This window comes from Paenibacillus sp. 01T47 (genome assembly GCF_056398245.1).
The window spans coordinates 1-115,343 of sequence record NZ_JBFTPA010000004.1 but is presented as its reverse complement, the minus strand read 5'-3'; the positions used below and the strand labels follow the sequence as shown (position 1 = coordinate 115,343).

Annotated in this window: 95 protein-coding genes and 2 pseudogenes (1 of these 97 running past the window's edge); 23 read left to right on the top strand and 74 right to left on the bottom strand. The window is 43.3% G+C overall.

Features of this window, described 5'->3' with window-relative positions:
- Nucleotides 1-875, bottom strand: partial view of a glycoside hydrolase family 3 protein gene (locus AC1DOV_RS10465; RefSeq protein WP_477549866.1) — the 5' portion only. The gene continues 739 nt to the left of window position 1, outside the view; the window shows 875 of its 1,614 coding nt (coding positions 1-875); it begins with the start codon at nucleotides 873-875; its stop codon lies off the left edge, out of view.
- A gap of 960 nt (nucleotides 876-1,835) precedes the next feature.
- Complete coding sequence (gene bglX / locus AC1DOV_RS10460) at nucleotides 1,836-4,043, bottom strand: beta-glucosidase BglX (protein WP_477549865.1); 2,208 nt, start codon at nucleotides 4,041-4,043, stop codon at nucleotides 1,836-1,838.
- Nucleotides 4,044-4,125: 82 nt separating this feature from the next.
- Between bglX and AC1DOV_RS10455 the strand changes: the two genes are divergently transcribed.
- The gene (locus tag AC1DOV_RS10455; RefSeq protein ID WP_477549864.1) at nucleotides 4,126-4,920 is read left to right on the top strand and encodes a helix-turn-helix domain-containing protein; all 795 of its coding nucleotides are present in this window, start codon (nucleotides 4,126-4,128) and stop codon (nucleotides 4,918-4,920) included.
- A 58-nt stretch (nucleotides 4,921-4,978) separates the two neighbouring features.
- On the opposite strand, the gene AC1DOV_RS10450 is transcribed toward AC1DOV_RS10455, so the two are convergent.
- The 12 genes from AC1DOV_RS10450 to AC1DOV_RS10395 all read right to left on the bottom strand — a co-directional run bounded on the left by AC1DOV_RS10450 (nucleotide 4,979) and on the right by AC1DOV_RS10395 (nucleotide 18,448).
- A complete protein-coding gene (locus AC1DOV_RS10450; RefSeq protein ID WP_441880916.1) occupies nucleotides 4,979-5,728 on the bottom strand; it encodes an N-acetylmuramoyl-L-alanine amidase family protein in 750 nt (249 codons plus the stop codon).
- 179 nt (nucleotides 5,729-5,907) lie between these two features.
- Entirely contained in the window at nucleotides 5,908-7,011 is a 1,104-nt protein-coding gene (locus tag AC1DOV_RS10445) for a hypothetical protein (protein WP_441880915.1), read from the bottom strand.
- Nucleotides 7,008-8,477 carry a HAMP domain-containing sensor histidine kinase gene (locus tag AC1DOV_RS10440; protein ID WP_477549863.1) on the bottom strand — a complete coding sequence of 490 codons (1,470 nt, stop codon included), beginning with the start codon at nucleotides 8,475-8,477 and terminating at the stop codon, nucleotides 7,008-7,010. The genes AC1DOV_RS10445 and AC1DOV_RS10440 overlap by 4 nt, the downstream gene beginning before the upstream one ends.
- Entirely contained in the window at nucleotides 8,474-9,169 is a 696-nt protein-coding gene (locus AC1DOV_RS10435; RefSeq protein WP_441880913.1) for a response regulator, read from the bottom strand. Before AC1DOV_RS10435 ends, AC1DOV_RS10440 begins: the two co-directional genes overlap by 4 nt.
- 228 nt (nucleotides 9,170-9,397) lie before the next feature.
- On the bottom strand, nucleotides 9,398-10,027 hold the full coding sequence (locus AC1DOV_RS10430) for a hypothetical protein (RefSeq protein WP_477549862.1): 630 nt from the start codon (nucleotides 10,025-10,027) through the stop codon (nucleotides 9,398-9,400).
- 230 nt (nucleotides 10,028-10,257) lie between these two features.
- Nucleotides 10,258-11,253: a cell wall hydrolase gene (locus tag AC1DOV_RS10425; protein ID WP_477549861.1), complete on the bottom strand. Its 996-nt coding sequence runs from the start codon at nucleotides 11,251-11,253 to the stop codon at nucleotides 10,258-10,260.
- Nucleotides 11,254-11,398: 145 nt separating this feature from the next.
- On the bottom strand, nucleotides 11,399-11,944 hold the full coding sequence (locus tag AC1DOV_RS10420) for an RNA 2'-phosphotransferase (protein WP_477549860.1): 546 nt from the start codon (nucleotides 11,942-11,944) through the stop codon (nucleotides 11,399-11,401).
- Nucleotides 11,945-11,976: 32 nt separating this feature from the next.
- A complete protein-coding gene (locus AC1DOV_RS10415; protein ID WP_477549859.1) occupies nucleotides 11,977-13,068 on the bottom strand; it encodes an NAD(P)H-dependent flavin oxidoreductase in 1,092 nt (363 codons plus the stop codon).
- A 160-nt stretch (nucleotides 13,069-13,228) separates the two neighbouring features.
- Nucleotides 13,229-13,858, bottom strand: coding sequence for a hypothetical protein (locus AC1DOV_RS10410; protein ID WP_441880909.1), 630 nt, complete (start codon nucleotides 13,856-13,858; stop codon nucleotides 13,229-13,231).
- 173 nt (nucleotides 13,859-14,031) lie between these two features.
- Complete coding sequence (locus AC1DOV_RS10405) at nucleotides 14,032-15,072, bottom strand: serine hydrolase domain-containing protein (protein ID WP_477549858.1); 1,041 nt, start codon at nucleotides 15,070-15,072, stop codon at nucleotides 14,032-14,034.
- Complete coding sequence (locus AC1DOV_RS10400; RefSeq protein ID WP_477549857.1) at nucleotides 15,072-17,486, bottom strand: excinuclease ABC subunit UvrA; 2,415 nt, start codon at nucleotides 17,484-17,486, stop codon at nucleotides 15,072-15,074. The genes AC1DOV_RS10405 and AC1DOV_RS10400 overlap by 1 nt, the downstream gene beginning before the upstream one ends.
- Before the next feature lie 26 nt (nucleotides 17,487-17,512).
- Nucleotides 17,513-18,448 carry an AraC family transcriptional regulator gene (locus tag AC1DOV_RS10395; protein WP_477549856.1) on the bottom strand — a complete coding sequence of 312 codons (936 nt, stop codon included), beginning with the start codon at nucleotides 18,446-18,448 and terminating at the stop codon, nucleotides 17,513-17,515.
- A gap of 178 nt (nucleotides 18,449-18,626) precedes the next feature.
- On the opposite strand from AC1DOV_RS10395, the gene AC1DOV_RS10390 reads away from it, so the two are divergent.
- Entirely contained in the window at nucleotides 18,627-19,271 is a 645-nt protein-coding gene (locus AC1DOV_RS10390) for a phosphatase PAP2 family protein (RefSeq protein ID WP_441880905.1), read from the top strand.
- 187 nt (nucleotides 19,272-19,458) lie between these two features.
- Here the strand turns inward: AC1DOV_RS10390 and AC1DOV_RS10385 are convergent, their stop codons facing one another.
- The 6 genes from AC1DOV_RS10385 to AC1DOV_RS10360 form a co-directional block, all read right to left on the bottom strand.
- On the bottom strand, nucleotides 19,459-21,858 hold the full coding sequence (locus AC1DOV_RS10385) for a hypothetical protein (protein ID WP_477549855.1): 2,400 nt from the start codon (nucleotides 21,856-21,858) through the stop codon (nucleotides 19,459-19,461).
- Between the two features lie 78 nt (nucleotides 21,859-21,936).
- Nucleotides 21,937-23,541, bottom strand: coding sequence for an extracellular solute-binding protein (locus tag AC1DOV_RS10380; protein ID WP_477549854.1), 1,605 nt, complete (start codon nucleotides 23,539-23,541; stop codon nucleotides 21,937-21,939).
- 45 nt (nucleotides 23,542-23,586) lie between these two features.
- Nucleotides 23,587-24,483, bottom strand: coding sequence for a carbohydrate ABC transporter permease (locus AC1DOV_RS10375; protein WP_076271526.1), 897 nt, complete (start codon nucleotides 24,481-24,483; stop codon nucleotides 23,587-23,589).
- A gap of 30 nt (nucleotides 24,484-24,513) precedes the next feature.
- On the bottom strand, nucleotides 24,514-25,464 hold the full coding sequence (locus AC1DOV_RS10370; RefSeq protein ID WP_339203897.1) for an ABC transporter permease: 951 nt from the start codon (nucleotides 25,462-25,464) through the stop codon (nucleotides 24,514-24,516).
- A gap of 170 nt (nucleotides 25,465-25,634) precedes the next feature.
- Nucleotides 25,635-27,347, bottom strand: coding sequence for a sensor histidine kinase (locus tag AC1DOV_RS10365; protein WP_477549853.1), 1,713 nt, complete (start codon nucleotides 27,345-27,347; stop codon nucleotides 25,635-25,637).
- A 3-nt stretch (nucleotides 27,348-27,350) separates the two neighbouring features.
- A complete protein-coding gene (locus AC1DOV_RS10360; protein WP_477549852.1) occupies nucleotides 27,351-28,904 on the bottom strand; it encodes a response regulator transcription factor in 1,554 nt (517 codons plus the stop codon).
- Nucleotides 28,905-29,026: 122 nt separating this feature from the next.
- Between AC1DOV_RS10360 and AC1DOV_RS10355 the strand changes: the two are divergent.
- A pseudogene (locus AC1DOV_RS10355) lies at nucleotides 29,027-29,239 on the top strand (IS3 family transposase); the annotation flags it as partial.
- A gap of 334 nt (nucleotides 29,240-29,573) precedes the next feature.
- Here AC1DOV_RS10355 and AC1DOV_RS10350 read toward each other — a convergent pair.
- Nucleotides 29,574-30,638, bottom strand: a complete 1,065-nt coding sequence (locus AC1DOV_RS10350) for an MFS transporter (protein ID WP_477549851.1) — start codon at nucleotides 30,636-30,638, stop codon at nucleotides 29,574-29,576.
- A 306-nt stretch (nucleotides 30,639-30,944) separates the two neighbouring features.
- Between AC1DOV_RS10350 and AC1DOV_RS10345 the strand changes: the two genes are divergently transcribed.
- Both AC1DOV_RS10345 and AC1DOV_RS10340 read left to right on the top strand, forming a co-directional pair.
- Nucleotides 30,945-32,216, top strand: coding sequence for a helix-turn-helix domain-containing protein (locus AC1DOV_RS10345; RefSeq protein ID WP_477549850.1), 1,272 nt, complete (start codon nucleotides 30,945-30,947; stop codon nucleotides 32,214-32,216).
- A 75-nt stretch (nucleotides 32,217-32,291) separates the two neighbouring features.
- Nucleotides 32,292-32,465, top strand: coding sequence for a hypothetical protein (locus AC1DOV_RS10340; RefSeq protein WP_441880898.1), 174 nt, complete (start codon nucleotides 32,292-32,294; stop codon nucleotides 32,463-32,465).
- Between the two features lie 170 nt (nucleotides 32,466-32,635).
- Here AC1DOV_RS10340 and AC1DOV_RS10335 read toward each other — a convergent pair whose 3' ends face one another.
- The 11 genes from AC1DOV_RS10335 to AC1DOV_RS10285 form a co-directional block, all read right to left on the bottom strand.
- Nucleotides 32,636-32,902, bottom strand: a complete 267-nt coding sequence (locus AC1DOV_RS10335) for a hypothetical protein (protein WP_477549849.1) — start codon at nucleotides 32,900-32,902, stop codon at nucleotides 32,636-32,638.
- Between the two features lie 113 nt (nucleotides 32,903-33,015).
- Nucleotides 33,016-33,495 carry a hypothetical protein gene (locus AC1DOV_RS10330; RefSeq protein ID WP_477549848.1) on the bottom strand — a complete coding sequence of 160 codons (480 nt, stop codon included), beginning with the start codon at nucleotides 33,493-33,495 and terminating at the stop codon, nucleotides 33,016-33,018.
- Between the two features lie 270 nt (nucleotides 33,496-33,765).
- Entirely contained in the window at nucleotides 33,766-34,197 is a 432-nt protein-coding gene (locus tag AC1DOV_RS10325; RefSeq protein ID WP_477549847.1) for a hypothetical protein, read from the bottom strand.
- A 145-nt stretch (nucleotides 34,198-34,342) separates the two neighbouring features.
- A complete protein-coding gene (locus AC1DOV_RS10320) occupies nucleotides 34,343-35,158 on the bottom strand; it encodes a hypothetical protein (RefSeq protein ID WP_477549846.1) in 816 nt (271 codons plus the stop codon).
- Between the two features lie 147 nt (nucleotides 35,159-35,305).
- A complete protein-coding gene (locus tag AC1DOV_RS10315) occupies nucleotides 35,306-35,680 on the bottom strand; it encodes a PHP domain-containing protein (protein ID WP_477511973.1) in 375 nt (124 codons plus the stop codon).
- Between the two features lie 194 nt (nucleotides 35,681-35,874).
- Nucleotides 35,875-36,120: a PHP domain-containing protein gene (locus AC1DOV_RS10310; RefSeq protein ID WP_441880893.1), complete on the bottom strand. Its 246-nt coding sequence runs from the start codon at nucleotides 36,118-36,120 to the stop codon at nucleotides 35,875-35,877.
- Nucleotides 36,121-36,217: 97 nt separating this feature from the next.
- Nucleotides 36,218-36,694: a UPF0158 family protein gene (locus AC1DOV_RS10305; protein ID WP_477549845.1), complete on the bottom strand. Its 477-nt coding sequence runs from the start codon at nucleotides 36,692-36,694 to the stop codon at nucleotides 36,218-36,220.
- A 303-nt stretch (nucleotides 36,695-36,997) separates the two neighbouring features.
- Nucleotides 36,998-37,450: a hypothetical protein gene (locus AC1DOV_RS10300; protein WP_441880891.1), complete on the bottom strand. Its 453-nt coding sequence runs from the start codon at nucleotides 37,448-37,450 to the stop codon at nucleotides 36,998-37,000.
- A gap of 574 nt (nucleotides 37,451-38,024) precedes the next feature.
- A complete protein-coding gene (locus AC1DOV_RS10295; protein WP_441880890.1) occupies nucleotides 38,025-38,390 on the bottom strand; it encodes a hypothetical protein in 366 nt (121 codons plus the stop codon).
- A 94-nt stretch (nucleotides 38,391-38,484) separates the two neighbouring features.
- Nucleotides 38,485-39,150 carry a DUF4304 domain-containing protein gene (locus AC1DOV_RS10290; RefSeq protein ID WP_477549844.1) on the bottom strand — a complete coding sequence of 222 codons (666 nt, stop codon included), beginning with the start codon at nucleotides 39,148-39,150 and terminating at the stop codon, nucleotides 38,485-38,487.
- A gap of 241 nt (nucleotides 39,151-39,391) precedes the next feature.
- A complete protein-coding gene (locus AC1DOV_RS10285; protein WP_441880888.1) occupies nucleotides 39,392-39,775 on the bottom strand; it encodes a hypothetical protein in 384 nt (127 codons plus the stop codon).
- A 170-nt stretch (nucleotides 39,776-39,945) separates the two neighbouring features.
- Between AC1DOV_RS10285 and AC1DOV_RS10280 the strand changes: the two genes are divergently transcribed.
- On the top strand, nucleotides 39,946-40,575 hold the full coding sequence (locus AC1DOV_RS10280; protein ID WP_477549843.1) for a hypothetical protein: 630 nt from the start codon (nucleotides 39,946-39,948) through the stop codon (nucleotides 40,573-40,575).
- Between the two features lie 472 nt (nucleotides 40,576-41,047).
- Here the strand turns inward: AC1DOV_RS10280 and AC1DOV_RS10275 are convergent, their stop codons facing one another.
- Together AC1DOV_RS10275 and AC1DOV_RS10270 are read right to left on the bottom strand one after the other, a co-directional pair.
- Nucleotides 41,048-41,593: a hypothetical protein gene (locus AC1DOV_RS10275; RefSeq protein WP_441880886.1), complete on the bottom strand. Its 546-nt coding sequence runs from the start codon at nucleotides 41,591-41,593 to the stop codon at nucleotides 41,048-41,050.
- 204 nt (nucleotides 41,594-41,797) lie between these two features.
- The gene (locus AC1DOV_RS10270; RefSeq protein ID WP_477549842.1) at nucleotides 41,798-42,748 is read right to left on the bottom strand and encodes an SDR family NAD(P)-dependent oxidoreductase; all 951 of its coding nucleotides are present in this window, start codon (nucleotides 42,746-42,748) and stop codon (nucleotides 41,798-41,800) included.
- Between the two features lie 547 nt (nucleotides 42,749-43,295).
- On the opposite strand from AC1DOV_RS10270, the gene AC1DOV_RS10265 reads away from it, so the two are divergent.
- On the top strand, nucleotides 43,296-43,946 hold the full coding sequence (locus tag AC1DOV_RS10265; protein WP_477549841.1) for a transcriptional regulator: 651 nt from the start codon (nucleotides 43,296-43,298) through the stop codon (nucleotides 43,944-43,946).
- 610 nt (nucleotides 43,947-44,556) lie between these two features.
- Here the strand turns inward: AC1DOV_RS10265 and AC1DOV_RS10260 are convergent.
- Nucleotides 44,557-44,919 (bottom strand): hypothetical protein, encoded by a 363-nt coding sequence (locus tag AC1DOV_RS10260; protein ID WP_477549840.1) that lies wholly within the window; start codon nucleotides 44,917-44,919, stop codon nucleotides 44,557-44,559.
- Between the two features lie 275 nt (nucleotides 44,920-45,194).
- Here AC1DOV_RS10260 and AC1DOV_RS10255 point away from each other — a divergent pair, with 275 nt between their 5' ends.
- Nucleotides 45,195-46,655, top strand: a complete 1,461-nt coding sequence (locus tag AC1DOV_RS10255) for an MFS transporter (RefSeq protein WP_441880882.1) — start codon at nucleotides 45,195-45,197, stop codon at nucleotides 46,653-46,655.
- A 75-nt stretch (nucleotides 46,656-46,730) separates the two neighbouring features.
- Here AC1DOV_RS10255 and AC1DOV_RS10250 read toward each other — a convergent pair whose 3' ends face one another.
- The 4 genes from AC1DOV_RS10250 to AC1DOV_RS10235 form a co-directional block, all read right to left on the bottom strand.
- Complete coding sequence (locus AC1DOV_RS10250; RefSeq protein WP_441880881.1) at nucleotides 46,731-47,531, bottom strand: aminoglycoside phosphotransferase family protein; 801 nt, start codon at nucleotides 47,529-47,531, stop codon at nucleotides 46,731-46,733.
- Nucleotides 47,532-47,699: 168 nt separating this feature from the next.
- Complete coding sequence (locus AC1DOV_RS10245; RefSeq protein ID WP_477549839.1) at nucleotides 47,700-48,515, bottom strand: ABC transporter permease; 816 nt, start codon at nucleotides 48,513-48,515, stop codon at nucleotides 47,700-47,702.
- The gene (locus tag AC1DOV_RS10240) at nucleotides 48,512-49,543 is read right to left on the bottom strand and encodes an ATP-binding cassette domain-containing protein (RefSeq protein ID WP_477549838.1); all 1,032 of its coding nucleotides are present in this window, start codon (nucleotides 49,541-49,543) and stop codon (nucleotides 48,512-48,514) included. The genes AC1DOV_RS10245 and AC1DOV_RS10240 overlap by 4 nt, the downstream gene beginning before the upstream one ends.
- A 347-nt stretch (nucleotides 49,544-49,890) precedes the next feature.
- Nucleotides 49,891-50,301, bottom strand: a complete 411-nt coding sequence (locus AC1DOV_RS10235) for an Lrp/AsnC family transcriptional regulator (protein WP_441880879.1) — start codon at nucleotides 50,299-50,301, stop codon at nucleotides 49,891-49,893.
- A gap of 117 nt (nucleotides 50,302-50,418) precedes the next feature.
- Between AC1DOV_RS10235 and AC1DOV_RS10230 the strand changes: the two genes are divergently transcribed.
- Nucleotides 50,419-51,177 carry an MBL fold metallo-hydrolase gene (locus AC1DOV_RS10230; protein ID WP_441880878.1) on the top strand — a complete coding sequence of 253 codons (759 nt, stop codon included), beginning with the start codon at nucleotides 50,419-50,421 and terminating at the stop codon, nucleotides 51,175-51,177.
- Nucleotides 51,178-51,293: 116 nt separating this feature from the next.
- Here the strand turns inward: AC1DOV_RS10230 and AC1DOV_RS10225 are convergent, their stop codons facing one another.
- Nucleotides 51,294-51,953, bottom strand: coding sequence for a helix-turn-helix transcriptional regulator (locus AC1DOV_RS10225; protein WP_441880877.1), 660 nt, complete (start codon nucleotides 51,951-51,953; stop codon nucleotides 51,294-51,296).
- A 169-nt stretch (nucleotides 51,954-52,122) separates the two neighbouring features.
- Between AC1DOV_RS10225 and AC1DOV_RS10220 the strand changes: the two genes are divergently transcribed.
- Nucleotides 52,123-53,490 carry an MFS transporter gene (locus AC1DOV_RS10220; protein ID WP_477549837.1) on the top strand — a complete coding sequence of 456 codons (1,368 nt, stop codon included), beginning with the start codon at nucleotides 52,123-52,125 and terminating at the stop codon, nucleotides 53,488-53,490.
- A 128-nt stretch (nucleotides 53,491-53,618) separates the two neighbouring features.
- Here the strand turns inward: AC1DOV_RS10220 and AC1DOV_RS10215 are convergent, their stop codons facing one another.
- Entirely contained in the window at nucleotides 53,619-54,734 is a 1,116-nt protein-coding gene (locus tag AC1DOV_RS10215) for an NADH:flavin oxidoreductase (RefSeq protein WP_477549836.1), read from the bottom strand.
- A 198-nt stretch (nucleotides 54,735-54,932) separates the two neighbouring features.
- On the opposite strand from AC1DOV_RS10215, the gene AC1DOV_RS10210 reads away from it, so the two are divergent.
- Nucleotides 54,933-55,463: a hypothetical protein gene (locus tag AC1DOV_RS10210; protein ID WP_477549835.1), complete on the top strand. Its 531-nt coding sequence runs from the start codon at nucleotides 54,933-54,935 to the stop codon at nucleotides 55,461-55,463.
- A 61-nt stretch (nucleotides 55,464-55,524) separates the two neighbouring features.
- On the opposite strand, the gene AC1DOV_RS10205 is transcribed toward AC1DOV_RS10210, so the two are convergent.
- Complete coding sequence (locus AC1DOV_RS10205) at nucleotides 55,525-56,394, bottom strand: RNA polymerase sigma-70 factor (protein WP_477549834.1); 870 nt, start codon at nucleotides 56,392-56,394, stop codon at nucleotides 55,525-55,527.
- A complete protein-coding gene (locus tag AC1DOV_RS10200) occupies nucleotides 56,391-57,707 on the bottom strand; it encodes a protoporphyrinogen/coproporphyrinogen oxidase (RefSeq protein WP_477549833.1) in 1,317 nt (438 codons plus the stop codon). Before AC1DOV_RS10200 ends, AC1DOV_RS10205 begins: the two co-directional genes overlap by 4 nt.
- Nucleotides 57,708-57,879: 172 nt before the next feature.
- Between AC1DOV_RS10200 and AC1DOV_RS10195 the strand changes: the two genes are divergently transcribed.
- A complete protein-coding gene (locus AC1DOV_RS10195) occupies nucleotides 57,880-59,061 on the top strand; it encodes an MFS transporter (RefSeq protein ID WP_477512140.1) in 1,182 nt (393 codons plus the stop codon).
- Between the two features lie 84 nt (nucleotides 59,062-59,145).
- On the opposite strand, the gene AC1DOV_RS10190 is transcribed toward AC1DOV_RS10195, so the two are convergent.
- From AC1DOV_RS10190 to AC1DOV_RS10165, 6 genes are all read right to left on the bottom strand, one after another.
- Complete coding sequence (locus tag AC1DOV_RS10190; RefSeq protein WP_477512123.1) at nucleotides 59,146-60,798, bottom strand: MGH1-like glycoside hydrolase domain-containing protein; 1,653 nt, start codon at nucleotides 60,796-60,798, stop codon at nucleotides 59,146-59,148.
- A 109-nt stretch (nucleotides 60,799-60,907) separates the two neighbouring features.
- Complete coding sequence (locus AC1DOV_RS10185) at nucleotides 60,908-62,236, bottom strand: ABC transporter substrate-binding protein (protein ID WP_076270501.1); 1,329 nt, start codon at nucleotides 62,234-62,236, stop codon at nucleotides 60,908-60,910.
- A 134-nt stretch (nucleotides 62,237-62,370) separates the two neighbouring features.
- Nucleotides 62,371-63,207 carry a carbohydrate ABC transporter permease gene (locus tag AC1DOV_RS10180; RefSeq protein WP_076270500.1) on the bottom strand — a complete coding sequence of 279 codons (837 nt, stop codon included), beginning with the start codon at nucleotides 63,205-63,207 and terminating at the stop codon, nucleotides 62,371-62,373.
- Between the two features lie 7 nt (nucleotides 63,208-63,214).
- The gene (locus tag AC1DOV_RS10175) at nucleotides 63,215-64,129 is read right to left on the bottom strand and encodes a carbohydrate ABC transporter permease (RefSeq protein WP_076270536.1); all 915 of its coding nucleotides are present in this window, start codon (nucleotides 64,127-64,129) and stop codon (nucleotides 63,215-63,217) included.
- 63 nt (nucleotides 64,130-64,192) lie between these two features.
- Nucleotides 64,193-65,806: a response regulator gene (locus AC1DOV_RS10170; RefSeq protein ID WP_477549832.1), complete on the bottom strand. Its 1,614-nt coding sequence runs from the start codon at nucleotides 65,804-65,806 to the stop codon at nucleotides 64,193-64,195.
- The gene (locus AC1DOV_RS10165; RefSeq protein WP_477549831.1) at nucleotides 65,799-67,601 is read right to left on the bottom strand and encodes a sensor histidine kinase; all 1,803 of its coding nucleotides are present in this window, start codon (nucleotides 67,599-67,601) and stop codon (nucleotides 65,799-65,801) included. Before AC1DOV_RS10165 ends, AC1DOV_RS10170 begins: the two co-directional genes overlap by 8 nt.
- Before the next feature lie 257 nt (nucleotides 67,602-67,858).
- On the opposite strand from AC1DOV_RS10165, the gene AC1DOV_RS10160 reads away from it, so the two are divergent.
- The 4 genes from AC1DOV_RS10160 to AC1DOV_RS10145 are packed head-to-tail and all read left to right on the top strand — an operon-like array spanning nucleotide 67,859 to nucleotide 71,956.
- Complete coding sequence (locus tag AC1DOV_RS10160; RefSeq protein ID WP_477549830.1) at nucleotides 67,859-69,403, top strand: spore germination protein; 1,545 nt, start codon at nucleotides 67,859-67,861, stop codon at nucleotides 69,401-69,403.
- Nucleotides 69,403-70,575, top strand: a complete 1,173-nt coding sequence (locus AC1DOV_RS10155; protein WP_477549829.1) for a Ger(x)C family spore germination protein — start codon at nucleotides 69,403-69,405, stop codon at nucleotides 70,573-70,575. Before AC1DOV_RS10160 ends, AC1DOV_RS10155 begins: the two co-directional genes overlap by 1 nt.
- 2 nt (nucleotides 70,576-70,577) lie before the next feature.
- The gene (locus tag AC1DOV_RS10150) at nucleotides 70,578-70,820 is read left to right on the top strand and encodes a hypothetical protein (protein WP_477549828.1); all 243 of its coding nucleotides are present in this window, start codon (nucleotides 70,578-70,580) and stop codon (nucleotides 70,818-70,820) included.
- Between the two features lie 26 nt (nucleotides 70,821-70,846).
- Entirely contained in the window at nucleotides 70,847-71,956 is a 1,110-nt protein-coding gene (locus AC1DOV_RS10145; RefSeq protein ID WP_441880864.1) for a GerAB/ArcD/ProY family transporter, read from the top strand.
- A 105-nt stretch (nucleotides 71,957-72,061) separates the two neighbouring features.
- On the opposite strand, the gene AC1DOV_RS10140 is transcribed toward AC1DOV_RS10145, so the two are convergent.
- Together AC1DOV_RS10140 and AC1DOV_RS10135 are read right to left on the bottom strand one after the other, a co-directional pair.
- The gene (locus tag AC1DOV_RS10140) at nucleotides 72,062-72,928 is read right to left on the bottom strand and encodes an SDR family oxidoreductase (protein ID WP_477512118.1); all 867 of its coding nucleotides are present in this window, start codon (nucleotides 72,926-72,928) and stop codon (nucleotides 72,062-72,064) included.
- A gap of 98 nt (nucleotides 72,929-73,026) precedes the next feature.
- On the bottom strand, nucleotides 73,027-73,443 hold the full coding sequence (locus AC1DOV_RS10135) for an Rrf2 family transcriptional regulator (RefSeq protein ID WP_339203942.1): 417 nt from the start codon (nucleotides 73,441-73,443) through the stop codon (nucleotides 73,027-73,029).
- 184 nt (nucleotides 73,444-73,627) lie between these two features.
- Between AC1DOV_RS10135 and AC1DOV_RS10130 the strand changes: the two genes are divergently transcribed.
- Nucleotides 73,628-74,209 (top strand): TetR/AcrR family transcriptional regulator, encoded by a 582-nt coding sequence (locus AC1DOV_RS10130; RefSeq protein ID WP_076270492.1) that lies wholly within the window; start codon nucleotides 73,628-73,630, stop codon nucleotides 74,207-74,209.
- 24 nt (nucleotides 74,210-74,233) lie between these two features.
- On the top strand, nucleotides 74,234-75,436 hold the full coding sequence (locus tag AC1DOV_RS10125; RefSeq protein WP_475443089.1) for an MFS transporter: 1,203 nt from the start codon (nucleotides 74,234-74,236) through the stop codon (nucleotides 75,434-75,436).
- Nucleotides 75,437-75,569: 133 nt separating this feature from the next.
- On the opposite strand, the gene gcvPB is transcribed toward AC1DOV_RS10125, so the two are convergent.
- The 12 genes and pseudogenes from gcvPB to AC1DOV_RS10065 all read right to left on the bottom strand — a co-directional run bounded on the left by gcvPB (nucleotide 75,570) and on the right by AC1DOV_RS10065 (nucleotide 93,237).
- On the bottom strand, nucleotides 75,570-77,129 hold the full coding sequence (gene gcvPB / locus AC1DOV_RS10120) for an aminomethyl-transferring glycine dehydrogenase subunit GcvPB (protein ID WP_477549827.1): 1,560 nt from the start codon (nucleotides 77,127-77,129) through the stop codon (nucleotides 75,570-75,572).
- A 34-nt stretch (nucleotides 77,130-77,163) separates the two neighbouring features.
- On the bottom strand, nucleotides 77,164-78,576 hold the full coding sequence (gene gcvPA, locus AC1DOV_RS10115) for an aminomethyl-transferring glycine dehydrogenase subunit GcvPA (protein WP_441909319.1): 1,413 nt from the start codon (nucleotides 78,574-78,576) through the stop codon (nucleotides 77,164-77,166).
- A gap of 38 nt (nucleotides 78,577-78,614) precedes the next feature.
- Complete coding sequence (locus AC1DOV_RS10110) at nucleotides 78,615-79,397, bottom strand: SDR family NAD(P)-dependent oxidoreductase (protein ID WP_076270534.1); 783 nt, start codon at nucleotides 79,395-79,397, stop codon at nucleotides 78,615-78,617.
- A gap of 2 nt (nucleotides 79,398-79,399) precedes the next feature.
- Entirely contained in the window at nucleotides 79,400-81,625 is a 2,226-nt protein-coding gene (locus tag AC1DOV_RS10105; RefSeq protein WP_477550043.1) for a glycoside hydrolase family 2 TIM barrel-domain containing protein, read from the bottom strand.
- A pseudogene (locus tag AC1DOV_RS10100) lies at nucleotides 81,602-82,567 on the bottom strand (sugar-binding domain-containing protein); the annotation flags it as partial. The pseudogene AC1DOV_RS10100 and the gene AC1DOV_RS10105, both read right to left, overlap by 24 nt.
- A gap of 53 nt (nucleotides 82,568-82,620) precedes the next feature.
- Complete coding sequence (locus AC1DOV_RS10095; RefSeq protein ID WP_076270487.1) at nucleotides 82,621-83,433, bottom strand: carbohydrate ABC transporter permease; 813 nt, start codon at nucleotides 83,431-83,433, stop codon at nucleotides 82,621-82,623.
- Nucleotides 83,430-84,407: a carbohydrate ABC transporter permease gene (locus AC1DOV_RS10090; RefSeq protein WP_441909316.1), complete on the bottom strand. Its 978-nt coding sequence runs from the start codon at nucleotides 84,405-84,407 to the stop codon at nucleotides 83,430-83,432. Before AC1DOV_RS10090 ends, AC1DOV_RS10095 begins: the two co-directional genes overlap by 4 nt.
- A gap of 29 nt (nucleotides 84,408-84,436) precedes the next feature.
- The gene (locus tag AC1DOV_RS10085) at nucleotides 84,437-85,717 is read right to left on the bottom strand and encodes an ABC transporter substrate-binding protein (protein WP_339203950.1); all 1,281 of its coding nucleotides are present in this window, start codon (nucleotides 85,715-85,717) and stop codon (nucleotides 84,437-84,439) included.
- Between the two features lie 115 nt (nucleotides 85,718-85,832).
- Nucleotides 85,833-87,050 carry a response regulator transcription factor gene (locus AC1DOV_RS10080; RefSeq protein ID WP_477549826.1) on the bottom strand — a complete coding sequence of 406 codons (1,218 nt, stop codon included), beginning with the start codon at nucleotides 87,048-87,050 and terminating at the stop codon, nucleotides 85,833-85,835.
- Entirely contained in the window at nucleotides 87,028-88,776 is a 1,749-nt protein-coding gene (locus AC1DOV_RS10075; protein WP_477549825.1) for a sensor histidine kinase, read from the bottom strand. Before AC1DOV_RS10075 ends, AC1DOV_RS10080 begins: the two co-directional genes overlap by 23 nt.
- A 191-nt stretch (nucleotides 88,777-88,967) precedes the next feature.
- The gene (locus AC1DOV_RS10070; protein WP_477549824.1) at nucleotides 88,968-90,674 is read right to left on the bottom strand and encodes an amylo-alpha-1,6-glucosidase; all 1,707 of its coding nucleotides are present in this window, start codon (nucleotides 90,672-90,674) and stop codon (nucleotides 88,968-88,970) included.
- A gap of 319 nt (nucleotides 90,675-90,993) precedes the next feature.
- Nucleotides 90,994-93,237, bottom strand: coding sequence for an FAD-dependent oxidoreductase (locus AC1DOV_RS10065; RefSeq protein WP_477549823.1), 2,244 nt, complete (start codon nucleotides 93,235-93,237; stop codon nucleotides 90,994-90,996).
- 123 nt (nucleotides 93,238-93,360) lie between these two features.
- Here AC1DOV_RS10065 and AC1DOV_RS10060 point away from each other — a divergent pair, with 123 nt between their 5' ends.
- Nucleotides 93,361-94,167, top strand: coding sequence for a helix-turn-helix domain-containing protein (locus AC1DOV_RS10060; RefSeq protein WP_477549822.1), 807 nt, complete (start codon nucleotides 93,361-93,363; stop codon nucleotides 94,165-94,167).
- Between the two features lie 215 nt (nucleotides 94,168-94,382).
- Here the strand turns inward: AC1DOV_RS10060 and AC1DOV_RS10055 are convergent, their stop codons facing one another.
- The 9 genes from AC1DOV_RS10055 to AC1DOV_RS10015 all read right to left on the bottom strand — a co-directional run bounded on the left by AC1DOV_RS10055 (nucleotide 94,383) and on the right by AC1DOV_RS10015 (nucleotide 110,000).
- Nucleotides 94,383-95,462, bottom strand: coding sequence for an S-layer homology domain-containing protein (locus AC1DOV_RS10055; protein ID WP_477512107.1), 1,080 nt, complete (start codon nucleotides 95,460-95,462; stop codon nucleotides 94,383-94,385).
- A 129-nt stretch (nucleotides 95,463-95,591) separates the two neighbouring features.
- Nucleotides 95,592-101,249 (bottom strand): hypothetical protein, encoded by a 5,658-nt coding sequence (locus AC1DOV_RS10050; protein ID WP_477549821.1) that lies wholly within the window; start codon nucleotides 101,247-101,249, stop codon nucleotides 95,592-95,594.
- Nucleotides 101,246-101,419, bottom strand: a complete 174-nt coding sequence (locus AC1DOV_RS10045) for a hypothetical protein (protein ID WP_477549820.1) — start codon at nucleotides 101,417-101,419, stop codon at nucleotides 101,246-101,248. The genes AC1DOV_RS10050 and AC1DOV_RS10045 overlap by 4 nt, the downstream gene beginning before the upstream one ends.
- Before the next feature lie 42 nt (nucleotides 101,420-101,461).
- The gene (locus AC1DOV_RS10040) at nucleotides 101,462-102,310 is read right to left on the bottom strand and encodes a carbohydrate ABC transporter permease (RefSeq protein ID WP_477549819.1); all 849 of its coding nucleotides are present in this window, start codon (nucleotides 102,308-102,310) and stop codon (nucleotides 101,462-101,464) included.
- An 18-nt stretch (nucleotides 102,311-102,328) separates the two neighbouring features.
- The gene (locus AC1DOV_RS10035; RefSeq protein WP_477550042.1) at nucleotides 102,329-103,198 is read right to left on the bottom strand and encodes a carbohydrate ABC transporter permease; all 870 of its coding nucleotides are present in this window, start codon (nucleotides 103,196-103,198) and stop codon (nucleotides 102,329-102,331) included.
- A gap of 115 nt (nucleotides 103,199-103,313) precedes the next feature.
- Entirely contained in the window at nucleotides 103,314-104,666 is a 1,353-nt protein-coding gene (locus AC1DOV_RS10030; protein ID WP_477549818.1) for an ABC transporter substrate-binding protein, read from the bottom strand.
- Between the two features lie 102 nt (nucleotides 104,667-104,768).
- Nucleotides 104,769-106,205 carry a response regulator gene (locus tag AC1DOV_RS10025; protein WP_477549817.1) on the bottom strand — a complete coding sequence of 479 codons (1,437 nt, stop codon included), beginning with the start codon at nucleotides 106,203-106,205 and terminating at the stop codon, nucleotides 104,769-104,771.
- Nucleotides 106,177-107,976: a cache domain-containing sensor histidine kinase gene (locus AC1DOV_RS10020; protein ID WP_477549816.1), complete on the bottom strand. Its 1,800-nt coding sequence runs from the start codon at nucleotides 107,974-107,976 to the stop codon at nucleotides 106,177-106,179. Before AC1DOV_RS10020 ends, AC1DOV_RS10025 begins: the two co-directional genes overlap by 29 nt.
- Nucleotides 107,977-108,458: 482 nt before the next feature.
- On the bottom strand, nucleotides 108,459-110,000 hold the full coding sequence (locus tag AC1DOV_RS10015) for a BclA C-terminal domain-containing protein (protein WP_477549815.1): 1,542 nt from the start codon (nucleotides 109,998-110,000) through the stop codon (nucleotides 108,459-108,461).
- Between the two features lie 849 nt (nucleotides 110,001-110,849).
- On the opposite strand from AC1DOV_RS10015, the gene AC1DOV_RS10010 reads away from it, so the two are divergent.
- From AC1DOV_RS10010 to AC1DOV_RS10000, 3 genes are read left to right on the top strand one after another with little or no spacing between them, the layout of a single operon-like run.
- Nucleotides 110,850-111,704, top strand: a complete 855-nt coding sequence (locus AC1DOV_RS10010) for an ABC transporter ATP-binding protein (protein WP_477512839.1) — start codon at nucleotides 110,850-110,852, stop codon at nucleotides 111,702-111,704.
- The gene (locus AC1DOV_RS10005; protein ID WP_076270473.1) at nucleotides 111,697-112,350 is read left to right on the top strand and encodes an ABC-2 transporter permease; all 654 of its coding nucleotides are present in this window, start codon (nucleotides 111,697-111,699) and stop codon (nucleotides 112,348-112,350) included. The genes AC1DOV_RS10010 and AC1DOV_RS10005 overlap by 8 nt, the downstream gene beginning before the upstream one ends.
- Nucleotides 112,350-112,715 (top strand): GntR family transcriptional regulator, encoded by a 366-nt coding sequence (locus AC1DOV_RS10000; RefSeq protein ID WP_339203969.1) that lies wholly within the window; start codon nucleotides 112,350-112,352, stop codon nucleotides 112,713-112,715. Before AC1DOV_RS10005 ends, AC1DOV_RS10000 begins: the two co-directional genes overlap by 1 nt.
- Nucleotides 112,716-112,786: 71 nt before the next feature.
- Here the strand turns inward: AC1DOV_RS10000 and AC1DOV_RS09995 are convergent, their stop codons facing one another.
- Both AC1DOV_RS09995 and AC1DOV_RS09990 read right to left on the bottom strand, forming a co-directional pair.
- Nucleotides 112,787-113,155: a DoxX family protein gene (locus tag AC1DOV_RS09995; protein WP_441880843.1), complete on the bottom strand. Its 369-nt coding sequence runs from the start codon at nucleotides 113,153-113,155 to the stop codon at nucleotides 112,787-112,789.
- 349 nt (nucleotides 113,156-113,504) lie between these two features.
- Nucleotides 113,505-114,383 carry an SDR family NAD(P)-dependent oxidoreductase gene (locus AC1DOV_RS09990; RefSeq protein ID WP_477549814.1) on the bottom strand — a complete coding sequence of 293 codons (879 nt, stop codon included), beginning with the start codon at nucleotides 114,381-114,383 and terminating at the stop codon, nucleotides 113,505-113,507.
- 165 nt (nucleotides 114,384-114,548) lie between these two features.
- On the opposite strand from AC1DOV_RS09990, the gene AC1DOV_RS09985 reads away from it, so the two are divergent.
- A complete protein-coding gene (locus AC1DOV_RS09985) occupies nucleotides 114,549-115,019 on the top strand; it encodes a MarR family winged helix-turn-helix transcriptional regulator (protein ID WP_477549813.1) in 471 nt (156 codons plus the stop codon).
- Nucleotides 115,020-115,343 lie beyond the last annotated feature (324 nt).

The following is a 115,343-nucleotide window of genomic DNA, read 5'->3' as shown; positions in this document are numbered from 1 at the left end:
TCAGCTTCAGAGCCATTTGCCATGACGATATCTGCTCCCGCATTGATGGCCATAACCGCCGCTTCACCCGCTCCCCAATTGTCGGATATCGCTTGCATCACCATAGCATCTGTGACAATGATCCCTTTAAAACCCATTTCATTTCTCAACAATCCTGTAAGAACTTTCTTTGAGAGTGTCGCAGGAAGTTCAGCATCAACTGCTTCAATAATAATATGTGAAGTCATAATAGATTCGATTCCTTGGTCGATTACTGCTTGAAATGGAGGGAGATGCACGGTCCGCAGCACTTCTTCGCTGTAAGACACTTTGGATAACGACATATGAGTATCAAAACCTGTATCCCCATGCCCTGGAAAATGCTTGGCGCTGGATATCATTCCTTCGCTTTGATAACCCCTCACCTCTGCAACAGCCATATCGCTTACAAGCTTCGTGTCTTCTCCAAAAGACCGAACACCAATCACTGGGTTCATCAGGTTCGAATTGACATCAACGACCGGCGAGAAACTCCAGTGAAAACCCATTGCTTCGGATTCAACAGCCGTCAAGCGCGCAGCTTGTTCCGCATAATCCACATTTTGTGTAGCTCCAATTGCCATCTGTCTTGGCAATACCGTTGCCTCATCAGGTACTCTTTGAGCTGCGCCATATTCCAAATCGCCAGAAATAAATAGAGGGATACCTAATCTAGATTCAGATGCCAGTTGCTGGAGCGCATTAGTAAACCGGGCAGTATCGGCAGCAGAATTCATTCGTCGATTCAAGAGGGCACTGCCTACACCGTATTCCTTGATCATTTTATTTGAGAACGAATCTGCTTGACCCGTAGGTGTATACATTACAAGCTGGCCTATCTTTTCCTTGTCCGTCATTTGACTTACAAGCTGTTTAGCTTTGCTCGCATTGGATATCTCTTTGTCTGTAGATTCCGAAGGTGATGGTGTTTGAACCGTTTCGGGTTCTTTACTCTACGGTGTTATTACGAATATTAGAGCTATGGCGATAACCATTACAAAAGTAAATAACATAACTGATCGCTTCTTCATCGTTACCTTCCTTTGCTTATTTATTTCGGATGATATGAGTTAATGCTGCCCATATGTACTTAATAAATCCCCTTCATTCACATTTCTTGCCTAGTGTAGCACGACCATTTTTAGAAGAACAATATTGGAAATTCATTATTTATTATAGTTATCCATGCTTTTAAATTTGCTCAAAAAACAACACTCCTAGCCATTTGTTGACTTGGAGTGTGCTTATTTTACTAGAATTTCTGGTGGTATTATCGCGTGATGACTATACAAAACCTCCATAAATGACAGCTGGTGAAGCATGCCTTCAATCAAATCTATAAACCTCCAACTGCTTTGAAAAACGTTGTCAGACTACAACTAACGAACCCAGAAGTGCTTATTTAAAGCATTCGTAGTGGAATAAAATTGTAACGAACTCCAGAAACGTTATTTCGAGAAAAACAGCTCATAAGACCCTGTAAAACTTGTAATAGCGCCAATAAGGTTCGTTAAAATCTGAGAACAATCGTTTTCTGCATAATAAGCATGATACAGTTCCTTAGAGAGTCGACTTGGGGCTGACTAGAGCAAATCGATTTTTGCATCGCAGCTTGCCAAAGGTAAAACTAGTGCTTAGCTTGCTCTCGCTTGCCCATAATCGGTTTAAGCAAACAATCATTCACCAAATAAAAAAATCGCGATGAAGGGTCAGCCCTTCACCGCTATTTTTTCATGTTTTATAATGTCTCTGCTCAAAGCGAGCGATCACTTCGGCGAATTCACTACTACTGCTGGAACAGCATCCCCTGTTCACATTTATTCTACTGTGATTTCACCGATCAAGCCCTTCTCGGAATGAGGACCAACCATCAGCTGGAAAATGCCAGGCTCAACCGACAAACGGTCGTCTGCTCCTATGATGGCAAGCTCCGAAGGGGTTACCGAGAATGTCACCGTCTTCATCTCACCGGCACTTAAGCTCACCTTGGCAAAACCTTTTAGTTTTTTGAGAGGCTGTGTTACGCTTGCCGCTGCATCACGAATGTACAGCTGCACTACTTCTTCACCTATAACGCTGCCTGTATTCGTAACATTTACAGAAACAGATACGGAATCCGAGCTGCTTATGCGAGCTGAGCTCACGACAAGATTGTCATATTCAAAGTCGGTATAGCTCAGACCGTACCCGAACGGATACAATGCTTGCACTGGAGCATCGATATATCTTGAAGAATACACGCCTCCTGGAGGACGTCCTGTGTTCTTCCGGTAATAATAAAGCGGGATTTGTCCTACACTCCGCGGGAATGTTGCTGTGAGCTTGCCGCTTGGGTTGTAGTCACCAAACAAGACATCAGCTATTGCATTGCCGCTTTGAATACCTAAGTGCCATGCTTCTACAATTGCTGTTGCCGTGTCATCCAGCCAAACGGTTGTCAGCGGACGGCCATTGAACAATACAACGATAACCGGCTTGCCCAGCTGTATTGCTGCTTGTACGAGCTCACGCTGCTTCCCCGGCAAGTCCAGTTCTGATCTGGAGTTTCCTTCACCGCTCATCGTCAGACTTTCGCCTACTGCAATAATAGCAGCATCCGCCACAGCAACTGCTGCCAGCGCCTGTTCAAAGCCGCTCTCGTCTTCACTTTCAATGCCGCAACCTTCCGCATATAGCAGCTGTGTGTCTGGCGATACTTTCGCCTTAATGCCATCAAGCAGTGAAACGACATCATCCGCATTGCCGTCGGCTGCCCAGCAACCAAGAGGATCTTTCGTGTTCGTTGCCATCGGTCCAATAACAGCCAGCGTTTTCAGCTGCTTAGAAAGAGGCAGTATACGATTATCATTTTTAAGCAGAACGATAGACTCTCTTGCTGCCTCGCGTGCCAATGACACATGCTCCTCTGACAAAATAACACTTTGGCTTCGTTCTGGATTTACGTATGCATTCTCGAACAATCCAAGTTTCATCTTTACAGCTAAAATTCTGCCTACAGCGGCGTCGATCAGGCTCTCGGCAACCCGTCCCTCTTGAACGAGCTTCGGCAAGTATTTGTAGAATATGCCTGAATGCATATCCATATCCGTACCTGCTTTAATCGCAATTTCACACGCTTCCTCCGCGTCTCGGGCAACACCATGAGTGATTAATTCGCCTAGAGCATTGTAATCACTAACGATGACGCCTTCAAAGCCCCATTCCTCACGTAAAATAGTCGTAAGCAAATAACGGTTGGCACATGCAGGAATGCCATTCAATTCATTAAAGGATGCCATAATGCTAAGCGCTCCAGCTTCAACCGCTTTACGAAACGGCGGCAAAATAACTTCACGCAGCACGCGGTCCGAGACGTCTACCGTATTATAATCCCTGCCCGCTTCCGCAAATCCATATCCGGCAAAATGTTTAGGACAGCTCGCTACAGAGAGGCTTTCACTTGAAGCATCATCGAGCTCGGCGCCCTCAACCCACGCTTTTGCCATAACCTCGCCTACATAAGGGTCTTCTCCCATCGTTTCGGCAATCCTTCCCCATCTAGGATCTCTCGTAATATCGATCATCGGCGCAAACACCCATGAAATACCGTCGGAAGCTGCTTCCTTAGACGCTGCTGCTGCTGTTCTTCTAATCAGATCTGGGTTCCAGCTTGCCGATTGAGCGAGTGGAATAGGGAATACTGAACGGTAGCCGTGAATAACGTCTCTCCCAACGATCATCGGTATGCCAAGCCGTGACTTTTCAATGGTTTGTTTTTGCAGTGTATTCGCTTGTTCAACGCCCGATAAATTAAACAACGAGCCTAACATTCCTTTATCGATGAGATCCTTCATGATTAGATTGATCTCACCGCCGGCATCCGGATTTATCGCATGAAAGCCCCAGTCAAATTGCGACATTTGGCCAATTTTTTCTTCTAATGTCATTTGGGAAATCAAGGACAATACTTTCTCCTTTATTTCCGACGAGAACAACTTCTTGTTTCCTGCCATCGATAACAACTCCTTCATGTATATACTGTCCATTATGAAGGAAATAGACAGGCATGTGTAGAAACAAACTAATGATAAACATCAACGATCTGCTTATGGAAGAGGAGAAACAGTAATGAAGGAAACTGGAATAAAGCTCGATTATTGTGCCTTTATGTACCATAATACGCCTTTTAGACATACCTTTAAATCCGGCCTCGAAACCTATATCATTCGATTGCAGACTGAAGGCTTATGCCAAGCATTGATTGCAGGGCAGGTCGATATCATCGAGCCTGGCGACCTTCTTCTGTTTGCCCCCGGTGAAGTTTATGATCTGAGAATTGGCGAGCTTGGGCCAAGCGGAGACTATTATGTGATCTGCAGCGGTTCTTGGCTTGATGCATGGTGGAAGCTTCAGCGAAGACCCCAAAAAACAAAAATAGGTGAGAACGGCAGAATAGCAGCTTTATGGCAGCAATTAATATTAGAAAGCAGACGGCATGACGGCGGGAATCCTGAACTATTATGTACGCTGATGCAATCACTTTGCTATTTGCTCGATAGAGCCATAGATGAAGCAACCTCCTACAACTCCGGTCCCAAGCTTCTCTCTTATAAAATAAAGCTTTATATCGAGGAGCATGCAGCGATTCCGTTCACTTTATCCGATGCTGCGAAACATACGGGACTTAGCGTATCCCGCTCGGTTCAGCTGTTCAAAGCTGAATTCGGCATGTCCATTATGCAATATGCCCAGAAGGTGCGTCTGGCGATGGCGCTGGAACTAATGGGCAAAAGTCCGCTTACGCTCGAACGCATTGCCGAAGAAACCGGATTCGGCAGCTATACTTACTTCCATCGCGTGTTCCAGCGATATTACGGCATCTCACCTGGCGCATACCGAAAACAAATGACAGAGAAACAATAAGCCACGTCCTCTGGACGTGGCTTATTGTTTCATTTCCTTTAAACGGATTACATTCGAATTAGGATTGTATGATTGCATCTTCTGAATTGTTTTTAAAATATTGCTTCAAACCTTCAACAATAGCTTTCGCAGCACGATCTTGTCCATCTTCTCCAAGTAAAACGGCTTCTTCAACGGGGTTTGTCAAATAACCTACTTCGAGCAAAATCGCCGGCACCTTGCTTAGTGAAAGAACCTTTAACTCTTCATTCCGTATTCCGCGATCCCGAAAGCCCATTGCCTTTACAACTTGATTATGCATAGTCTGAGCTAATTCAATATTTTCATCAAAACGATAAAACGTTTCAATTCCACCAACATTCTCGTCCTTATAGGTGTTCGCATGAATGGATAGAAGAACATCTGCTTCCATTTGATTTGCTATATCAGGACGTACGTCCAGATCAATAAACGTATCATCATTCCGGGTTAGATGCGGCTCAAACATGTTCTCTTGCTTTAACAGCTCGTACACTTTCTGAGATAACGATAGTGTAAAATGTTTTTCCCTTTTTCCGCTAGCTCCTTCCGCCCCAGGATCTTTGCCGCCATGCCCTGCATCAATGACAACTTTGTATATCCTATCTGGTTTTCCATCCAAGGATTGCTGCTTCGTTGGAACAATTGGCGGATTGGCTGACAGCGCTTGCGACTTTTCTTCTTTGTTTGCGGCAAAGCCTATTAAAGTTACACTAATTAAAACTAGAGTGAATAAAAGCACAATTAGCCTGACTATTCGCGATTTTCGTTTTTTCGTATACGAGTACATGTTGTCCTCCTAAGTAATAGATGTTTAGCAGCTTCTTTATTTATACATAATCCTCATTTCGAGCACTTCTCCAATTTGTAAACAAGTTGTATCTAAAAATGTTGAAATGCGTCGGCTTATGAAACACAAAAAAACAGCCATCACCGATGGAAGCAGTGATGGCTGTTTGGAAACATGTTTTATTTAAACTCAATGATGTAATTCATCGATAACTGTACGGACAATTGGCTTTTTACTTGAGCGTCAAATGATTTCCAGCCGCTCAAATAGAGCTTGTTGCCCGATGGACTCCACTCCATTTGACCCGGATTTATTCCTTTGAACACCTCCTGTTCATTCAAAAGATTGTTTCCTTGCAATTTGGCAATATAGATATTCAGCGAATCTTTCGAGTAAGCAATATATTTGCGATCCCTTGTTAAACGGAAATTACCCACTTGCTCACCTAAAATCGTGGTAGCTTTATTGCGGCGATCATATGCAAACAGCAAATTGTTCTCGCTGACAAACAAAATTTGATCATTATTGAGAAAGTCTACCGTCCCATCACGATTCAACAGATGATTATACAAACTGGAAATTCCAGTGCCGTCTATTTTACCGAACAAGATCGATTGTCCATCATACATTTGTCTGATGATCAATACCGTTTCTCCATTATCAGAAATTTTCGCATATCTCGACCAGCTTTTCTCACTTTCATACGGAACATCATATTTCTTCATCTTTTTAGTCGTAACGTCGTAAACGGCAAGCTTTTCTACTTTCTGATCATCCCATATGAAAAAAGAGAGATACCGGCTGTTGTTAGACCAGATCATCGTAGCCGACAAAGAGTCCTGCATATCCTCGACAGTAATCGCCTTGCCATCAATCTGGCTGTAGATCTTCAGGGTTCTGTTTTTGTTATTATCCCAACCGTAAACTGCGATTTTAAGCCCATCTGGGGACACCATGCTTGCTTCTGAATATTGATTGAAATTCATAACCTCTTTCATCGTCTGATTCTTATAATCAAAGCGCTGCAAGGTTTGAGTAAAATCTATATTTTTGAGCATGCCTAGAATCTGCTCATTGTCTGACCATCCGAGAATTTGGATTTCACTCTCCTCTTCCTCAAACATGCGATAGATTTTGCTTACTTCAAAATCACCGTTCGAATGGGCCAATTCTGGTGCCGCTTCTGTATCTGGTATAACGACGGTTCTTGAATTAAATTTCGTAGATGCGCAGCCCGACAAAATAACGAGGATAAGCAGAGCAAATACTGATTTTCTAATCACGAGGTCACCTGCTTGTTATCAAATTGCGGGATGTGAACAATTACGCTTGTTTCTCTATCCTCGCTTTGGATTTGAATGGTTCCTTGATGTTCTTCAACAATGGCTTTGCAAATGCTAAGCCCCAATCCGCGGCTCCCGACTTCTTTCACAAGACGACCATTTTCTCTATAAAAGGGTTCATAAATACGGGCTAAATGTTTTGGTGCAATGACATCTCCCTGATTTATAAAAGTGAATTGTATGACCTCGGAGATCAGACCTGCCTTCACTATAATTTCAGAGGAAGCATCGCTGTATTTAATCGCATTATCAATCAAGTTGATAAACAGCTGTCTTAATTTAGTTGGACTGCCCTCAATGATGAGATGATCTTCTAATTCGCAAACAATATTTTTGTTATACTTTTGGGCTTTGAACGCCATACCTTCACAAACGCTTAGCAAAATAAACCCTGCATCAACCATTTCATAGGATGCTTTAGAATCTGTTTCCTTAGACAACTCCAATAGCTGCAAAACCATTTCGTGAAGACGAGCACTTTCATCCGCTATATGCGCAATACCTTTCTCGAAAAAAACCTCATCATTTTGCCCATTGTCTTTGATCATCTGCGCGTAGCCCATGATAGAAGTTAGAGGTGTTTTCAGCTCATGGGTAACATTGTCGTAAAATTGCTTGCGATGCTGGTTTAACTCTTTAAGGCGGTCACGGTCCTTTTCTATTTTGCCAATTTGAAGTCTAATTTTCTCAATCATTTGATTGAAGTTATGAGCAAGCTTGCCCAGCTCGTCCTTTCGGTTTAAAGAGATATGGACATTAAGATTGCCGTTTATCACTTCCGTTGAAACTTTGGTCATCTTGACGATGGGCAGTGTAATGTTCCAGAACAATGCATAACAAAGCAGCAAGCCCATGGCAAAGATAGCGATCGTGACATACAAAATGACATCTAATATTTGCCTGCTGTTCTCATAAAGCATCGATACGTCTTTGGAAAATCGTAAAATACCTATTTTTTCACCGTCAATGACAACCGGATATGAAAAATAGATCGTAGATATTTTTTCTTGATGGGAGATGGTATAAGCGGTTTCTCCCTTGAGAGCATGCTTGAAATCGTCTCCAAGTGGACTCATGAAGGGAGCACTGTCCGATGCAGCAAGCTGCTTGCCCTTTAATGAATAAACAGCCACTTGGCTAGACGTAATATTTTTCAAATCAACAACCAACTCTTTAGACATCTGCTCGAAATAAATTTCATCATGACTATAATGATTGATCATAAACGTCTGTTTTACATAAACATTGCTGTTTTTCTTCATCGTATTCAAATCCTGCGTAATGATAGTTTCGTTGCTGGATTCAATAATTTGCATGACAAAATGATGCAGCAGCAATAGCGAGGTGACAAAAATAACTAACAATCCGATTAAAAACTTAACCTTGATAGACTGTACCATATTCATTCCACATTCTTCTCGAATTTGTACCCGACACGAAATACCGTAGTAATGATGTCATTGGCATCAAGCTTTTTGCGCAAACGCTGAATATGAATATCCACGGTTCGAGTATCACCAAAATAATTATAGCCCCATACTAAATCAAGCAAATTTGAACGAGTAAATACGCGTCCTCTAGAGCTCGTCAAAGTCATCAATAGGTCAAATTCTTTTGGTGTCAGCTCAATGAGCTCATTGTCTTTTTTGACCATTCTTTCGGGTACATTAATTTCTATCGTTTTGAACTTGATGATTGCTGGCGCTGCTTCTTCGTTCACTGCCGTTATAGGATTGATTCTGCGCAGTAATGTACGAATGCGGACGATTACTTCACGCATATCAAATGGTTTCGTAATATAGTCGTCGGCGCCAAGCTCCATTCCGATAACTTTGTCGGAAATATCAGACCTAGCCGTAATCATGATGATCGGAAGCATGTATTTCCCCATAATTTGCTTGCAAATATCAAGTCCGCTTTGATCGGGAAGCATCCAATCAAGCAGCAGCAGATCAGGCTTGAACGCTTCGATTTCTCTTAAGCCATCCTTGCCGTTATGCGCAAGCTTGGTTTGAAATCCCTCTTTCTGCAAGCCATATGCAAGCAAATCAGCTATCGCTTCTTCATCTTCTATGATCAATATTTTGGTAAGCTCCATTCGTTCATCTCCATTCACCCTTGATCGTATCACAGCCTCGTTTTCACAAACAACTAAGCCCACAAAAGTTTACAGTATTGAAACAAGTCGGATGCATAACAGTTGGATATACTTAGCATGCGCAAAAAAGCAAATATCGACTATTAAAATTTGAAGTTGCTCGCTGTGTACGAATAAAAAAACGCAACCCATATCGGGTTGCGCTAAATACATTTTGATTTGTAAATGTTAGCCTATGCCATGCTCTTTTCGAATGTTGTACATTTCTTGAATCAACAGATCTCCTGGATCCCGGTTCAACTGCAAATGAATCAACAAGAAATGCAAAGAAATCGCACATACGTTATTTCCGCCTGTGAGTGCCGGAAATCCAGCTTCAAAGACTGGACCGTGGTCTTCCTTCCAAGCAAGACCTGCATGCACCTGCTCCGCAGCAAACTCTTCCGTTACTGCTTTTATACATTCCGGAACGAGTATGTTGTCAATTATCTCTTTAGCCTCAGCTTCATTCGTTGCTGGTTTTGGGAGGGGCTTGCCGCCCTTCGTCTCCATAAGTTCAACGAAAAAGGAAGACATCCATACTGCAGGGTCATTGTCCGATTGGAACCTGTTAAGCAACTCATGCAGAAAAAAACCGCAGGAATATCGACTACCCGATTCATCCTTCACATGAAATATAAAAACTGGGCCATAATCATGGAAATTCGAAACCTGTGCCTCAACATCGTTATAATGTATTCTTAAAGCTGCAAGGCCATTATCATAAACAGCTTTTATAAGTTCCGCCCATTCCTCCTTGGACATCTCTTTTTCCTCGCTATTTACTTCCAAGTCAGTTGTCTCATTGTTTAAGTTCATAGTTCCACCTGTCTCCTATCATACTATCATCCTGTAAAGTAGGCTTCATTGCGATCATATCATACGGCAACTCTACTGCAAATCTATTATAGATTACCACAAATGGTTTCAGTCATCCAACAACGATACGGCAGCTCTGTCTTCATCCTCTTAACAACAAAGGGAACAAATCTATTGGACTTGTTCCCCTTGTTTCTGCGCCTTGCAATGGTTCAGCGGCAATTTTACAACTATTTTGCAAAGCTATGATTGTCGATTGTCACAATAACATCTAAGCTGGACCAAAACGATCCTTTGGAAATATCGGGATTGAAGAAATAAACGGCATTCTCCACATTATTTTTACCGTTAAGCGCATCTTTCGCTGCACGAAGTGAGCTTGCGTTTGGCTTACTTTTATCTAAGAGTCCATTATGCGCTGGAGGAAACTGCTTGCCTGAATAAATGACGTCGCGTATCGTATCCGGAAACCGCTCATCCTTCACTCTGTTTAATATAACATTCGCTAATCCAAGCTGTCCTTCATAGGATTCATTGCCTGCTTCCACCATTGTAATCTTCGCTAGCAGCATGTAATCCGCTTCCGTGAACGGTTTTGCTATTTGATCAACATTTGAAGGAATGATGACCTTGAGCTTTGTTCCCGGCTTGATCTTCGCCTTGCTATCGAGTCCATTCCATTTGAGCAGCTCTGATTTGGTGCTGCCAAACACCTTGCTGATCTCATCCAAGCCGTACTCTGCTGTTATTACAGCAGGCTGTACTTTTATAAGCTCAATAACGTTTGATTCTGCATTCAATACCACGTTAGCATGCAGCATTTCTGACAATTGGCGCAGAGGAGCATACAGCCTATTGTCCTTTAAAAATGGCACCGCGTCCAATTTATAACGGGCTTCGTTGAAATATACGACTGGTACTCCATTTCCCAGCACGACTTTATCTTTTAATTCTGTATGAATTGTTACTTCTTCGTTTACATTATCCCAGCTCGACTTCGCACCGAACATATCAGCTATGCGGGCTACCGGAACAAACAATCTTCCTTCTGACACATAAAGCGGATCTGTTATCTTCACTATTTTCCCATTAAATTTAATCGTCCAATCTTCCGCAGCAGCTGCATTCCCTGCATGGACACTCGTCATAGGTCCGATACAAAGCAGAAACAAACCCAATATCATGGTGATTATAAGACCTCTAATCCGCTTGGCATCTCTGATCATGCGTACCTCCCAGTTAATTAAGTTGGTGTAAAATCCAACGTTCATCTTCTGGGCAAAATTATATCACAGTTTATTGGGACTTAAGCATTAACATTTTCACAGAATTAACCATAAACGATACAAAAGGACAAAAAAATGAAAGCACTTACTTCATAAAGATACAGGAAGGCGGTATAAAATCAGAAAGCCAAACGCCATTATTAGCTAAATAAAAGCTGACGCCAAGAGTTAATGCAAGCTCGGTGTTAATATGCAGGATGACGAGTTCTCCTCGCCTTTTTCCTGCAAGTGTTGCAAAATCAAGCGATTCTGAAAGATGAACATATTGTCTTCCCATTGGCTTTAAACCTTCGGCTAAAATAATATTCGAAACCTTAGTGTTCGTACCATGAAACAATAGGGCAGGGGGCTTCGCCTCTTTATAAGTTATTCTTTCAACGCTGTGCCCATAGTTTGCACGAATAAAGGCACCAACAATTTCATATCGCTGCTTCTTACAATGGCGGACGACTTGCTCAATATCACTATTTTGAATGCTGCTCCATCTTGCTTCATTCCGAATGGAGGAAACGAAATCATCCAGTTTACAAAATCCCTCTTGATCTAATGTAATGCCAAAAGCATCAGGAGAATGTCTTAAAATTTTACTCATGAACTTACTTAGAGATTCTTCTTGTTTTTCCGTTAACATTTTGTTATCCCTCCTTTTTTCGGAAATTTATGTTATTGGGACGTGCCCGTCTCACAAATGGAAAGTGCTTGCCGAATTGTCACTGCAACAATATCCTCCGCAGTTTGGCCAGAAGTAAGCATCCTCGTTCCTTGACCAGCCCATAGGGACATATATTCTGAATTGTTTTGGCTGCTTGCAGCGTTTCTTATATCACGAGTCACGGTGTTTTGAGTAGGAAACGGAAGGGGCTCGATCCCGTTCTCTTCCCATTGCTTAACAAATGAATTACGTATGCCTCTAGCTGGTCGACCCGAGAAAGCTTTCGTAATAACTGTGCTCTCCTCTGTACTTTTCAGCAGAGCCTGCTTATAAACCTCATGCGCACCAGATTCTATCGCTGTAAGAAATCGCGTCCCCATTTGGACACCCTGTGCTCCTAAAATAAGAGACGCTACTAATCCTCGTCCATCCATAATGCCGCCCGCAGCAATGACCGGAATGCTCACACGATCTACAATTTGCGGTATCAAAGCAAATGTTCCAATATTTGCACCTAGCTGATGTTCGGTTATATCAAATGTTCCTCGATGTCCGCCCGCTTCGCTGCCTTGGGCAACTATCGCATCGCAGCCTGCTTGCTCCGCCAGAAGCGCTTCGTTCACCGTAGTTACCATCGCAACAACAAGAAGATTAGCCTCTTTAGCTTGCCGCAAGAAAAGCTCCGGAACAATACCGAATGCTGTGCTGATGACAGGAACCTTCTCTTCGAGCAAAACAGCCATTTGTTGGTCAAAACGATCGGGAGTCGTCACATGTTCCGCACTCGCATGAGAAATTCCAAGCACATTCCGCACAAGATTTAACTCTCGCTGAACTTCTCCAATTCGAGTATTGTCATCCGAAGTTTGCATCGCAAACAGATTAACTGCAAAAGGCTTATCTGTCAGCTTGCGGATTTCATTAATCGTTTCTCGAATGGCAGCCGGCTCCATATATGCAGCGCCAAGCGTTCCTAGTCCACCTGCATTCGATACTGCTGCTACCAATTTTGCAGTCGATGGCCCGCCAGCCATTCCAGCTAAAAAAAGCGGATAACGAATATTAAACAGTTGGCAAAGCTCAGTATGTAGATTTATATTCATGTTTTCTTCTCCGATTTGTTATGATTTTTTGAATCATTAGAGTCAACCCATTTATTATTCTTAGTCTCTTAAATTGTACACTTTTTATGATCTTAGATCGATGTTATCATATAAAAAAAACGCAGCCTAATCAGGCTGCGTTAAATCCTATCTACGTTATTTATTCTAAGCCATGCTCATTCCGAATGTCATACAATCCTTGAATCAGCAGCTCCCCTGGATCACGATTCAACTGCAAATGTGTTAACAATAGATGCAAAGAAACAGCACATACGTTATTTCCATCTATGATTGCTGGAAAACCCACTTCAAAAATCGGACCGTGGTCTTCCTTCCAAGCCAGCCCCGCATGTACCTGTTCCGGAGCAAACTCTTCTGTTACAGCTTTTATACATTGCGGTACGAGTACTTTGTCTATGATCTCTTTAGCCTCATCTTCATTCGTAGCCGGTTTAGGAAGAGGCTTGCCACCTTCTGTCTCCATAAGATCGACGAAAAAAGAAGCCAACCATACGGCTGGATCATTATCCGATTGGAATCTAGCAATTAACTCACGCAGAAAAAATCCACACGAATAAACACTGCCCGATTCATCCTTCACATTAAATACAAAAACCGGGCCGTAATCTACGAAATTTGATACCTGTGCTTCAACCTCGTTAAAATGCATTTTTAAAGCTACAAGGCCATTATGGTGAACAGCCTTTATAAGCTCAGCCCATTTCTCCTCGGACATCGCAGCTTCCTTATTATTTACTTCCTCGTTAGTTGTCTCATTATTCGTTGTCATAGTCTCACCTGTCTCCTATCCTACTATCATCTCGTAAAGCAGGCTATATTTAGCTATCTCGTAGGGTAACTCTTCTTGAATACGATTATAGAATGCCACAAATGCTACATCTATTATTATAGGCATGTGTCAATCAGACTAGCAAACACTATACGATAGCAAATAGAGGATATTTAGCGGATTATTACAGAAGGAATGATGCAATTTTTAATCAGAGGCCATATATCACGAGGTTTGCTGACGATTTTGGAAGCTATGGATACTATCAAATCTTTGGCCGGAATGCAAACAATAGCATTGCCTCCATCACCCATTGCCATATATGCATAATTCCCATCCTCTTCATGCAGCCACCACAAATAACCGTATTTGTTCGCATTCATTGCGATCGACTCATCATGCCACGTTTTGGAGACGATCTGTTTATCCTCCCAAATACCGTCATTTAAATATAGAAATCCAAAACGCGCCATGTCTCTGAGCGTTAGACAAAGCCCCCAACCCCCTGTCGAATTCCCGTTAGGGTCATGAATCCATCCTTTTAGGTTTTTCCCAAAAACATCTTCGATACCAAACGATTTCATTTGGCGATCAGCAATGATTTTCATCCCAATTGGCCCAAACAACAGCTCATTTGCAAACTCACGAGCGCTTTTACCTGTCGTGCGTGTCAAAATAACCGACAGCAGATGTGCACCCGCAGTACAATACTGAAACTCGCCCATTCGCCCTTTTTGTCCTAATAGGTCAAGCATATATTTGGTCCAATCCTTTTGCCTCCGCAGTCTGTCCAGCGGCTCCCGCACTCCCCCTCCTGGTTTCCATGTAAAAGGAAATGGCGCCGTCATCGTGAGAAGCTGCCGGATCGTTACCGCCCGCTTCTGAATGTCGCTGGCAACGGAAACATATTCGGGAAAGAAATCCAGTACCTTTTCGTCTACACTTTTGATAAATCCTTTGTCTATAGCGATGCCGATGAGAGCAGATGTCACACTTTTCGTAACCGAAGCTACATGATGGGTATCACTAGCCACAAAACTGTTTTCATACTTTTCAAAGGCGATATACCCCTTATGCACAACAACAATACCATTTAGATTGTTATATTGGGTTTTAATTAAATGGTTAAGTTCGGAAAACTTCTCCGTGTCCATGCCAAGAGCTGCTGGCTCCCTCGTCCGCCACTCTGTTGTTGGCCAATAATCTCTTTGCATTATAGATACCTCCCGGTTAAGGACTTTGGATTTCCTTTCAGCACATCGGGTGAACCTTCTGCAATAATATAACCTCCTTCTGGGCCGCCGCCAAGTCCAAGTTCTATCATCCAGTCGCAGGAAGCGAGAACAGCCGGGTTATGCTCAATGACGATTACTGAATTCCCATTTGCTATAAGCTCGTCTAACAATTCAATGAGCTTTGCGGTATCATACAGACTAAGACCAGTGGTAGGCTCATCCAGTATATACAGGGTATTCCCTTTCCGTCTTCGGCCAATCTCTTTAGCGAGTTTTATTCTTTGCGCTTCACCGCCGCTTAAAGTGGGAGTGGGCTGACCCAGTTTTAAGTATCCGAGCCCCATTCGATCCATTACTTTCAAAGCTGTCACAATCACCTTGTTACCTTCAAAGAAAACAACCGCTTCCGAGACGCTCAGTTCTAAGATGTCAAAAATATTTTTACCTTTGTATTCGACCGATAACGTGTCATGGTTAAACCTTTTCCCATAGCATGCTGTGCATGGTTTTTCTATTTTCAAATTGCCGCCCAGCCAGATTGCCGTATGTCCACTGCCGCAGCATTCCGAACAAGCACCTTTCGAGTTGAATGAGAAGTGGCCTGAAATAAAATTCCGCTTCACGGCTGCCGGCTGTTTGGCAAACAGGCTGCGAATTTTATCCCAAATGCCTATATATGATGCAGGATTGGAGCTCGAGCTCCTGCCTATAGGTGCCTGTGATATTTCGGCGTATCCACAAATATGCTCCAAGCCCTCCAACCTGTCCGCAGCCATTTGAGTCATCATTGCTTCTACCTCATTGCCCATTTCGGTTTCTTCGTTGCTATCCTGCTTATTACGAAAATGGTTTTTCAGGAGAGGGAGCAGCGTATTTGAAATCAGCGAGCTTTTGCCACTTCCCGACATACCTGCAATCCCGACCATTACACCTAAAGGAATAGCTGCTGTCACATCCTTGAGGTTGTTCGTTTTGGCATGTCGAATGGTCAGACAAGGTACTGTTTCAATACACGGATGTTTAGATCTGGACGGCATGGTCATTTTGCCTGAAAGATATTGGCCAGTGATAGACTCTTTGCACTCGAGCAATCCTTCTAAATCACCCTCATAAATAACCTCTCCACCTTCAATACCCGCCATGGGTCCTATGTCAATAATGTGCTCCGCTATTTTGATTGCATTACTATGGTGCTCTACTACAATCACCGTGTTGCCCAGGTCTTTGAGTTCTTGTATAAATTTTAAAACATCCAATTTTTCAAACTCATGCAGTCCTGCAGTAGGTTCGTCGAGAACATAGATCATTGAATCCATTTTTGCATCCAAATGTGAATGCAGAAATAATCGCTGTATTTCTCCACCACTCAAAGTTGGCATTTCTCTGTAAAGGGACAGATGGCCGAGGCGTGCTTTAATCAAGTTATTCGTTTTAAGCAATATTTCTTGCAGCAGGTTTTTACCCATCATCGTGAACGTGTTTTGCTGGCGCAAATCTTCAAGTAATTCATTCACTTCTGAGATTGTCATCCGCCCAAGTTGACCAATATGCTTCCCATTTAACAGCACCGCCCTTGCCTCTTCACCCACTCTAAATCCATGGCACTCGGAACATACAATATTAGCATACACACCATTTAACGGTTCTCCTCTATGAAGGCGAGTATGAAATATGTTCGTTAAACAGGCGCTGCGTTTTTCAGAATTGCCGTTTGCATAATGCCCATAGATGATTTCTCCCCTTACTTCTTCTGGCAGCTGTAAGAAAGGAATAGCTAAATATGAATGGAACTTCCTTTGAAATAATCGCAAATAACCAGGAGTTAAGCCGACTCCATCAAGAACCTGCTCCAAAGTCATACGGCTATCTGAAACAAGTTTTTCCATGTCAACTTCAAAACACGATCCTCGCCCAGAGCACTTGATACACATTCCATTTGGAGAAAGGTTGGAAAAATAACTTGGCGACAATCGCTCCTCCCTATTCCCGCATTCTAAGCAGAATAGGTTGTCATTCACAGCTGTTCCGCAGGTGGAGCAACGGATCAACCCTTCTCCAGCATAGAGCAGTGCCAGCCTATTCATAATATTGGTCTTTGAGCCTACGGTTGAGCGCGTGTTGCTTTGACGGATCGTATTTTGCTGCACGGCTATGGCTGGGCTTAAACCTTGTATACTATCGAATTTGTCTTCATTATCAAGCCCAGCAACAATACCTAAGGATTGCAAGTATTGCTTGCGTCCTTCCTCAAAAATAATATCGAACACAAGGCTGGATTTGCCTGATCCGCTGACGCCAGTTGCTGCCACCAGCTTGTTTTTTGGAATTGAAATGTCTATGTTCTTGAGGTTATGCACTCGTGCCCCTTTTATCGTTATGTTTTTCTGCTCCATCTCATCGCCCCTTATTCTAGATTTGACTATGCAAGAGGTCCTATCGGCAAATAAATATCTACGACATGTTTTATTTGTGGGTTTGGGTCTGGTTCGCTGACATATACTTCAAAACTTGAGGTGTCACGAGGAAGATAACCGCTTTGGGGCAGCCATTCGCCGCATAAATAGTCCCAAGCTTCACTATACTCATTTTGGTATATTTCAAAATGACCTACAGCGTATTTGCCGGAAGGTATAATCATGATTCCGACATCACTATCCCCTTTTTCGATGACCTTGGCAGCACTGCTTGGGATTGTCACACAAAGGCTGGTTCTTCTATGATGATCCTCTGTAATTTCCGGATGATCATGATAGATCGTCAACACTTTTATGCTGCTCGAATCGATGAAGTTCCATTTGCTTAAATAAGCGAACAGCTGTCGCAGGAGTGATTCAAAAACAAGCTTTAATTGTTCATAGCTGCCAAGATGTCTCACATAGGCAACATTCATCTCGCCAATCGTCTCAATGGTTACCTTTCCTTTTACCTTATTTTCATCATCCTTTTTTGTCATTTTCAGCATACTTTCATGATAAGGAGATATTTTTATCAAGTCTTTGCAATTCTTGCGATATTGATTTCTATAATAGCTCGGGCTTACACCATAATAATTTTTAAACGCCCGTGAAAAAATCGCAGTATCCGTAAAACCAAATTGATAAGCAATTGCCGTAACTGTCATATCTGGCCGATGAATGAGAAAATTTAGTGCTTTCTCCAGCTTCACTCGGTTTACGTATTGCAGCAATGATTCATTCACGATCCCTTTAAAAATTTTATGAAAGTGATACTTTGAAAACCCGGCAATGGAAGCAAGCTCATCTAGTGAAAGAGAATCACATACATTTGCTTCTATATAATCCTGCACTTTATGAATGCGACGCAAATACTCTTTTTTACTTTGAGAAATTGTCATATATGATCCCTCCGCACCTTCAGGAGCAACATTACTCCATTACAGAATACAGAATAACATATGTTAAAATATGTTTTTCCAAAAACGAATTCAATAATGTATTACATTTGTGTATTGTTCTGGCATCTGATGAAGTTTAGAATGAATAAAACTTCAAGAGAAGCGAGTGAGGACTAAAATGAAAATGTGGATTGAAAAATGGAAACACCTTTTAGGCATTCTTTCCATTCCTCTTCAGGGGTTTATTTATATGGGGATTGCCAGCAATATTGGACCAGACATTATTTTGGATTATTTTTGGATAGATACTTTAATTCCTTTTGTAAAATGGTTTATCTTCCCCTATATAAGCTGGATGCCTGTTTTATATCTAAGCTTTTTGTATCTAGCTATTAAACATCGCCGTATTTATTGGCGTACTCTATTGATCTATAATATTTCCGTCATGGCGTGCAATGTTGTTTTCTGGTTTTTTGCTACCCTTGTACCTCGGCCCGATGTTGATGGCGCTGACTTGGCAAGCAGGCTTGTTAATTTTATTTACGAGTCTGACGCACCCTTTAACTGTTTTCCAAGTGTCCACTGCTTAACGAGTTATTTGCTATTCATAACTTTGAAACGTGAATTAGTTGTCAAACTGTCTGTTAGAGTCTTTATGTACATTTTGTTGTGGCTTATTATCATTTCCACTGTCTTCACTAAGCAGCATGCACTCATTGATGTATTTGGGGGAATTCTCTTCGCTGAAGTGACATACCAGATTGTCCATTATATCTCATCTCGAAATCAGCGGCGTGACAAGCTGGCTACTACAAGTATGTAGCAATGGACTTATGATCATTACAAAGGGCTGGAAAGTCGAGGTAACAAAAGGGAGGACCATCTCAGAAATCAGAATTGGGCTTAACTGGAAAACTTACATAATGGGGAGTAGGTTTCCTGCAAACTTGCTTCCTCCAAAGAAGACCGTTCCCCTATTATGTATAGGAAAACGGCCGCCGCTTAATTTACTATTTTACTACTTCTTCCCGTTCTCCCCAAGTCGTCACTCTGACGCTAACTAGAGGCTTCGGATCGCCTTCGAATTTACAACTGAATGATAGCGGCTGTCCACCCGCTCTTACGATTGGCGCATCGGCGGAAGCATGAATGGTTCTTAGCAGATTCCAGTTCTGATCGTAAACTTTACCGATTCTGTCACCTTCACAAACGAGATATTGATTCACGAAAATTTCTGTATCAAACGTCATATAAACACCGTTCGTATAAAAAGTTGGACGTTTAATCGAAGCATCATCGTTACCATATGAAGGAATGACACGCAGCGTAAATTTAAGCGGTTGATCCGCATATCGGTTGAAATGCGTCCAATCTGCTCCCCCTGGCTGACCTGGCTGCAGCTCCGCCGGGTTGCAAACGAGCGGTTTTGAGATATGGACAGGGTATAAATTCCACTTCCCTTCACCTGAAGCTTCCAAATGCCAGTCGCTTTTCGGGTCCTTCAACCGTTCCCGTTGTTCGGATGTGAAGGCGCCGGCTTGTCTTGCTGTCTCCCACTCGCGCACGGATGTGAATACCGACTCGATGTTACCGTTTCGCCCAAGCACCTGCATATCCGCAACTAAAGCAAAACCAGCGTTGAAACCTGCCGCTTTCGATAATACCCACTCTATTTCATCAGGTGACGTCGCTTCGAACTGATCGGAAGCAGAACGAACAAGAAACCATCCAAGCATTGACGGAATGAAGTTACGGGCAAAATACCGCTGGTTGGTAAGCCGCCATTCAAGCTGCCCTTCACGTGTTGCAGCACCCCAAGGCTCGCCCCAGTTGAACCTTGTGAATACATGCCACAAATAGTTCGGAACGACAATGCTAGCATCGTTAATAACTTCTTCTCCCCAACCGTCATAACACATTTTCACAAAACGATTCACTCCATACCCGTCATGACCTGTTGCATAGCAGCCTTCCAAACCATCAAATGATATTTGCTTCAAGCCCGTTTTCATAAATAGATCGTTGATACGGACGCAATATTCGTCCTGCAGCTCAATGTTCGGGAAAAATACATCGTAAGGGTGATCCCATAGTCGACCTATAATCGTACCACTTTCATGCGTCGCGATGGTTGTTCCATTTGCTCCACGCTTAACGCCTGTCAGCTTCCAAGGCGCACTTTCTGTAACTCCATCATATTCTATTTGTTCACTTCCGATTTGTGCTGTATGCCGGAACAAATGTAGTTGAAACGGCGCGGGATCATCAACCTCGATACAATCTGCTTCTAAGTCAACCGTTGCAACTAATCGCGACATGCCTGCCATTTGCAGCCTTTCATCCGGCACTGGCGTTACATAGGAATCATTTAATGTCGTAAAGTTGGATAGTGTATGCACGCCGACATGAACACCCTCACCTTCTGCCATTGCCACAGAAGACTTTAAACCCTCATCCCCATTCGGGAAGCTTTTTGGCTTCAGAGTGAAATGTCCCCAATTGATGAATGGATCGGGATGATACACGTATTTGAGACCAGCCATTTTTGTAAAACGTACAGCTTCGGACATTGTAGATTCGGAGAAATCCGTAATCAGGTAGGATTGGTTTGCCATAGGCGATATTTTACCCCAGACCCCTTCAATCATAGGATGAGGCAGTCCTTCTCCAATCTCAATCGCTTCAATCGTCTCAAGCACATGCTGTAACTCACAACCGAACAAAGCAATACTTGTTCCAACAATAGATGCGTCATCCCCACTAATAGGCGCTACATGAACATCTGGTAAATTCCATGCTGGACGACGAAAGCTCTTCAACCGATTTCTGGCAAATGCCTGCAGCAGGCTTCCTTCGCTTGTCGGCCATGCTGCGCAAACATCATACTCAAATTTACTATCGGATATTTGCGGACTGTCAGGATCCGGCTTTACGTTCCCGTTGTCCGAATAACTTTGCTGCACATTTTCCAATCGATCGAGCTCGATCGGCCACCCTCCGACAGTCTTGATATTCAATGCCTGAAGGCCGATCGCGAAATGTCCATTATGAACGACACCTACCGATTCACCGATCGAACCGGCAACCGTTGTCATATACGGTCCCCATATGACTCCATCCACATCGGCGCCTTCAATACGCTGAATCTCAAATGTCGCATACTGCGATTCTTCTGCTATCAATACATCGACCACAGCACCGCTATCTGCAAATTCAAATGTTATTAGCCCCAGTACCGCGTTGAAAGATGCCTTCGAAGGCACTTCCATTCGACCATCGATCACAATGCGTATAAGCACAGTAGTTTGCGAAGTTGATGCATACGCATGATCCCTGCTATCGTTCATAGCTGTGATTTGACCTTTTTCGTTCAACTGCAATTTTAAGGCACCAGCGTTTATGGTATACATAGTTCTCCTATCTCCCTGCTGCATAATTTTTCATTTAAGCGCATTCTTAGATCGATAACTATCTTTTCAAAATGATTATCATTTTAAATTGTCGTCATATACTTGTTGCGCTTCGTTTAACACATCATTGCCGCCCATCTTTTTCCATTCAGCTACAAAACTATCGAATTCGCTCAGCGGTTTGCGACCCGTAATAAAATCTATAAAATTTTGCAGTGTATACTGTTTCAACTTATCTTGCGTTTCATTGTAGATGGGCTTGTTGAATGGTGCTAGAATATCAATATTTCTCGTTCCCTTGGCACGTGTATCCTTCGCAAGCTGACGCAGACTTTCTTCAGATGTATATGACGTTTGAAAATCGTAGTCATTGAATGAGCCTGCCATCGAGTAACCGCCAAGCCCTATTTTTTTGCGTTCTTTCTCGTCTGTATATGGAGCGATGAATTCAACCGTTCCTTTGTCGCTCTTATTCCAATGGACACCTTTCTCTCCAAAGTTCATTTTTTCATAAATTTCCGGATCAAATTGGCTAGCTTCGAAAATTTGCATGTATTTAATCAGTTTTTCCTGGTCTTTTTCTAAATGCTTACCGAACATAACACCCGATGCAAATGCTGGGTTGTACTGTGATATGCCGTATTTCCCATCGGGTCCCTTAATTCCGCCTTCAATAGCAAAATTAAAGCCCGGGTACTTCTTAGCCAGCTTGTCATACCACTGTTCTCCACCAAGGAATGCGTTGCCCGGCAAGAACGCCCACCAATAATATTCAATCGCTCCTATTTTGTCCGTAAGCACTTTGTCTTCAACATTATTACCTTTATTAACGACAAATTCGGGATCAATCAATTCATTTTTATACCAGCGGTTCAGAACTTCAAGCGCTTGCTTCGCGCCTGGTTCAATTTCTCCACGGACGATTACTCCATCTTTCTCACGGAATATATTAGGATAAGCATCATATGCGCCAAACACGGAGCTGAAAATAGATTCGATATTTTCACCTGCTGCAGTGATGCCATACGTATCTTTTTTGCCATTGCCGTCAGGATCCTCGTTCCGGAATTTCGTCAATGCAGCTTCCATCTCATCAAGCGTTTCCGGTGTTTTTGTTATGCCTACTTTTTTCAACCAATCTTCACGAAAACCAAGCTGTATACCATCGATACCAATATCCCAGATGACCGGTAATCCATAGATTTTTCCATCTCTTCTTATATACTTAAATGGATCTTCCCCAAGGTAACGTTTAAGCCACTCCGTATATTTCGGCATATTTTGTTCAATTAATTGTTGCGGAATTTCAGCGGCAACATCCTGTTGGAGAAATTTATCGTAATCCGTAAACGATGGCTCTTTCCACCAATCTGGAATTTCACCAGAGGATATAAGAAGGTTCAGTTTTTCTTTCATCGCTTCCCTGGTTGATGCAATACTTTCCAAATCGACGTTGTACTTCTCTTTCAGTGCATTTAATCCTACAGAGTCTGTCGTTTGATTCTCATCTAAATTCCAAAACATCAATTTCATTTTTTTATTCGTTGCTTCTCCACTGACTGCCGATTGTTTATTCCCATTATCAGTCTGATTACCCGAAGAATCATTTTTGCCGCATCCCGCCATGATCGACATCAGCATGACTGCGGACAGCCCTCCTAGCAATATACGCTTTTTCATCATTTCAACCAGCCCTCTCTGTTTATGAAATATTATCTATTAGGGGGGTTACCCTTTAATAGCACCAATCATAACGCCTTTGACAAAATACTTTTGGATAAATGGATAAACGACCAGCATTGGAATGATCGAGAACATGACAACCGTGGCTTGCAGCTGTCTTCCCGAAAACTCTGTTGTTTTACCGATATTTTGAATGACGCTGTTAATATCCGCCATGTTGTTCTGGATAATAATTTTGCGTAAAACAATCTGCAGTACTTGCTTATTAGGATCTGAAATGTAGATCATGCTGTCAAACCATGCATTCCAGTGACCCACACCTACCCATAAAGCAATCGTAGCCAGAACTGGCTTCGATAATGGTATGACGATCTGAGTAAATATCCGCAAGTAACCTGCACCATCCACACGTGCCGATTCTTCCAGTTCTTCCGGAATCGAACGAAAAAAATTTCGCATAATCAACACGTTAAACGCACCTATCATACCTGGAATAACAAGCGACCAAATCGTATCAAGCATATTCAGCTCCTTAATAAGCAGATACGAAGGAATCGTCCCCCCAGCAAACAACATCGTGAACAAAATCATGCTTGTAAACGATCGGTTGAAGGGAAGGTCTTTTTTTGCTAATGGATAGGCGGTTATGGCTGTGAAAAATATAGATAATATAACACCCAGCGCGGTTCGAATAATCGTATTCCAGTATCCCGTCCATAGCGCATCGAACTTAAAGGCCAGCTTGTAGCTCTCGAACGTGAGCTGTGTCGGCAACCATATGAAGCCTGATGAATAGGCAGCACTGTCTGCTCCTGCGCCATCTAAAGAAATCACGACCTGCGTCCAAAAGGGATACAATGTGATAAAGATAATACCTGCCAGAATGAGATACAAAAAGACGTCGACTATTTTGTCTGCCGTTGATTTTTTTATGTTAATCATCGTTCTCGCTCCCTCGTCTAATTAAGAAAATTACCATATGGCATGCTCCTTGCCGCCGATCCATTTCACTATCTTATTTACGATAACGATCAGGATCAAAGCAACCACGGATTTGAACAATCCAACGGCCGTCGCGTAGCTATAGTTCATCTCAATTAAACCTTTACGATACACATAAGTATCGATTATGTCTGAAACGTTATACACTTTGACATTATACATATTGAATATTTGATCAAAACCCGCATCCAAAATACCGGACATTGATAAAATAAGCATAATGGCTATAACGGGCGCAAGCATTGGTATAGATATATAAACCATCCGTTTAAACCGGCCAGCTCCGTCGAGTACAGCAGCTTCGTACAACTGCGGATCGATACTCGAAATGGCTGCGAAATAGATAATTGAACCCCATCCGAAACCTTGGAAAATACTCGTCGCCACAAGTATGGTGCGGAAGTAGCGATCATCCGCCAAGAATAACATCGGATCGCCGCCTAATAGTTTTACAATGCCATTGATAGGACCGTCCAAGGAAAACAACGTAAAAAATATCCCAGCCATGACAACCCATGATATAAAATGAGGTAAATAGGACACAGTCTGAGCTAACCTCTTGAATTTCATATTAGAAATCTCACTCAATAACAATGCAAAAATGATGGGTACCGGGAAACCAAACACCAGCTTGCTTAAACTGATAATTAATGTATTTTTCAACACAGTGTAGAAATACGTGTCGTTCATGATCTTTTCGAAATGATGAAGTCCAGCCCATGGACTTCCGATGATGCCCTGTGTAATTTTAAAATCTTTGAATGCCAACAATACGCCGTACATGGGGAGATAATGAAATAGAATGTAATAGACAACTGCCGGAATCATCATAATCAGCAGCACACGGTATTGTTTATATTTTTTTATCTTCTCCCTCCTCAGCACCTGTTTCGTGCTAATTGCCCTAATCGTATCGCTCATTGCTTATCTCCTCCTTTTTGTAAGCGGTTCCATTGTGCTAAAGAGAATATATCATAGGAAAGTTATTTAATAATTATCAAATATTTTAGAAATGATGCAGTTTATTACGGAGTTAAAAAAACCCGTCCGGCTAGCCGGCGGGCGAAGTTGAATTTGGGAGAATAAGTTGTTTATACTGTGGAACTATACAAGCTTTGTGGAATAACGATGGTCATAACTGTACCATAGCCAAGTCGACTTTGGATGGAGATGCCGTATTTAGTGCCGAACCGCAGTTGCAGACGCTCGTTGACATTTTTGAGGCCATATCCTGTCGATTGCATCGTAAGTATCGTATCGATCATCTCCTTCTCCATACCTGGACCGTTGTCTTCAATCGCGAAATTGACCGTCCCTTTACCAAGCCAGGCACTAACATACAGTAGACCCTTTCCATTATTTTTCTGTTTGATACCATGCTTGATTGCATTTTCTGCGAGCGGTTGAAGAATTAAATTTATTGTTGAATAATCGTTAACCTCCTCATCGATCTTATAAACCACATCGAAGCTATAATCACCCATAACCTGAATAATCTCAATATAGGATTTGATATTTTCCAATTCGTTACGCACAGTAATAATATTGTTGCCTTGATTAAGAGCCGTCCGATAAAATTTCGACATCGATGTAACGACATGACTAATTTCCGGCGCATCGTTTTTGAGCGCCTTCCAATTGATGAATGAGAGCGTATTGTATAGAAAGTGAGGATTGATTTGCGATTGCAGCGCTTTCAGCTCTGCCTCTTTCTGAATGATTTTACTTCGATAGGTTTCATCGATCTGTTCATTAAGCCGATTAAGCATCTTGCCGAACCGATTAGTCAATTCGCCGATTTCATCCCTGGCCTCACTTTGAACCTGTAAATCCAATTCTCCCCATTCGACCCGCTTCATTATCGCATTAAGTGAGAATATCCGTTTGATAAATGTTTTGGAAAAGATCGAAATAATGATCAGCAAGCTGACAATACAAGCAAGGATCACGATTAGCGTCGCATTAATGATTGAACCTGCGTTATGGGACACAAGCGCTGCGGGTACGAAACAATAGACCGTCCAATTAGCCTGCACGATCTTCTTCTTGACAAGAAACATTTCCGTTTGACCGATGCGTACCGTCCCCTCATTCATTTTCGTCATTTCTTTGAAGTCGAAGGCAATCAACTTTGCACTTTGATTTGCATATACGATGCGGTTATTGTCATCAGAGATAATGACAGCATACTCCTGATCGAGATCGGTAATGTTTTTGAAGAAACTGTTCTCATTAATTCGCATATAGACCATATTCGTATTGGGCTCTTTTGGATTTTTTGGGAATTTATGAATGACAAACAGTTCGTTATCCTCATATTTCCATAGCGGTTCTATCCCCTTCATAGCTTCGTTGTACCATGGCTTCTCATTAACCCTTTTATATGAGACTACTGAATCGCCGAATTCCGGAACAGTGCTTTGCGTGTAAAAGGTTATTTTCTCAATGTCCTTGTCAAGGTTCATCATCATGATAAAATACGGATCCAAGAAATCTTTCAAATCCCGTGAAAGATTGACTAAGTCGATATAATCGTTGGCTACAATCTTCTGAAACATCTTCGTGAATACGATCGATCGAATCGCATGATTGTAGCGTTCAACCGAATTGTCAATATTCTGAGTAACGGTATTCACATTCTTATCAATCCCTTGCAGTGCCTGCAATTTGAGCATGTCCTTTGATTGATTGTAGGCGTATATGCCAAGCACCATAATAGGAATGATAATAACAATTAAATAAGAAAGAAATAGTTTTTGATTAAACCGTAAACGATTGAACAAACCATAGATCAGCCGTTTCATCGTTTATGCCTCTTCTCTGTATTTGGAAGGCGTTCGGCCAAAATGATTTTTGAATAACGAGCTGAAGTAGGAGAAGTTATTATAACCAACATCCTGGCCGATATCGATGATTTTACGATTGGTTGTTATAAGCAGTTCCTTTGCCTTTTCCATTCGGTGCACGGTCATGAACTTATTAAGGCTTATCCCTTTCTGTTTCTTGAATAGATGGCTCAAATAACTAGGAGATAAATAAACCCGCTCCGACAATAATTCCAACGACAAGTCAGTCTGATATTCGTTCTCGATTATTCGGACGACTTCATCAATCGCTTTGGAGGTCGCTTCCGAATTCGTTTCGCAGAAAGACTCGTTTTCCTTTAGAATGCTCAGTACTACTTTACGCAAATCGCTCAACTTTACCGTTTTATAGATGTCCTCCAAACTATGCTTGAATCTATCGTTATTCTTTTTTATAGAGGCATTGAATGCAGCTTTGACAATTTCGGTGCACACATATTTTACATAGATAACCGTTAAATGCTCACTGTTTTGTAGAGCATCAAACAGTTGCTCGACATACAGTTGCGCGATATCATATCGGTTGTGCTGAATATTTTGCGTCAATTGCGTTAACACATCATTTACTGCTGCTGTCATATCGCCCTGAGCAAATGATGTGCGGTTTGCCAGCATCACCGTACCCTCATCGAAAAAGAACTTGTTTTCCAGCATCGTTTCCATTTCGTGAAATTGTTTGTGGAGCTGCTTCACATCATCCATCAATCCGCTGATCACAACACAAATATCATTATCGTACATATCCTGGAATATCCGGATCAATTGCTGGCCAAGCTCCGTTATAGCTTCCAGCGACTCGTCGGGGGCTGTTTCCAAGAACAGCAACGCTTGAAACTCATTCAAGTGAATAAAATCGACGTTGCGATGAATGAGCTCGCCCAACTGCTCTTCGATATCGAGATCAAGCCGATCGAAAAAACGTTTACGAGAATCCAGCATCAGCATCCGCATGTAAGGATACTTATCGAACCTGCCGGTAGGCACCTTCAGATCTCGTTCGTCATCCGTCTCCTCTGCCTTGCTGAGTATAATATCGGTAAGCTGCTTCTGCTTCTCGTATCTGACTTCCTTCAAATAGGCAGCTTCGAGTCTTTCCTGCTGAACCTTCAATTTCAACGCATCCTCGCAAAGCTGGATGATCTCGGTCATATTTTTAATAAATTCGCTAACCTGCACAGGTTTTAAAATATAATGGATTGCCTTCAGATCGATTGCCTTCTGTGCATACTCGAACTCACCATAGGCGCTCATAAACATCGTTTTGATAGGCTTACCTAGTTCACGAACCTTCTCTGCTAGCTGTAATCCGTCCATCCCGTTCATCCGGATATCGGTGAGCAGGATGTCTATATCATGGGTTTCGATATACAAGAGAGCGCTTTCACCACTGTCAGCTTCAAAGATCTCCAAATGCAGTCCGTATTTATCAACGAGAAACCTAACGCCGTCCCGTTCGAACTTGTCATCATCAACAACAAGCATTTTTAACAAGTACATCACCACATTTCGCCAGAAATATTTTCAATGGGAGTTTACCACTAACATAAGCTATTCATATACCAATACAGTACTATACTTTCCAGTTCATTAACAAACACATCTTTGTCAACCAGATACCCGACAAAGGTAACTGCTGCGATAACACCGTCATCCAGAGCATCTTTGGCACAATGAAACCTGAATTTCTTTATATAAATGAATTTGAAAGGATTGAACATTTTAATCATGAACTTTCAAAATATATCGATTATTACAATAACAAGCGTATTAAGACAAAATTAAAAGGAATGAGTCCGGTACTGTACCGGACTCATTCCCAGAAAATCGCCTAATAAAATAACCTGTCTCACTTTATGGGGTCACTTCAATACCTCTACTCAGCTTTTTAATTATCATTTCATTTCTTAATCCTAAAGAATTATGCAAAAAAATACAATTTCATTTTTCATTTACAAGCCTATGGAGCAGCATACTTCCTATTATACTACGGAATGAAAATGTAAATAAACACAATAATGCTAATGCATTCCTAGCTTCACATGATTAAAGAGTCAGCCTCCGAATAAAGCCAAACAAGCTGACGCCGTTAAAATACCGGAGCCAGCTTTCAGCACATTGCGCTTTTCAATTATATTTTATCTGCGGCCTTGTCTCCTCCCTGCCTATTTATATGTTTTTAGCTGCTTCTAACTCTTTTACAATTTGCGGGAATAACTTATCTAATTTATAGAAGTAGAGAATAACGACCATGAGCGCACTAATGATGATGGGCAAATAAATGTACATGAACAGGATTGAGGAACGAGCGGATTCGCTAATATGCTCCTGACCACCAACATAACCTCCAAATGCGAGCATCCAACCGACTATTGCGGCGCCAAGCCCGCTGCCTGCCTTTGAGCCGAAGCTTCCAGCGCTGTAAACTAAACCTTCTGTTCGCATGCCTGTTTTCCATTCTCCATAATCTACGGTGTCTGCAAGCATCGCGAACATCGTTGCAGCTAATGGAACGCCGCCAAGTGATTTGATCACCGACGCGACGATTACGATTTTAATGCTAGTTGGATCAATAACCGTAATCGCTGCTCCCAAAATCGTGATGGCTAACCCTAGGAGTGAGGAATTACGTTTACCGAACTTTTTAATAATCGGAGCAACAAACAGCAAGCCAATTAACAACGGGATAAAGGAAATAACACCGAGAATGGACATCAATTCAGCATTACCTAAAATATACTGCACGTAATAAATGTTAACCGCTGTATTAACCGACGTCATAATAAAGCTCAGAATCATGAAGACCACGAGCAGCGCCCAATATTTATTGCGGAAAAGCGCTTTCAAAGAGCCGCTAAGCGGGACCGTATTTTGGACTACTGCTGGCTTGACTCTCTCTTTCGTCGTACGGAAAGTAATCAAGAACAACACCGCTGTAATCGCACCATAAATAATAAACGTCATCACCCATCCCTGTTTGCCGCCACCGAATGCATTTACGATGGGAACCGTCATGGTCGAGACGAGCACCGCGCCAAAGATAGCCATCAACATACGGAATATGTTAAGCAAAGATCGCTCATAAGGATCTTGTGTAATCAATGAATTCAACACACCATAAGGAACGTTCGCTCCTGAATAAATAATGTTTAGAATGAGATAGGTCACGTAAGCGTAAATATCTCCAACGCCATACCCGAGCTTCTCCGAAAATGAAAGTTTAGTCTGATCCATAGTAGCAACCTCGATTGTATAATTATTTTTGTCCGTTTAGTTGGAGGAGAAGCTGTTCGACCATTTCATCTGAAAAAGCACCTTTAAATGCCAAACATCCAAGCCTGAGTACATATCTGCTTTTTCTTCCAATATCATTTGTGAAACCATTTTCTTTATGTCAAAATTCTTTTTGAATCATCCTTAAATAAACTCACAAACTGTGAAGCGTTTTCATTTTTCACTACTCACTCATTATAGATGATCAAAAAAACGGAAATATGGTATGATTATTTGAATAAAAGTAAATTTATTTGGAGGCATTAGATGGAATTTAATCCTTCCTTTTTAGCTAAATTACTTCATGAGAGCTTGCAGCTGCCTGTTTATTGGTTGAGTGCGGATGATCCAAGCGGGCAGGAATATTTCGAATCCAGCGCTCCTATCCCATTTTCCGCCTTACAAAATCCAGAATACTTCCAGCAATTAATAAAACGAACCTGGGATAAAACTTTTCCCGTTATTCAGACAACGGAGTTCGAGGAATTTTTTATCGTGCAGCCCGTTTATTCGAATTTGAAGCGAGCAGGAACCATTATTATAGGTCCCTCAATTGATTATGTTCCTTCCGAAGAAACTGTTCGAAATCTCATGAATGACAATAATATTCCAAGAAAACTCCATCCAGCTTGGGTTGAATATTTGCGCAGTCTCCCACTTGTTTCCAAGCAGAGATTATTTCACATTGGCATCATGGCACATTGGATTGTCAATCAAGAGGCGTTAGCATTGACGGATGTTCTTGAGTATAATTTCCGGTTGGACCAACGGTTTTTGTCAGAGGAAGCTATCGAGCTATCGATGTCTAATATGAAGGAATTTTCTAATCTTCACACGAGCCAGGAATTTGAACAGATATTATTACGGCATATTAAGAACGGCGATAAAACTGCACTTAAGAATCTATTCGTAATGGGTGTAATTGGGGAGGCAGGCACACTTTCCAAACGAAGTCATTTGAGAAGCCGCAAAAACATTGCCATCTGCGCAATTGCTGTAGCCGTTCGAGCGGGTATGGAGGGTGGACTGTATACTGAGCTGGCATATCGCTTAAGCGATACTTACATTCAGCATATCGAGGATTTAACTGATGTTCGCTCGGTTGAAACCGCGATGATAGACGCCTTCTTAGATATTACGGATCGCGTTAGCGAAAATCGGAAAGGCACCGTTTCTAAGCCAATCGCGAAATGCCGCGAATACATTTTTAATCATTTATATGATGCGATTTCTATCTCTGAACTGGCTGAGCTGACTGGACTTAACGGTACCTATTTATCCACCCTTTTCAAAAAAGAAACAGGACTCACGATCAGTCATTTCATCCATCAGGAGAAAATAGAAGAAGCTAAGAAGCTGCTCGATTTCACAAGTGAATCGGTCTCAACCATCGCTACTCGTTTGAACTATTATGACCAGACTCACTTTATTAAATCGTTTAAAAAACATGCCGATTTCACACCTAAGCAGTATCGTGATCGAAAACGGAATGGAGATAAAAAGCCCATAAAAATATCCCCTCCAAGTTCACTTTCTTGAGCGACCGTTTAAAGGGGAAGTGCGCGGGCTGCGCAGTCAGTTCGCGTGAATGGATCAGTTGGAGCCATTGCAGCTATGCAAAGAGAACTGCTCTACGTTATTGAGTTTACGATAGGGCAAGAGAAAATCACCGAGGTTGATTTAATTTCTATCCTCTCTCGAACGGCTGCTAACCTTAATGGTCAAAAGCAATTTGCCCCTCTTTACTGCCAGCAACACATTTCGTTCCCAAAACTCAGCTGGCGGTAGAAAATAAAGCATTAGACTGGGTGTCTTTATTCCACGCTGATTCTCAATTGTAATATCGTCAGACTTCATACAATAAGTTTTAGACTGACCTCAGAAATTGAAACAGCGACAGCCAAGGACAAAAAATAAAGTCCTAGACTATCGCTGTTTCATTGAACTAACGTTCCTCGTTAGTTGAAGAAAGTATTGTTATTACGATCAGTTATTTTAAATGCCTGATTTAAGCAACTTAGATGGTCTAGCTTCACACCCATCATATCATTGAACACTCTGTATATAAGTTTTGCTAAATCTATTTCATTTGTACATGTTATAGACTTTTGTGCAATCTGATTGATCTCAATATCATACTCGTTCTGTGGAGCACCTCCAGCTAATAGACCGATAGGATCCCAATTGTTAATCACTTCAGTTAAAAGCTTGGTACTTATTTTCACCTTTTATCACACCTTATTTGGCAATCAATCTAGTAAAAATATTCTATAATTTGCTCTACAATCCTGCCCGTTTGCTTAATAATGAACTGAATATTTACAGGCATCCAAAGATACTATTGAACCTGATTAGCTAAGTCTATTAGGTCGGACTCATCTAATTTATAATTACCTAACTGAATATGGTATCCGTTTATATAATAAATAAATCGAGCCAAAAACCCATTTTCACTTTTCCACCAAATTGATTGGCTGGTCTCGTCCTCTTTGTAATATGCTTGTTTCCCATTTTCAAGTTCAATGGGTTGCTTGCCTTGCTCAGATACTTTCTCTGGTTCATCAATAACCTTACTCAAGATATAGCTTATTTCTTGCGTGGTCTGCTTGTTTTTATAATGAAAAACATATTGGTGAAGTTCATATGGATCATCAATTGATATCTCCGTACGAACTTCATTAACTTCAAATGGAAATCTAAACGGTTCATTGAAATCATAACGCATCATTGGGATACTTCTTTCTTTGTTTGGATTGTGACCACTACATCCACTTATTAAAATCATCAATATTAGAAAAACAAGAGAAATACTCCTCATTATTTCACCCCTTGTTACATTAACGTAAAAGGAGGCATTTTGTTGCGCTAAACTGCCCGTTAGCTTAATGATTTAGCGAATTTCCTTCAACCAAAAGAACCCTTTTCGAACGAGGTATAGAGCCGAGCGTATGTACCTCCCTCGAAGGATATTCCTATTTCGTATCTACACTAATGATTTCTCGCAGCCCACTGCAATTTTCCTCAATACAAAAAGGTTCCGAGTTTCCGGAACCTTAAGGAACAGTACAATACTCACATGTGGTTTTCATTACTTTGAATTCTCAATTGCTTCTCTTAAGGCTTTTGCTAGATTACCTTTAATAATTTCATGACCTAAATGTATTTTTTTATCATCTAAAAAATCAAAACCTTTTTGCTTCTTTGTAGGAGTTAAAGAATAACCTTCTTCCCTATCACATGAGTATATAACTAGTTTTGTCCCTTTTATTGCTTTTTCATAGCCTTTTACTCCTAAATACTTCTCAAGCGGAGTGATGTCGTTTTCCACGGGAGTTAGAGAATGGCATTTCTGAAATACATATTCAAGCGCTGACTCAATTTGTTCCTCACTGTTAGGATTTTCAACCTCCTTTACTACATCAATGTTTGCAATAATTCCTCCACACTTATTAATAATTCCATTAGCAATCATAATAATTCTTTTACCGTAAACATAAATATCAACTTGTTTGTATTCCATACTGATTTTCCTCATTTCAAAATATGATACACGACCTAAACGCCTATTTCTGCTGGGTCATTCAGCTGCGTTCGCAAACTACTCCATGGTGCGTTAAACTAACGATTCCCTTTAGCTTAATCCTCTAGAACGTTGCCTAACGACTTTATTGATCAGGATCCAAGTGAAGTTGTGATATGTTTAATGACGGTTTCTTCATTGCGCTCCAATCTGGTGGATCAGTGAAGAAAGTCTTCAGTCGATCAAAGATTTGTTCTCGCTCTTTGAACCAATAGGTACGCTCATTAATCTCAAAGCAGAGGATGAGCGCAATATCAAAGGGTTGATTTGCCTCACTAAATGAAAATTCATTCACGATTGTTTGTTCGTCGATTCCTCCCGAATCACTAAGGTCCTCGTCGTCTTCAATCTTTGAGCTAGCAGATGTTTCTTCACGAAGTTGAATGTGTTGTTCGAATAATTTCTTAGCTTCGTTCATATGGGAAATGAATCTATTCGGATCAAATAGTAATGAAAAATAACCCATCAACTCTTCGAACAATCCTCGCTCAGTGAGACCAATTTCTATTCTGGTAAAACCATGTGTTAAGCCGGGCTTTACCTCTTCCATATAGGAATAGTTGAAGCGAGCTAAGTTTGCCGCATAAGAACTTCTGCCAGTACGATAGTTGTAGAAAGAGCTGCACAGCAACCAGACAAGAGGTGGATAAATCCACCAAAAATATTTATTATGGTCTCGATATAAATTACGATTGGCTGTCCCAAGTAACTCAAAATAATCTGCCAGTTTACCGAGCTCGCCATTCTCATATAACGGACCTAGTAATCCTCGAAACTCATAAAGTCCTAAAAAAAAGTGGTTGTCGATTGAGTATCCTTCATTCAGATCTCCCCGATTCCTTTCCTCCGTTCGCTCGATATTCTCCTTTAACCCTTTATAAAACAATAGTCGATCATTCAACCGTATACACGCTCCTATATAACCAATGATTCCTATTTCAATCCTGGCTCCTAATCTCCTCATACTAACACATATTGGAAGTATCCTGCCCGTTAGCGTAACGACGAAGGGCTGCCACGTGGCAGCCCTTTTAGTCTTCAACTATCGTTACCTGTTAGCGTAGTGCTCTAGCTCCACAAACCAATCCCCTAAGTGATCTGGAGAATGGGCATCTGACCCGTATATACACGAAACCCCATGGTGCCTACATTTAATCAGGAACCATTCAGGTACATACGCTTTCCCACATGTATCTACCCTTAATCCTGCCGTGTTCACATCAAGTCCAACATTCATTCTAAGGAGGAGCGGAATAATTTTCTCCATGCGATCTTTGATTTGCCCTTCATCTATTTCAGGCAAGACGGTTTTAAATTTTTCAATTAGATTAATATGTCCAATTCTTTTCCGTATAGAGAATTGGGAGATCCACTCAATTGCTTCTTCAATATAGTTGTAGTACTCATCAACAACCTTCTCCATCGTTCCGTAATGCTTTAATATATATTCTTTAAAATAATCTGGTCGGTAATCAATTAATCACATTCCACCCATACCGGGTATATAGTACACAGAATAAATAATGTCTTCTAAATCCTGATCAAAGTCATCTATTATTCTTTCAGTGAAATCAAGTTTACCTGGTAAGTAATCTAGCTCTAAACCAACAGCAACATCTATCTTTCCATTGTATTCTTGTTTTTATGCTTGGCATGTTCGATGTACAGAGAAAGCTCACTGTAAGGCATTGCTAGCCTTTTATATAACGAAGCATCATCGATCCAGTTCAATGGTAAAGGGGCATGTTCACTGAGCGTGTAACGCTCGAATCCTAAATTAATCGCTCGTTCTAAATATTCTTCTTGTGAAGTGCCACTACCATGATGACAGTATGGGGTATGGGAATGATCGTCCCATTTCAAATGAAGGTTCCTCCTTATACAAATTGACTGACGGCTTGACTCTTGTAGAGATATCTAATTGTCTAAAGCCATGTTTATCCTCCCAATAAATAACACTTCATTCTTCTATTACAAGACCCTTCTCTTTACACCATTCCATAACTAATTCCTTCACCTTTTTTTCTTTGAATTCATACCATTGTCTTTCGACGTCATGTTCAATGATTCCATCTTTAAATCTTCTAAATGCTCCTCTTCCTTGAATAGCTCCAAACAATTTTTCTCGAACCTCTGCTTTGTCTAATGTCTCAATAAATTCTTCTATTAGTTCATACTCATGGAACTCGTTTCTTAATGTGAATTCGAGGTAAACCTCGTCTTCATCCTCTATAATTTTTATGGCTTGTTCAATGTTCTCTCGTTCCCAATCCGGATAATTGTCAAGCAGCTCTTCATCTTCTGCCGCTCTCATCTCTTCTCTCGATAATGTTATTACTTCTCCTGTCTGGATGTTTATGTATGTTAGGGTCTCATCCATTTGAATTTCAATTTCAGTAATTAGATCATCTAATTTTACTGTTGCTTTTCTCTCCATTTCACATCTGTCCTTTCATTGAGATTCCTTCTACAAAACAGTTTATTCAAATTACCAAGATAAATCATAGAGGAGCTGCTTTTAAACATGTAACTCGTCCTCAACTATCATCAGACTTTGCAAATTAAATCCGCAGCAACAGCAGCAGACTAGGACGCGAAATAAAGATCTAGACTGCCATTGCTATGGCTACGACTTTTCAACTATCGTTTCCCGTTAGCGTAACGAACAAGCATGTCACCCTGGTTAAGCACATCCTCTGAATAAGGTAATAACCGTACCGAATAGTGCTTTTGAATACACTTATATCCACGTTTGAAACGATTTATTAACCATCTTTACATTGTTCATTTTTGCCCAGCTCTTTAAATCCGAGATGCCTCTATCTTCATCCTTTGAATACCTAAATGCCATATCCAATGGGACGATCTTCCTCCTGTAAGGTAATATCCCAATAACAGGTTTAAAGTACCCCCTGGTCATTATCACTTTAATATCCCTTGAATTAATTATATTCCCATTTAATATGATTTGCTCATTGGATAGGCATAACACGGTTGGTTTCTTAAAAAATGTTCTGTACAATGCGAGTAACAGTACAACTAAACATAGAAGAATCACCGTTAACGAAGCGTAGAATATACCCCTCTGATCCCATAACCTCAATACAAGAATAGATTGACTCGATATAATAGCAATCATTCCTATAATGGTTCCAATCCTTGATGGACTCTTAACTGGATGCTTTATTTCCATAAACATTGCCCCCCTGTTCAAATCCCTTATCTTAGAATACCACTTATTGGAACTATTCTGCCCGTTAGCGTAACTACGAAGGGCTGCCACGTGGCAGCCCTTTTAGTCTTCAACTATCGTTTCCCGTTAGTTCAGCGAGTTAAACTATTAAATTCCTACTATTGCAGATAAGTTAATATCAAAAATATGCTGTATCAAAGCAAAGACGAATAAGATTGCAAATGATATTGCGATATACTTTAATGACCTATAGAAAGCCAATAATAAATGAAGTTTTTCTTCCGCCATGTAATATATAGAACTTCCACCAATCAGCATAAAACAACAGGCCACTATTTTTACTGGAATTAAGTAGTACCATTGAGGAATGCCCGTTCCATAAATTGAAATTATGTAACCAATAAGATAAGTTGCTCCGTAATATCTCCATCTCCTTCTGATAATTCAACACACCTCCTTAATTGAAACTTTTTATAAATTACGGTGTGCTAAACTAACCTGACCGTTAGCTCAACGAGGCTACCGTTCATTTCCGGCAGTCTTGTCCTGGTGATTGTTACACTATAGTGTCCCGTTAATTGAATAATGGTTCGCTTACTATCCTAAACTGAATCCATTCGATACCTGTAACTTTTGTTTTAGTGGTTAGTCCACTAAATTCCCAAATTCCCGATTCTGAATTGGAAGGACCAGTAACCTGCCATTCATAAGCCAATTTGTGAGCACTTACTAGGGTTGAGAAAACGGCATGAGAAATATCGTCCTTATTTAAGGATGTGCTAAAACCAACATCATATAAAGCCGAATCCTTCCAATAACGTTCACAGGATAAAAGGACAGCATTCGTCTCACAAACCTCTTCGAATCTTGAGAGTAATTTTCGAGCCTTTTCCTCTGTATTCACTTTGAAAAACGCATGCCAATGAATGCTTTTATACATCTAGATACCCCAATCATTGAATAAGATGCGATGGTAATTTAACGATTCAGCCTGTTGTCATTGAACTATCGTGTCCCGTTAGTTCAATTATCTATCACCTTAATTGCAACCTCTTTACAGCAGTTGCTTTGTTAATTATCTCGTTAAACTCAGGAATCAAAGCACTACCAACTATTTTATCTCCAATCCGATTAATTGCCCAAGTTGCAAAAGAAATAGCTTGCTCATTGTTGTTCACCTGCAAATGCACTCTAGAAATAACTAATGCTAGTCTAGTATCTGTTAGCACGTCACCTAACCGTTTTACATTCTTATTCCTTTGTTCTATGTCCTCAGCGCTAATACTGGTGAGACATTCAGGGAAATTAATGAAACTCCCAAAGTATTGTAAACCGTATTCTACAAAAGTTTCTGTCATATGTCCGATGTTTTCAAGGGCTTCGATTTCCGTTTCACCATAACTCCACCATAAGTCTTCATCTTCAAGGTCTGAAAGTCGCCACCGAAAATCACAATCATAGGATGAAACTTTATTAAATGGGACATGAGCACCCAAAGGGTTTGGGATGAAGTCTATGTATACTCCAAGTTCAACACAACAACACCCGCCATTTTTATCAGCTTGAATATTGACAGTATAGATGAAATGATTATTTGGTTTTGTTCTATACTTACCGCCTGTACCATTGAATCCATGCTTTTTTAGTTCTTGTTCAAATGTATCTTTTAATAATTGCTTGAACTTTTTTAAATCAGTCATTGGTAATGCCCCCCCCCCCCTTGCCAGACACTTATTCGTGTCAGCAGCATCAATCTCTGTATTTAAAGCTATTTTATCATCAACTTAGCCTTGAATGTGATTGATATATGATTGTAATTAATTGAACAAATATAACTGGCGGACACCATGCTATCCTGCCCATTAATGAGCAGGCCACCGCAGCAGCTGCTCATCAATACGTTATTCAACTATCGTTTCCCGTTAGCTCAATGGAAGATTGTTATTTTTGCGTACGGATAACACGGAAATTACTCGCTTTGTATCCGTCTGTACTAGCTTTGAAAGTAATTTGAACTATATCCGAGGTAGAATCGTGTGTCGTAACTTCCCCTTCAAGTATGAACTCTTGTTGAGGATAAGAATCCGATTTCCTGATTGGTATGATATGAGCGCCGCCGATGAGAATGTTATTACCATACTCCTTTCTAAGTACGCTCATAATCTTAGGACTAAGTTCGAAAATAAGCACCTCTTCCAAACTCTTACGTTGAATGTCGGCATTATAGTTAGTTGGTGACTCCTCGCTGTAAGCTTCAGCACAATCCATTACTGTAAAGCAGGTTACCCCTATTGCCCAAATCAAAATTATACCTCTCCACCACATGAGAAATAACCCCCATAAATTTTTGGTTATTTTACCCAAGTGGTTATCGAACTATCCTGCCCGTTAGCTTAACAAACCGATAGCAATACTCTTCGAAAATGAAGGTGATTAGCTGGTATCCAGCGAAATATTAATCTTAATTGATGATATGACATTACGGGGGTAAACAAATGAGTGAATTTACTTCAGGCAGTCTTGTATTGAATATACATAGGAAAGCTATCGAAGACTTCAATCCCATTTTTATAAAACCGCTTAATGACAAATGGAGCGTGTTTTTTACGGAAGGTACAGACGTTAGTGACACCTATCCTGAGGATATTATAAAAATGATTGCTGGCGTACCTGTATTATACTTTTATAATTTCGAAGATCACGGCTGGGGTTTCACCATCCTTCATCAAAGCAGAGTTGTATCTGCATTCGATTATTCGTATGAGGAAGATGAAATTGAATTACAGAATTATGTACAAGAACGGTTTCCTGAAGAAGAAGCTATTGAATTACTCTATGTGAACCCTGATTCAGACGCTTTTAGGGTTAAAATACTTGGGGAATTCTATATGGAACATAGTAAGGAAGACAAAGTAAAGAAACTTATAATGAGTCTTGACGTGGATGCTTTTGCGTTATTCAACATCGATTCGGGTGGACTTGATAGACTGCGAGATATGTTCCGTATTGAGTCGTTGGTCAGTCTTCAAGATCGTTTTACCTTGATTGACGACTTCAAAGCGACCATAGATATCAAGGAAATGTGCTGGGTCCGTGCAGATCGGATAGAGAATCTGATGAATTAACAACTGCCAACTGCCTCTCGATTGAATCATTAAGCTGCATTAGCCGCTAGCCCAAACCTGAAATTAAGTTCGGGCTAGCGGCTATTTTGTTGAACTAACGTTCTACGTTAGTTGAATAACAAGTTCTTATCTTTTTCCTCTAATCCATCGATTGAATTTAGTTTCCCTCCATGCTGTCCATCCAATTGGCAGATCAGCAAGTTGGACCAAACTCGGGTCAATGTCTATTCATTCTTTTAACCCTAGAATACGAGCGTCTAATTCAATCACTTCTTCACCATCGAGAAACTGCCACATTCCATCATCGCTGTCATGGGATACTTATAGAATAGGGCTATGTCTATTCATTATTTTTTGGGTTGTAATAACAGCTACATTTTCAGGATCTTCAAATGGCCAAAGTCGTTCCATAAATACATAACCTCCAGATATGATTAAGCTAAAGTTAACCGTTAGTTAAGTAGGCATCCCTTCATTTTAGTATGTCTCCTTTCAGAGCACCATGTATCAGTTCATTTGTGATCTCCAATGCATCATCCCTTTTTTGTGCAGGTGCTGATATGATATACCCGCTACGACCATCAAAACCTGATTGATCAGGGTTCCTAGCATCTTTTGTAAATTTTAAAATTGTAAGTTTACTAAAATCGTCGTTAATAAAAATATTACCGTAAGCAAAATGTTTAGGTTGTCCCTTTTCATTATAGGTATAAAATAGAACTGCTTCACCATATTCGCTCAGTGTTATCTTTAATTGTCGATGCTCTTCTGGAACAGGTATATTTTCACCTTTAATATCGATTATTCCTGTGAATGTTCTTACTCCTTTTATGTTCTTTTTCATTTTACCATTTACAAATATGGTATCTGGCTTCACAAAATCACTATTTTCTTCACCCAATTGATACAATACCCCTTGAATCGTAAATTTATAGTGCTTTGGGTATGTATACATTAATATCCATACAATAAATGCCACTATAAGAAGTACCATTGGTATCCATAGTTTTTTCTTCAATTATCAACCACCACCTCAACTAACATTAAATGTAACTATCCGAAAGTACAATGAAAGGCTTGAATCTCACCACTAAAGTATTAGAGCAGTGATTAAAGTATCCTGCTCGTTAGCTTAATGAAGCATCGTCGCATCGTCAGTCTAACACTTTATTTTTCAGTCTAGAACTTTATTTCCTTCTAACTTCTGCTACTCCTGTTGTGCTTACGACTCATAAAAATTACTAGTCAGCTCCGTGCTTAAAACCCATAGCTTCGACGAATTTTCAGTGTCAATAGCGTATTTAGGATAGCTTCCCGAACCAAATATGTTTTTCAATTGCTCTACACCTTTTTCGCTTGTGGATGGTGCAACTATCTCTCGCTTGTGGTTAATTAGCTGACCTGTTACATCGCGGAATTCATCTGAAGTACAAATATAAAAATAATTGTCTGCCATGCCGGCTGGTGGCGGATTCGTTAAATTTTGAGCCGTAGCAAGCACTTTCCAAAATGGGCTAAGTTTGCTTATCGTTTCTTTTGATAATTTTACTCGGTTGATTTGAAGCGCATTGATTTTAATTCCCTTGCTTTTCAATTGTTCAGCTAATTTGAAGGTTAAAATCAATAATGCCATTTTGGAGTCACCGTACATCTTATATACACTGTGACGCTGCTTGTTTTGCAGTTCACCGCGTAAATTATCGAAGTCAATTTTTCTTTTGGGATCGAAGAAATTTTTAATATTGGTCGTACAGGCATTAAGAATTCTCGGGTCCTGCGATTTTTGAAGATGGTCTGTCAGCAAATTAGTCATTAAGAAGGGACCAAATGTGTTTGTAGCAAAAGATAGCTCAATATGTTCAGGACTAAGCTTATATTGCTTTTCTCCATGATTTAAGTAAGCTGCGTTATATATTAAAATGTCCAAACGTGAGTATTTAGCTTTGAATGCAGCGCAGAATAAACGAATAGAATCAAACGATGAAATATCCAGCTCCATCAAATCTACATTAACATTGTTTGCTGCTAGTATGATTTCTTGTTGCACAGGTCTACTAATCTGCAAATTGCGGCAAGCCATGACAACATGATATCCTTCGGTTGCAAACTTCAGCGTTGCTGCTTTTCCGATCCCCGAATTTGCTCCTGTTATAATAACAATCTTAGCTTTCATGTCGAACCTCCTATTGGATATTTTACGGTTACCCTTCAAGATTTGGTTCTTAAGTGCTTGAACAAATCGATTACATGATTAGAAAAGCATTTGAGATTGTAGTAGCTTGTAGAGCTTTTAGTGCTTTTAGTGCTTTTAGTGCTTTTAGTGCTTTTAGTGCTTTTAGTGCTTTTAGTGCTTTTAGTGCTTTTACTCAGTTATGTCTTCTCTATTTTGATGATAATATGGTGTGAAGGAATTGTTTCGATTTTATAAGCTGCGTTATCAGTTGGGTTCTTGAAAAAAATTGATTAGATGTCAATTGTTTGGGTGTGTTACTCAAGCTGTATATCAATAATATATCGTATTTGTTCAATTAATAGTGCATCTTACAAAAACTATGAGATACTTATGAATATTAGAAATAACGGCTATTGATGAAATAGTCAGCTGACGATATACTGACAACATAGGTCGTGAAGAACACGCCGCTGTCATACAACCATTCCTGTTTGGGAGTGTTTGTATGACAGCGGCGTTTTTATTTTGCAGAGGGGAAGTGTAAGTTATGGCATCTCAATTTGATCACAAATATAAGGAATGGTTACAAGCCAATATTGATTCAGAGAGTAATCATAGAAGACTTGAATTGCTCAATAAGGGACTTGGCCACGGAACAGTTGAATTTCTACGATCAGTATGGTTCCCTGCTGTCGGACATTTTGATTATCTGCTGCCTGAATGGGAAGTTCGCGATTTCAATAATGGCTATCGATATCTGGATCTTGCCTATATGCCAGGTGGCGCAAAAGGTGGAATTGAGATTCAAGGATATGCGTCCCATGCTCGAGATCTTGATGTAAGACGATTTAAAGATTTGTGTAGAAGGCATTGTTTGTTAGCTCTTGACGGTTGGATGCTGCTGCCTGTTGCTTACCCTTCTATTACGGACGAACCGCAACAATGCCAGCAGCTCGTTCTTGCTTTTATCGGTAAATTCATTTCTTCAGATGTGCCTTCACAGTTAATGAGCTCTGAAGCGGAAACCTTACGACTAGCACGACGTTTGCTCCGACCAATAACTCCTTTAGAACTCGCTGAGCATCTCAGAGTAAGTGATCGACATGCAAGGCGTATTTTGTACAAACTCGTTGAACTCCAACTGTTAGAGGTATCCAGTGGCCACCAACGTTGCCGTACTTTTAAAATTCGATTGTAACGGTATACATCCGTCTTAGTAGCATGAGAGTGGGTAATCTGACGGTGATAGTCAAAGTTCCGTGGGTTTGTACGTGTTACGAAAATACTCATTGTTGCTTGAGTGTGAGATTATGTCGGTAATACTCAATGTGACGTAGGCGTGTTTTTGTTTCGGTAATACTCAATGTTGCTTTGGCATGGGTTTGTTCCGGTATTATCCAATGCAACATCAGTGTGGGTTTATTCTGGTATTACTAGATGTAACTTGGCGCGGGTTTAAGTCGGTAATACTCAATGTAACATCGGCGTGGGGGTGTTTCGGTTATTCTCATTGTTGCTTGGGTGTGGGTTTGTGTGCCTCAAAGTTGCGTGGGGTGTTTGAATTCTTAATGTGACAGAAAAAGCAGCTTGGGTGGCGGGTGTTACGGACATAGGTTCCGCTATTTATGGGATTTAGCTCTTTTTTTGATTTTAACGGACATAGGTTCCGCTATTTGCTATAAATCGAGTCTTTTTGAGTGTTTCAGCACAAATAGCGGATCTCATGTCCGTTAAAATGTCAAAACCCACTAAAATTCAAAATTAGCGGATCTCATGTCCATTAGCAATGATAGACACTACCCCTCGAGTCAAAAAAAATCGAGGTTTTCCGCACAAAATATTCGGTATAAAAAAGAAAAACCACTCCTACCGAAGGAGTGGCATCTAATTACGACAACAGTTAGCAGACTGTTTTTTAACAAACGCTTAGTGCGGACTTTGCTCTGCGGCTTAGCCAATCTAAGGACCAATACAATGATTAGCGTTAAAACAGCGGCATAGGCTGAAACCATCTGTATGCGAAAATGATCGATTATTCCATGCAATAATACAACCAACACTAAGGACGTACATAAAACGGCATTCAGCCGCCGCTCCCTTTTGCCATATAGGATTCCCGCCGTGACTGCAATAATGACCAAAATAACAACTACCTCTAAAACTCGCATCATACATAACCTCCAACTTTATCTCAGACTTCAATTATGGATAGCCGTAATTGATTAGCTAGAGCATAAATGTTGAAGTACACTTCAAGGTCAAGCTTTAATTGAAACAAATAATGAGATTTTGAATTCACCATTTTTGACGACATCTTCCAAAAATAAATCGTTCATCTCATATTTGTTGCTGAACCTTCACTTTCCATCTGCCTCGTTCTATTTTTATCGCCTAATTAAATGTTAGAATAGAGAGATCAATTCAATCTATATTAGGAGCATGAAAAGTGCGAGGACATCCAATTCACATTTTACGAATCACAGGTTTTCTAGATGGCATTTCATTACTTTTATTACTATGTATCGCTATGCCCTTGAAATATATATGGGGAATAGAGCAAGCCGTGACGCTTATGGGAAGTATTCACGGGGGGATTTTCAGTTTATATGCTGTAGCAATACTTTACGCAGCTATTCGAGTGAAGTGGAGTTTGCTTTGGCCTGCAGCAGCAGTAATTGCGGCTTTTGTGCCATTAGGCAACTTTTTGCTCGATTGGAAGCTGAAGAAGGCACAAGCCAAATATAGTGTAAAGCCATTTAACTATGCCATATTAGTGTACAGTATCGTGTTTTTCTCTTTTATTGATCTATTTGCACAGCTGCCGGTTATGAGTACTTTTGCCGCTTCCGTTGGTGCAAGCTCGTTTATTGTAGGCATTGTCGTTGGGCTTTATTCATTAACCAATACGTTTGGCAACATATTGTCAGGTATTATGACGGATAAGGTAGGGCCGTTCAAAATACTAATGATCGGTTTGCTTCTGACAAGCAGCGCACTGCTGCTATATCAATTCGTTGACTCTCCAGTCGTATTAATAATCGTACGAATCATTCATGGTTTTGTGGCCGGATTAATTGTTCCAGCTGCGTTTACTTTCTCTGCAAATACTACGATAAATAATGAGCAAGGGAAAAAAGTTGCCTTCACGGGTACATTTGTTGGATTAGCCGCCATTATTGGACCTGCTTTCAGCGGAATTATGGCAAGCAAAACTTCCGTTCCCTTCGTTTTTACTTGTGTAGCTGTATTAGGGTTTGCACTCGCCATTTTGTCTGCTATTTTTTTAAGCAAGTACAAACCATTAAAGAAAGAAAAAGAAAAAACGATCGAACAAGCAGCAGGCTCATTCTTTAATGCAGGTGTTGTAAAAGCTTATGGCGGTGCCTTTTTCTTAATGTTCTCTCAAGGCGTAATCGCTTATTTGTTGCCGCTGCATGTTCAAACGCTTGGATATGATTCGAAATTAAGCGGCACGCTAATGAGCACTTTTGGGATCATTGCCGTTCTCATGTTTGTACTTCCTACAAACCGTATATTCGATCGCGTTTCCCCATCACGAACGATGGCATTAGGCATGGGTTTAATGGGATTAAGTCAGTTGCTTATTAGCCAATCATCAACGACATTAGGACTTTATTTTGTTTTAGGACTATATGGAATCGGCTTTGCTTTCTTGTTCCCATCCATTAATACGATGCTCATTAGAGCTACGCCAGCAGAGCTTCGCGGAAAAGCTTATGGATATTTCTATGCCTTCTTCTCTCTTGGTGTGGTTGCAGGCTCATCCGTTCTGGGATGGCTTCCTTTCAACATTATCGAAGGGTTCATCTTTACTGGAATCATCCTTCTGTTATTTACTGTTTTCATCGCCTTGAATAAGCAAAAAGAGCAAGCCTTCAATCACTAGTGCATAGCAGCAAAAAAAAGACAGCATTCCATTCAACTGGAGGCTGTCTTTTTCTTTCTCCACTTCAATCACCATTTACTGCTGTTCTCTCCAGCGGGGTTCGTCAGGACATTCTCCAACTCTAGCCGCAATGATTACCGATAAATAATCTTGTATCATTTCACGGGTAACATCCATTTGGGCAAGATACAAATCTGCCAATGTTCTCTTTAATCCCCTGACCAACTCTATATCCTCTGTACCTTCAGGCACGGGTGTATACTCCACCAAAAATACAGTTCTTGCAACATCATATAAAAAATGTCCGTGACACACATTCATGAAATCGATAACTTTTGTCTGACCATTGGATAATAAAATATTGCCTGGATGAAAATCACCATGACAAAGTGTGTCTCCATCCTTCAATTCACTCCATTTGTGCAATACGCCTTCTTGTTCCATTGCATTAGCCGATGACGCATTTATTATATTGTATTTTAAAAATGATTTGTAATCCGGCACATCGCTAGTGCTGACACTATTCTGTAGAATCGACTTATGAAGCTTGGACATATGCTCCGCGCATCCATGGAGATCACCTGTTTTCAAAACCCAATCGAGCAGTGATTCGCCCTCTACTTTGTCATAAATAATACCCATACGCTCTTCATAACTAATCATTTCATATGCCTTTGGTTTTGCGAAGTTCATATCATTAATGGCTTGTGCGTTTCTAAACTCTCTTTCCACATCACTTTTTGGATAACCGTGAACGAAAAGCTTAAGCACTGTCCCTTCTTCCCATTCATATACCGATGCGGTATTGCCTTCTCCGATTAATTTCCCATACTTCATTGATGTCATCTTTCCTTTCCAAATGGCTGCTTCATTCATGGTATCATCTATACTTTTCTACCAATAATCATAGCATATTATGGAAATTTGTGAACTTTACTAGAGCTCGCTATAGAAGTATAAAACAAAAAAACGGCATTTCTGCCGTTTTGATTAGAGCGATTGGTGGAGCTTGGCGCTAGCATCAATTGAACTCCACGCTGTTCATTATGTCCGGCGCATATAGGCGCGAACCGTAATCGGTGCAAAGATGGCTACGATCACAATTGCTCCGATCAGAGAGATAGCCAAATCCCAGCCTACCGTTCCAGAGTTGGTCAAATCACGGACGGCACTGACAAGATGGGAGACCGGATTGATGTTGACAAACCATTGAAGCCATTTCGGCATGGTATCAACCGGCACAAAGGCATTGGAAAGAAACGTCAGCGGAAACAGCACAATCATCGATATCCCTTGTACGCTTGAGGCAGTACGGGCGATGACGCCGAAGAAAGCGAAGATCCAGCTGATTGACCAAGAACAGAAGATCACAAGTAGTGCAGCGATGGCCACATGATCAAGGCCTCCATCAGGACGATAGCCCATAATGTATCCCATAGTTAAAGTGAGTACAGTAGCAATCGTGTACCTAATGGTGTCTGCAAGCAAAGCTCCAGCTAACGGAGCAATTCGTGAGATTGGCAATGACTTGAACCGATCAAATACACCTTTATCCATGTCCTCACGCAATTGAACGCCAGTAACAACTGAGGTCGTAATTACAGTCTGCACGAGAATGCCGGGAATGATGACGGGCAAATAACTGATTACGTCACCTGAGATGGCACCGCCAAAAATATAGGTAAACATTAAAGTAAAGATGATTGGCTGAAATGTAACATCAAACAATTGCTCAGGTGTACGCCGAATTTTAAGCAGGCCGCGATAAGCCATCGTTAATGAATTACGAATGGTTTGACCAAAGCTCGTGTGGTTTTTCAGCTCACGATCAAATCCTGATTGAATGGAAGTGCTTTTCATACTTTTACCGCCTCCGCTTTATTGGATACATCGGACGCTTGTGCAGTGTCCTCTTTAACACCATGACCTGTGATTGTGAGGAACACCTCATCAAGGGTCGGTTTTTGTACGCTCATTTCTGCCAAATGAATCCCTCTCTCACGCAGTGCGATAAGCAGATCTGTGACCAAATCGGCATCCGCCATAGGGGCCGTAATCATTCCAGCTTCATATAACACAATGGATTGTGTTTTCAGCACATGTTCAACCGTTTGACGAGCTGCTTCGATGTCCAGCGGGTTTACTACTCTCAATTGCAATGAGGATGTACCTACTGAAGCTTTCAGTTCATCCACCGTGCCCTCTGCCACTACCCGACCGCGATCGATAACTGCGATTCTATCAGCCAATTGATCCGCCTCATCGAGGTACTGTGTCGTTAACAGCACGGTCGACCCCGTCTTCACCAACCGGCGAATCGTATCCCACATTTGAGCACGCGTACGCGGGTCGAGCCCTGTAGTCGGCTCATCCAAGAAGATAAGCGGCGGTTGTGCAATAAGACTCGCCGCCAAATCCAAGCGGCGGCGCATGCCGCCGGAAAAGTTTTTCAATGGCCGCTTCGCTGCTTCCGTCAAACCAAACTCCTCAAGCAATTCATCTGCTTTACGCTTCGCTTCTGAACGCCCAAGCCCTAGCAGCCTAGAGAAGATAACCAGGTTTTCTGTAGCGCTTAGTGATTCATCAACCGATGCGTACTGGCCGGTAACCCCAATTAATTGACGAACAATCTGTGATTCCTTTACTACATCGTGCCCGAAGATTCGCGCCGAGCCTGCATCTGGACGAAGCAAGGTTGCGAGCATACTAATCGTTGTGGTCTTGCCAGCTCCATTCGGACCAAGCACACCGTAAATTGAACCCGCGCGTACATTCATATTCACGCCATCCACAGCCCGATTTTCACCAAAAGTTTTTACGAGTCCGTTCGCTTCGACAGCCCAGTCACCGTGGTTTGGCTCTATTTTCTTCTTATTTACATGAACCATTGTAATTCCTCCTATACAACTGTTGATAACGTGATGGTAACGTACCTTTGTAAACTGAATTTAAACAAAAAATGATCCGCAGTTTAAATCTTACGTTTTATCGAGCGCATAAATTCTATCCCTGACCTTAAATTCACAGAAATGAAACATCCCACTTAAAAGCTGATCACCAAAAAAAGCCCCTATTTCTCTGCCGATTGCAGAAAATAAGGACTTTCTAACTGACCGCCATTTGAATTAGGGTCTGTTTTAGAGCAATGTCATAAACTTAAGGCTATGATACGATCAGAGTATTTCATAGCTTTTCATCTTATAATTCTAAACGCAAAAAAAGCAGCTCAATCCTTTCACTTACTAATTACAATAGACAACTTATAATTAACATGATTATTTAATTCGGTTAAAAATAGATCCAGCTCATGGTTGGATGGAAATCTGCACTCCAAAAGATAACAACCATCTCCACTGATTTTGAAGTTGTTCAAGATGTACTGCTGTTGTTTCTCAATATAGGCCAAATAGGGCTTATGTTCCGTGCCCTTTGTATAAATATTTATAAAGGAGTGGATTGCATATCCTGCTTTGTGCTGATTTAGATTAATCGTGTATCCTTCTATAACACCTTGTTCTTCTAATTTATTCACTCTGGACGCTGTTGCCTGCCCCGTCAGATGAACCTTCTCGCCTAATTGCTTCATCGTGATACGACCATTCATTAACAGCTCATCAACTATTTTTTTGTCCGTAGAATCCAACAAAATAACAACCTCTTTCATAAATCAAGTTATATGTTTAAACACTTGATTTTAGTTATGTACAGCAGCTTTCCTTAAATATTATGCTATACATGTAGAGTATTTAAGGAGGAGAACAACATGAAAATTAGACAAATACGAAACGCAACAATGATTATAAATTATGCAAATAAAACCTTTTTGATTGATCCATTTTTGGCGAAAAAGGGGGCTTATCCTCCGTTTCCAAATACGTTGAATCAGGATACATTTAACCCAACAGTAGATCTCCCCATTTCAATCGAAGAGATCATAGATGCAGATGTCGTTGTTGTCACTCATTTACATCCTGATCATTTTGACGCCGCGGCGATCGAAGCATTGCCGAAAACTATTCCTATTATTGCACAGTCTGTAGATGATGTCGCAGTCATTCGAAAAGCAGGTTTTCAAAATGTACAATCGATAGATCGTATTTCGTATATAGAAGGCATTAGCTTAACTAGAACAAACGGAAAACATGGCATTGGCGAAATTGGAAAGATGATGGGCGAGGTTTCTGGCGTTGTCTTTAACCATCCGGATGAAAAAACACTTTATCTTGCAGGAGATACGATATGGTGCAACGATGTTGAAGACAGCATCAGACTGCATCATCCTGAAGTCATCATTGTAAATGGAGGTGCTGCACAATTTCTTCAAGGCGATCCGATCATTATGACAAAAGAAGACATTTATCAAACCTATATGGCAGCTCCGCAATCGACCATTATCGTTTCACATATGGAAGCACTCAATCACTGCTTATTAACTCGAAGAGAATTACAAGCATTCCTTGATGAAAAGGAACTTTCAAAACATATTTTAGTACCCATTGATGGTGAATCCATCACTTTTTAAATGAAAAATCATTTTCCTCTGGCGTAATAAGGCTGTCGAGAAACTCTCGGCAGCCTTCAATAGGTCTAATTTATTTAAAATGCTACTAATAATACAGGATTCAAAGTACTTTACAGCTAACTATTTGGTTCCATCACCTTATAAACACAGTTTCTTCCGCCTGACAAAATATGCTCTACGCGTTCAATCTGAACTTCACTGCCTAGCACGGATTGAAAGAGGCTTAACTCATTTTTACATAACCCGGCACAAGCAGCAGCAGCTTCACAGATTGGACAATGCTTCTCTATAAACAACAGGCTTCCATCGCCTAGATCCTTGATCTCAGCCATATAACCTTCTTTTGTGCGAATATCAGCCAGTTTCTCCAGTTTTCCAATTAGATGAGATTCCCCGCCAAGTTGGAAAAGGTATTGCTCCAGCATATTTTTATTTCGTACTGTCAGCAGCTTATCCAGCCCCTCGATTCCGAAAGCCTCTCGCATAGATTGAAGCAGACTAACTGACAATTCCGAATACCCGCTTGGAAAAAAACGATCAGCTTCAGGCGTTAATCTCCACAGCTTGGCCGGTCGTCCCATCGGACGAGCTTCTTCTTCATACGTAACTAATCCTTCTTCTTTCAGCGCATTTAAATGCTGGCGAATAGCCATTCCAGATAATAGAAACTCTGAGGCTAATGCCATAACATCCATACCACCCTGCTGCTTCAGCAGATTAATGATTCCTCTTCGCGTCTTCGTTGAGGAATCTTTGTTCGTTTGACTTCCGCTCATTATAGGGACCTCCTTTTGAGGCAACTGACTCTATATCACTCTCTACATTTTAAATAAAAATGTTGACAAAGTCAAAGCTGAACTGTAGCCTGAACTTTATAAAGAAATATGTTTACTAAGTATCCGGATATGGCGTATACATAAAAAATTTTGTTGGAGGTTAAAGGCAATGCCGAATCATCAAAGCATTTTTAGTCCGCGTTATTTTGCACTATCGATAGGAATTATTTTGTCAGTAATGGCAGTAGGATTTGAGGGCTTAGCCGTAACCACGATCGCTCCTTCCATCGCCGGTGATTTGAATGGCATTCATCTCTTTGGCTGGATATTCAGCACTTATCTGCTTGCTCAGATTGTTGGCACCCTGGTTGTCGGTCGTATTATTGATAAAAAAGGGCCAGCAGTACCGTTTACGATTGCACTTGTTTTGTTTATTGCGGGTCTGATTGCTGCGGCTGCTGCCAGCGATATGTACGTTATGATTGCGGCGCGAGCGCTGCAAGGCCTTGGTGCTGGTGCGATGATGACTTGCGTATACACCGCTATCTCCTTAAGCTATCCCGATGAATTACGTTCCAAAATACTCGGTGCATTCGGTACAGCCTACGTCCTTCCGTCTATGCTCGGTCCATTCGTTGCCGGTTTGATTGCAGAACAGTGGTCTTGGCGTTTTGTATTCTGGGGCATATTGCCGATTATCGTTCTGTCAGCCATTCTTAGCTTGCCGGCTTTTAGAAAATTGAAGGTACAAGGTACAAGGGAGGGTAATGGTGCCGCCGCTACGTGGATGGCTTTATTTTTAACGATAGGTACAGGTATTTTCCTCGTTGGACTTGGCATGCTGCCCAAAATTACAGGAGCTGTACTAAGCATTGCCGGCTTAGCCGTCATGTCATATCCACTGCGCAAGCTGTTGCCTACGGGCACTCTACTATTCCGAAGAGGCATGCCAGCTATTCTAGCAACACGTGGACTTTTTTTCGCCGCATATGTCAGTACACAAAATTTTCTTGTGTTAGCTCTAATCGATATTAAAGGCATTAATCCCGCTCATGCCGGATTAATTGTTGCCAGCGCGGCGCTTAGCTGGTGTCTCTTTGCTTATTTGCAAGGGCGCTGGGATACAGCAGACCAAGGCCGTGGGCGTAATAGAAGAATTATTTTAGGCGTGCTGCTGCTCACAATAGGTTTTGCTTTAGTCGTTTGGATTCCAAACGTAACGGTTGCCTTGGCCGTAATGGGGCAAATCATTGCAGGAATTGGAATGGGATTATCCCATCCAACGAGCGGTGCGGTTGCATTTGCCCATACTAGTAAAGACGGAGCTGGCGAGACGTCCGCTAATTTGCAATTTGCAGATTCTTTCACACCGGGTGTGGTGATCGGTATAGGCGGTGCTATCCTTGTCGTTAGTCAAGCTGCCGGAATGACAATGCAATCGGGATTGATTGTAACGATGGGATTTAATCTTTTGTTAATACTAATGAGTTTATTTGCAAGTATTCGTATTTCTTCTAAGAAACCAATGGCAGGCTAAAACACGATGGGGTGATCTGGAGGAGAAGAGATTATCTCAAGCGAATGAATGAGTGAGTTACTTTGTCAGTTAGTTCATAAAGAAGAAGAGGAGCCTAATTGCAGGCTCCTCTTCTATCGTGTACGACATTAATATAAAGTTTTTGTAGCGCCTGCGTCATAGCTCAGCAGCTCATCTGTTCGATTGTCGCGTATTTTGGCTGCCCATTCTGGATCAGCAAGCAGTGCACGGCCTATGGCTACCAGATCAAACTCTTCCTTTTCTAGTCTTTCAATTAAGCTGTTCAAAATGGCCGGCTTCGCAGCGTCCCCGCTGCTGCTTCTAAATTCATTATCCAGTCCAACTGAGCCTACAGTTATCGTTGGTTTTCCTGTCAGCTTCTTCGTCCATCCTGCCAGATTTAGATGAGAATCCTCAAACTCCGGCTCCCAATATCGCCGTGTTGAACAATGGAAGACATCCACTCCCGCATCAGCAAGCGGCGTCAAAAATTGCAAAAGCTGCTGAGGCGTTTCCGCCAATTTGGCATCATAATGACCTGCCTTCCATTGTGAGAATCGGAATACGATTGGAAAATCTTCTCCGACTGCACGACGGCATGCTTCAACAATCTCAACAGCGAAACGTGTCCTCGCTGCAAGGTCATCACCATAGCGATCAGTCCGTGTATTTGTTTGGCCCCAGAAGAACTGATCGATCAAATAACCATGCGCACCATGAAGCTCAATACCATCAAAGCCGATTCGTGCTGCATCTGCCGCTGACTGTGCGTAAGCTGCGATAACATCCCCAATCTCTTTCTCCGTTAGTGGCTCTGTTATTTTCTCACCTGATAGATTAAGTCCCGAAGGACCAATTGGCAATGCTTCCTTATTGGGGAGGTCGCCAATTTTTCGCGTTAACCCAACATGCCATAGCTGCGGAATAATTTTACCGCCGGCTTCATGTACTTCTTTTACCACGTTGGACCAGCCGCTCAGTGCAGCCTCCCCATGAAAGTGAGGCCAATTCGGACTTGCAGCAGCAGCCTTATGATCGATTACGGTTCCTTCGGTGACGATAAGACCAACGCCATTCTCCGCCCGCCGACGATAATAAGCCGCAACATCAGACCCTGGAACTCCATTTGGGGAGTATCCTCTTGTCATTGGCGCCATCACAATACGATTGGCAATCTGCAAATTTTTGGAGACAAAGGGCTTAAATAAAGCTTCAACGGATGTTTCATTTGTGGTATTAGACATGTACATTCCTCCTATATATTTGATTTGAGTTTAATTAGGTTTGTGTACTATAGATACTATCATGAATCACCATGTATTCCCACCACTTTACTTATTTTCAATACTGTAAAACCGAAAACCTTTTAATCTAAAAAAATGCTCTGGTGTTATAATGGAAAAGGAATCCAAATAAAACAGTTATCCAATAGGAGGGTTTGTATGGATTATCTTCGAGATTACACCATGTATGCAGCAATATTTGGCATGTTTAGTTTCAGTTGGTTTGGCTGGGCACAAGAAAATCCTAGAGCGAGTTGGCGCAAATACATTGGCATAGCTTCTGGCATTGCACTTCTAGTATGCTTGGCAGGCGTCTACCTAAGTATAACGAACTGGGACGCACCCTCCGCTTTGTCTAATCAATCATCTTTCCGTAACTATTTGATTTCGGTATACACTGAGATCATTTTGGCAGGTGCGGGTGCTTTTGTATTCATAAAAACAAAACGCAGCAAATACGTTTCCCCTTGGATTGCCTTTATTGTTGGTATTCATTTTATTAGTTTGAAACATGTTTTCAAAGATTCCAGCTTATATGTACTTGCTGCGTTGTTGGTTGCCGTTGCCATTAGTACGTTAATCATATCTCCAAAGCTTAAGGTAGCCCATAGCGCAATTGCAGGTATTGGTGCTGGTACCGTTTTATTCTGCTTCGCCCTCTTAGGCTTGATTCGATATTTCTTGGTCTAATACAAGCCAAAACAACCATAACTGCATCTCTGCTGTTATGGTTGTTTTATTTATTTATTTTCTATCTATTAAAATGGCGCAGCTTCTCTGGATTCATGACAATATAAATGTCCGAAATGACGTTGTCTTTGATATGGAAGGTAATAACCGAAAACGTAAGCTCGCCAGACTTAATCACAATGCCGCTATTTCCATTGAGTTCAACAACATCACAAGTGAAATCTGAAGGAACTTCCGGTCTAATCGCCGTAAAATAACGGATAATAAGATTTTGCCCCACAATCGGACGCAGAGCCGCATTTGTTTTGCCGCCTCCATCCGTATACAATACTGTTTCCGTGGAAAGAATCGACAGCATGCGATTGATATTGCCAGAAATGATTGCGTTTACGAATTCCTCCATCATAGGACTAGCAATCTCCTGCGGAGTCAATTCACTGCTGGAAGAAGACCCTATGCTTTTTTTTGCCCTATAAAAAATTTGCCTACAGTTTCCGCTGCTCTTATCGAGAATAGCGGCAATATCTTGAAATGGGTAATGAAACAACTCCCTTAATAGAAAAACAACACGTTCTACGGCGGTCAGCTGCTGCAATAACAGCAAGTATGCGGTAGACATCATTTCCTTCGAAATGTATAGTTGGAGCGGATCGTTTGAGTTAACACCACTAGTAACGAGAGGCTCTGGCAGCCACGGTCCCACATACAATTCCCGCTGCCTGCTTGTCGATTTCAACTTATTCAGGCATTTATTCGTAACTACTTTGCACATATAAGCTTTAATAAACTGGATATGATCAGACTGATCTTCATGCAAAGAGATAAACGCGTCCTGAACAATATCTTCCGCATCCGCGACACTGCCCATCATTTGATAAGCGAGCGAAAATAATAACGGCTTCAATTCAACATATAGCTGTTCCGTATTCACATGTCACTCCCATTCATACCTTTATGTTGTTTAATTACGGCTTGTGCGGCTCTTCTAGCCCCAGCAAACACAGCATCAACCAAAGTTTCTCCAACATGACCGGTCCAATCTCCTGCAACATAAAGACCTGGGATTTCCGGAACATCCGGCCCTGGATAAATGCCATTCTTATCAATAGAAGCAAAATCATGAGCGACCGTTATATTAGGTAAAAACTGACGGGCAGCTTCCACTTCGCGCCATCCCGGCTGCATAAGATCTAGCGCTTGCTCCAAGTGCTGTTCATCCTCTTTGGGATAGCTCGGATTTTCTCCAAGCTGCTTAATCATATGAATGACGACAGAATCCCCATCGTCGTTATGGCTGGCAACGGATGTTGGGTTGTTATAAAAAATAGGAGCATCCAACCAGAAGCCAGCGATGAAGGATGCTCTTGGATTCGGTAGACGATGCAATACAAGATCCAAACAAGCCGCTTTTATCGTATGCGCTTGCTCCTTCCAATTAGAAAGCAGGTTCTGATTAGCGTCTTTTACAAGCTTGCATGCATCTCCTAGACCAGCGGCCACGATGACAGACGAAATCACCAATGACTCTCCATCCGCAAAACTGACTCGCAAACCCTCTTTGTCTGGTACAATTCCAACTACTGAACGACCAGTCACAATCGTAACCGAGGCTTGCTCTGCTTTTTGCTTCAGCGCATCTACAAGATTTGCCCACCCCTTTTCAATATAAAATGCCTTTCCGCCAAACGTTCGCTGCAATTGTTTCACAGCGATTGAGGCTATTAGCAGCTCTGGGTGCGGTACAAAGGTGTTCGTCCGACAAATCGAATAAATAACATGCCTAATCATCGGATCTTGAACTTCCTTTTCAGCCCATTCTCGGAATGTTACCCTTTCGAGTTTCGTTGTATCGATTTTAGCTAATTTCATCATAAACCGTGCTAGCTCTATTTTCCCAGTAAACGAGAACAATTTAGATGTGAGCAATTGAATGGGTCCAGTCGGCAAAGGAAACACTTGATTGTTCCAAATTGCGGCCACTGATGGTGGTGGATTGGCTCCTTTTAGCTTAACCTCAAGCTCTTTTAGCACTTCCTCGCCTACCCCTTCCTGATAGAAAGCATGAACACCCAGGTTGAGATAAGCTCCTTTCTTTTTCACCGTTAATGCCCTTCCGCCCAATCGATTGGACTTTTCGACTAGCAGCACGCGTAATCCTGCTTTAGCCAAATAAATAGAAGCTGTCAGACCAGATAAACCGCCGCCAATAATGACAGCGTCATAGGCTGTTTTTCGCTCATCCATAATGATCACCTCATGTTTTTGCTTATATGACAAATAACAAAGGTGTTTTGTTACAGAAAAGTATTCATTTTCTGCCCTGATCACCACCGTTTTCTTCTAGACAACACGAGAAAAGTGAGCTACACTTTGTTAGAATTTGGCAAGATCATGAGGAGAATGGAGCAGGTTGAAGATGCGTATTGCCGCAGATATGAAACGTTTTTTGCAGGTGGATGGTGCAGGTAGGATGCTTTTCACCTTATTTTGTTATGGCATCGGCATGGGCATTCTAGCACCGATGAATGCAATTTATTTAAGTGAGAGCATCGGGCTTTCAAAGAATGAAGTCGTATCGATCTTCGTTGTGTCGCTGCTGCTCAATATGGGAACTACGATTACAGTTGGACTGTTAAGTGATAAGCTGCGCAGCAGAAAGAGACTGGTCATTACAGCTGCTTTGTTATGTCTCGTCGGTTTGTTCATTTATATGAACGCAGAAGGTTATGTCCAGGCGCTGATCGGCATGTGTGTTGTGAGCGCTCCGTCCGGACTCATTATGGGACAATTGTTCGCTATATCTCGGAATCATTTTGCTAGACTTGCCGGGGATATTGTGGAGATGGCACAAATATGGCTGCGCGCAGGGTACAGTGTTGGGTTTTTTTGCGGTTTGCTGGCAGGAGCGAACTTGTATTTGATTGCTACGTTTCAAGGTGTATTATGGGGCAACTTTGCAGGTTACGCAATGCTCGTTATCTTGCTGTTGTTCTACCGGGAACACTCTGAAGAGAAAAAACAAGCTAATATGGGAGCGAGCGAGCCTTTTTCCCTCATTATGCTAATTGCTCTGCTGCTGCTTGCATGCGCAGATGCCATTCGCGGATTGTACTTGCCGCTTGTCGTTAAAACGTTGTTCGGCAAGCCGGAATATATGTCTTATATTTGGAGCTCCCAAGCCGTATTCGAGCTGTTGTTCATGACCATCGCCGGTTATTGGGCGGCGAAATACGGCAGCAAAATAATTATTTTAATTGGCGGCTTTGGGGCGCTTATTACTTATACGATTTATGCCTTGCACTCGCCATTGATCGTTTTTTTCCTCATTCAGCCGATTTATTCTTTTTTTGTATCCATCTTGTACGGAGTAGCGATGGGGTATGTGCAGCGCATGTTCGCAGGCCGGACCGGATTCGGCGCAAGCTTGTACGTTTTCATTTCACTAACGGCATCATTAATCGGATATTTGTTACCATTATTCATCGAAGGGTACGATCCATCCATATTCGTCATTCCAATTGCGCTAGTATCTATTTCAATAACGATTATGTCTATCGTGCTGATAAGGGAACGTCGTCTGTCACAGCTGCCTCAATAATAAAACAAGCCTTGAGCCCATTCGGGTTCAAGGCTTATTCTTTGTTGCACAATGAACCTCAATAATCACTTTTCAACCCCGCATTTAACGGTAAGTCGGATTTACGACGCCAATTGCACGCTCCACGCTAAACTTGCCCTTCTCAAAGGTCAAATACTCATTGCCTTTCACATGAAAAGGAATCTCTTGATTATTATAAATAATTGCACCCTGAATCTCACGTACACTCATTCCAATGATTCCCTTCATTTGACCCTGGCGATCGGTAATAACGCGAATGCCGCTTGGAAAACGGATGAAGCTTTCTCCATTTCGATACAGCTCCGACCCCGCCTGCATATTTAACAGTTCATAGGTAACACCATCCACGATTCGGCTGTAGCCTGTCTCACCGGTAATCTCTTCTCCATGATCCATATTGTAGGGTACAAGTCCCGTAAACCATAGCTCGCCGTCTGGTGTAGGCAAAATACCGCATAAACGCTCAACATAATCTAACAGGCACAATATCGACGGAGAATACGCCTCAGTAAATCCCTCATCTCCAGTCCACGGGCTAACCGCCTGCGCAAAGCGGGTTGCTTTGGTAAATGAAGCTAAGATCGGGTACATCACCCAAGTGAGTTCAACGTGCCGTCCATGATGCTCGAAAGCATGAGGTGCGCGAATCAAGCTAAGGAAGTTCGATGCGCCTCCCCAGCTGTTGTAGCTAGAGAACGGATCAAAGCGCGGATCGTCCATAGCCATCGAAGTAAATGGATATTTGGCAAAAAATTTGCTTGTATTCAATAAATAACGTCTGAGCATCGTATCAAAAAAAGCCTGATCTCCTACTTCGCATGCCATTACGCGCAGCAGCACATCCGATTGTACTCGCACAAGCTCATCATTTCGGTCTCGATCATAGAAGAAATGATCCTCTCCATCAAAGCAATAACGATACAAGCTCGTTAAGCTCTCTTCGGCTCTCGCTAGCCAGTGCTGCTTGCTAGGAAGCTCAAGCTCCTCTGCAATACGAGCCAAGTAAAGACGTTGACAATATACATTTGCAGTTAAATCCGGCGCCAAAAAAGGTAATATCGGAGAATCAGGATTCATTTGCGCAGCATCATTAAGATGAGGGGTGTCAGGGACATGCCAGAACCGCGGTGAAAGATCATGCCCCGTATCAAAAGTACTGAATGCCTCTACACAACCTGTTCCACGGGTATTTCGGTACTGAACCAGCCACTCATCGTAGCTTGCCATCGCAGTATACATCGTTTGCAAAAACGGCTTCCCCGCATGATTCAGCTTATAATGGTTCCATATACTGCGTGCAAGCGGCGTCACCAGCTGAATCTGCCGGAATGCAGGACCATGCTCCGTTACCTTATAAGGCAACAAACCATCCTCACGCTGGTGCACGGCAAACGAGCGGAAAGTTGCATCCGATACGGATGGTATAAAGCGAGAAAGTAGCTCAGCATTAATCGTTCCTGTACTTTCCAGCCAACAGCCGAGATAGATTCCTCCTTCTTGCAAAATCGGCTCTTCACCGCCCGTAGGAACAATACAATCGAGCAGCTTGCGCACTGCTGCATAATAAACCTGCTCAAGCTTGCCTGAACGTGTTGTAAAACGAATGCCGGATTGCTTCCATTCCTCAAGGCTATTTTTATGAGATGGTTTCGTCAACTCGCCAATCTTCTCATCTATAGACAGCTCTCGAAGCTGCTTCAGCAATGATTCGCTCATCCTAATCGCCTCGCTTTTCCGATATAATTGTTTTCTCCACTTATTTAAAAACAGACTGCCGCGAGGCAGCCTGTCTATTCATGCATTGCTGATACCAACTCACAGGAAACTATTGATTGTTTTTGAATATTTTCAGAGTGCCATTATAGAAGTCCTTAACAGCCACTTCTACGCTCTTGCGTCCGAAACCAATTTCATACATCGTCGATTCGGCAAGCTTGGAATATTCAGAGAAGCCCGGAGGATTGTAGCTGACCGCAAACGGCTCCTTGTTTGTCGCTTCTGAAACACGGCTTGTGTAGTCATAAACAATTTTCTCTACGCTGTTCGCGCTAGTTTCAAGGAGCTTGCGGTTAGCCGCAACCACTGGTACACCGCGATCATTGCCTAACAATTTCGCAACATCGGGATCATTAATGAAGAAACTCAACAACGTCGCTACCTCGTTTGGATGTTTGGTCTTGGCATAACCCGACAAACCTTGGCTTGACTCGAACACTACGCCTGTTCCCTTCTCGCCGCGCGGCAGCTGTACCATAATCAGCTCATCTTGCGTAAGTCCTTGCAATGCTGCCAATTGATTGGACGGAATTAAGCTCATCGCTACTTTTCCTGTGACAACTAATGACTTACTTGTATCGCCGGGAGGATTGGATACTTGCAGCTCGGAAGGGACAACACCGCCGGCTTTCATCGTTTCATCCCAATATTGGAACCATTTTAACACGTCAGCCTCTTCGAAGCCCAGCGTCCCTTTATCCATATCATAAAGCTGTTTGCCTTGCTGCTTCAGGCCGATATCCATTCCATCAATGGACATGTTATAAGTACCATAGACACCGCTGCCCAGTTTGTCCGAGATTTCTTTGCTGATTCGTGCAAAGTCTTCCCAATTCCAACCATCCTCAGGTACGGGAAGGCCCGCTTTCTCGAACATCGTCTTATTCACAACGACTCCGCGTGCATTAGCACCAGCAGAAATATGAAGAAGCTTGCCGCCTATCGTGCCGTATTGAATCATCGATTGATCCATATCGCTTAAATTAAGCTCTTTATCCACGTATGGAGAAAGATCAAGAAGCACTTCCTTATTCGCATAATCGACCACATTTCCTCCTAAGAAAAAAATGTCTGGCGCTGTGCCGGAAGCAAGCTGCGTATTAAGCTTATCGAAATAACCAGTGGATGGGGCAAACTCGCCAACAACCTTAATGGATGGGTTTTTCTCTTGAAAAATTTTCAACGCCTCGTTTGTAATATCCGCCCTCTTTTGATCTCCCCACCACATAATGCGCAGTTCTACTTGTTTTGCTTCACTTGACTCATTTCCGTTTTTCTCTTTTTCATTGCTTGATCCTCCACTGCCTGTACCACCTGAGCATGCCGCAGTGAACACCATTAACATTCCTAAAGCCAAAATAAGCAACCGCTGTTTCATTTTGATTTCCCCCAATACCCTATTATGAATTCGCTTTCACTTATGATGCTACCCTGATTTCCGTTTATACGGAATTTCATTCCTTCGGGTATTCATTATCAATTTTTTCGGTTATCGAGCAAGAAAACACATTATCATTTCAAACCGGTAGTTGCGATGCCATCCAAGAAATAGCGTTGAAAAATAAGAAATATCAGCGTTATTGGCACAAGCGACAATGCCGACATGGCAAGCAGCGCGCCCCAATCCGATTGACCAGTAGGATCAAATAAAGAACGAATTCCCAGCTGCACTGTAAACAGCTTAATATCACTCAAGTAGATCATCTGGCTGAAAAAATCGTCCCATGACCAAATAAAAGTGAAAATAGCGGCGGATATCAAAGCGGGTACTAAGAGCGGAATGATAATGCGGAAATAAATTTGCCGCGGACTGCAGCCGTCAATCGTCGCACTTTCATCCAGCTCTCTCGGAATTCCGCGGATAAACTGCACCATCATAAGAATAAAAAAGGAATCATGCGCCAGCCATTTTGGCAGCACGAGCGGAAAATACGTATTGATCCATTGCAGCTCATTATAGATGACGTATTGCGGAACAAGCGTCACATGATAGGGAAGCATAATCGTCACCAGCATTAACGAAAACCAAAGCTTCTGAAACTTGAAATTCAACCGCGCGAACGCAAAGGCTGCTAAGGAGCAGGTAATCACATTGCCAAGCACGCTTAGAATCGATATCAGCCATGAGTTTGCAAAAAACTTACTAAATGCTATTCCCTGAAAGCCGCGCCAGCCGTTAATATAATTATCCAAAGTGAATGAGCTTGACCATAATCCCGGCTGTGTAAAGATCAGCTCATTAGGCTTAAAGGAGCTGCTTATTAACCATAGTACAGGGTAAAGCATGGCAATGCCAAAGATGATAATGATCGTATGTTTAGTTAATCCGTTTAACTTCCTCACTTGCATAGCTGCCTTACCTCCCTTCCTTGCTGTCACCGTAAAATACCCAATATTTCGATGTTGCAAAAATAATGGCTGTAAACGCCCCGATGATCAGCAGCATAATCCAGGCTAACGCGGATGCATAACCCATATCGAAGAACGAGAAGCCTTTCATATACAAGTACAGGGTGTAGAACATGGTCGCATCAAGCGGGCCTCCACGGCCGTCGCCAATGACAAATGCAGGTGTAAACGCTTGAAATGAATTAATAATGCTCATCACGAGATTAAAGAAAATAACGGGAGAAATCATGGGAAGCGTAATGCGAAAAAATTGACGAGCTTTGCCTGCTCCATCCACTTGAGCTGCTTCATACAGATCAAGCGGCACTTGTTTAAGACCTGCAAGGAAGATTACCATCGCTGAACCAAATTGCCATACGGACAATGAAATAATGGTATAAACAATGTAGCTCGGATGGGAAATCCATGAAGGTCCTTGAATGCCGAACCAGCCAAGAAATTGATTCACAAGGCCGCTGCCATCAAAAATCTGTCTCCACACAATCGCAATAGCGACACTGCCCCCGAGCAACGAAGGGATATAGTATACGGTGCGGTAAATGCCTAACGCTCGAATACCTTTGTTTAGAACCATAGCGACCATCAGCGCGAAAGCAAGACGCAGCGGAACGGAAATGAACACGTATTTGATTGTAAGCCACAAGGAATTCGAGAAGGTTTCGTCATCTTTAAAAATGTTAATATAATTTGAAAAACCAATCCATTTTGGCGACGTTAATAAATCATACTTCGTGAGCGACAAATAAAACGATCCAAGCATTGGACCGAGCGTCAGGCAGAAAAACCCGATCAGCCATGGCAGCAAAAAGGTATATGCGGTTAAGTTATGCTGATTGCTTAGCGGCTTGAGGCTTTTTCTCATCATGAATACCCCTCTCTTATTGATGTAGTTCCATCATAAGGGAGGGGCTATGAACATAGAATGCTAATTCTTTGGGTGTTCACTATCATTTTTTTCAGATTTTAATTCCGATTGCTGCTGACGATAATCCGAAGGTGTCATTCCGTACATCCTTTTAAATTTGGAGCTGAAGTAGCTTGCATTGGAGAATCCAGTAAGCTCTGCAATATCCCAAAGGTTCAGCGTTGTTGTTTTTAGCATCCGAACAGCCTCAGCAATTCGTACCTCATTCAAATAGTAAATAAAGGTTTTACCTACTTTAGCTTTGAACATTTCTGAGAAATAAGATGAATTATAATTGTACTTCTCTGCAATCATCGTCAAATTCAATTCATACATATAGTTCTCGTCAATAAACTGCTTAGCCGCCAAAAGCAAGGATGGATCACTTTCCTGAGAGTCGCTTTGCCGCTTGCGCTCGATTTTAGCTGCAATACGCATCAGAAACCGCTCCGCTTTCTCTACAGTATCGAGACTAAGTGTCATTTCCGGCCTTAGCCAAAGCTGTTCGCCGCTCTCCAAACCGATTTGCGATTCATGCGCAATGGTCTCAAGCATCAAGTAAAGCTGGAAAATCAATTTGACAAAACGAAGCTGTGATTTCATTCCGCGCTGTAATTCTTGTCTAATCGCTGCTTCAAACGATGAAAGCTCTCCTCGAATTAAATAGCGCTCAATAACCTTAATGGTATGCTCAGGTATAGCCGTATGCCCCTCAGAAGCATGAGCTAGTCCAGCAGCTTTGCCGTATGGCATGTTCCATGCCAGCAAAGAGCTAATATAACCTTCTTTCCACTGCTTAAATCCGCTTACCGTTTGACCGTTCCCGATTTTAATTTCAAAGGCCATGTACTTATTTACGCTTTGAGTCAGAAACTCAGAAAATCCCCGCTCCAATTCATGATCCGCAGCGATTACAAAATGCATGAGGCCAGGATAATTGGTATCACGAAAAACCTCCATCTTCCCTTGGAACTTGTCTGCGCATTCTCTTGATATGATATCGAACGGCAATCGAAACTTGTCCGGCGTACGGTCAACCGAAGCGCTTGATTCCCCTCGCTCCCATAGCCCTGCTGTAATAAACCTAACCTCACGTTTATCCCATGAATCCAGCTCAAACAATCGGGAACGATCTTTTATAGTACTCTCCTGCAAAATCTCTTCCTTTACGAGATGAACGATAAAATGCTCTTTCATTTCCTTATAATATTGCGAGAGCCGCCACTGCGTCATAGCCGCCTGATCATGGCTTTGCCTGTCCTTGTCCAGCTCCTTCTTTACGTTTGAAAGCGTGTCGGTCAATTCTTTTCTAGCAACAGGTTTTAACAAATACTCGCGAGCCTGATTGCGAATGGCTGCTTTCGCATAATGAAAATCCTCATAACCTGTAATGACGATCAGACGCAGGGATGGGTACTGCTCGTGACAGGAATCTAAAAATAACATACCGTCCATCACAGGCATGTTCATATCTGTAATAACAATATCAATAGCCTCTGCTGAAAGCCTCTCGAGCGCTTCGACTCCATTAGAGGCTTCCCCTGCAATGATAAGTCCAATACTGTCCCAGTCCACCTTAAGCTTTAGACCCTGACGGATCTCTGGTTCATCATCAACGATTAATACTTTATACATGCTGGTGTTCCTCCTGTGCTGGTAGTATGAGCTCAATCGTTGTACCCTCGCCAAGCGTAGAATCGATGCGGACCTCAAATAGTGATTCGTAGTAAAGACGGCAACGTGCAAGAACATTCCCTAGACCAATTTGGCTGCTCCGGCTGGTAAGAATTTGCTCCAGCTGAACGGATTCCGATCGCTCCAGCAGCTTCTTCTGCTGCTCGCTTGTCATCCCCGGTCCGTTATCTGACACGATTAGATGTACCCTTCCCGCAGCATGGCTTACACGAATGCGGATGATTGCCTCGGATTGATGCATGAAGCTGTATTTAACGGCGTTCTCTATCAACGGCTGGAAAATAAATTTTACCGTCGACAATCTCAGAAGGTCGCCTTCCTCCTCAATCGTTATGTTCAGTTGATCACCGAAGCGGATTTTTAAGATCGACAAATAATAGTGAACATAAACTAGCTCTTCTTCCAACGGAACGAGATCATCGCTAATTTTAAGAGAGAAACGCATCATTTTCCCTAGTGATTCTATAACTTCGACCGTATCATCCGTCCGTCGCTGTATGGCCAAGCTGCTCATGAGCTCCAGTGTATTAAACAGAAAATGCGGATTAATTTGCATGAGCAGCGCTTTGTATTCCGCTTGCTGCCTTAGCAGCTTAAGCTCGAACTCGGTTTTGATATGCTGTCGGAGTCTCGTAACCATGTTGCGGAACGTTTCAGTTGCGAAGCCCACTTCATTGCGCACCCTCTTCTCAGGCGCCAAACGGCTCTCGGCAAGCACAAAATCGCCTCTTTGTACATGCCGCATTGCGAGCACCAGTCGTGAAAGCGGCTTCGTAATTCCATGCGAGAACCAAGTCGCCAGTATCAAAGACACAATTAATAATACAGCCGCAACGATTAGAATCGTGCTTCGCAGACGGAAGAGCTGTGAATACAAATCTTTCTCTGATACGAACCCAACAAGCATCCAGTTCGTTTTCGGCAGTTTTTTGTATACTAAAATTTCTTTTTCTCCGCTTAAATTATTTAAATAAACGACGCCCTGCTTCCTCCAGCCTGTCCGTAAATCGTCAACCTGCCGTACCATCTCCGAATGGGCTCCGTATTCGTTCTGGGACAGCATTGGTTTGCCATGCTGATCTAATAAATAAATCGTTCCGCTCTCCCCAAGATGGATTCTGCCTAGCGGCTCCAGAAAATAGTCAGCGCTTACATTAATCTTCATCACACTTTTTGTCAGTGAAGGCTCAAATGAACTGATCGGCATCAGCATACTGATTACCGGATGTTTGTTGTTATTTCGCAGCTCTGCGACATCCGTATGAGCCGGAATCCAGTATTGATCCTCGTTTTTAAAATCGAGATACCACTTTTCCTTCAGAAAGGAATCGTTAGACACAACTAAATTGCCGCTGCTGACCCACATGCCATCCTGACGATAGACGGCGACACCAGAAACACTGGAATAACTGTTCGTTGTCTGCGTCAAAAACTGGCTCATTCGGTAATGGGCAAGATTTTTTTCTCCCTCCGTGGATGCGGAATCAGACGCTACTGCATCCCAATTATTCGTAATATCGCTATTAAAAACGATAGAGGCTAAATCATAGATTTGTGTTTGAACCATATCAATGTAAGACCCGTACTCATCCATTTTCTCCAGTGCTGAAGATTCAATGTAAGAGCGAATAATGGAACGGGACTCATTAAATAAAAGAATGGACAGGGTGACGAAGGATAAAACGAATAGTAAACAAAAGATTGCAATCAAACGACTTTTTAACGAATAAAACATAGCCAGTCCCCTCTCATGCCAGCCTTTCTTCCAACGATGTTTAGACCCGGTAATAAATCTAGGAATACATTCGCTGCAATCCCCTCTTCTTTAAACCTATTATAGTCGTCAATCTCATACATGCAATAAAATATAACAGGTAAACAGAATAGACATTGGCTCCTCCCCTCCCCCCAATCCAATGACAACCGAATATCTTTTCCTCAACAGGGAAAAGATGTAATCATTCGACACTTCACTTCGGATAGGAGACACGCATGCGGAAATCGCCCAATTTTTCACCTAATCACACTACATCCGACAAGCCTTCTTACCCGAACATTTCTCCCCATCTGGAAGAAAACTTGAACGCGATCGAAGGTTTTTTTGCCAACTGCAAAGACTTGATAATACATCGTTGGAGTTATGGACAGGGCTTGGAGCAATCAGCCTTTACCGTCTACTTCGATACGCTAACGAAAACGACCGTTACGAATTTTGCAAAGGATACGCTGCAAAATCTGGTACCTCATGAGCTTGGTCCTGCCGAGACGGTAACGATAAAAGATGTTATCCATTATTTTGAGAATCATGGCATCGCTTCCCCTAACGTTGAGCTTATGAGCGAAATGGAACAAGCCGTCAGAGGCATTCTGGACGGCAAAGTCGTCATTTTTTTTGACGGATGGCCTAAGGCTATCGCCTATTTTGCCCTTGATGTCGAGCAGCGTCAAACCTCAGAGCCCATTACGGAGCCTACCGTTCAAGGCCCGCATGTCAGCTTCATTGAAAGTTTGGATCGCAATATCGGTGTCATTCGAAGCTTGCTGAAATCGCCCGAACTTAAATTTGAGTATTTTATATCCGGGGAGAAGGTTCACAGAAAAGTGTCCTACGGCTATTTGGAAGGCGTCGTAAAGCCGGAGACATTAGAAGCATTTAAGCAAAAGATTGAGGGTATAGATCAAGAAGAAATGATTGATATTTCCTATCTGGAAGAGTGGGTTAATGATTCCAACTACTCCCCTTTTCCGCAAGTTCGGTATACGGAGCGCCCGGATACGACGGTTACTTCTTTGCTGGATGGCAAAATCATTGCGTTAGTGGACGGAAGCCCATCGGTTCTTATCTGTCCTGGGAAATTCATTGAGTTTTTTACAAACAGCGAGGATTATTACTATCGGACGATTTTTTCTTCGTTAATTCGATTGATTCGACTGGCTGCGTTCCTCATAGCGCTTATGCTGCCCAGCACTTATATCGCGTTATCAACCTTCCACTCCGAACTCATACCGACGGTTCTCCTGCTAGCCATTTTAGATACACGGGAAGGCATCCCCTTCCCGGCTATGATTGAGGCGTTGATTATGGAGTTTTTCTTTGAGCTGCTGCGGGAGGCGGGCATTCGTCTGCCCCGGCCAATTGGTTCGGCGGTCAGCATAGTTGGGGCGCTTGTTATCGGCCAAGCAGCTATCCAATCACAGATTGCATCTCCGGTCATGGTCATTGTCGTGGCCTTGACGGGCATCGCTTCCTTTGCGCTTCCTCAATACAACATGGCCATCGCACTGCGGATTTTGCGCTTTCCGTTAATGTTTCTCGCAGCGACGTTTGGAGGTCTAGGCATCATGGTAGGCTTAATTCTCATTTACATTCATCTAGCGACTCTACGATCCTTAGGTGAGCCCTATCTAGATTCGTTTGCTCCACTGGATTTGAAAAGGCTGCGAGATGCGATTTTTGTGCTGCCAAGACGCTTGCTGGTTCATTCGCCTCGGAGTCGACATCTACATAAAAAATCTTCTGGAAGGAAGAAATCATAGTGAAGCCACTCCTCTCCTTTCTCGCTTCATTTCTTGTTCTTTGCTTGATTACTGGATGCTGGGATAATAATGAACTGGACGAGTATGGCTATGTGCAAGCGATATCGATTGATCGAGGCGAGGGTGATTTTGTCGATATTACGACTCACTTTTATAACCCTTCCAGCAAAATGCAGACTGATCCAGCAACGAGTATAGCAGCGAAAGGAATTAATATTCGAACAACAGGAGAAACCTTTTTTGAAGCGATGCGAGAGATCCCTGCAAAATTCGGACGTAAAGCCAAATGGGATCATATGCGAGTCATTATCATCGAAGAGAATTTAGCCAGAACGTTGAACATCCGTGAAGTGCTTGATTTTTTCTCAAGAGACCATGAGCCACGGGGCACTATTCTTCCCATCATAGCTGAGAAATCGGCGGCAGCATTTTTGGATATTAAACCGTTTATCGAGCAGACCATTGGTCAACAGTATAGAAAGATGGAGACGACCGGAGCTCTCTATTCCGCGAAAACGTCTAACCTTCCGCTATATGATCTCGCTATTCAGCTAAGCAGCCCCTCCAAAACCTCTGCTATGCCTTACCTGCATAAAAATAGCTTGGACAATAAAGCGTCAATTTCCGGGGTCGCATTGATTCAAGACGGGAGAATGGTAGGGGTTCTTACGGAAAAAGACACCGAAACGCTGATGATGYTGACAGACAAATATAAGTATGGAGTATTTGAATTCCCTTGCATGAATCATGAAAAAAAGAAACAGCTCTACAACAAAGAATCGCTTGAAATAATCAACTTCAACAGTCAATTGGTTTCGAAAGTGACAGATGAGAATGTAACCGTCGACATCCAAATGACGATTGAAGGTACAACCGGAGAACTACGATGCTCAGACCTGAAAACCAAGCAAGATATGGAGCGTTTTGAACAAACGATTAAGGAGCAGATCGAACATCAGATTCAACATGCAATCCGTACCTTTAAGGCAAAAAAAGTTGATGTGCTCGGAATCGGCAATCAAATTTATCGGAACAACCCGAAACTATGGAAACAATTAGAACCCATTTGGGAGGATAAGCTTGCTCAAATGCAATTTCAAACCCACGTTCAAGTTCATGTGTTAAGTACGGGCATGAACGCTGGTACGATATTTGGGAAAAAGGAGCACTAGATGTGTTAGGAAAATTCATCTGCGTCCTGCTGTTAGCATCCGCTATGCTGATCCATGACATCCCGAAAGTGAAAGCCGCAAGCAAACGAGATCGGTTTGTGTACATAGCGATGTTGGCGCCGCTCCTCTATCTTGCTGTTATCTTTTTAATAGCTAAGCCATGGCCTAACCTCGATATGATTTTCAATTTATTTACCGAACCAGCTAAACTATTCATTCGTTGGCTCAATCCCTTGCATACGTGAGTTTTATAAAATTTGGAGGAGACCCCATGAAACAAAAAGAACGTATCAGTTCGATTCAAATGTCCATGCTGTTCCTTTTTTTCATGACAGGCTCCTCCATCGTCATTGTCCCTGCACCCTTAACGAACATTGCAGGCAATGGAGCATGGATCTCTCTTCTCATCGCCTCGGCGACAGGCATGCTTTTGCTGGCTGCTATCCTTTATTTAAACCGGCTAGCCCCAGAGCTTTCGTTGATTGAGCAAGGTCGCTCCGTGCTGGGAAAGGGACTCACCTTCTTGATATTGATCCCTTTCACCTTAGTATTGCTTTGGAATATTTCGGGCGTTGTCATTGAAATCGGAATCTTCTTCAAGAATACGATGATGAAAGAAACCCCTACCTATGCTGTAAGCACATTGTTTTTCATTATGATCGGAGTAACAGCGATGGCAGGAATCGAGGTCATTGCTCGGATGGCAGCTGTATTAATGTTTCTAATGTTCGGCTGTATTGTTCTTATCTTGATTCTGGTCTCAAACCTGTATAACCCGCAATATCTGCTCCCTGTGATGCCAGATGGAATTGGACCAATCCTGAACGCCTCTTATGTAGTTTATGGTTTTCCCTACTCCGAGATGGTCGTATTTTCGGTCATCTTATCGTTTGTACGCAAGGATGAGAACGCTCAGCTGCGCAAACATATGTACTTTGCGCTTGTAATCAATTCCTTGACGCTGATTGCCTCGGTCATAAGCAGCATTATGGTACTGGGACCACTGTCCGGTGACTTGAAATACTCTTTGTACCAACTAGCCCGGCTAATATCGTTTCAGGAGGTAATCGAGCGAATTGAATCCATCATCGGATTCTCGCTCATCATAGGCTTTTATTTCAAAGCTTCTATTCTCCTGCTCATCCTGATCAAAATGTTGAAAGAACTTCTAGGCTTGAAAAATGAACGCTTGGTCGTATTTCCCGTAGCATTCATTTGCCTCATGCTGTCGTTAACCACCTATACGAAGGAATCTCAATTGGAGGAGTTCGTCAATGTGACATGGCCGCTGCTCAATAATTTTGCCTATACCTTACCCGTTCTTCTGATTTTAGTGCTCACAGTGATTAAGCATCATAGAAAACGGAGTAAGAAGCAATAGTTGTCATTGACTTGTTATTCAAACTAGCAATTAATAAAAAAGAGGCAGTCCCATCGGTCACTTAAGACCTTCTGGGACAACCTCTAGAATTGATTTACCGCTTAATTATGACTGAATTTCGTTTACGATTTGACGGAGAGCCTCTTCGAGCGGCGTGACTGGACGACCAAGCAGCTTCTGAAAATCATTGCTTTCCACTTCCAATGCTCCATCGCGAATCGCACTTTGAATCTGAACCAGAATAGGAACAACCGGTTCAGGTACGCCTGCACTGCTCATGATGCTGGCATAAGCAGTGTCATCCACTTGTTGAACAGGAATTTCCCGTCCCAAGACAGCGGCAAGAATGGAAACCAGCTCTTCTTGCGTCGTAAGCTTGCCGGACAACTCATAAACGGTATTTTCGTGGCCTTCGCCAGCGAGCACCGCCGCAGCTGCCACTGCATAATCGCGACGCGTTGCCCAGCCTACTTTGCCTGAACCCGCTGATGTCAGCCAAGGCGCACCTCCAAGGACCGCTTGAATGCTGCTGATCTCGTTCTCCAAATACCAGTTATTGCGCAGGAAGGAATAAGGAATTCCAGTGTTCTTAATCGCTTCCTCTGCAGCACGATGTACTGGCGCAAGAAAAAGTGAGCTCTCGCTTGCATTTCCTACACTGGTATACGCAATGAAACCAACATTAGCGCGCTGAGCGGCTGCTACGGCATCGGCATGCTGACGAATTCTCGTTTCGTTATCGCCGTCAGTTGATACGATCAATAGACGGTCGATGCCCGAGAACGCTTTATCTAGCGTTTGTGGCTGGTCAAAATCCCCATGACGTACATCCACGCCCCGCGCACGAAGGTGTTCGGCTTTCTCCGGATTGCGAACGCTGACAGCCAGATTCTCTGCCGGTATAGTCTCCAATAAAGTCTCTACTACAATTGATCCCAATTTCCCTGTTACACCTGTCACCAAAATTTTCATCGTAATTCCTCCATTTAGTTTAATGTATTATGATTGCCCTTCGTTATAACCACCTTGGTTACAACTTGGGTATAAAAAAAGCTCAATGAGCTTTTTTGTTACACAAAATGAGCTGCGAGCTGGCTTAAGTTTACTTGAGCTAGCCTTTGTTCCATTGCAGATTGAGCTTCCTTCATTTCCAAACGAAGAGCTGCTTCAATATTTCGGCCAACCGGACACTTTGGGTTCGGATTATCATGAAAATTAAACAATTGACCATCCTCAATGACTTCCACGGCACGGTAAACGTCCAAAAGTGTGATCTCATCCCGATCTCTCAGCAAGGAAGCGCCTCCGACTCCTGGTCGAATATCTACCAAGCCTGCCTTCTTGAGCATCCCCATAATTCTGCGGATAATGACAGGATTCGTATTCACGCTGCCTGCAATATAATCGCCCGTACAATCATTGGAGCTAACGGCGATTAGAGAAAGGATGTGGACAGCAATGGAAAATCTGCTACTAATTTGTTTCACTTAGCATCACCACCGTTGTAACCATTGTAGTTACTACGAAGCGGATTGTCAATCCTTTAGAAGAAGATAAGCTTATTATATTCAAAACCAGCTTTTTTAGCCTGCCAAAGCAATTTTCATTTGCATAAGAAAAAAATTTTTGATAATATAACTGACGAACGTTCGTTAATGTGAGGTGATCTTATTGAAAAGCCAAGAAATTAAAGACATTGCTTTAAAGTTTTTCACAATTCATGGGTATGAGGGTGCATCTCTGTCTCAAATTGCCGACAATGTCGGAATGAAAAAACAGTCTCTCTATGCTCATTTCAAAGGAAAAGATGATCTATTTCTACAAGTATTACAAGATGCTAAAGAAGCAGAAGTCTCATCGAAGCTAAACTATTTGAGTAAAGTGGGTACCCAAAACCCTAAAGAGGATTTATTTGGATACCTGCAATTAGTCATTGATTTGTTTCAACAGAGCGAACAGTTGAAGTTTTGGCTGCGTATGTCTTTTTTTCCGCCTCTCCATTTGGCGCCAGCCATTAATGAGGAAGTATTCGACTCGGAAAATAAGATTCAAACCGTACTCGAAGGCAAATTTCATGATTGGATCGCGGCGAAAGCCATTAGGGAAGATATAGCCTCCATCCCTACGCTTGCTTTCTTAGGTGTTGTTGATTCCATGATGTTAGAGCTTGCTTATGGGAATAATGAAAAACGTCTACAGGATAAATTAAATGCCTCATGGACTGTATTTTGGAGAGGTATTTCACAGCTATGATTTTACAGAAAGAGGTATTACTTCATGAAGAAACCATTGAAAGAACAAAAAACCGTCTTATTTATCCTACTAAGTAATATATTCATTGTTTTTCTAGGCGTGGGACTAATCGTCCCGGTTATGCCATCCTTTATGAATATTATGCATTTATCAGGCCAATCGATGGGTTATCTAATGGCGGCCTTTGCGTTTGCGCAATTACTCATGTCTCCCCTTGCAGGACGGTGGATTGACACTTTCGGCAGGAAGAAAATGATCGTTATCGGCTTATTCCTCTTCAGCATATCAGAGGTCATCTTTGGACTTGGCACACATGTATCCGTTCTTTACTTTTCCAGAATTTTAGGAGGTATTAGTGGTGCATTTATTATGCCCGCCGTAACCGCTTTTGTTGCTGATATTACCTCTGTGGAGGAAAGGCCCAAAGCGATGGGTTATATTTCTGCCGCGATTAGTATCGGTTTTATTATTGGTCCTGGCATCGGAGGTTTTATTGCTGAGCTGGGCGTGCGTGCCCCATTCTACTTTGCAGCTGGATTCGCATTAATAACCTGTATTTCATCCCTGTTTATTTTAAAAGAACCGCTATCCAAACAGGAGCTTCTGGAAATTAGTCAGCTCAAAAAAGGGACCAATTTTGTATCTGATTTGAAACGATCGCTTCAACCACAATACATTATCGCCTTTATAATTGTGTTTGTACTGGCCTTTGGCTTATCAGCGTATGAAACAGTATTCAGTCTTTTTTCTGATCATAAATTTGGTTTCACTCCTCAAGATATTGCAGCCGTTATTACCATTAGTGCAATCTTCGGCGTTGTCGTTCAGGTCTTTATGTTTGGTAAGATGGTGGATAAACTCGGTGAGAAAAAACTTATCCAAATATGCTTGATTGCTGGCGTATTTTTTGCAGTAGTATCCACCATGATCTCCGGCTTTTTAGCTGTTTTGATAGTCACGTCCTTTATCTTTCTCGCATTTGACCTGCTGCGGCCAGCATTAACGACCTATTTATCCAAAACAGCCGAGAAAGAACAAGGCTTTATCGCTGGAATGAACTCCACCTATACTAGCCTAGGCAATATCGTCGGACCTGCGCTTGGCGGAATATTATTTGATGTAAACATCAACTATCCTTATCTCTTTGCTGCTGTCATCATGTTGATTGGCCTTGTCATTACGATGATGTGGAAAGAAAAACAATCAGCTGGCAGCTTGGCAAAATAATGTATGGAACGCTATTGAACAACTAGCGCATCTTCCTTCTTCACAATACGCATAATAAAAAAAGAAATCCGATGTCTTTTTCAAAGACATCGGATTTCTTTGTAAAATAATAGTTGTCATTAATTAGAATTTTTTATTCAGGTTGCGTCTTTTTTAAATAAGCCCGCCACGTAATGCACCATTGCTTCGGATCATCGAGGGATGATTCATCATTTCGGTGTACGGTGCTGCTATGGGGAGCTGATTTCACAATTTCCGGCTGCGTATAAGCTTCGTTCGAGATATGCTCCAGCGCGTGAATGTATTCGTCCAAATCTTCTTTGGAATAGGACTCTGTCGGCTCTAAGGTGAATGGCTGCTTCACGATATACGGATGATGGGAAGTCCAATAATGGAGGCCAAAATCGCACATCCGACGAGTAATATCCTCGGTTGTGACACCCGTTTCCTCGGTAAGCTGCTTCCAGCTGTAACGAACCTGCTCTAGGCGGCGACCTTTGATGTAGGGTGCACTTGCTCCGCGTATTTGCAGTATTTTGTGATAAAGATAGTTATTGTTAAGAACTGCAGTCTGTGCAACATCCTTTAGTCCATCTGGACCTAAACTCATGATCCAAGCATAAGAACGAAGCACCGTTTGGGCAACACCATGGAAGCTGCGCACTTTGCCAATACTGCTTTCTGACTGATTCGCTAATACATACTGGCCATCAACATAATCAACGAGCGGCCCCGGCAAGAAAGGTTTAAGCGCTTCGCTCACGCCTAGCGCACCTGTAGCTGGACCGCCGCACATATGAGGAGCAGCAAAGGTTTTGTGCAAGTTGAAGAAACACATATCAAAGCCAGCTTCCTTCGCTCTGGTTATACCGAGCAAACCATTAGCATTAGCTTGATCATAGAAGCAAATGCCGCCCGCTTCATGAACCAAATCGGTGAACTCGCGAATACGGTGATTGAAAATACCGGTATCTTCCGGATTTGCTACGACAAATCCAGCGGTCCGCTCAGATATCGCATTTCTCAGCTTCTCCAAATCAGGGAATCCGTCTTCATCCGGATGAAGCGTAATGATTTTGTAGCCTTTAACTGCAGCTGTTGCAGCTTGAGATGGGTGGGAGAAAATCGTCGTAATGATTTCATCCCGCTGATCTCCTTCGCCCCGTGAATCATGGTATGCACGAACGATGGAAGCCATCGCGAGCAAAGCTTGCGTCCCGCTGCTTGGCTGAAACGAGAAGGCATCCATTCCGCTAATTTCTCGCATGGCCAGGTCCATTTTATAGAAAATTTCTAATATGCCTTGAACAGAACCTGCATCCTGCAACGGATGGAGCTCCGTCATATGCGGCGTGCGGATCAGCATTTCGTTAATGCGCGGAATATATTTCATCGTACAAGTACCTTGACCGATCTCAACGTTCAAATCGGAGCCCAGTGTCTCTTGCGAGAGGCGCAAATAATGGCGAAGTACTTTTGCTTGACCAATCTCGGGAAGCCCTGGCGCATTGCTGCGACGCATGGATGCAGGTATGCGCTGGGTACCATCTCCTACCTCAGCTACAATCCCAGCCTCAGTTCCAGGCGGAATGACACCTCGCTCGCCCTGACGATGGAGTTCAAATATGATCGGCTCATCCCATTTGGCTTGATGGAAATTTCGGACTTTATGGTCCCTGCGAATTCGTTTCATGGCGCTTTCGTCCTTCCTCTGTATAAGTCAAACCTCATTTGCGAACGATCGTTTGAATCGTGTCTGCCAGGCGATCTAGATCAAGCTGCGAATGAATTTCCGTCACGCAGTACAGTGCAGTTTGTCCCCACTGCGGGAATGCAGCCGACAAATCTTTGCCTCCAAAAATTCCTGCTTCCAAGAGCTGAGCGTTTATCTGAGCGACCGTTAAGCCAGTATGGTTAAAGTCAACAATAAACTCTTTAAAGAAGGCTGCTTCTCCGAATCGAAGAGAAACGCCTGGAATAGCTGAGAGCTTCTTCGCTGCATATTGCGACTTCTGCATGATCGTCTCCCCGACCTCTTGCATGCCGGTCGGTCCAAGCAAGGACAAATAGACGCCAGCTGTTATTCCCCACAATGCAGTTTGGGTGCCAACAGATTCCTTCCCTTTCTCACGCAGCGCAAAGGAAGTTCGCTCATATGCCACATCGCCAAAGCCATACTCGCCTTCTACCTCAGTAGGCACAATGCCGAACAATCTTGATGGATACTCCATGACATACTTCTCTTCATCACGGGTCGCAATAAAACCGGCTTGCCCCCCGCCATAATTCATGTGCATTCCAAGAGGCTGCAAATCTCCGCATACGATATCAGCGCCGTACTGGCTAGGCGGCTGAAGAACGCCAAGGGAGATGGGATCAACACCAACGATCGAAATCGCATCTACTGAATGCGCAAGCTCTGATATTTCATGCCCTTGGTCTTCGATAATACCTAGATAACCAGGATTCTCGAAGTAAACCGCAGCGATATCGCTCGATAGCTTGCTGCGCAAATCATCTAAGCTCATTTTGCCCGTTGCCTCGTCGATTTCAACGAATCGAAGCTCCATCACAGGCGTGCAATAATTGTTGATGATCATCACTTTGTCAGGATCAACCGACCTTGGAAGCAAGGCAACTTTGCGCCCTGTCATGCGCCCTGCCATCCGAATCGAAGTTGATGCAGCTTGCGCCCAGTCAAAAGTAGGGACGTTTACGACATCCATATCAACTAGCTCAGCCATCAAACTTTGATACTCAAACAACGTTTGGAAGCGCCCATGATCTTCATAGGGTTCACCTGCATAAGCCGTTACAAATTCGGAACGCTGATTGATCTCATCACAGACAGCTGGAATAAAATGCTGCCAGCAGCCTGCTCCTAAAAAATTCAGATAAGCTGCACCATGTTTATTTTTTGCAAGCAGGCCATCGATATGACGGCGCAGCTCATATTCCGTCATCGCAGGAGGAAGGTTCATCTCATGATTCAGCTTTAAGCTCTCTGGTATGCCTTCGTGAAGCTGGTCCATCGAGGTGAGTCCAATTTCCTTCAGCATCGCTTCGCGAACTTCAGGTACCGTATTCGGTATATAAGGATGGGCATACGTTCTGTTCTTAGGCAAAATAAACGCCTCCATTCATCGTTGTCAGAAATAGTTGTATCCTGTAGCCGTTCTTAAGCAATACCGCCACCATCGACAACGAGCACGCTTCCTGTTACCCAAGAAGACATATCGCTTGCTAAGAACAGAACCGCATTCGCAATATCACGCGGCGTTCCAAGCCTTTCAAGCGGACGACCGCTGGCAGAGGCGACAAGGAATGCTGCCTCGTCCTGCTGCAGCTGCTTTGCTTCATCGCGCAGGAGAGGGGTATCCGTATCGCCAGGTGAAACGCAGTTCACACGTATATTGGCGATTCCGTGATCGATAGCCATCGCCCTCGTCAAATTCACGACACCAGCCTTGGCTGCGCAATAAGCTGCAGCCCGATCTCCGCCTTTTAGACCCCAGCCCGAACCCGAATTAATGATACTTCCTCCACCGCTGCGTTCCATGATAGGAATGATATATTTGGAGAGCAGATAGACACCCTTCAAAGAAACATCCAAAACGAGATCCCAGTCGCGTTCTTCCAGCTCCACGACAGTCTTGCGACGAATAACGCCAGCATTGTTGAACAAGATATCTACTCGGCCATGAGCAGAATCAATTTCTGCTGCTGCGCGCTGGCAATCTGCTGAAGAGGTCACATCACAGCGCTGAAAGCTCGCTTGGCCTCCCTTTTCCCTTATTCCTTTAACCGCCTGCTCACCCATCGCCTCATTAATGTCAATAAGGATAGCTGCTGCACCGAAGCTGGCAAGAAGTTCAGCTGTCGCAAGTCCAATTCCAGAGGCGCCTCCGGTGATTACGGCTACTTTTCCCGATAGATTAAGCATGTCTTGTGTATGAAGCATCATTATTTCTCCTCCTGTTGTAGTAGATTCGCTTCCTGTCTCATGTGATGGCTGAGCCTCTCGGGAGCCGTATCTTCTGAAAGAAAAGGCTTCAGCAGAAGTCTGAAACGGAATTCCTCTGCCGCAACTTTGTTTTCCAGTGATTGAGAAGGTCCACAGCTATTGCTGCCAAGACCATTCTGGCGATAATCCAAATTAAGTGTAATAAAATCCCGCGGAACAAGATCACTCGCATGCTGCGCTGCTTCTAAGTCGCCATCCGTATAACGTCGAGCGCTGAATTCAAGTGCCTTTACCCCTGCCGCCAGCAGCCCAATTCCACTGCCGTCTGTAATAGATACAAAGCGAACATCCATACGATTCCCGTTCTCTTGTGGATAGATATATGGGGTAAATAGTTCATCAACTGAATTTGTATACACACCAAATCTTCCTGCTTCCTTGCTATCGGAATAATTTTCTCCCGGACCACGGCCATACCATTTGACATTATCCATTTCTGACGGCATTTCCAATTGAAATCCAATCTTAGGAAGCATAGCAGGCGGCTTGCCTTCAGGTACGCCATGCACATCAATTATGATTAAGCCTGTGCCTGTTACAGTGTAAGTCGTTTCACAGCGGAAGCCCCAATCATAGACAGGCGGAGCAATTCGGGAGGCCCAGCTGATCCGAATCGTCCCTTCATTCAATCGCTCCCAATGGCAATCATCGATTCGTTCCGTCAATTTATCCAGATGCGCCTTGCGCCAATCGGGCAGGACATACATATCGTTGTCAATCGGGGCTCGCCAGAAGTTGAGACGCGGCCCTTTATTTATTAACTCTTGTCCGTTTATTCGGAGTGAGCTGATCCCTGATTGCCGTGAATCGAATACCAAATTGAAATAATCGTTCCCAATGCTAATCTGTCGTCCATCCTCCATGCACGATAAGCTAGGAATAGGTAAACTTACGGCTGCTGCCAAAGTCAATTCTTCATTGGCATAATCCCCGTCAGTTCGGGAAGTTGCGCAGTTCCGCGCAGGTTCAATGGCAAACTGCGCCCATGCGATCTCATGCCCTCTCTCTCCCCACATGCAAGATGCTGCAAGCGAGAAGCCGATATTCAGCCAGCGCTCCGCTCCCTCCACGGATAAGGACAACTGCAAATCATTTCGCATAGGAATACGAAGCTCTGCACTTTCACCGGGTGCTATCCTAGGCAGCGAAAGTACACCACTTTGGACAATCCGTCCTTCTACTGTCACATTCCAATCTGCATATAGATGATCCAGCGTTAGGAAGTCATACCGATTCGTAATTCGTATACGATCATTATTTATATAGTCGACTCTGACAGGCTCGATAATCTTCTTATATTCAATGAGTCCGGGTGAAGGCGTTCGATCTGGTCGAACAAGGCCATCAATAACAAAATTGCTGTTGTTAGGAACATCGCCATAGTCTCCACCATAAGCATAATCAACTTTGCCATCGGCTGTTTTCCTGCGAATGCCGTGATCGATCCATTCCCACACGAAGCCGCCCTGCAATCTCCGATAAGCATCAAAGGTATCAAAATAGGGTTTGAGACCGCCTGGACCATTCCCCATCGCATGAGCGAATTCACATAGGATGTGCGGCTTAGGATGATCAACCAGCTGACCAAAACCTTCCATCTTCTCTACGGAGGAATACATCGTGCTCACGATGTCGCACACTTCTGCTTCACGATCCTCTTCATAGTGAATAAGGCGGGTCGGATCGTTTTGTTTGCACCATTCCGACATTGCCCGAAAGTTGCAGCCAAAGCCAGACTCGTTGCCGAGCGACCAGAACAGAATGGAAGGATGATTCTTATCCCTCTCCACCATACGCCTCATCCGCTCCACATACGCTTCTTGCCATGCTGGGTCATCGCTTAGCTTAGCAATATTGCCCAAAAGCTCGAAGCCATGTGTCTCTAAGTCCGTTTCTTCCATAACATACAAACCGTATTCATCACAAATATCATAAAATCTCGGATCATTCGGATAATGTGCCGTTCTAACCGCATTAATGTTATGCTGTTTCATCATTTTCACATCTTGGATCATCGTCGATAGGGTGACTGTTCGTCCCGTATCAGGGTGATGGTCATGACGATTTACACCTTTGAGCAAAATGGCTTTGCCATTCACCAGAAATTGGCCGTTCTTTACTTCTATCTTCCTGAAGCCCACCCACTGAGCAACGGTCTCGATCATTTGTGCATTCTGATCCACAATACTAATTGTCAGATGATACAAAGCAGGAGCTTCCGCACTCCAAAGGGCTGGCTTCACAATTGGAATGGCGAAACTTGCTACGAAAGTCTGACCATCAGCAGAAGCAATTGGATTCATCGCTGAACGAACAAATGCGCCTTCAGGGTCAAGCAGCTCCAGCCGAACTTCGCCTTGCAGATCCTCTCCACTCAGTCCCACCTGTACCGATAACATCGCATCGCAATATTCACTATCCAAATCGGTAACGACTCGGTAGTCCACAATACGAACCGCTGATGGCTCCGAAATCAAATATACATCTCGAAAAATACCGCTCATATACCACATATCCTGATCTTCCAAGTAGCTGCCGTCCGACCACTGGTATACACGAACAGCTAGACGGTTGATACCCGGCTTCGCTTAAGGCGTCAAATCAAACTCTGATGTCAATCGGCTTCCTTGGCTGTATCCGACGAATATCCCGTTAATCCACAAATGAAAGGCACTATCAACGCCATCGAACTTGACGGCAAGCTTTCTTCCATTCCAATGTGCAGGCAGCTCGAATTCTCGTATATAGCTGCCTGTTGGATTATCATTCGGTACATGGGGCGGATCGACAGGGAATGGATAATACAAGTCTGTATAATGTGGATTTCCATAACCTTTCAGCTGCCAATGACTTGGAACCTGAATATCATCCCAGCTGGATGTATCATAATGGTCTTCATAAAATCTATCCGGTGCCCACTCAGGCCCCTTCGCATAATGAAACTTCCAACTGCCATTTAATGAGCGGAACCAAGGGGAGCTCCCTCGGTCATAGCTCAAAGCTCCAGCACGATCGGAATACGGGATAAAATATGATCGGCTTTTCGCGCGGCCGCGTGCAAGTATGGCAAGATTATCCCAATCGCGTTCTATTTTCTCGTTTCGCATCGATGCCGCTCCTCTCCTAAACCTATCTCTATCACTCTATCTATTCATGCTGCCTATCCCTTAATCCCCGTACCTGCTATTCCACCGACAATATAACGCTGTGCGAAAAAAAATACAGCGAGCGGAGGAATCGAGATGAGACAAGTAATCGCCATAATCGACTGCATATCGACGCCGAACATGCCCTTGAACTGTGCTAATCCGAGCGTCAGTGTGTACTTCGACTGATCATTAAGGAAAATAAGCGGCCCCAGATAATCATTCCAGCAGCTCATAATTTGAAACACAGCGACTAAAATGAGCGATGGTCCCATGAGCGGCACTATAATCCGCACAAGAATTCCAAATTTGCTCGCCCCATCTATAGTTGCCGCCTCATCAAGCTCACGCGGAATCGTAAGAATAAACTGCCTCAGAAGGAAAATGAAGTATGCTGATCCGAACCAAGAAGGTACGATAAGCGGTTTAAGCGTATTAATCCATCCCAAATAGTTGAACTCCATATACTGCGGAATCATTGTCACTTCCCAAGGAACCATCATCGTCGCTAGTACAACTAGGAAAAGTAGATTGCGTCCCTTAAAATCAAATCTCGCGAACCCGTAAGCTACTAGAGTACAGGATATCAACTGGCCAATCGTAGACAACGAAGTTACGATAAGCGTATTTTTCAGAAATAAGTTAAAAGGCTGCGTCGTCCATGCTTCCGCAAAGTTGCTAAATTTCCAAACCGAAGGAATCCATTTGGGCGGAAACAAATACAGCTCCGTCTGCGACTTAAGAGCGGTCGTTAACGCCCAAAATAACGGGGCAGCGAACATCAGCGAGCAGAAAATCAGCAGCGAATAAACGATGATCCGCCTCATACGGATCTCCCCTTTCCACTGGACTTTGATTTCTTCTCCGGCAAACGTTTCATTTCGCCTTCATAGAACACCCAAGCCTCTGACGACTTGAATACAAAAAAAGTCAATGTGAGCACAATAAGAAACATAAACCATGCGTTTGCAGCAGAGTAGCCCATTTTGAAAAACTTGAACGCATTCTCATACATGTACATCGCATAGAAGTACGTAGATTTCATAGGGCCTCCGCCCGTGAGCAATAACGCGAGAGTGAGCTGTTGAAATGCCGCTATTATAGAAGTAATTAGGTTGAATAAAATCGTCGGTGTTAGCAGCGGAATCGTTACGCTGATGAACTGCCTGATCATACCCGCCCCATCAATCGATGCGGATTCATAAAGATCCTTTGGAATCCCCTTGAGCCCAGCGAGAAAGACGAGCATCATTGCGCCTTGTCCCCATAGGCTTGCGACAACCATGGCTACGAGAGACCACTGTGTTTCATTCAGCCAGTCCGGGCCTTGTACACCGACGAGTGACAGAAAATAATTCAATATGCCATAATCACCGCTGTACACCCAAGACCAGATCATTGCTAAAGCAACACCTGAAATAACAGAAGGCAAATAAAATGCTGTTCGAAAAATCGCGCTGCCCCGTGTCTTCTGGTTAAGAAGAATCGCAAGTCCCAACCCAACTGCAATATTGAGCGGTACAAATAGCGCTGCAAACTTAATCGTGACGCCGAATGACTTCCAAAACAACGGATCATCCGTAAACATTTCTACATAATTGCCAAATCCAATAAATTGCACCTTGCCCACGATCGGCCAATCAAAAAAAGAAATAATAAGTGAAAACAACAACGGTCCCAAAGTGAAAACGAGGAATCCAAAGATCCATGGAAAAATGAAGAGGTAGGGCACAGCCCCACCCCATCTGCGTTTCAGGCTGGCTGAATGTTTTCCTGCTGTCTGTGGGTAGGTCTGAGCCATCTCCTAACCTTCTTTCTGCAGCTATAATGTTATTTCAAGTAACGCTCGCTATCTTTTACGGCTTGATTCAATGCTTCCTGCGCATTGCTGCCATGCATAACTGCTTCTACTGCCGCGGAAAGCTGTCTATTCACTTCATTCCACTTTGCATTAAGCAGGAAAGCCGGTGTATTGTCAGAACGTTCAAGCATCGTATAGTACGGCTTGTACAGAGGATCTTGATCTTTTTTGAGCTCTTCCACGACGCTTAATCTTACTGGCAAATCAGCTACGCGCATCTTGATCGCTTCATTCGATACATAATATTTGATAAATTCCCAAGCCAAATCTTTTTGCTTGGAATCCTTCGCAATGGACAGCGCAGATTCTGCGACAACGCCTTTAACTTGCTTGCCTGGAAATGCTGGCATCTCCACGGTGCCTACATCAATGCCAGCTTGCTTGAAAGATTCGAGCGGCCAAATTCCGCTCTCCCACATAGCGATTTTGCCAGCTTTAAAAATATCCTCGCCGCTTTGTTGGCCTTTACCACCTGCAAGCACGGCAGAGCCGTCCTTTAACATGTCGCCAAACATTTGAATCACACCTGCTGTTTCGCTGCTGTTCATGTAACCTTCTATTGTTTTACCGTCATCCGATATATAGGAGCTGCCATTGCTCCATACAAACCCTTGCAGATCATAAGTGTCATTCTCAGCCCGAACTCCGAAGCCATATTGCTTCTTCGTTTTGTCCGTCAGCTGTTTGGAGATTTCTTGAAACTCATCCCATGTCCAGCCATCCTTCGGATAAGGAATCTTCGCATCATCAAACATTTTCTTGTTGTAGTAAACAACACGTGTCGTGAAGCCTGCCGGAATGCCATAAAGGTTGTTGTCAATTGTCGCGTAATTAAATAGGCCGCTGTAGAAGTCATCCTTTTTCAGGTCCGCATCGCTGTCTGCATAGCTGTTAAGCGGCTCAAGCGACTGGTGATAGGTTGGAAAATCCCACATATACATGACATCGGGAGGATTTGTAGCCCCGAAGCCTGCAGCCAGCTTTTGGTCAAATCCATCTGCGTAAGCCTCTACCTGAACCTTCGTGCCTGGATGATTGGCTTCGAACTTCTTAGCGATATCCTGCTCAATCTTGAGCGCATCCCCAGTATCCCATGTGGCGAATCGAAGCGTTTTCAAAGCTGTAGAACCTTTTTCATTATCAGGCTTCGCTGTCGTGCCATTTGTACTTTCGTTATTACCTGAACATGCTGTAAGCATTGTCACAGTCATAACCGTCGTAACAATAATAAGAGAAATTTTGTTCTTCATTCTGGCAGCTCCCCTATCCGTGTAGTACTTCGTAATTGAACTGCTTTCATCTTAATAAAAATGAAAGCGCTACAAAACCGTTAAACATTCGAATGTTGGTGTGGTTTTGTTCGATTTACTTGGGAAGGTGCACATCTGTTTGGAGCGTACTGCCTTTTTGTTGGGTACGGTAGTAGCTGGGCGTTTGCCCCGTGCAGCGCTTGAACCATTTACTGAAATATTTGCTATCGCCAAGCCCTGTACGCTCGGCTATGTCCTGCATCGTAAGGTTCGTTTCTTTCAATAACACATATGCCAATTTCAGCTTGCGTTTATACTGATAGGCGACAAAGCTGTCTCCTACTGCTTTTTTGAACAGGATCGAGAAATGGCTGCGGCTAAGGCCGACCTGTTTGGCCACGTCGCTGACTGACCAATCTGCCGCTGGGTTATCATGCAGCAAGTTAACTGCTCGCCAAATTGCCTCTGGCCAATCCACCGCGGATACGCTGTGGGCTTTCTCCAGTTCTGCTTCTTTATGAAGCGCTGACCATGCTTGAAGCCGTTCATCCGCATGCATGAGCGGCCCTCTTTTGGCCCACTGCAGCTTCGTATTCTTGCTCTTTTGCTCCACCAGCAGCATGTCCAAGACATTTAATTTAGATTGCGGGACGATACAGTAGCATCGTTCCTCCCCATAAGTAATAATCGTCCCTTCACAAATCCTTTGATCCTCGTATGTCACTTTCTTCAATAGATCAAGCCAGGACGACTCGCAGCCTGAAGTCTTGACCAAATAGATATAGACAGGCTCGCCATCGAAAGACCACTCCTCGCGAGTACGTTTCTCCATCTCGCCAATAAATTTATGGTTATGTCCATTCAACCAAGCGTACAACAGGGTGCTCAAGCGCTCTCCTTGATCGATGCCCTTTTCTTCAAGCACCGTGGATTCCGAAGCCGCCCCCAGTTCACTCTGGAACTTCGCCAGCATTCCTTCCAGCTCTTCGTCTTCGAAGGCGGTTTTGAGCAGATAACCTGATGCGCCCAGCTTCATGCCCTGCTGCGCGTATTCAAAATCCCGGTGGCAGCTGAGTAAAATTATTTTTGTATGAGGAGCCTTCTCCTTTACTTTCCGTGATAATTCGATGCCATCCATCTCGGGCATGACAATATCTGTTATGAGAACTTCAGGCTGATGTTCAAGAAAAGCATCCCAGGCTTTGCGGCCGTTTGGAGCGTCAGCGACCACTTCCATTCCATATTTATCCCAAGGAACGGTTGAGCGAAGTCCTTTGCGGACAATACTTTCGTCATCTGCGATTAACACCTTAATCATCTTGGTTGCTTCCATGCAGGTTATCCTCCTTTTTGGGCCATTCAATGATGATCGTAGTCCCTTCACCCTGAATCGAATGTACGGTTAACCCATACTGCAGGCCAAAATGCAGTTTGAATTTCTGATCGGCATTTTGCACCCCAAGTCCTCCTCGGCCCTTGCGATTCGTCATATTGGGCAATAATAGAAGCTTTAGCTTATCTGGCGAAATGCCAGCTCCGTTATCAGATAACTTAAGCAATAAATGATTGCCTTTCTCCTGAACGGTCAAACGGATCACACCCTTGCCATCCTCGAAGCCATGGAAAAAAATATTTTCGAACAATGGCTGCAGCGTCATTCGAGGAATCAGATAGCGTTTCAAATGCTCCTCGCATTCCAGCTCATACTCGAACGTGGAACCATAGCGCACTTCTTGAATTTTCAAAAAATGATCAATCATCCGAAGCTCACGTTCCATAGCAATCAACTCCTGTGAGATATCCAAATTACCCTCAAGCACCATCGTAAGGTGATACAGCATCTGACGGATATCTTCTGCTCCTTGCAGTCTCGCTTTCCATTGAATCGAATTAAGCGTGTTAAACAGTAAATGGGGATTAATTTGATAATGGAAAGCCTTAAGCTCCGCCTCCTTCTTAAGTCGCTCGCTCCGTTCCACTTCGCCTATTAACGATTGTATCCCGCTGACCATATTATTAAAGCTTGTATCCAAGATGCCTAGCTCGTCATGGGATTCAACCTGAGTCCTCGTATGCAGCTTTCCGAAGCTTACCTTCTGCATCGCATCCTTAAGGCGGCGAATCCGTGCGGTAAACCGGGAAGAGAACAAGTATGCGAGTCCAAAGGCCAGCAGACAGGAGCCAAAAGCGACGATGACGGTATTCGACCGTATAATGTCGGAAGAGCGATAAAAGGATGCAGCAGGCAATCTTGCCTCAATGCTCCACCCATTAACAGCAAGAGTTTTAGTCCATAAGATGTCACTTTCTTTGGGTTGGAAGGCGGTTGCCGTCTCATAGATAATCCTTCCTTGTGGATCATCAATTTTGAGATGTGCCTTCGTATCATTCTCGAACAGCTGGAACATATGAAGCAGATCTTCGGCATTTTCTTCGATTAATATTTTACTGCCTCGCAGCGCTCCGTAAGGACTATTAACCGGTACCGCCAAGCCAAGCAATGAGATCCCGTTCTCCATCGTTTCGCCCATAGCATGGTTCTGAGAGTAAAATCCTAACCAATACTTGCCGCCAATCGAATTGTTCATGGCTTGCCATGCGGGAATAAGGCTGAGCTTGGATACATCAAGATTATTTTCCCCATAATAATAGCCGGAACTGGTAATAATATAGATGCCAATCGTTCGATCGGATTTAAGCGCTTTCAAAAGTGCTTCGAAATCATTTTTATCCATGATATCTTTATACGTAGTAGGTACGTGATCACTTAGATCAACGCGCGCAGGATCAAGCAAATAGGAATAAATAGTTTCTGTTGTCTGATTCATTCGATTCAAATAAGAGCTCATCTGCTGTTCCAATTGAGCCACTGCATTATCTCCATATTTGCCAAACTGAGAATTAATGACCTTCGCAGATTGGTAATAAGACAAGGCTCCAAGCGAGAGCAGCGGAATAATGGTCACAATGAGAAAACAGAAGAGCAGCTTGGTTCGTATGCTCCGGTAAGAGCCAGACAAAAGAGGAAGTTTGAGTTTCTTAAGTACATGATTCATCATAATTACAGCCTTCCTCCTCCACTCCATAATACTTGAAGTGTATCATGGACCTCTTTTACCGAACAATGAGAAGCAATTCCAGCAAATATGCTGTGGACGACAACCCACCAATCACAATTGAGATCTTATTCCCATAAACGTCAAAAGCACCTCCCGTCAGCCTATTATTGGCTTATTGGAAGTGCAGTGATTCATTCGGTTGTATACTCATTCCCCAAAATGAGGAACACGCTCGACGTCCATGTAAACGCTCGATCACGTAAACCTTGACCCGTCATCGCATCGAAATTTTCGGCCATCCCGCTTCGGTCCAGCATCGCGCAGAACCGGCGTGAGACCATTTCAGCAAGCTCAAGATCTCCTGCTGCGGCAGCACCTTCAACCAGTATCATAGTCGAGGGCGCCCAGATTGGACCGCGCCAATAGCCGTCAGCACTATAGAAGGGACTATTCACACTCTCCGTCGCCCAGCCATTAGCAGTTAAGAATCTGTTCTCATCACGCAGCCCTTCTAGCAGTGCAGTACGGATATGCTCAGGTAGACGTTTGCCCAATATAATTGGAACGAACAATAATAGGCTGTCTCCTTCTGATAGCTCATGCGTACCTGATCGGCAGGCAGTAAATTGACCATTTTTCCAAAAATGGCTGATCATTTTTTTCATTGTTCCCTCAGCAAGCTGTCTCCATTCGACAGCTTCTTCCACATGACCAAGCCGTTCAGCAATTCCAGCTAAAAGCTCTGCTTGAAGAATAAGAAAAGCTGCTAAATCTGGGCTCTCTACCGGAATGCCATTGTTAAAAGCCGTACTGTTATCCCAGCCGGAGTCGTTGCCATGATTGTATTGCGGAATGCCATCGCTATCGCCATCGCGGTAGTTGAACCACCATTTTGTCCATTTGGACAAAGGTCCATAAACCTCACGAAGCTGCGTTTCCTTAATAAAATCGGTTCGTGCCATCATCCAAGCAAGTGTCCATCCATGAATCGGCGGTTTGTTGCAATTCCACAGTTCATATTTATCGTTGATGAAATCCGGGATAAGCCCACTCTCATCCTGTCGGTCAAAGAAAATCATAAACTGATCCCATGCTAGCTTCGGATCATGGCGAACAAGTGCCATCGCATTAAAGCAATGATCCCAGCTCCAAATGTTCGTCATCCAATTCTTTGACATATACATCGCTGGCCGAGTGAGACAGCCTTCTGCCGGAACGAGGCAGGACCACGTAATATAAGCGGCAAGTACTCGGCTTTCTTCCCAGCGTTGTGGCAGCGTTAAACTATTAATCAACCACAAATTAAACTCTTCCTTCACTTGCTTAACGACATCATCAAAAGGTTCCCAAGCCATCCGCGGCTCCAAAATGGTCCTAAACTCTTCAATAGCAAATTCTAATTTACCTGTATTATTGTCCGGCAAGAAACTTGCGATAACATATGAGCTTTTGATTTTGTCCCATGGGACTTCCATTCGCAGCTCGCCAACAAGCGCAGTAAGCATGAACCTGCACTCATGGGTGAAGCTGTTTACTTCCCAGCTGCTAGGTGACGCTTGATAGGCATAATCATAAGCGGCCGTACGGAAGGTCAAGCGAATTTCGCAGCCATTCGCGCGAACACGGAATGTCCGGCTGTCAGATATACAAATTTCTGCCGTTAAGCCGCGTTCCGATGTCAACTGAATCCGCTCTGGGGAAGCTTTGGATAGGAAAGATACAGATTGGCCGCTTTCATCGAGCATATCGATATGGAAAGCTTCGCCGAATTTATCATCGCCACCGCGCACGGTGCGCATATATAGGCCTTGTTGTCTATCTTTGGCTTCAGGCAAAATGGAGATCGCTAGGAACGATTCTCTTCGACTGAAAGGTACTATACTTAAGTCAAAGTTCATATCTAATCTCCTTTACGAAATAGTATACGCTTTCATTGTATCGAAAGGAGTTCTCGGAAAAAACGGACAGTTGTTTCTGATGGGTGGGAAATTTGTTTCGTTAGAGGCTTTGTTTATCACGATGGGGGAATTTTGTTCGATGAATGCAGTACTTTTGTTCGAATCGGTATTCAAAATAGTTCTTAAATTTGATCATTTACTTGAATCATTATTTAGGTGGGGACTTGTCCCCCATTTTTACAATACAATGAGAAAGAGGATGTCCTCATGCCATGAGATTGGCAAAGGCATCCTCATTTTTTCCAGATTAAAAACCTTATCATTTACAACTGTATACTCTAATCTCCACAATTTCCGCTCGCGGGCTGCCATTCGTACTTTCGACAACCAATCTTAACTTATTGGTTTGTACTTCATTTATGGAATGAACTCTTTTTCTTATTCGATTATTTGTTTCTCTATGCAAAACAGTCCACCCGTTGTTTATCCAAGCTTCAATTCGGTAGTCTTTGACGAGCTCCGGAATAACTAAAAAAGGCGTTTCGTGATGATGAAGGTTAATTAAATCCTCGTTTACATCATCGTTGAAGGTCACATGGATTTCGGACACATTTGTCGCTTCGATTAAATCAACCTCAATCCATTCGTCAACACCGGCTTTCAGCGGTTCCGATACCCAAATATGCGGTCCGCCGAACGGTCTTGCGTAACCATCGTTTGCCTTGCTCGCCGCATAGGCTCCCGTTGCCGCCGAGAAACAAAATGGCTCGCGAACCAACCGCTTCATGCTCCATTCGGTGACAGGCGTATACCGCTCGTCATCATCGCGACTAGAGTGTTCAGTATGCATGCTCTCGAAAGATAGTACGCCGGTTAGCGGAACAGCCGACTTGAACAAGCTGATTCGGTCGTTTGCGCGGACGATGATAAATGCATTTTCCGCCGCTTCATCGCTACCCTGCACGAGCGGAATCTCGACCCATTGCCGCTCACCCGTGCTTACTTTCACCTTCACACTATGACGCAACGTTGCCGGAACGTAGTTTTCCGCACGTCCGGTATCCCACAGCTCAACGGTAAGCTCACTTTCCCCGCTTGCCGACAGCAGCAGCTCGAACTGTCCCATCTCACCTTCAATTGGAAATAGCAAACCGACGTCCTTTGCAAGGGGGTACGCCTCCGATGGCTGATCCAAGCAAATTCGCGTTAAAGTACTCGAAGCGCTCATGGTTCCTCTCCTAGCCAAGTCCAATGCATCCATGTTCCGTAATCCGATAATCGAAGCGTCACTCTTAAGCAAGATCTGCTGAAGTTCGGCAATATGGTACTCACGCAGCTCGCGCGGGGTAACGCCTTTCATAACGGACAACGCGGCTCCTGCCCCCGCAGCTTCTCCTATTACCGCGCAAGTTGCCATTACCCTCGTCGTGCCAAAAGCAACGTGCGTCGCGCTGATGTTCCGTCCGGCAAATAACAGATTGCTCACGTTTCTTGAATACAAAGAGCTGAACGGAATATGGTAGATTCCATCCGCATACAGATGCTTAGATCCACTCTCAGACGCATACATGCCTTGAGGGGGATGCAAGTCGATCGACCATCCACCGAAGGCGACGCTGTCGTCGAACGGACGCTGTGCCATAATATCGTTTTGATTCAACACCGTGTCGCCGATAAAGCGGCGGTACTCACGCTTGCCTGGGATCGAGCCAACCCATTCGAGTGTCATCGTCTCCGCATCAAATTGACCTGAATTTTTGATATAGTCCCATATCCCATAAATGACCGACCACAGTTCATCGCGGATTCGCTCGTTCTCATGAACGCTATCCAGCTCTCCACCCCATTCAATCCACCAATAGTGGCAGCCCGAATCGCCGCTGCGTATGACTCGTTTGATCGGAATGGATGTCGTCAAAATGTCCTTAGCGAATGACGGAGCGACAAAACGAACCGGCTTGCCGGTATCCTTCGTGTAGAACAGCAGGGTGCAGCCTAACGTAATGTCGTCTGCAACCTCTGGCGCCCAATCTTCCTCGTATTCGTGCTGCGCTTCACGCCCTAGACGATAGGCGGCTCCCGCTAGGAAACCGACCAACCCATCTCCCGTGCAATCGAGGAACACTTCGCTCTCGAAGCGAATAAGCCGCTCCGAGCCCATCATCCATCCGGTAACAGCACGGATTACTCGCTCTTCAAGCTCACCATCCGCTTCGACTTCCCGGACGTCTGTGTTCAAGTACAAGCTGATGTTCGGTTCCGCGCGAACGGCTTCCAGCAATGTCAAATCCCACAAATAAGGATTCCCCTCGGGATTGCGGTACTGGTTCTGGATGAACAACTCTCCCATGATCCCCGTCTCACGGGCATAACGATTTACTCCATGACCGGTTGCACCGCATACCCACACTCTCACCTCCGAGCTGGAATTGCCCCCCAGCACTGAACGGTTATGAACAAGCGCAACTTTCAAGCCCAATCTTGCCGCGGCGATGGCCGCGCAGATGCCCGCCAATCCGGCTCCAACTACGGTAATATCCGTTTTCACTAACTCATTTCTCATGGCAATCTCCCCCTGAATATAAGTTGTGTGTATCTTCAATTTCAAATATATTGCTATTCAAAGTATAAGAAAATGCACTATAATTACTTCAAGGATATACTTTATTTCAAGGAGTTTATAAGAATGGATCATCCCGCGCTATGGTCGCACACACCGACTGTAATATCCTATAACTATTGGCAAAGTATCGATCGATTCCAGCTTTCCGTGGACACTTACGCCAACTGGGTTATGTTCATACCTGAAAGTGGCCGATTTTCATTCCAGCTTGAAAGCCAAGAGGGGGAATCCAGCTTCGGCAGTATCGTCATATGCCCTCCTCATATTGCATTCCATAGAGAAACGCTTGAGAAGTTAACTTTTCATTTTATTTTGTTTCATTTAGCCGAAACGAACACCAACATTCACACAACGACAGAAAGCTATCCACATGGCCAAGTAATTATCGGGGACCCGGATCGCCTAAAATCTAATCTTCGAATGCTTCGTAAGCTATCGGGGCATTCGAATCAACAAGCGCAGCTTTGGAAGAATACGATTATTCACGATATCCTCCTGCTTGCCAGCGATCAATTCAATCCATTTCAGGAATCCATGCCAAGCGCGGTAGATCCTATGCTTGAAGCCATACTCGAGCGTTTGCAAACGCTCGCCTATACACCTTTCAACATCAATAGAGTGGCCGCTGAATTTGGTTTAAGCGCTGTGCAGTTGACGAGAAAGTTTAAACAAACTTTCTCTGTCAATCCTAGCGAGTACATCACATCCTTACGAATCAATCGAATAAAATCTCTTTTGATGGAAAGCGATTATACTTTGCAGGAAATTGCTGTACAGTGTGGTTATGACAACGGATATTATCTCAGCCGTATCTTCTCGTCACGTGTCGGAGTCAGTCCTTCTGACTATCGGAAAAATAACAAAGTATAACGATATGAAAAGGCTCAATCTGACTGACATGTTCTCCAAAAAGTGCCTATCTAGTAGATAGCATGCAGAAAATGGTTCCAGAACAGAAGCCCAGTCCGAATGGACTGGGCTATGATTATAATAATAAGATTGCTGGAAGCTTCCGCGAGATTCGGGTCTAGCCTGTATACCACAAAAAAGGGGATTACTCAAAAGTCGTAAGCTCGCAACCGAGTTCATTCGCTTTCTTCTAAATCAGTTTCCGAGATAGTATCCAAAATAGAGAGGATCGCCTTTACTGCCTCTGCGCGGGTAGTGAATTCGTTTCCTTTAAACCAATTATTACCTCTGCCTTGCAGCAATCCTGCATTGACAGCAGCTGCAATAGACGGTTCGGCCCAGCCCATCATTTCTTTCGAATCGTTAAACGCAGTGCGGGGAACATCATTTGTATCCAGTTTTAATGTTCTAGCCATGATTACCGCTAATTCGCTGCGTGTAATATTTCTAGCTGGCCGGAAGGTTTTGTCAGGAAATCCGGTGATAATCCCCTTTTCTACCAACGCCAACACACTCGTATTAGCCCAAGCTTGAATAACATGCTGATCTTTGAATATAGCTTTGTTTTCTTTGGGGTATAGCTCCATCGCTTTAGCTAGCATTGCGGCAAACTCTTCCCGTGTGACTGATCGGTCTGGTCGAAAGGTATGATCCGGGTAACCAACCACAAATCCTAGTTCCAACGCGCGTATAATATTTTTCTCCGCCCAATGACCGGCAATATCCTTTAATTGAATTTGAATCTGCGGTTTAAATGTAAAATCAATTTTTTTGCTCACATCGATAGTACTAGCATCCAGATCTCTCGTCATCAATTTCACTTTTGATAGCTCAGCTGTGATCGCTGTTCCTGCCTTTTTTTTGCTGATTACATCAAATTGAATTTTTGCTAGATCGAGATTCCCGCTATCTCCTTGCTGGTTCCCTGTTTTCGTACCAAATATCAATAATTTCCCCGGTTCCTTGTCAAAAAGTTTGTGAAAAGATGCCGAACTGAACGCACTGACTATCTTTTTAAAGCGCAAATGCTCTGCAGGATATAGGATAGTTAGTTCGTAACCATAGACAAGTTTCGCATCTTTTGCAGAAACAGATAGCTCGATTGTATCTCCGGGCTTCACCTCATCGGACTGACTAGTAAATTCAAATGTGGTATCGCTTGCTGCTGCTTGTACATTGTTTGATGGTTGCAGGATTGAGGCTGCGATGAAACTAATGAGTAAAATAACTCTCATTGCAAAACGCGAATATTTCATCCTATGCTGTCCCTTCTTTGCCATAACTTAACGAAAGGGGGAATCCGAAATCCCCCTTTCGTTATCCGAACATGGTATGTCTTCTCTTGGTTTAACTAAATGTACAGTCGCAGTCGCCCAGATGTAACATTATTTATTCAGAATTAATCTAGCAATGAGAACAATATCTTCTAAACCAATTTCACCATCTTTATTGAAGTCCAGTTGTTTCACTTGATTCCATTCAGAATCTTGTTCCGTTATTCCATATGCCTCAACGAGCTTCACTAAGTCTCCAATAGTGAACTTGCCGTCTTCGTTCACATCGCCTGGTTTTGCAACATGAACCGCTTTGCTGAAGGCATTCAGTGCTTGCTTCAATGTTGTAATTGCAGCTTCCAACTCAGCTTGTGTTAATTTCACATTATCCACGGTGGCTTGTGCTTGTTGTAATGCTTGTTGCAGTGCCGCTTTTGCTTCCGCTGGGTATTGGCCTGGCAAGCTTCCCACTTGAGCATTCTCTAAGACTTGTTCCACTTCTGCAATTAATTTGTTCAGATCTGACTTATCAACTTCCTTCACGTCTTGAATCGTTACTTTATATTCTGTGCCGAAACCGTAGATTTCCTCATCCGGCGCATTGGCAAGCTGTAATTCCGTTACTTTAATCGATGTAGCAGCATTTTCTGCCGTTGGCGCGATCGCTTTAAAGCGAAGCTTCACAAGTTTTTTGTTGGATGATTCAGGATTCTTCGATACATTAACGGCGATAAATGTTAGTTCTCCCTCGCCAAGCTTATATTCAACAATGATGAATCCTTCTTTCTCGCTCGGTTCAACGAAGCCTTCAAATTGTACTTGGGCAGGATCGAATTGTAACGTTACCTCCTGAGCTTGATATAACTTTGTCCCTTCAGATAGACCATAGGTTAACTCAAAACTTTCTCCAATTTGAACTTGTTCCGGACCTGCCAATACAGCTTGATCGCTCGGATCCTCTTTGATCTCGGCGGCCTTGAATTTAGCGATTGCCGCATTCAACTGTACCACCGCGGCATCTACCGATGCCTGTGAGGCTATCGTGTCGGCCTCAACCGCTTCCGCCGCCTCGATAGCCGCTAGAAACTCGTCCTTCGCCACAGCCGGGTACTGACCGGCTTGATCGCCGACCACGGCCGCGTCATGAAGCTGTCTCGCCCCGGTAATCGCGCCCGTCAGCTCGGTTTTGTCGGCTTCTTGCACGGTTGCCCCCATAAACTGCATCGGACGCAGCTCCCTATAATCTTTCGAAGAGCCTATTCCGCCGCCCCATTCGAAGAACTCTCTCCGTCCTGCTCCGTCGTTCTCGTTGAACAACAAGCTGAAGCTCATCATTCCCTTATCTGGATGGACCGGAGCAAGCTCGCTCCACGGAAGGGCAATATAGTAATACGTATATTTCGTTTCTTCATCACGGATCACTTTCGCTTCCACATTCGTCACATCTCCCACTTCGACGCCCTGCGGAGTGCTCCAGCGGTGGACGACACTCTGCCCGTTCGGACAAAGTGCAAATCCGTACTCGTACTTATCGGGTATCTCCTTACCCGCAACGCCTGAGAAGAGAGCAAACTGGATCCCGTCGCCGGTCCAGGATGAGGACCCGCATTGATCCTGATAATGGATGTCATCCTTAATCTTGGCGGTCAAATAGAAATGCTCCTCATCCCAGTTCAACCAGAAATCGCCGCTTAAATCATCCGGCCCCTTCCAGCCTCTCACCCGATTGTTGCCCGTCTCAATTAAATTCAGAGCGTATCCGGGAACCTGGACTTCCTGCAAGCGTTCGCCGGAAGCCGTTTTCTTGATGATCGGATTGAACTCGGTAGAGCCATCCAACGTTATGGGCGCCGTTTCTTTAAAATTCAACTTCACTTGGTAAGCATAAGGTTTGCCGTATGCAGGAATCGGAATATCTACGCTGCCCCGCCACGTGGAAGCAGGTGGAATTACTTCGTTATACGTTTGCGAACCGGAAAGCTCGCCCAACTGCCAATCTAAGCTCGTTAGCGTATAAGCGGACACGGCTGAATTGTTCGTATAAGAGATTTTCAACTGGCCCGTCCGATCGTCCATAGATACGATATGCGGCTCGACCGCCATGCCGAACGGCTCCTCGATTCGGGCGTTCACAAGCAAGTGAGCGCTGGGCTTGCCGTCTACTTTCACATTGGCAATATAAGTCCGGCTCCCAATCTCTGGAACCGCAGGTAGAGTGATTGGTACGTCAAGCTGCCCGTTCGCCGGGACGGATACAGTCTGCGTGACGCCGGCCACTTCAACCTCAGCTACCATCGCTGTAGTGCTGCCCGTATTATCGAGCTTTACACGTATGCGAACATGATCGTTCACGGCCGCAACAACGTCATCCGCAGAGAATAAGCCGCCAGCATGAATGCCGGAAATGTTGCCTTTTACATAGAACACCTGATTGCCAAGCTTTAAATAGACTTTGCCATTCAAAGGCATAAGCGTCTGCTCTTCTCCAGTGAAATCGGTTACGATAACAGGACTATCCGTCGTCAAGACAACCTTTTGCGGGGTAAGAGACCATAGAACGCGCAGATCTTCGCCATTCTTGCGGAACAGATAGCTCCTTACGTTGCCGTACACCTGCTCCTGCTCAACATATTCCCCACCGGTCAGCTGCCTCGTCTGAACCGCGTAAGTTGCAAAAGCCGGCTTGGCCGTATAGGCGCCCCGTCCATCTTCCTCGTTTACGATAATACCGAAGTTATGCTCCCGGTTCTCTGCGTCTGTACCGTCATTTTTCAAATCGTACCAGGTGATATTTTCCGCGCCTTCGGAGATCGCTAGGACATTATAACGGGCAAGGTATTCCGCTTGTTTATCCACCGAGATGCCATCTCCGCCCAACTTCGTATGCCAGCCCATCTCTGTCAGCCAAAGCGGTATTTCCTTGCCAGAAGTATTATATTTTGCAATCAGCTTGTTCAGCTTGTCTAAAGCTAGATCGCCGCCCTCTGGGATTTCCGGAAAACGGTACGGGTGAACGGAGACGCCGTCCAGATAGTTCAGACCACCCAGCGCAAACAATTCTTCAATCCAGTCGTAAGGAATGGTCACTCCGGCAGGTCCGATCACGCGCACATCCTCGCGAAGCTCCTTTATAGCATTGTACGTCTCTTTCAACAGCGGAAAATAATACGACGCAGATGCTCCGCCGCCAAAGGCGTTATATTCGTTCCATACTTCAACCTTCTTGATCTGATCACCGTAATGATTCAAAACGGCACGCGCGTAATTCGCAAAGCCTGCTACCCCTGCAGGGTCTTTAATATGAAAACCGCCGGGATATAGGTTATTGTTGTAGGTCAGCACGATAAACGGCGAGATTCGGTGCTGCTTTAAGGCTGCCATATACGTTTCGTACTTCTCCGGGAATTGATAAACACCCTTTTCCTTCTCAATCCCACCCCAACCAATCTCGTCGCGTACCATGCTGACACCCAGTCTGGAAACGAGCGGAATCAGAATAGGGTCCCAATTCTGGCCGAAATGGGTCGCAACGCCGAATGGCGAAGGTTGGTCGGCGAGATCCGCGTTGGGAGCGAGCACTGTAACCGAAGTCGTCGTGTTCTTAACGATTTGTTCTCCGTCTTTGGCCGTTAATTGCAGTTTATAGTAACCTTTATCCAGCGACGGCAGCGGGAGGGTCAGGTTCCCGTCATTGCCGACGGAAGCCGATCCGTTGCCGAAAGGAGCACCCCAATAATTTTCCAGTTTCCAATCGACCCGTTTAGCAACCGTTTTCAAATCAATGCTAATTGGTTCTCCCACAAGAAATACATTTCCCGTCGTCGTTGGAATAATCTTCATATCCCGCGTCTCTGGAACAAATTTGTTCACGGTGACCGCCGAGATCACGACATCCTGAGCCGTATCTACGGATGCTTTGGTATAATAAATACGATAATCCGTGCCGTTGGCACGATTGGAAAACTTGGCGTGAGGCAGAGTGACGATACTCGTCTTCCATGTCCCTGAATCCGTCAATTGAATCGGGTTTGCTTTTGTAAATCCGCCCTTTATGGCATCATACTCAGTCACAATCGTGCCTTTGCCAACATCGAGGTAAGTCACCTCAACTTCGATCGGCAAATCCACATCGTAAACATACGTATCGTCTACATTAAAATATAAGTACTTCGCGCCATTAGCCGTGTCCGTCGTCCAGCCTTCCTGCTCTGATCTTACAACGATCGGCGCCTTATTTTTGGCATTGTCTCCCGGGAACACATTAATTCCCTCGTACTTCCAGTCGCTATTTAACTGAGCTTTCACTGACTGCGCGTCGCTGTAGTTATCCAAAGGCCGGATTGAAACCTCTCTGAAATAAACGTCCGTCTCACTGGTGCCCATTTCGCCCGACCAAACGCCCAGACGCATGACTCGCTTCAAGTCCGCCTGAAGCACGATAAACCGCTCCTTTTTCCAACTGTTCGTACCCGTCAGTCGGATATGCTTCATATCACGCCAGCCGGTATCATTCAGGTAGGACAAGGCGAACTTCCCAACAGGTCCGTCAAAATATTCAACCGTCACTTCGACGCGATGATCTCCTCTAGAGACGAATTCCTCATCGGTCACTTCCATATAAAGAAAGCTGCGGGAATTGCTTTTATCCGTGCGCCAGCTGTCCTTGCCTCCTATGACTTCGGCCTTGCCGCTCTGGTCGCGCAATTGCGGATCTCCTGGAAACATATGCAAGCCGCTGAATACGGGATTCGCACCTAATGTCGCCGTAACAACCTCATGACCTTGCTCCGGATCGTCAGCTTTCGAAACCTTAATGGAGCCGATGACGACATCTTCCCCGATCCCTGCCAATCGAATTGTCGTATAGTCGGTGTCCACTGGCTGAAAAACATGTGTTTTCCACTCATTTGTCCCTGTCAGTTGCACCATATCCGAATCAGTACTGCTATTTGCCGCGGAGAAACGCAAATTAAATTTGCCTGTGCCGCGATCGAAATAGTCGACTGCGACTTTTTGATTTTTCCCACTTCCATATGAACTGTCGAGATCAAAGTACATATAGGCGTAATTATTGCTGATTTGCGTAGACCACCCCTCCCTCGAACCATAGGAGACTATCGGCTCAGCGTACTTTTCATTACCGCCCAGCCGCACTTTAATACCCTCATAGGTCCGGTTGCTTTTCAACACCGCCTGCACCGAACTTGCCGTGCTGTAATCCGGCAGTTTGGATACAGTCACCGATTTAAAGAAGACATCCTCTTGGCTGCTCCCCATCTTGGGTCCGTACAGGCCCAGACGCATTTTCGTAATCAGAATGCCATCGGAAACGTAAAATCGATGCGTCTTCCAAGTGTTGCTTCCGGTAAGCTGAACATATTTCTCTTCCTGCCACCCGCCTTGCTTTAAATACATCAGATTAAATTTGCCGGTCCCTCCATCGTAATAATCAACCGAAACCTCAACCCGGCTCTGCCCTTCGACAAAAAAGCCAGAAGCCGCATTCAAATACATAAACTGAACTCCTCCGCTTTTGTTCGTCCCCCAACTTTGCTTACCGCCTTTCACCGCCGCTTGCGGGGACGTAGAATTATCCCCAGGCAGCACCGTCAATCCATTAAAAATAGGATCGTTTCCTAGTTCCGCATATATCACATCCGGCGTATTTGCGGACGCCGATATCCCACCTGGCGGAATAAGTCCTCCGGATACCAATAATACGGATAACATGACGAACCATATACGAATTGCCTTTCTGCTAATATTCATTTCGCACCTCCTAGAATGAATGATTGCGTTCCATCAAACAGATCAGTCGCAGCTCTTGGTAAAGCGCTTTCATTTTTATGTTTTGAACTAATCTCATCACCTGTTGCTCCGGCATGAACATTTGTATTGCCGGAGCAAATCACCATCAGAACACTGACTACAATCATCATTGCTCGTCTCACACATAACTTTTTGCTTGCTATAATAATCGTTTATCCTTTGACCGCAGAACTGGAGAACCCTTGAATAATATACTTCTGGCCAATAAAGAAGACGATAAGCAGCGGTACGACACCTGCTGTCGCGGCAGCCATCATCATGTTATAGTCCACTCCCGCTTCCAGCATGAAATTCTGCATACCAAGCGGCACCGTAAACAATCTTTTGTCCAGCAAAAAAATCAAAGCGTTTTCATAATCGTTCCACGTCCATGTAAAATCAATGATAGCGAAGGTTGCCAGAACCGGTTTGGAAAGCGGTAGAAACAATTGAAAGAAAATCCGGAAATGGCCGGCTCCATCAATGAAAGCCGCTTCAGATATTTCATGGGGAATGCTCATAAAAAATTGCCTGATCATGAAGACGCCGAATACAGTAAACAAGCCCGGAAGAATGAGCGCCCAATGGGTGTTATAAATATTCATCCAATCAAACATGATAAATTTTGGGACAAACAATACTTGCTGCGGAATCATCATCAAACATAGATAAAGCATAAAGATGGCATCCCTTCCCTTGAAGGGAATGCGGCTGAAGCCATATGCGGCAAATGCGGCGAGCAATGGAGCTCCAATCATTAAAATGATCGATATTTTCAAAGAGTTTAAATAAAATAGAGCAAACCCGTCGCCAGTCATCCAGACTTTAAAGTGGTTGGTCCATACAGGATCAAGTGGAATCCACTGAATTGGAAAAGTGAAAACGTCCTTCGGCATCTTGAACGAGGTGCTGATCATCCAGATCATTGGCGACAACAGCAGTAGACTCGCTAGTGCCATGAAGATCGTATTAAAGCTCTTGATTATTCGTTTTCTGATTATTCTGTTATTTATTATTTCCATTGTGCGTCTTCCCCTCCGTTAGTAATGAACCCACTTTTTCTGGCCCGCCCACTGAATAAGCGAGATGCAAAGGATGATCAGGAACATGGTCCACGAGACGGCTGACGCGTACCCCATTTCATAAAAGCTGAACGCTTTCTTATAGGCGAAAATAGAGAAAACCGTCGTACTATTGGCAGGGCCTCCCTGTGTGATGGCATAAATCATGCCAAAGCCCTTGATGGAGCCGATGAAGCCGGTAATCATCAGAAAAAAGGTGGTAGGACTAACCAAAGGAAATATAATCAGACGCAGCAGCTGCCCAAACGTCGCTCCGTCCATCCTTGCCGCTTCCAGCTGCTCTGAGGACAATTCCTGCAGCGCGGCCAAATAAATAATCATATTGTATCCGATTCCGCCTGCAGTCACCATGATCAGCACCGCATACATCGCTGTATCCGGGGAAGCAAACCATAGGGGAGGCTCGGAAATACCAACTGATCGCAGGAATGCGTTTATTGGACCGTTGGAAGGCTGAAATAGCACCATCCATACAAAGGCAATAGCGATGCCGCTGGTAAAGTACGGAGCGAAAAAGAACGCACGCAGCGTTTTCTGGAAATATGTCCGGTTGTTGAGTATGACAGCAATTAGAAATCCGAGCATAATCGAAATCGGTACAGGGACCAACAACAGCAAGGTATTTCTGACTGATACAGCAAATAAATCATCTCTCACCATCATTCTAAAATTATCCAATCCGATAAAACGCGGGGGTTGCCCGCTAGCGAATACCCAATCCGTAAACATTAAATAAAAGGAGAACAGAGCTGGAACGAGCATAAACACCATCATTCCGATTAGATTGGGAGCAATGAATACATAACCAATCAGCCTCTGTCGCTTCATCCAACTCACGATCGGTCACCGCCTTTCTCTATTTATAATGTAGCTTGCAGTATCCAGCAACTTGCGGCTAAGGGGATGCGGCGTTATAGGTTCGCTCCCCCTTAGCCTGACGACTTTATTTAGATGATGCTTGCAAATTCCCGTTATGCACCCGCGCTAATTCCTTCGCGCCTTCCTCAGGAGTCAGCTTTTGGGAAAACACGTTGTCATAAATTGCCTGCTGCTCGCTGCCTGTCTTGCGGTCCAGACGGCTCAGACCGAGTGGAAGGCTTCCGAACATGACCCGCTTAATCGAATCAAGGTCATAGGTGTCCTCCACACCTTTGAACATAAGGGCAACAGCCTCATCGACTGGAAAGTCCTTGGATGAAGGTACTCTTCCGCCTGCCGCCATCGGCAGCATGCCACCGTCCGCATACCACTTGATAAATTTCCAGGCGGCTTCCGGATGCTTGGTGCGGGGATTGATAGCAACCACGTCTCCTAAGCCGCCAGCGTTAATGTAATCGGCTTGATCCATGTTAACCTTGGGAGCCGGCGCCGCCGCCACCTTGAACGACCGTGGGAACTCTGCCACATTGTTAGTCGTACGGAAAATCTGGTTCGTGGAAAATAGCATTGCGCTTTCTCCCTTCACAAACATCTGGTCCAAAGCGGGCTTCGAAGTAATTTGCTCCGTATGAGGCATCAAGCTTTTATCCGTGAACATCATGTCCGAATAAACCTGAAGCGCTTTGACCGTCAACGGATTGTCGAAAGCTGAAGTACCGTCCGGATTCGTCAGCTGCAAGCTTTGCTTCAGCATGGAACCGTTGATAGGCACATTAAAGTAATAATCGCTTTGCGCCAATCCCCAAACCTTATCATCCTTCAGCTTGGCAGCATAATCCCTGAACTCTTCCAGTCCCCATTCCGTAGGAACAGGCAGTCCCTTGGCATCGAGCATGTCCTTGTTCAACCAGACAAAGGATAAGCCTTTCTGGGTAGGAACGCCATAATACTTATCGTCCACCTTCCAAAAGGCAGCACCTTCACCCATTTTTTCGTTCACATCATAGTCAGTGAAACTGCTTATATCAAGCGCGTTTCCTGCTTTTATACGCTTCTCGTAAAGGCTGTAATCATAGTTTACATACATGTCTACGGGCTGGCCGGACATGAGTGCCGTATCCAGCTTCAGATTGCCGGCTTCATCATTGACGAACCGTACATACTCCACCTGAATATCCGAATTTTCTTTGTTCCAGTTGTCGACAACCTCTTGGGGTCCGTTCTCGGCCGGCACAGCTCCCCACATCGTCAGTTTGACCGGATCTGCGCTTGCAGTTGCAGTGGGCTCGGCGCTTGCGGATGTCGTTGGTCCCTCTACTCCCCCATTGCTGTTACCGTTTCCGCCACAGCCAGCAAGCATCAGAGACACCGCCACAATCGAAGTCAAGCCTGCAACCAACCTCTTTCTGTTTCTCATCTTTCTTGTAACCTCCCTAATCGGATGTTTAATACATCCCAACTATACCAACTCGCTCTTGGGTCTATAAGAGACGAAACTTGCGGATTGGCTGTATAAAACTTATATATTGTTCTCTTTCCTAAAGGAGCTGGGGGTTTGTCCAACCAAGCGCTTGAACACTTTGATGAAGTACGCATCGTCAGTGAAGCCCGTCTGGCTCGCAATCTCTTCTACACTGAGCTTGGAATGCAGCAGCAGACGTTTGGATTGTTCAATACGAATGTTTCGCAAATAGGCGATTGGCGTCAATCCCGTTTTTTTGCCGAATACGGTGCTCAAATAGTCTACATTGATTGCTACCAGACTAGCCAAATCCGTAACTTTAATGTTCTCCCTGTAATGCTCCAGCATATATTGAATCACCCGGTTCACCTCTGGATGGTCTGTATAGCTTATATGCTCCTCCTGCTTCTGCCGAATAAGCTCCCGTATTGCTTGCAGCATAAGCGCAAGCAGCGATTCATGGCTTACGGCAGAGTAGATGTCTGTCCTATCCTCCGATTTTCGTCCTGCCAGCATCGTCACAACATGAAGGAGGTGGGCTGCTCGTTTTTTCACTTCCACATGAGAAAATGACGAGTCTTTCATGCACGACCAGATCAGCGTTGTGGCCTCCGTGCATTTTGGTTCATTCCTCTCTTCAAAGCAGCGAATCAACTCAGCCTCCAGCTCCTCCATTGGCACCTTCACGTGTTTCTCCCCTATCGGATCATTATCACGACCGTACCAATCGCCGTTTAATTGATTCAGCGCATGGAGCCAATCATCGGACAAACGGGACAAGTTGCTTATAGGCGTTGTTTCAATCATCCGCTTGGACCGGATCTGGCTGACCGATTCTGACTTCATCTGAAAGCTCCAGCAAAAGAAAGTGGTCTGACCCGCATCATGGAAGATTTGGACAAGCAGATATTTTTCCGGCCGGATCCCAACTTGATCCATGCGAGCAGGTGCGGCACCGTTTAGAGTGACTACAATCTCTAATCTCAGACTGCTGAATTTCTCCACCGCCAAGACAAGCTCCGCTGCATCTGCCTGAACCGATACTCCTGTTCTCAAAATAACCGCCCACTTGCGGTGATAATAAGGAAAAAGCGCCTCTCCAGCCCCTTTAAGCTCTGCAAGCAATTCCTCCTTGATTCGTGCCAAACTTTCCAGCAAAACATCATCATTTAAGGATAGTTTCAGCAAATAGTTGGAAGCTCCGTATTGAAGCGCATCCCGTGCATAATCGAACTGGTTCATAGCCGTCAGCATAATAAAGCGGCTGCGTATACCAGCTTTCCGTGTTTCCTTCAGCAATTCAATTCCGTCCATACCAGGCATAACTATATCGGCGATGACGACATCCGGCTTCAAATCCACAATAGCCGAAAGCGCCTCATTGCCGTTGCCCGCTTCGCCGACAACACAAAAACCATGGCTTTCCCAGTCTAAAATTTCTCTGATGGCTTCACGAACAAACACTTCATCTTCCACCAATAAAATCGTCCACATGTCCGTCATCTCCTTTCTGTGAATAAGGCGCTGCAATTAATAATGGCATACGTATTCGAACGAGGGTTCCCTCCGCGCCCGATATAAGTTCAATCACACCCTCACGCTTAAAGAGCAGCTCCAGCCTTTCTCTTAAATTGTTTAGTCCAATCCCGTGTCCGCTGCGTCTCCCCTTATTGCGGGCTGCCTCTTCCATCCCAATTCCGTTATCTTCCACTTCCAGAACAAGCTCGCTCCCCTCCGCTCGCGCCCTGACCCATATGGTGCCACGACCTTCAGACATGTTAAAGCCGTGGGCGATAGAGTTTTCTGTCAGAGGCTGCAAACTAAATTTGGGAACAAGCGCATACTGCACCGATTCCTCTGTTTCATATTCGATTGTAAATTGTTCTCTAAATCGAAACGCCTGTATGGATTCATAGGATCGCAGCAAAGTAATCTCTTCTTTAAGAGGAATCAGCTCAATATCGGAATTAAGACTAGCCTCCAATATTAAGCCTAATGAAGTACAAATACCCGCAATGGCGTCCTGTTTCTCTTTTCTTGCAATCCATTTGACAGTGTTCAACGTATTCAAGAGAAAATGCGGGTTCATTTGGTAGAGCAGCATTTGAAAACGGACTACCTGCTTTTGCCGCTCCTCCTGTTTCAGCTTAGCAATTAGCAGAACAACATCATCAATCATTCGGTTAAAGCTATCGCTTAGCGAACGAATTTCATCTGTTGCACCTTGGTTGATCGATATTTTAACATTCAGCTTCTTGTCCGACGCCTCTTCCATGCTTCGTTTCAAAACATACAACGGCTTCGTTATTCGGGATGCCAAAAAGAAGGTTACCGTGATGAAAACGATTACCAGAATAATGAGAAACATATAGATCATCAATCTTAATTGCTTCACTTCACGCTGAAGTTCACTTAAGGGCATTTGACTAACGACATACCAATCCAGCTCCTCCACATAACTGTAATTGACAAGTGACAAAGCGCGTTCATCTTTGTAATGTCCATTTTTTGCATGTGAAGAAATGATCCTTTTCATGCTGTCCACACTGAAAGCGGATTCCTTATTTTGTAAAATAATTTCTTCTTGCCCGGTAAAAATGGTTAGATCCTGATTGACCGGATTATCTTTTAGCGTATTGTTGAACCATTCCTGAATGTTGATGCTGATACGTGCTAATCCATAATTTCCCCGCAGCTCGTCGTCCAGCATCGTATACAGACTTAGCAGCTTACTTCCTTGACTTCCTCTTACATCATTCCAGTCGTTCGCCACCCATCGGTAAGGACGCAAGCCGATTTGCAGCTTATTTTGCCACTCCTGTAATTCTTTCCGTTCGTTTGTCAACTGGTCATTGGGAGCATAGGAGGTGTATACATTGCCATTACGGTCGATAAAACGAAAATACAGCTCCGTCTGATGGAAAAAAAAGCTGTTGTTGATTCCGAACATTTTGCTTTCTATTATTTTCTTTCGTACAAAAGGATCATATTTATCAGGAGCGTGCATAATCTGGATCAGGCTTTCATCCTGGCTCAGCATGGTATTTGCTTTATATGAAAATGCCATCATATCCGTCAAGGATATATAAACCTGCTGCATACGCTCAGACATGCGGTCGATCATATCATTCTGCCGAATCGTTTCGAAATGCTGGAAAAGATAATAAATTGCGATGCACAAAGGAAGCATCAGTAATGTGATATACGCGATAAACAGTCTATATTTCAACGTATTTGGGAGCCATTTTCTCCTATATTGCATCATTTGTGTATCATTCACTCCTCATATCGTTTTTGAGCCTATCAAGCGCACCTTTCATTTTATCACACCCAAAAACTGAACCAGCAGATTAAAAACTTGTATTTTTATATAACAATTCTTAGAAATTGAGCACTAAAGAGATTCATCTCGTCTAACAGGCTTATCCAGCTTGGGTTCTCCTAGACTTGATTTAATTGCTGATGAAGGTAACTCAATGAAGACGTTTAGCGTTGGATTCAGACAGTGTGCTCCCTCATTCGATACAGCTTTCTCAGTTCAATCCGTCAACACGAATTGACGCTGTGGTTCACTCATTGGGCATTCCAACATATAAAAAAAATCACGCCCAATGGACGTGATTTTTTTATTGGTGCAGTCTAGGGGAGAATCAGCACTAGCCTAATCACATTAAATTACTTACATTTTCATCTGGATAGTTCGGTAAATTACATTGAACTTATCCTTTCACAATTTTGAAAGAAATCCTAAGAACTTATTTTCATAATAAGAATGGATGCATTTGAATTGATTTGAGATCCCCCAGCATTGGTTTGTAAAGTAACGCTAGAGGCGCTGGAATGATTTCTTAAAGTTAGTACATCACTAGCGGCAGCAGTAATAATAATCATGCCTGGATTAGATTGAGTACCAGCACCCGAACCATATACACTTCCGCCAACAGGGGCACCATTCTGATACAAGGTAAATTGATTACTTTCTACTGCAGTTACAATATAATAAACGGCATAGTCTCCAGCGTTATTTATCATAATTTGTGATGTATTCGGTGTATGGGTGATGTTATTTAGATTACCATTGCTATCGAAAATAATATCCGTTTCTACGGCCACTGACTGGCTACCTGTATTGAATACATAACCATAAGCTGACAACCCTTCACCTGTCGCACCTGTCGCTCCTGTTGCTCCCGTTGCTCCTATTACACCTGCTACTCCTGTCTCACCTGTCGCTCCCGTTGCTCCTGTCGCTCCTGTTGTTCCCGTTTCTCCTGTCGCTCCCGTTACTCCTGTCGCTCCTGTTGCTCCTGTTGCTCCTGTTGTACCCGTCGATCCTGATAATCCTGTTGCCCCTGTCTCACCTGTCGCTCCCGTTGCTCCTGTTGATCCTGTTTCACCTATCGCTCCACCTGGATTTCCTGTTGGACCTGTTGCTCCTGTAACCCCAGTTGGACCTGTTACTCCCGTTGCTCCTGTTGCACCCGTTACTCCCGTTGCTTCTGTTACTCCCGTTACTCCCGTTACTCCCGTTGCTCCCGTTGCTCCTGTTGCTCCCGTTGCTCCTGTCTCACCGGTTTCTCCCGTTGCTCCTGTTGCACCCGTTGCACCCGTTGCTCCTGTTTCACCTGTCGCTCCTGTTGCTCCTGTGACTCCTGTTTCACCTGTCGCTCCCGTTGCTCCTGTTGCTCCCGTTACTCCTGTCGCTCCTATGACTCCTGTTGGTCCTGTTTCACCTGTTGCTCCCGTTACTCCTGTCGCTCCTATGACTCCTGTTGCTCCTGTTTCACCTGTCGCTCCTATGACTCCCGTTGCTCCTGTTGACCCTGTTGATCCTGTTTCACCTGTCGCCCCACCTGGATTTCCTGTTGGGCCAGTTACTCCTGTAACCCCAGTTGCCCCTGTCACACCTGGATCACCTGTGGCTCCTGTTGTTCCAATTGGACCTATCATTCCTGACGCTCCTGTTGCTCCTGTAACCCCAATTACTCCTGTCGCTCCTGTTGCTCCTGTTGCTCCTGTTGCTCCTGTCGCTCCTGTAACCCCAATTGCTCCTGTTGCTCCTGTTGTTCCCGCTACCCCCGTTGCTCCCGTTTCTCCTGTTGCTCCTGTTGCTCCTTTAACACTCGCTGCTCTTCGCTTTGCTTTGACATTTACTATAACTTCCTGTCTAATACCGCACTTACAATGCCTTTTATTACACTTTTGGCATCGTTTTTTTCTAAATTGAAAATGCCTGTGATTGTAACGAGCAAAACGTTTTTTTACTGTTATCTTCTTCAGTAATCTCATCTCCTTAGCTGCACCATATGAATCAAAATAATGTCAGGACGCCATTATACAAAGCCTTCCTAAACAGCGATAACCAAGGCAATATCATATTAGACTAATCCTTGATCCCATCCCTGACTACGACCGTTTTCCCTCCAGAACTGGTTTCACATCTACACTATTTATTAATAAGGACGAGTCAGCGCCGCTGGCTTGTCTAGCCCATTTGAGAATCAAAAGTTTGGTTAGCTTATCGATGTTTTGAATCTTCACTTACTAAGCCACGCCAAATAAACAAGTAAATTGGGCTGGTGTTATTTTAAGCAGCTTCGGATTGCTTGAGCCATGTGCTGTTACACTCCGCACACTTTAAAAACAACTCACCCGGTAAGCTCCGTTTTTAATTTAAATAATCACATCTCTCATTGAGCAATTGCTTACTCTGTCATTTAACATAAGGCACTGTATATCGTATGAAGGACATTCGTATAGGGCATGGGCCAATGTTCTAAAATGAATTTTATTACATGATGGTTTGTTCCTTGGAGATCTTTTGACTCCCCCCTCGGACTGCATCCCGGAGATCGTCCCCCTGGCATTCTATACAAAAAAACGCCACCACGCTTAGACACTCCTTCAAAACAGTTTGGTCATCAATTGCTTATTGCCTTCTTCTAACCCTCCTTCTGAAATAAGTCAATCCTCTCGCCAATTCGACTCGATTAGCCTTTAATCGACAAAAGTATACCAAACTACGATAAACAAGAAACAAACAGACTCATCCATAAATTTCTTGTTATTGACATGCGAATGGTTTCAATGATATATTGTGCATGCACAACATACACAATCCGCAAAGGAGTTGATTATATGCTTGCTTTAGAAATAAAAAATTTAAATAAAAAATATGAGCATTTTCATTTAAAAGACGTATCTTTTCAACTGGAAAAGGGTTATATTATGGGATTTATCGGAGCCAACGGCGCAGGAAAAACAACGACAATAAAAGCCATTTTGAATTTGATTCATAAGGATAGCGGCGAGATTAGTATTTTGGGCAAGGAGATGACCAAACACGAGCTCGAATTAAAACAAGAAATTGGCTCTGCCTTTGGTGACATCAATTTCTATACTCGAAACAAAGTCAAAACATTAACTAATGTAATCAAAAAGTTCTATCATAATTGGAATGATGAAGCCTATTACAATTATCTCAAGAGATTCAATTTGAATGAAAACAAAAAAATAGCTGAATTATCAACCGGGATGAAAGTGAAATACAGCTTAGCCATCGCTTTATCACACGGTGCAAAGCTGCTTATTCTTGATGAACCAACAAGCGGACTTGATCCGGTGGCAAGGGACAATTTATTGGATATTTTTCAGGAACTAGTGGAAGATGGTGAAATCAGCATCCTGTTTTCCACTCATATCACAACTGATTTGGAAAAATGTGCCGATTATATTACTTTTATCGATAACGGACATATTATCAACAGCTCTGAGAAAGAAGAATTTATTGATACCTACCGCTTGGTGAACGGGAAAGAAGAGCAATTGGATTTGATAAAAGACCAGTTAATTGCCTACAAAAAGAATTCATTCGGCTTTACAGCCTTGATCCATACTAAAGACTTTGATCCCTCTTGGAATATTAAATCAACTTTGCCTAGTCTTGAGGAGATTATGATCTATTTCGCGAAAAAGGAGATTGTGCATGTATAATTTACTAATGAAAGAATTAAAGCTAGGCGTAAGCCCATTCTTTTATATCATGCCTTTTTTGACGGGTGCTTTAATGCTAATTCCCTCATGGTTATATTTCCTTGTCATCCTCTACTTCTGTTTCCTCACGATACCGAATATGTTTGCAGGGTATAAATCTCAGAATGATTTGATATTTACAAACATGCTGCCTGTAACCAAAAAAGACATTGTAAAAGCAAAGGTATACGTTATTGTTATCCTGGAATTAATGCACATCATTGTTGCCATGATTTATGGTTTGATTACTATTCGCTTATATCCAAATCTGACCTATTTTTTCTTCAAACCATCCTTTGGTTTTTGGGGACTATGCTTCGTTATGATTGCAATCTTCAACATTATCCTTATATCGATGTATTATAAAACAGCCTATAAATACGGCGCAGCAACGATTGTGTCCATTACAGCTGCGATACTGTTTGCAGGAGGCGCAGAATGGCTCGGAATACAGAATTCATTTGTGTATGATCTTTTCAAAGGAAATGGTACTGATCATTTGGGAATTCATCTATCCATCTTGTTCTCGGGCATCGTCATATTTGCGATATTTACGATAATCGCTTATCATATTGCAATCAAACGTTTTCAGAAAGTGGAAATTTAATGAACATAGCTATTTCGAACTCATCTGATAAACCGATCTATCAGCAGCTTTTTGAACAAATTAGCGCACAAATTCTAAAAGGTGAACTAGAAAATGGTTACAGCTTACCTCCCATACGACAAGCCGCCACAGAGCTTCGTGTTAGTATCATTACCGTAAAAAAAGCGTGGGAAGAGCTTGAACGGCTTGGCTTGATTTATACCGTAACCGGCAAAGGCTGTTTTGTAGCCGAGCTCTCCCCTGATGAGATGCTGAAAAAACGCAACGAAATGATTATGAAGCAAATGGTTCTAGACACTTCCTATTACAAAACCTTCGGCCTTACTTTAGAGGAAGTTTTCGAGCTTTTGAAGGAAATTTATTGAATAGGTTTAAAACAAATCAACCACGTCCTATGGGCGTGGTTAATTTGTTTTATTGGTGAATTCCACTATCCTTACCCAAATAGATTGGACAGTTCATCTGCATATAATAGCACTACTGCAGCAGCTATTAAAAGATTCAATATGGCAGGGAATATTTTTCCGATTTGATGTTTGACTCTGAAATGCGTGAGGCACGCCAATAGCATCATGACGCCCACCAATAATGCGGTCCATGCCGCAATCCCCGCATACCAATAGCCGACAATGAGTCCTATGCAGGCAACAATTTGAACGTAGCCCGTAATGACGCGAAACCATTGAGGAAGTTTAATCGAATCAAACAGTTCAACCTGATGTTTTGCTCCAACAATCTTGCTTCCTCCAAAAAAAGCCATAGAAAAAAGCAGCCAACTTTGAAGAACAATGGCTAGTATATGCATTTAAAATACTCATCCTTTCTATTTTTTAATAAGACACCATTTGGTGTCCTATTTCATAATAGTACACCCACATATGTCTTGTAAAGCATTTATTACGATGTAATTTATGAAAATTTTATCCATTTAACGGTTTGGATTCTTAATACTCCGCATGCCAGCTCATCATAAAACATGACGCTTTTATTTTGGCAATATTTTAATGGTGCATCTCCTCATAAGCTATCCACCTAATGAACAGAAAACCACGTCCGATGGACGTGGTTAATTTGTTTAGTATGGTGGAGCTTAGAGGATCCCTGATACCTACCAGCTAAACGATCTCCTCCTATGGTTAGTTTCACTGCTTCGATCAACTTCCAAAGAAGCCTTTCTGCCCTAGAATATCACATGTAGCATTCCATAATTTACTTTGCATCTCCTTCAATCCCCCAGGATGCACGGGTACTATGGGATCACCGGCTCCTACATTATAATATCCGCCCGATTTTCCCTGATAGTTAGGATCAGTCATTAGAAGAATAATGATATCGGCTCCTCTTCGCGGATCTCCAATACGAAAGAAATGGAGTAAACGCTCCAGCATCGGGGCAAACCATAGTTCTCTTCCCAGACCCGTAACATTAAATCCCGGATTCAGTGCATGAATGCTGATTCCTGTTCCATCCCATTGACGTGCAAGTTCAGCAGTAAACATAATATTTAAAAGTTTGGTTTTCCCGTATACCGCGGATGAGCCTCTAGAAGTAAAAGGAGCTGTATCGAGTAAATCCGCTGGTATCTTAAGCTCTCCATGACGGCGAGAAGCCTCAGAAGCAACATTAACAACAGTTGCACTTCCTGCTTTTTTCAAGGAATGATGCAAGAGATGGGTCAATAACCATGGCGCAAAATAGTTCACAGCCATCATTTCTGCTAATCCGTCTGACGTAATCCTCTGTTCAAATGCATGAAGGCCAGCGTTATTTAATAACATGTCAATCTTGGGAACTGCGTCTGATATTTCTTGACCCAAACGATTGACATCCTTCATTGATGACAAATCACCATAGAAAAAGTTAATTTCAGCTGTTGGTGTCCGCTCCTTGATCATTTTTTCAGTTGCTTCTGCACGACTCTTACTCCTCGCCGTTAGAACAAGATGAGCGCCTCGCTTAGCCATTTCGATTGCAACAAGCTGCCCCAAGCCACTTGTAGCGCCAGTAATTACAATTATCGGATTTGCTATCATCTTCATTCTCCTTTATATGAACTGCATGTTTTTCACGGTCATTTTGACATCTTATTGCTGAAAATATATAATTGATATATATCAACTATATATAAGTGATTGATATATGTCAATTAAATAAAGAGTGTGCTTTCTTTGAAAAATCCAGGTTAGGTGGTACCAATAATGAATGAAGAACGTAAAGACACGCTGAGAGGACAATTAGAACTGAAGCTCGGCGAACAAATTAACGCCCTCATTAGCGCCTCACATGCGCTGAATGTCAGAACTTCTGCTTATTTCGATTCCTCAATACAACCTGCGGCTTTCCATATTGTGAGATGGCTGTACTCCCATGGTCCAACAAGCGCCTCTATTTTGGCAGATTCAACTGCTATGGACCGAAGCTCGGTCAGCCGTCTCGTCAAACAACTAGAGATTTTGGGTTATGTAAAAAGGGAAGGCTCTCCGGATGATCGCCGAGCGATACTTCTTACTCTCACAGAACTTGGACGCAAAAAAACATTTGATGCTCTGCGGGATAAGGAAAACGTATTTTATGAACGCATATCCCAATGGGATAATCAACAACTTGATACATTTATCGAAATGCTTAAGTCCATTAATGGATTTGAGCAAAATAATGATATCCTTTGAATTGCCCAAGGCTAAAAAATGTACGACATGATCCTAAAAAATCGCCTAATTGGGCTTGCTCGATCATTGGATATATTTCCTTCGAAGCCCTTCACTTCCTTACGTCCGTACAAACCGGACTTCTGGGATCGCCCCTTGCAAGGCTCCACCAAACAATAAATAAACCACTTCGGATTGAACTGCACCCCCATTGTTAGACACCATCTAACATTGGAGGTGCAGTTTTTCTATGAAAAAATTCAGTCCAGATACAAAAATACAAGCAGTCACGCGTTATTTAAATGGAGTGGAAAGCCTTAATACGGTTGCGAAATTATATCGTAT

What these genes read in the sequence shown, in the direction of transcription:
- bglX (WP_477549865.1), bottom strand. Translation starts at nt 4,043, where the DNA reads ATGGACAGTATATACATGAAGGAGTTGTTATCGATGGCAGGAAACAAG.
- AC1DOV_RS10455 (WP_477549864.1), top strand. Translation starts at nt 4,126, where the DNA reads ATGAAGGAAACTGGAATAAAGCTCGATTATTGTGCCTTTATGTACCAT.
- AC1DOV_RS10450 (WP_441880916.1), bottom strand. Translation starts at nt 5,728, where the DNA reads ATGTACTCGTATACGAAAAAACGAAAATCGCGAATAGTCAGGCTAATT.
- AC1DOV_RS10440 (WP_477549863.1), bottom strand. Translation starts at nt 8,477, where the DNA reads ATGAATATGGTACAGTCTATCAAGGTTAAGTTTTTAATCGGATTGTTA.
- AC1DOV_RS10435 (WP_441880913.1), bottom strand. Translation starts at nt 9,169, where the DNA reads ATGGAGCTTACCAAAATATTGATCATAGAAGATGAAGAAGCGATAGCT.
- AC1DOV_RS10430 (WP_477549862.1), bottom strand. Translation starts at nt 10,027, where the DNA reads ATGAACTTAAACAATGAGACAACTGACTTGGAAGTAAATAGCGAGGAA.
- AC1DOV_RS10425 (WP_477549861.1), bottom strand. Translation starts at nt 11,253, where the DNA reads ATGATCAGAGATGCCAAGCGGATTAGAGGTCTTATAATCACCATGATA.
- AC1DOV_RS10420 (WP_477549860.1), bottom strand. Translation starts at nt 11,944, where the DNA reads ATGTTAACGGAAAAACAAGAAGAATCTCTAAGTAAGTTCATGAGTAAA.
- AC1DOV_RS10415 (WP_477549859.1), bottom strand. Translation starts at nt 13,068, where the DNA reads ATGAATATAAATCTACATACTGAGCTTTGCCAACTGTTTAATATTCGT.
- AC1DOV_RS10410 (WP_441880909.1), bottom strand. Translation starts at nt 13,858, where the DNA reads ATGACAACGAATAATGAGACAACTAACGAGGAAGTAAATAATAAGGAA.
- AC1DOV_RS10405 (WP_477549858.1), bottom strand. Translation starts at nt 15,072, where the DNA reads ATGCAAAGAGATTATTGGCCAACAACAGAGTGGCGGACGAGGGAGCCA.
- AC1DOV_RS10400 (WP_477549857.1), bottom strand. Translation starts at nt 17,486, where the DNA reads ATGGAGCAGAAAAACATAACGATAAAAGGGGCACGAGTGCATAACCTC.
- AC1DOV_RS10395 (WP_477549856.1), bottom strand. Translation starts at nt 18,448, where the DNA reads ATGACAATTTCTCAAAGTAAAAAAGAGTATTTGCGTCGCATTCATAAA.
- AC1DOV_RS10390 (WP_441880905.1), top strand. Translation starts at nt 18,627, where the DNA reads ATGAAAATGTGGATTGAAAAATGGAAACACCTTTTAGGCATTCTTTCC.
- AC1DOV_RS10385 (WP_477549855.1), bottom strand. Translation starts at nt 21,858, where the DNA reads ATGTATACCATAAACGCTGGTGCCTTAAAATTGCAGTTGAACGAAAAA.
- AC1DOV_RS10380 (WP_477549854.1), bottom strand. Translation starts at nt 23,541, where the DNA reads ATGATGAAAAAGCGTATATTGCTAGGAGGGCTGTCCGCAGTCATGCTG.
- AC1DOV_RS10375 (WP_076271526.1), bottom strand. Translation starts at nt 24,483, where the DNA reads ATGATTAACATAAAAAAATCAACGGCAGACAAAATAGTCGACGTCTTT.
- AC1DOV_RS10370 (WP_339203897.1), bottom strand. Translation starts at nt 25,464, where the DNA reads ATGAGCGATACGATTAGGGCAATTAGCACGAAACAGGTGCTGAGGAGG.
- AC1DOV_RS10365 (WP_477549853.1), bottom strand. Translation starts at nt 27,347, where the DNA reads ATGAAACGGCTGATCTATGGTTTGTTCAATCGTTTACGGTTTAATCAA.
- AC1DOV_RS10360 (WP_477549852.1), bottom strand. Translation starts at nt 28,904, where the DNA reads ATGTACTTGTTAAAAATGCTTGTTGTTGATGATGACAAGTTCGAACGG.
- AC1DOV_RS10350 (WP_477549851.1), bottom strand. Translation starts at nt 30,638, where the DNA reads ATGGATCAGACTAAACTTTCATTTTCGGAGAAGCTCGGGTATGGCGTT.
- AC1DOV_RS10345 (WP_477549850.1), top strand. Translation starts at nt 30,945, where the DNA reads ATGGAATTTAATCCTTCCTTTTTAGCTAAATTACTTCATGAGAGCTTG.
- AC1DOV_RS10340 (WP_441880898.1), top strand. Translation starts at nt 32,292, where the DNA reads ATGCAAAGAGAACTGCTCTACGTTATTGAGTTTACGATAGGGCAAGAG.
- AC1DOV_RS10330 (WP_477549848.1), bottom strand. Translation starts at nt 33,495, where the DNA reads ATGAGGAGTATTTCTCTTGTTTTTCTAATATTGATGATTTTAATAAGT.
- AC1DOV_RS10325 (WP_477549847.1), bottom strand. Translation starts at nt 34,197, where the DNA reads ATGGAATACAAACAAGTTGATATTTATGTTTACGGTAAAAGAATTATT.
- AC1DOV_RS10315 (WP_477511973.1), bottom strand. Translation starts at nt 35,680, where the DNA reads ATGGAGAAGGTTGTTGATGAGTACTACAACTATATTGAAGAAGCAATT.
- AC1DOV_RS10305 (WP_477549845.1), bottom strand. Translation starts at nt 36,694, where the DNA reads ATGGAGAGAAAAGCAACAGTAAAATTAGATGATCTAATTACTGAAATT.
- AC1DOV_RS10300 (WP_441880891.1), bottom strand. Translation starts at nt 37,450, where the DNA reads ATGGAAATAAAGCATCCAGTTAAGAGTCCATCAAGGATTGGAACCATT.
- AC1DOV_RS10295 (WP_441880890.1), bottom strand. Translation starts at nt 38,390, where the DNA reads ATGTATAAAAGCATTCATTGGCATGCGTTTTTCAAAGTGAATACAGAG.
- AC1DOV_RS10290 (WP_477549844.1), bottom strand. Translation starts at nt 39,150, where the DNA reads ATGACTGATTTAAAAAAGTTCAAGCAATTATTAAAAGATACATTTGAA.
- AC1DOV_RS10285 (WP_441880888.1), bottom strand. Translation starts at nt 39,775, where the DNA reads ATGTGGTGGAGAGGTATAATTTTGATTTGGGCAATAGGGGTAACCTGC.
- AC1DOV_RS10280 (WP_477549843.1), top strand. Translation starts at nt 39,946, where the DNA reads ATGAGTGAATTTACTTCAGGCAGTCTTGTATTGAATATACATAGGAAA.
- AC1DOV_RS10270 (WP_477549842.1), bottom strand. Translation starts at nt 42,748, where the DNA reads ATGAAAGCTAAGATTGTTATTATAACAGGAGCAAATTCGGGGATCGGA.
- AC1DOV_RS10265 (WP_477549841.1), top strand. Translation starts at nt 43,296, where the DNA reads ATGGCATCTCAATTTGATCACAAATATAAGGAATGGTTACAAGCCAAT.
- AC1DOV_RS10260 (WP_477549840.1), bottom strand. Translation starts at nt 44,919, where the DNA reads ATGATGCGAGTTTTAGAGGTAGTTGTTATTTTGGTCATTATTGCAGTC.
- AC1DOV_RS10250 (WP_441880881.1), bottom strand. Translation starts at nt 47,531, where the DNA reads ATGAATGAAGCAGCCATTTGGAAAGGAAAGATGACATCAATGAAGTAT.
- AC1DOV_RS10245 (WP_477549839.1), bottom strand. Translation starts at nt 48,515, where the DNA reads ATGAAAAGCACTTCCATTCAATCAGGATTTGATCGTGAGCTGAAAAAC.
- AC1DOV_RS10240 (WP_477549838.1), bottom strand. Translation starts at nt 49,543, where the DNA reads ATGGTTCATGTAAATAAGAAGAAAATAGAGCCAAACCACGGTGACTGG.
- AC1DOV_RS10230 (WP_441880878.1), top strand. Translation starts at nt 50,419, where the DNA reads ATGAAAATTAGACAAATACGAAACGCAACAATGATTATAAATTATGCA.
- AC1DOV_RS10225 (WP_441880877.1), bottom strand. Translation starts at nt 51,953, where the DNA reads ATGAGCGGAAGTCAAACGAACAAAGATTCCTCAACGAAGACGCGAAGA.
- AC1DOV_RS10220 (WP_477549837.1), top strand. Translation starts at nt 52,123, where the DNA reads ATGCCGAATCATCAAAGCATTTTTAGTCCGCGTTATTTTGCACTATCG.
- AC1DOV_RS10215 (WP_477549836.1), bottom strand. Translation starts at nt 54,734, where the DNA reads ATGTCTAATACCACAAATGAAACATCCGTTGAAGCTTTATTTAAGCCC.
- AC1DOV_RS10210 (WP_477549835.1), top strand. Translation starts at nt 54,933, where the DNA reads ATGGATTATCTTCGAGATTACACCATGTATGCAGCAATATTTGGCATG.
- AC1DOV_RS10200 (WP_477549833.1), bottom strand. Translation starts at nt 57,707, where the DNA reads ATGGATGAGCGAAAAACAGCCTATGACGCTGTCATTATTGGCGGCGGT.
- AC1DOV_RS10195 (WP_477512140.1), top strand. Translation starts at nt 57,880, where the DNA reads ATGCGTATTGCCGCAGATATGAAACGTTTTTTGCAGGTGGATGGTGCA.
- AC1DOV_RS10190 (WP_477512123.1), bottom strand. Translation starts at nt 60,798, where the DNA reads ATGAGCGAATCATTGCTGAAGCAGCTTCGAGAGCTGTCTATAGATGAG.
- AC1DOV_RS10185 (WP_076270501.1), bottom strand. Translation starts at nt 62,236, where the DNA reads ATGAAACAGCGGTTGCTTATTTTGGCTTTAGGAATGTTAATGGTGTTC.
- AC1DOV_RS10180 (WP_076270500.1), bottom strand. Translation starts at nt 63,207, where the DNA reads ATGCAAGTGAGGAAGTTAAACGGATTAACTAAACATACGATCATTATC.
- AC1DOV_RS10175 (WP_076270536.1), bottom strand. Translation starts at nt 64,129, where the DNA reads ATGAGAAAAAGCCTCAAGCCGCTAAGCAATCAGCATAACTTAACCGCA.
- AC1DOV_RS10170 (WP_477549832.1), bottom strand. Translation starts at nt 65,806, where the DNA reads ATGTATAAAGTATTAATCGTTGATGATGAACCAGAGATCCGTCAGGGT.
- AC1DOV_RS10165 (WP_477549831.1), bottom strand. Translation starts at nt 67,601, where the DNA reads ATGTTTTATTCGTTAAAAAGTCGTTTGATTGCAATCTTTTGTTTACTA.
- AC1DOV_RS10160 (WP_477549830.1), top strand. Translation starts at nt 67,859, where the DNA reads ATGCGGAAATCGCCCAATTTTTCACCTAATCACACTACATCCGACAAG.
- AC1DOV_RS10145 (WP_441880864.1), top strand. Translation starts at nt 70,847, where the DNA reads ATGAAACAAAAAGAACGTATCAGTTCGATTCAAATGTCCATGCTGTTC.
- AC1DOV_RS10140 (WP_477512118.1), bottom strand. Translation starts at nt 72,928, where the DNA reads ATGAAAATTTTGGTGACAGGTGTAACAGGGAAATTGGGATCAATTGTA.
- AC1DOV_RS10125 (WP_475443089.1), top strand. Translation starts at nt 74,234, where the DNA reads ATGAAGAAACCATTGAAAGAACAAAAAACCGTCTTATTTATCCTACTA.
- gcvPB (WP_477549827.1), bottom strand. Translation starts at nt 77,129, where the DNA reads ATGAAACGAATTCGCAGGGACCATAAAGTCCGAAATTTCCATCAAGCC.
- gcvPA (WP_441909319.1), bottom strand. Translation starts at nt 78,576, where the DNA reads ATGGAGGCGTTTATTTTGCCTAAGAACAGAACGTATGCCCATCCTTAT.
- AC1DOV_RS10110 (WP_076270534.1), bottom strand. Translation starts at nt 79,397, where the DNA reads ATGCTTCATACACAAGACATGCTTAATCTATCGGGAAAAGTAGCCGTA.
- AC1DOV_RS10105 (WP_477550043.1), bottom strand. Translation starts at nt 81,625, where the DNA reads ATGATCGAGACCGTTGCTCAGTGGGTGGGCTTCAGGAAGATAGAAGTA.
- AC1DOV_RS10095 (WP_076270487.1), bottom strand. Translation starts at nt 83,433, where the DNA reads ATGAGGCGGATCATCGTTTATTCGCTGCTGATTTTCTGCTCGCTGATG.
- AC1DOV_RS10090 (WP_441909316.1), bottom strand. Translation starts at nt 84,407, where the DNA reads ATGGCTCAGACCTACCCACAGACAGCAGGAAAACATTCAGCCAGCCTG.
- AC1DOV_RS10085 (WP_339203950.1), bottom strand. Translation starts at nt 85,717, where the DNA reads ATGAAGAACAAAATTTCTCTTATTATTGTTACGACGGTTATGACTGTG.
- AC1DOV_RS10080 (WP_477549826.1), bottom strand. Translation starts at nt 87,050, where the DNA reads ATGGAAGCAACCAAGATGATTAAGGTGTTAATCGCAGATGACGAAAGT.
- AC1DOV_RS10075 (WP_477549825.1), bottom strand. Translation starts at nt 88,776, where the DNA reads ATGATGAATCATGTACTTAAGAAACTCAAACTTCCTCTTTTGTCTGGC.
- AC1DOV_RS10070 (WP_477549824.1), bottom strand. Translation starts at nt 90,674, where the DNA reads ATGAACTTTGACTTAAGTATAGTACCTTTCAGTCGAAGAGAATCGTTC.
- AC1DOV_RS10065 (WP_477549823.1), bottom strand. Translation starts at nt 93,237, where the DNA reads ATGAGAAATGAGTTAGTGAAAACGGATATTACCGTAGTTGGAGCCGGA.
- AC1DOV_RS10060 (WP_477549822.1), top strand. Translation starts at nt 93,361, where the DNA reads ATGGATCATCCCGCGCTATGGTCGCACACACCGACTGTAATATCCTAT.
- AC1DOV_RS10055 (WP_477512107.1), bottom strand. Translation starts at nt 95,462, where the DNA reads ATGAAATATTCGCGTTTTGCAATGAGAGTTATTTTACTCATTAGTTTC.
- AC1DOV_RS10050 (WP_477549821.1), bottom strand. Translation starts at nt 101,249, where the DNA reads ATGAATATTAGCAGAAAGGCAATTCGTATATGGTTCGTCATGTTATCC.
- AC1DOV_RS10045 (WP_477549820.1), bottom strand. Translation starts at nt 101,419, where the DNA reads ATGATGATTGTAGTCAGTGTTCTGATGGTGATTTGCTCCGGCAATACA.
- AC1DOV_RS10040 (WP_477549819.1), bottom strand. Translation starts at nt 102,310, where the DNA reads ATGGAAATAATAAATAACAGAATAATCAGAAAACGAATAATCAAGAGC.
- AC1DOV_RS10035 (WP_477550042.1), bottom strand. Translation starts at nt 103,198, where the DNA reads ATGAAGCGACAGAGGCTGATTGGTTATGTATTCATTGCTCCCAATCTA.
- AC1DOV_RS10030 (WP_477549818.1), bottom strand. Translation starts at nt 104,666, where the DNA reads ATGAGAAACAGAAAGAGGTTGGTTGCAGGCTTGACTTCGATTGTGGCG.
- AC1DOV_RS10025 (WP_477549817.1), bottom strand. Translation starts at nt 106,205, where the DNA reads ATGTGGACGATTTTATTGGTGGAAGATGAAGTGTTTGTTCGTGAAGCC.
- AC1DOV_RS10020 (WP_477549816.1), bottom strand. Translation starts at nt 107,976, where the DNA reads ATGATGCAATATAGGAGAAAATGGCTCCCAAATACGTTGAAATATAGA.
- AC1DOV_RS10015 (WP_477549815.1), bottom strand. Translation starts at nt 110,000, where the DNA reads ATGAGATTACTGAAGAAGATAACAGTAAAAAAACGTTTTGCTCGTTAC.
- AC1DOV_RS10010 (WP_477512839.1), top strand. Translation starts at nt 110,850, where the DNA reads ATGCTTGCTTTAGAAATAAAAAATTTAAATAAAAAATATGAGCATTTT.
- AC1DOV_RS10005 (WP_076270473.1), top strand. Translation starts at nt 111,697, where the DNA reads ATGTATAATTTACTAATGAAAGAATTAAAGCTAGGCGTAAGCCCATTC.
- AC1DOV_RS10000 (WP_339203969.1), top strand. Translation starts at nt 112,350, where the DNA reads ATGAACATAGCTATTTCGAACTCATCTGATAAACCGATCTATCAGCAG.
- AC1DOV_RS09995 (WP_441880843.1), bottom strand. Translation starts at nt 113,155, where the DNA reads ATGCATATACTAGCCATTGTTCTTCAAAGTTGGCTGCTTTTTTCTATG.
- AC1DOV_RS09990 (WP_477549814.1), bottom strand. Translation starts at nt 114,383, where the DNA reads ATGATAGCAAATCCGATAATTGTAATTACTGGCGCTACAAGTGGCTTG.
- AC1DOV_RS09985 (WP_477549813.1), top strand. Translation starts at nt 114,549, where the DNA reads ATGAATGAAGAACGTAAAGACACGCTGAGAGGACAATTAGAACTGAAG.